Raw genomic sequence first — 114,462 nt, forward strand, 5'->3', positions numbered from 1 at the left:
CGGCCATGAACCAATTCGCTATCCTTTATGCAGATCGATTCGTTCGACCTTCCGTGTAATTACTCAATCTGCCTCGAACACGGAAATACTGACACCCCCCGACCGTGCGTTGCCCCTGGACATTTGAATGACCTCTGATCGGCGACGGACCGGCGCCGGGCTTGCCAATATTCCCTCGCAACAACAGCAGGTTCATCAGCATCCGGACATTTTGCACGCCCAGCCGATGTTGCGTGAGCCCCATGCCGTAATGCGCCATAACCGCTTTCGCTCGCATGTACTCGCTTGCAGCTTCGAGCAGCGAGGCACGGGTCAAACCGCTGACGCGTTCGATCTCGGCCCACTCGATCGTCCTCGCGTATGCGGCGAACTCCTCGAATCCGTGGGTATGTTCCTCGATAAATGCGACGTCAAGAACGCGAGGTGAGTTATGCGCTACTGCTTGGTCATCGGCTTCCAAGACGGCTTTGCATATTCCGAGTATCGCGGCGGTATCGCCCCCAGTCTTTACCCGATGATATTGAGTGCTGATCTGTGTTTCGGCCGGCGTCAGCATCTGCACAGGCGACTGCGGGTTTGCAAAGGACACCAATCCTGGCTCCCGCAACGGGTTGAAGGTGATGATCGGCACGCCACGCTTGCGCGCATGTTGCAACTGGTGAAGCATCCGAGGGCTGTTGGTCCCAACGTTCTGACCGAAGAAAAACATGAGGTCGGTCTTGGCAAAATCCTCCAGAGAGATAGTTCCCACACCGACGCCGATCGCTTCCTTTAGGCCGACGCTCGTGCTTTCGTGACACATGTTTGAACTGTCGGGCAGGTTGTTGCAGCCATATAGACGCGCGAAAAGCTGATACATGTATGCGGTTTCAAGAGACGCGCGCCCCGACGTATAAAAAACGACGCTTTCAGGATCGAGCGCTCGGAGCTCCTCGGCGATTTCTGCAAATGCCTCCTCCCATGTCACCTCGACATACTTGTCGCTTGCAGAGCGTAACGTATCGGCGCAGTCAGACGTCCGGCTTCTTCCAGGTCGTGGTCGTGCCAATTCAATAGCGACTTCACGGTATGAAGTTCGAAGAAAGCTGGCGTCATCCGCTTTGCCGTCGTATCCCATGCTGTGGCTTTCGCACCGCTTTCGCAAAACTCGAACGTGTGGGGGTCGGCTGGCTTCGCCCACGAGCAGCTCACACACATGAAGCCGTCGGGCTTGTTTTGCTTCAAAAGTATGGCGCTGTCCTTGAGCGGCACCTTCTCCTGCATCAGGATAGTGGCGACGGATTTCAGCGAGCCCCATCCTCCCGAGGAAAATGGGTACGACGGACTTTTTTTTGCATCGGACACGACACGCTCCTTGGTAACGAAACATCATGCCGTGACATGAGCAAGCAATGTTCTGTCCGTTCTAACCGGCGGCGCCGATCCAACGTTCCCGCTGGCAAACCATGAAAAGAGATTGAACCGCATGTCAGTTCCCGGTGGCTGGCGCCCGGATGTCTATGCACCGATAGCCTGTAAATAAATGCGTGGCGCTTGTCAGGCCTGATGGACAATAAGCCACACGTACGGCGCAAAATCTCGGTGGTGGAGATATTCGCCTGACGTAACGACGCTTCCAAGCAACCGTGGGTAGGTTAAACAGACGAAGGTGCTTTTTTGTCCGCTCAAGCATTCCTCAAAGCTGATCGTTGCCTGGTGATGTCAATAGATCGCGGGAGCGTCGCGCGGCCGTCGAACCAACGCGCAACAAGCTATTTCGGTCTAGCGCTCGCCGGCGGCACAAACTGGCGCAATGTAGTCGCGCCCGAAGACATAGCGGTCGTCGAATCAGCGATGTCCCTCGTTGCTGACGCAGTAACGGGTACCTGCATCGATGCGAGGTTGCGTCGCGAAGACGGTGAGTACCGGTGGCATGCGCTGCATCTAGAGAACCCCGTTGTCTCGGATCAAGTCACTAGCGGCAGATGCGTGCTCATTGCGATCGATATTCATGCGTACAAGTGTGCGTGGCTAGCGCACGAACAAACAGAGCATCGCCTGCAGTGTGCTCCTGAGGCCGCCGCCACCGGAGCATTGGAATGGGACGCGGGAGCTGGCATTGCACATATCAGGGCAGTGCTGGCACGGCTATACGGGCAGGACGAGTTGATAAAAGCCGTGCCGTTGGACGTCCTCTGGAACAAAGTGGTACCTGAACAGCGAGCCTTGTTCAGGCGCGCAGTATTCGAGGGATTGGCATGTCAAGGACCATTTGAGTTCGAGTTTCAAGTCGGGCCATCGTCGGATACGCCGCGCTGGCTGCGCATGCGCGCCGAAGCGCGCGACCAAGCACCTGTCCAGGCGAGTACGGCGACAACGGTGTTCGCAGTGACGTCGGAGATCAGCTCAGGCCGCACTACACGCGCAATGCTCGCTCGTAGCGAGCGCCGTTACCGCGAGCTTGCGCGTTCTTCTGCCGCTCTCATCTGGTCGGCCGATCAGACCGGTGCGATGCGCCCGGTCGAAGGTGAAGAAAGTGAGTGGGAGACCTTTACTGGGCTGCCATCGGAGATGCTCGTCGGTCATGGCTGGCTTGATTCGGTCCATCCGGCCGATCGGGAACAGCTGCGCAAGGTATGGAGCGAAGCATTGCAGGGCCACAGTGCACGTGAGGCGACTTTTCGGATGCGACGCGCAGACGGCGTTTATCGGTTCATGCACGCGAGGGCGGTCCCGATGCGCGATGAGGCGGGGCGCCTTGCGGAGTGGTTCGGGACAACGAAAGACGTGACCGACCAGCACAACGCAAAAGTAGTCAGCGAAGAGCGTCATGTTCGCCTTACGCTCGCGATGGAGGCAGCCAATATCGTCATCGTAACGCTCGGTCTACAGGATTACCTAGTCACCATCGAAGGTGCCAACGCCGGCGCGCGAGTCAGGGGACAATCGCCGCGGCAACTTAAAGTCGCGTACGACGTCGCGCTCGCCCGCGTAGTCCGCGACGACCGGCAAGCGTTGGAAGAGGGGATCCGGCGACTGGTCAGCAACGAGGGAGACTACGCAGACTTCGAATTTCGCATCAGGCGAGCGGATGGGGAACACTGGATGACCGGTAGCGCGCTGTTGCGTCGCGGCAACGATGGGACACCCGAGAGCATCATTGCTAGCATGCTCGATATCAGCGACCGGAAGAACATGGAGCTCGCTCTTCGCGACGCACATAAGCGTAAGGACGAGTTCTTAGCGATGCTTGCTCATGAACTGCGCAATCCCCTGGCCCCGCTGCGAACTGGGGTGACACTGCTGCAGCGCAAAGCAACGAACAAAGACCCGCAAGAAATTGTCGCCTTAATGGACAGGCAGATCTCTCACCTGACGCGACTGGTCGACGACCTTCTCGAGGTATCGCGGATCACTCAGGGGCGAATCACTCTGGCGCGGGAGCCGCTGCTCGTGGGCGCAGTCGTCTATGCAGCGGCGGAAGCCGTCGCATCTTTGGTCGAAGAGCGGTCGCAGACACTGACTGTCGACGTGCCGAGAGATACGGCCCGGGTTTTCGGAGATGCGACGCGCCTGTCGCAAATAATCGTCAACGTGCTCAACAACTCGATCAAGTACACCCCGCGCGGCGGTAGCATTTCACTTCGAGCTTGCACTGACGAAAGTCAAGTCACCGTTATTGTGTCGGACACGGGCGCGGGAGTCGCCAAAGAACTGCTACCGCGTATTTTCGAACTATTCACACAAGGTGAGCAAACGCTTGACAGGTCAAAGGGTGGGCTAGGAATAGGCCTGTCGCTCGTACGCAAACTTGTTGAGCTGCATGACGGGACAATCAGTGTCGCGAGTCCCGGTCCTGGACATGGGACCACCGTCACGATGCGCTTCCCGCGCCTACGGACGGCGCGCCCGACCGTTCCTGCCCCGTCAGCGCCCGCAGCCACGCAGCGTTCTACCTTGAGGGTCCTCATCGTCGACGACAACCGCGATGCGGCCGATTCTCTCGGTCTTGTTTGCGAGGACGAAGGACACGTTGTCTGCGTATGCTACGGAGCGACTGATGCTTTGGAGCGGCTTGCCTCCTTCTTCCCAGATGTCGCTCTGCTCGACATCGGGCTGCCCGAAATGGACGGGTACGAACTGGCCTCTCGCGCTCGTGCCAAAGGAGCCCGGCAGCCGGTGCTTGTAGCGATCACGGGATACGGTCAGTTGGACGATCGGCTGCGAGCGCAGTCTGCTGGCTTCGATCACCATTTTGTGAAGCCGGTTGACATTAGCGCCCTACTGACGCTACTTAATTCACTTCAAGCGGGCGGCTCGGCCGAGCGCCTGCCGCCGAGCGCGTCTTAAGCAGGTGCTTGGCTAGGTGAGATCAACGATTCGCCTCCGATGGCCCGGCCCTCAGGGACTACACCATCTTCATGCTCACCGAGACAGGCATCGTCGCAATGGGCAACTCTAAGAAAGTCGCAGTAGTCGCTACGCAGTGCGAGCGTCGGCGTTGACCGACTCCGCGACCTCGAACGCGGCGACTTGCCGGACGAGGTGGCTCGCTATTTCCCGGAGCGCCGAGGCCGCAGCGGCAGCCTGTTCGACCAGAGCGGCATTCTGCTGCGTCACCTGATCTGTTTGCCTGGTTCACCTGCTCAAGCCTTGATGCTGTCCTACGCGCAAGGAGCGCCTTCCATTAGCCGGTCGACTGCCTTGGCCAGTAGCCCCCAGGCTGCCGACCTGTTCGTCTGCATAAACGGCTCTGCCGCTTTGTCCCTGCCCCTGGACTGTCGGAAGGCAGATCATCAAGGGTGCATCGAGCAGGGAAAAGGCGTAAGATGTAGCACAACTGTAACACATCACAAGGGGTTGACATGTCCACCACCACGTTGCGCCTGCCGTCGGACCTACGCGACCGGGTGGCGAGACTTGCGGAGGAATCGGGCACTACGGCTCACAGCTTCATGCTTGCGGCGATCGCCGAAAGGGTTACCAGCGAAGAATTGCGACACAAGTTCCTCAGCGAAGGGAATGACCGGCTGGCAAACATGTTGACGAGCGGCCTCGGAATTGATTGGGCCGACATGCGTGACTATCTGGGCGAACGCGCCGCGGGTCACGCGCAGGCAGTTCCCAAGGTCAAGAGATGGCGCGGATAATCCTCGCTCCCGAAATTCGCGAGGATTTCGATCGTATCTTCGACTTCCTGTTAGAGCATACGCCGGAGACGGCGGCGACCCGCATTGACGAGATCGTTCGCGCGCTGGACATCCTACAGTCGAGCCCGCAAATCGGGCGGCCTGTTGGCGGGCCGAGCCCGCTGCGGGAGTTGGTGATTTCCAGTGGAACGCACGGCTACCTTGCGCTTTACCAGTTCGTTGCTGAGTTGGATGTTGTGCTCGTGGTCGCCATTCGCAGCCAGCGGGAGGTGCGATATCGCCGCTTCAGTAGCTGAGGTACTTAAACTTTCCAAGATGCGTTGAACTGTCGCAGTTTACATAAAGGAATTTAGCGTCGTAACGTAGGAATACTATCTATCCTTCGCCTTGCAATTGATTTGCGGAAAACGAGTCACTGATGATTCGCGGTGGCTCGTCGATGAATCAAAGCGCCATCGGGCGAACCCGACCTGACCAAGTTCGGCCACAGGACTAAACCGCTCGCGCGGTATGTGCTCCGTTCAAAGTTATTGGTTAGGAAAGGGTAAAACCCTCCGGTTTCCTATGTTGAGTGATGAGGCGATCCGCCTCGTTACCCAGGAGGAACCGGGCCATGACATCCCCCACCCACGTTACCAGTCCGTTGCGTCAGCGCATGATGGACGACATGCGCATGCGCCGCCTCGCGCCGACCACGCAAGCCAATTATCTTCGTGTGGTACGAGCGTTCACCGTCTTCCTTGGACGCTCGCCCGACACTGCCACCGTCGAAGACTTGCGTCGCTATCAACTGCATCTGGTTGACCACGGTGTGTCGCCAGTTTCTTTGAACGCGGCGATCACCGGCCTGAAGTTCTTCTTCGGTACGACGCTCGCTCAAGAAGCATTGATGGCGAAGATGCGTCCGATTTATCTCCCGCGTACCTTGCCCGTCATACTCAGCCGCGAAGAAGTTGGGCGGCTGATCGCGGCGGCGACCAACCTGAAGCATCAAACGGCGCTGGCGCTCGCCTACGGAACAGGATTACGCGCCAGCGAGGTAACTGCGCTGAAGGTCGGTGACATCGATAGCGAGCGTATGACGCTGCGCGTTGAGCAAGGCAAAGGCCAGAAGGACAGATATGCCATGCTGTCGCCGATCCTGCTCGAGCGTTTGCGGGTCTGGTGGCGGGTCGCACGAGCCCAGGGCAAGATGCTCGACGGAGGCTGGCTGTTTCCCGGACTTAACCCGATCGAGCCGCTCAGCACCCGCCAACTCAACCGAGCGGTTCATGCTGCGGCCGAGGCTGCGGCAATCGACAAGCGCGTGTCCATGCATACCTTGCGGCACAGCTTTGCCACGCATCTGCTGGAACAGAAGGTCGATATCCGGGTGATCCAGGTCATGCTCGGGCACAAGAAGCTTGAGACCACAGCGCTTTATGCCCAGGTTGCCACCGATATTCCGCGCGAGGTGGTCAGCCCTCTTGAGAGTTTGCCTACTGAGTAGCTCTCATCGTGGCGCATTGCGCGCTTGAGGTCGCGGACGTCTTCCGCTCTCTTGGTCCAGCGTGGCATCGATCCGCTAATCTGAGCCTCGGGCAGCTGAAGGTCATGTCCGCAATCGAACAGTGCCGCACCGCGGCGCTGGGAGGGCACCTGCTGCGCTGCGAAGGATGCACGGCGATCGAAGTCGCCTATAACTCGTGCCGCAACACGCACTGCGCACGGTGCCAGGCTGGCGCGGCGCGCCGCTGGCTGGAAGCGCGCGAGGCCGATCTCCTGCCCGTCGAGTACTACCACGTGGTCTTCACACTGCCCGCTGCGATCAGCGCGATTGCGTATTACAACAAGGCCATCATCTACGGGCTGCTGTTCGATCTCGCGGCCGAAACGTTGCGCACCATTGCCGCTGATCCGAAGCATCTTGGAGCGCAGATCGGTGCCACGCTCGTCCTGCATACGTGGGGCTCGGCGCTCACCCATCATCCCCATGTGCACGGCATCGTTCCCGGTGGCGGATTATCGCCGGACCGAAGCCGGTGGATAGCGTGCAGGCCGGGCTTCTTCCTTCCAGTGCGCGTACTCTCGCGCCTCTTTCGCCGGCGCTTCCTTGAAGAACTTGAATTGACCTATCGCCGGGGGCAGTTGCGGTTCTTCGGCGAATACGCCGCGCTCAACGATGTCGCAGCCTTTGCCAGGTGGCTCGCACCAATGTACGCATCCGAGTGGGTCGTGTATGCCAAACGCCCGTTTGCGGGACCCAAAGCAGTGCTCGCCTACCTGTCGCGTTACACCCACCGCGTCGCGATCTCCAACCAGCGCCTAGTCGCGCTCGACGAATACGGCGTTACCTTCCGCTGGAAGGACTACCGCGTGAGTGGACGCACCCGCAACAAGACCATGACCCTCGAAACAGATGAGTTCACGCGTCGCTTCCTTTTGCATGTGCTGCCTGGCGGTTTCCACCGCATCCGCCATTACGGCTTGCTCGCGAACCCATCGCGACGCGCGAATCTCGCGAAGATACGCGAGTTGCTGGGCGCAGCGTCTGCCACTATCGGCAGCAGTGCCAACGACATCGCTACAGTCGAAGCGTCACCGACCTTCGTTTGCCGGCACTGTGGTTCGCCGATGATCATCATCGACATACTCCAGCGCAGCAGACCTATTCGGGCACCACCGGTTGAGCGAGCACACGCATGAATGCCATCGCGTCAGGATTCACACATCAACTGTCGGCTCTTCGACAAAGAGAGCGCATAGGAGACGCTTGCGCCTATGACTCCAAACGGGCAGTCTGTTGCTGGCCGGTCCGGCCGATAGCAACGCCCAGCAGCGTCGCTGCTGCAATCGCGGTTGCCGTGACTCACATTTATCCGCGTTCATATACGCCGTGCCTTCAATGAGGTTGAACAAATCGCCATAGCGGTGAAAGGTTCAGACCACGTCGGGGCACTCCGCGGTTTCCTCCCTTGGGGCTTGTAGGACGCCTGCCCGCTGACGCCTGGGCGTGTTGACGTGCCGATGGATCAGGGCAGGCGTCCTACAACCCTAAACACAAACTGCCGGTCACATGCGCCGCCGGCAGGCCGCTCAGGCGTCGGCTCTGCTTCGCAACCGGCCATCTGATTGTCACAGGGCGAGCGCTCGTTCATCGGCCTCTGCGGACGCTGGGACGCTTAGACCCGTGAGTTGGTGAGGCGGCTTACGCCGTGCAACGATGACGTCTTGCTCGAGCCTCGAATTGCTCTCGAACGTAAGTTTGATTTCTCTATAAGCAATCAGCTTGTCGTTCACCAGATCGAAGGGAAGCGCCCGCAAGGTTAGGGATGGTGTTCAGGACTCGTTTGCCGCACTGAGCCATCAACATAGGGCCGATGCGGTGGAAGCGGCGCGGCACCTGGCTCGAATGCAGCGCGACGTTCGGCATAAGGAAGGTGCCGATTGCCTGCCCGCTCGCGCGGCTTTTGCGCTCATGCAGTGGACTCGCGCATCAGTCGTCAACGCACCATCCATAGGTTGCTCAGGGCGAACAGCGTATGCAATTGCTGCGTGTTCTTCATCGGCCGCGACAGCGCACCGTTAGATGCCGCCGTGCGCGGCAATGAACATGGCGACGGCCGACCTGCAATCGGATTCGATTTCTTTGTCCTCCTCTGCTCTCGCCTCATCGAAGCGTGCGATAAGCAGGAGATCGGATCATTTGAAAAGCGCGGCAAACAAGCGGGCGGACCGGAGAGCATCGGGTACGTTCAGAATCGCTTAGTCGTCAGATGGGCATCCTGCCGTTCATGACGACTCGGCGACCAGATCCTCCCACGCGCAACCCCGCCCCGATTTCTGTTGCTCTCGGACGGCGCATCAAGCAATGCCGGCACGAAGCCGACAAATCGCAGGAGACGCTCGCATTCGAAGCGCACGTCGACCGTACTTACATATCCGCGATCGAGCGCGGAATTGCGAATCCGTCCGTTGAGACGCTGGCGAACATCTGCTTTGTCCTCGGAGTGACTCTGGCCGAGCTGTTCGAGCCGCTGGGAGATGTGTCGCTGGCACCCACTGGGGAGCGGCGCGCGAATGCGGCGACGCGCCCGGAGATCAAGCGCAGCCGGCTGCGATGATGATCGTTCGAGCGGGGCATCCGACAGAACGCCCCGCCATCTGCGTGGATAGCCGGTTGTCGCCGATCATGTGCTTATCGATCGTCGAGTTTCGAGGGAAGTTGACTGACCACTTATGAATAGAGCCGGAAGCTGCCTACTTAGTCAGCGGAATCGCTCTGCGTCACGTCGTTCGCTTGCTTGCTAACCGGCGTCATCGCATCCGCGATGGCGCCGGCCGCCGCACGCAACTCCGGCAACAGCTTCATGCACGCCGCGATGTCAAGCCGCGACGACGGGCCATGCAACGCAAGCGCAGCATACACGCGTCCCGATGCATCGGGCAGCGGCACGGCAATCGCCACCGAATCGTCGAACAGCTCGCTGTCATGCAGGCCGACGCCCGTCTCGCGCGTGCGCGCGAGCTCTTCCTTCAACGGCTCCCACTCGGTGATCGTGCGCGACGTGAAGCGCTTGTACGGCGGCTTGCCGATCAGCGCCTCGATCTGCTTCTGCGTCATGTTCATCAGGAACAGCTTGCCGCTCGCCGTGCAGTGCAGCGGCACGCGCGTGCCCGGCTCCAGATGCAGACGCAAGGGCAGCGGCGTTTCCACACGATCGAGATAGAACACCTGATTGCCGTCGAGGATGGTCAGGTTGCAGGTTTCGCGCACCGTGTCGACGAGTTCCTGCAAGACCGTATGCGGCTGCGAGCGCAGCGTGGAATGACGCAGCACGTCGAGCGCGAGTGCCGCCGAGCGCGCGCCGACGGTGTAGCGCTTGCCGAGCGGCTCGCGATAGACGAGATCCGCCTCGACCAGCATCGACAGGATGCGGAACACAGTCGGCTTCGGCAGCTTGCAGGCCTGGGTCGCGTCGTCGAGGGAAACGGGGGCGGCGGCGTGCGCGACGTATTCGAGTACGGCGAACGCCCTTAACGCCGTCGATTCCGGCTTCTGTGGGTCTGCATTCAGCATCGCGTGGGGCGGAAACTCGAAACGGCCATTGTACGTGAGCACGCCTTCACGCCGCCTGCGGCAGCTTCAGGATCGCGCGCGCCTGCTGCGGCGTCGCGGGCACGCGGCCGAAGCGCTCGCACGCATCCACGATCTTGCCGACCAGCTCCGCGTTGCTCGTCGCGAGCCGGGTTGCATCGAAGCGCGTGTTGTCCTCCAGACCCGTGCGGCAGTGCCCGCCGGTTTCCAGACACCACTGGTTCACCTCCCATTGATGACGTCCGATGCCGGCCGCAACCCAGGTCGCCTCGGGCAGCACCTCGCGCAGTTCCGCGCGCATGAAATCGAAGATGCTGCGCCGCGCGGGCAGCGCGTTCGGCACGCCGAGCACGAACTGCACGTGCGCGTTCGGCGCGAGCAGCCCGGCCTTCATCAGATTGGCCGCGTTGTAGAGCATCGCGAGATCGAACACCTCGATCTCGGGCTTGATGTCGTGCTCCTGCATCGTGCGCGCGAGGCCTTCGACGAACTCGGGCGGATTCTCGTAGATGTTCTTCGGAAAGTTGACCGACCCCGTGGCGAGCGACGCCATGTCCGGCCTGAGCGGCAGCATCGCGCCGCGCGCCGCTTGCTCGCGGCCGCGTCCGCCGGTGGAGAACTGCACGATCATCCCCGGGCAATGCTTGCGCACGCCTTCCTGCACGCGGCCGAAAAGCTCGGGATTGGAACTGGGATTTTCATCGGCGTCGCGCACGTGGATGTGCACCAGCGACGCGCCCGCCTCGAATGCCTCGTGCGTCGACTCGATCTGCTGCTCGGGCGTGACCGGAACGGCCGGGTTGTCGCGCTTCTTCGGCACCGCGCCGGTGATCGCGACCGTGATGATGACTGGAGACGGCATGCGGAACTCCTCCTGAACGAGGCCCGAACATCAGGCGATCTAGTGGATTTCACTGAATGAGATGTAGCATTTCATTATTGCACCCGGTCTCGTCGTGTGCAATCATCTCTCTCAACGGAACGCGGTATTTCATCCATCGAAATCCTCAGCGCGCGATGCATGCGACGTCGGCCAAACGGCGAGGTGCCCCGCACATGGAAAGAGAAAGAACCCTGACGTTTCAGGATCTCGTTCAACTCGTCGAACTGATCAAGTCGTCGGCGAATTTCAACGAGTTCCATCTGCGCATGGGCGACGTAGAACTCGATCTGCGTCGCGGGGAAGTGGTCAATGGCAGCGCGCCTGTCGCTCATGCGGGAAATGGCGCGGCCGTGGAAGCGCCTGCTCCCGCGCCAACTCCCGCTCCCGCCCCACAGCGCCCGGAGCCGCCCGCGCCCGCCGCCGCGGCACCTTCCGACTGGCCAGCCGATTCCACCGTCGTCAAATCGCCGATGGTCGGCACCTTCTATCGTTCGGCCGAGGCGGGCGCCAAGCCTTTCATCGAAATCGGCGATGCCGTCGGCGCCGATGCGACCGTCTGCATCATCGAAGTGATGAAGCTGATGAATTCGATTGCGGCGGGCGCGGATGGCGTCGTCACGCATGTACTCGTGAAGGACGGCGATCCGGTGGAGTTCGGTCAGCCGCTCGTCGTGATCGCGCCGAAGAGCGCGGAGGCGGGCGCATGAACGCGCAGCGCTTTAAACGCGTGCTGATCGCGAATCGCGGCGAGATCGCGGTGCGCATCATTCGCGCGTGCCGCGATCTCGGCATCGAGACCGTGCAGGTCTATTCGGACGCCGACCGCGATTCGCTCGCCGTGCGCCTCGCGGACCGCGCCGTATGTATCGGGCCGCCGCGTTCCAGCGAGAGCTATCTGAACGCGCGCTTCATCGTGTCGGCGGCGCTCGTGCACGGCGCGGACGCGATTCATCCCGGCTACGGATTTCTCTCGGAGAACGCCGGGTTCGCGGCGATGTGCGAGCAGGAAGGCGTGGTGTTCATCGGGCCGTCGGCGCACGTGATCTCGCTGATGGGCGACAAGGCGAAGGCCCGCCGCATGGCCGAGGAAGCCGGCGTGCCGACCACGCCCGGTTCGCGCGGCACGGTCGAAAGTCCCGCACAGGCGCGCGAGATCGCGCATGAAATCGGCTATCCGGTGCTGCTCAAGGCGGCCGCGGGCGGCGGCGGACGCGGCATGCGCGTGGCCCACGATCCCGCCGATCTCGACACGCAATTCAACGACGCCGCGCGCGAAGCGAAGGCCGCATTCGGCGACGGCTCGATCTACGTCGAGAAATTCCTGACGCGCGTGCGGCACATCGAAATCCAGATACTCTCGGATGGCGAGACCATTCTGCATCTCGGCGAGCGCGACTGCTCCACGCAGCGCCGCAACCAGAAGCTGCTGGAGGAAAGCCCGTCGCCCGCGCTGAACGAAGACCTGCGCGCGCAAATCGGCGATGCGGCCGTGCGGCTGTGCCGGCACGTCGGCTACCGCAGCGCGGGCACGATCGAATGCATTCTCGACGACACCTCGGGCCGCTTCTACTTCATGGAGATGAACACGCGCGTGCAGGTCGAGCATCCGGTGACGGAGTGCGTGACCGGCATCGATATCGTCAAGGAGCAGATTCGCATCGCGCAGGGCGAGCCGCTGCGCATCGCGCAGACGGACGTGCGCATTCACGGTCATGCGATCGAGTGCCGCATCAACGCGGAAGACGCCACGCAGAACTTCGCGCCGTGTCCCGGCCTCGTGCGCGAGTTTCATGCGCCGGGCGGCCCGGGCGTGCGCGTCGATTCGCATCTCTTTGCCGGGTATCGCATTCCGCCGTATTACGACTCGCTCGTCGCGAAGCTGGTCGTGTGGGGCGCATCGCGCGATGAAGCCATCGCCCGCATGCGGCGCGCGCTCGGCGAAATGCGCGTCGAAGGCGTCACGACGACGATTCCCTTTCACCAGTCATTGCTCGACGACCCGCACTTCGCGCGCGGCGAGATTCACACGCGCTTCGTCGAAGAGCGGCTTCTGGAGACGAGATGACCGATCTGTCCATCATGCAGCGCGCCAGCGCGCCGTCCGACACCGCGAGCCGCACATTCGGTCTCGTCGACGTGACGCTGCGCGACGCGCATCAATGCCTGTGGTCCACGCGCATGACGACCGCGACGATGACGCCGATCCTGGGTGCGATCGATCGCGTCGGCTATGCGTACATCAACATTCTCGGCGGCGCGGTGTTCGACGTGTGCGTGCGCTATCTGCAGGAAAATCCGTGGCGGCGCGTGGGCCTGCTGTGCGACCGGCTCGCGACGCCCTGCGACGGCCTCACGCGCGGCCAGAGCCTCTACACGTTCGAGCTTTTTCCCGACGACATCGTCGCGCTCAATTCGAAATTGCTCGCCGGTCTCGGCCTCTCGGTGCTCACCGTCTACGATGCGCTCAACGACAACCGCAACATCGTTTCGTCCGTGACGTCGGCGCATGACGCGGGCATGAAGGTCAACGCGATGCTGACCTACACGCTGAGCCCGGTCCACACGGACGCGTATTACGTCGAGCGCGCGAAGGAACTGGTCCCGCTGAAGGCAGACTTCATCTCGGTCAAGGACCCGACGGGCCTGCTCACGCCCGAACGCGGCCGCACGCTGTTTCCGGCGCTGGTCGCGGCGGTCGGCGATATTCCGCTGCAACTGCATTCGCACGGACAGTCCGGCCTTGCGCCGGAAGTCTACGAAGTGGCGATGTCAGCGGGCTTCAGTCTCGGGCACACGGCGGTGACGCCGCTCGCGAACGGCGCGTCGCTGCCGGCCGCCGAGGAGATCGATTCGCGCGCACGCCGCATGGGCTTCGCGACGAACGTGAATCACACGGCGCTGGCGGAAGTCTCCGGCTATTTCGACTGGGTCTGCGAGCGCGACGACAAGCCGCGCGGCCGCGTCGCCGAATACGATCCGGCGCTGTACGAGCATCAGGTGCCGGGCGGCATGATCTCGAACCTGAAGTCGCAGCTCGCGACGATGAACATGTCGCACCGTCTTCCCGAGATTCTCGAAGAGGCCGCGCAGGTGCGGCGCGATCTCGGTTATCCGATTCTCGTCAGCCCGTTCGCGCAATACATCATCACGCAGGCGGTGCTGAACGTCGTGCAGGGCGAGCGCTACAAGACGATTCCCGACGAAGTGCGCAAGTACGCGATGGGCTATTACGGGCGGCTGGCTGCGCAGCCCGCCGACGCGTTCCTCGAACGCGCGCGCATCCGCGACGACGAACGCGTCGACGAAGCGCCCGCCGCGCATCTCGCGCCCGCATTGCCGCGCCTGCGCGCGCAGCTCGGCGCATCGGCGAGCGATGAAGACCTGCTGCTCACCGCCTTCTATTCGCCGGAACTGCTCGCGCCGCTGAAGAAGAGCGAGCCGGCGTACGAGGACAAGACTTCGCCGCTCGCGGAGATGATCCGCTACCTCGGCTCGCAGCGCGACCTGACGCACGCGCGCGTGCGCTTCGGCGGCATGGACATGACGCTGTCGGCGGCGCGGGGATAGGCCGCCGGCCGGACGCCGTCACCACGATCCGCACGAAAAGGCGGACTAACAGACACGGAGACGAGCATGAAACGAACCGTGAAGATGCTTCTCGCCGCGACCTGCGCGACGCTGCTCTGCGCCGCCATGCCGCGGGCGCAGATCGCGCACGCCGCCGACGCCGCGCCCACGTTCAGCGACTGGGGCTGGCCGATGCCGCGCGAGCAGGTCTCGCAGAAGTCGATTCAATGGCTGAAGGACAAGGGCTGGTGGCCGCTGTCGATCGCGTATCAGGCGCCGTGGTCCGGGCAGAATGCGGTGAACGTCGTGATGGACAAGCAGGGCTTCCTGAAGGACCGCGGCCTCGAAACGAAGGTGCAGGCGTTCGCCTCCGGACCGGAGATCAACGAAGTGCTCGTGTCCGGGCGCTTCCAGGTGGGCAGTGGCGGCAACTTCCCGTTCTCGTCGTTGCTCGACAAGAAGATTCCCGTCAAGGCGATCGCGATCGAGAGCCCGAACCTGCTGCATGCGCTCGTCGTGCCGCCTGATTCGAAGATCAGGTCGTTCAAGGACCTGAAGGGCAGCAATCCGCCCGCCGCGCTCGGCATCGTGACGGGCTCGTCGGCGGAGTTCTACGTGCAGATGGCCGCGATGGTCAACGACGTGCAGATCGGCCGTGACGTGATCCTCAAGAACATGACACCGGGCGACCAGATGGCGATGCCCGAAGGACTCGCGGGCGTCGTGTCGTGGGACCCGACCGTCGCGATGATCACCGAGCAGCGCAAGAACGGGCGCGTCGCCGATTCGATCTTTCCGTACAACATGTACGAAGGCCAGTTCTACGTGCGCGACGAACTCGTGCAGAACGTGCCGGACGTGGTGCAGGCGCTGTGCGACGCGTTCGTCGAGGCGACGCTGTGGATTCGCCTGCATCCCGAGCAGACGGCGGACCTGATGGCGCAGGTGCCGCAATTGAAGAGCTATTCGAAGCCGATCCTGCTCGATCAGGTCAAGCGCTACAACAACGCGTACAAGCCGAGCTACGTATATCCGAACGCGCAGTTCTGGGGGCAGGTGAATTCGGTCGTGTTCCGCTGGCTGCACGAGCATGGGCGCATCGTGCGGCCACTCACCGCCGACGATTTCGTCGCCGCCGTCGATCCGCGCTTCATGCAGAAGACCTTCGACAAGCTCGGCTGGACCGTGCCGAAAGAGCCGCCGTTCGTGCCCGCGGGCTGGAAGGGCGATCCCGCGAAAATTCCGTATCCGTCGTATCTGGACGTGCAGAGCATGAAAGCGCCGCAGCCGTTCCCCGAGAAGGGCGACCTCGTGCGGCCATGGACCTTCGACAAGAGGACCTGGACGCCCTGAACCGGCACTGCCCGCCTTGCAGCCATGGAAGACGCTATCGATACACCCCGTACGAAAGGAGACACCGTGGACGTGACGACGATCGAACCGGCGAGCGCGCAGCACGCGTCCGCACGCGCGGCCGCCGCGAAACGAACGTGGCTCGGCCACGCGTTGCGCAAGCTGCGCGGACTCACGTTGTTGCTCGTGCTGATCGCCGCGTGGCAGTACGCGAGCACCGTGCTGCTCGACGACACCACGCGCAACCTGCTGCCCGCGCCAAGCGCGGTGCTCGCGGCGGCGTGGCAGCTGATCCTGTCGGGCGATCTGTTGCACAACCTCATCGACAGCGTGCGGCGCGAAGTGGTCGCGTTCGTGTGGGCGTGCGCGGCGATTCCGCTCGGCATCGCGATGAGCTGGTGGCCGCTCGTCGAGGAACAGGTCGATCCGATCGTCGAAATTTTGCGGCCCGTGCCGCCGCTCGCGTGGATTCCGCTGTCGATCCTGTGGTTCGGGATCGGCAACACGCAGAACGAATTCATCATCTTCCTCGGCATCTTCTTTCCGATCCTGCTCAACACGATCAACGGCGTGAAGGGCATCGAGCCGAACCTGATTCGCGCGGCGCGCTGTCTCGGCGCGAGCGAGGCGTCGATTCTCACGCGCGTCGTGTTCCGCGCCGCGCTGCCGCAGATCCTGACCGGCGTGCGCATCGGTCTCGGCGTCGGCTGGATGGCGCTGGTCGCGGCGGAACTGGTCGGCGCGATCTCCGGCCTCGGCTTCATGATCAACGACGCGCGCAGCGTGCTGCGCACCGATTCGATCATCGTCGGCATGGCGACGATCGGGCTGGTCGGCCTCGCGATGGACAGCGCCTTGCGCCTGGCGATGCGGCGTCTCTTGCCGTGGTCGCGCGCGATCGGACACTGAGAAGGAGACGGACGATGGGATCAGTCTGCGTGAAAGGCGTGAGCAAGGTGTACGCATCGGGCCACCGGCGCGGCGGCGACGTGCTCGCGCTCGACAACGCGAGCTTCGAGGTCAGCGATCGCGAATTCTGCTCGATCCTCGGACACAGCGGTTGCGGCAAGACGACGATGCTCAACCTGCTCGCGGGCTTCGAGACGCCGACATCGGGCGAACTGCTCGTCGATGGCGTCAAGGTCGCGCGCCCGACATGGCGACGCACCGTCGTGTTTCAGGACTACGCGCTCTTTCCGTGGATGACGGTGCGCGACAACGTCGCGTTCGGCCTGCGCATGAAGAAAGTGCCGGGCGCGGAGCGCGAGCAGATCGTCGCGAAGCAGTTGCGGCTGGTCGGGCTCGATGGTTTCGCGGGTCATTATCCGCATCAGCTTTCGGGCGGCATGCGCCAGCGCGTGTCGATTGCGCGCGCGCTCGCGGTCGATCCCGAAGTGCTGCTGATGGACGAGCCCTTCGCCGCGCTCGACGCGCAGAACCGCGCCGCGATGCAGCAGGAACTCGGGCGTCTGATCGCGGAAAGCGAAGCCGAAGCGCGCAAGACGATGATCCTCGTCACGCACAGCATCGACGAGGCGATTCTTCTCTCGGACCGGATCATCGTGCTGACGCGCAGGCCGGGGCGCATCAAAGCCGATATCGAAGTGAAGCTGCCGCGTCCGCGCGACGAATCAGACGACGGCTACCTGCACCTCAAGCGCCGCCTGCGCGACCTGATTCACGACGAAGCGAACGTGTCATGACGGCCTGCCCACATCCGGCGCCGGCACGATGCGTCAAACTGGACCCTGGACGCATTCACTGACGCGGGGGACACGACGATGGAGACCATCGATACACGGCTCGACCGACGCACGGTGCTCGTGACGGGCGCGGCGCGCGGCATCGGTCTGCGCATTGCGCAGTTGTGCGCGGCGCAGGGCGCGATGGTGTGCATCGCCGATCTCGACGCCGATGCTGCGATGCAATGCTCGGCCGCGCTGGGCAACGGCGCGTCGGGCATCGGTCTCGATGTGCGGGACGGCGAGGCGATCGCGCGCGCGGTGAGACGTATCGTCGATGAGCACGGCAGTATCGACGTGCTCGTGAACAGCGCGGGCATTCTCGCGCAAGGTCCGTTCGAGACGACCACCGCCGCCGCCTTCGACACGCTGATGGCCGTGAACGTCGGCGGCGTGTTTCATTGCGTGCAGGCCGTCGCGCCGCACATGAAGCGGCAGGAGCGCGGCGCGGTGGTCAACATCGCGTCGGTGTCGGCGATGCACGGCGGCGGCTCCGTCGGCAACGTCTGGTATGGCGCGAGCAAGGCCGCGGTGGTCGCGCTCACGCAGGGACTGGCACGCGAACTCGGGCCGTTCAACGTGCGCGTGAACGCGGTCGCGCCCGCGCTCGTGGAAACCGACATGGTCCGCGACGTGCTCACGCCCGACGTGAAGGCGCGCGTGCTCACGCGCTTTCCGCTCGGCCGCCTCGCCACCGTCGACGATGTGGCGCGCGCGGCGGTGTTCCTCGCCTCCGACGCCGCCGCGTTCATCACGGGCGAAACGCTCGCGGTGGACGGCGGCTTTCTCAAGAGCTGAGCGCCATGCTGACGCCGACCGTCGCCGCCATCGCCTTCGCCGCCGCCCTCGCGGGGGGCTTCGTGCGCGGCGCAGCCGGCTTCGGCGGCTCGCTCGTCATGATGCCGCTCCTCTCGCTGATGACCAGCCCGAAGTTCATCGTCGCGCCCGTGCTGCTGCTCGAAGCGTTCGCGGTGCTGCCGGTGCTGCGGCATTTCATCGGCCGCGCGCAATGGCGCGTGGTCATGCCGATCTGCATCGCGGCCTTCGTCGCGCTGCCCTTCGGCGCGTGGGCGCTCGTCAATGCGGACCAGTCGCTGATCCGGCGCGCGATCGGCGTGCTCGTGCTGGTGTTCTCGCTCGCGTTGCTCGCGGGCATCCGTCACAAGGCGGAGCCGCGCGTGCCGACTTCGATCGCGCTGGGCCTGCTCAGCGGCGCGCTGCTGGGCGGCACGGGCATCGGCGGGCCGCCGGTCATCCTGTATCTGCTTTCCAGCTCCGCGCCGAGCGTCGATACGCGCGCGAACCTGATGGTCACGGTCATGGCGATGTCGGTCGCCGCGCTCATCGTGCTGTGGATGCGCGGCGCGTTCATGATCGACGGTCCCATGCCGCTGTGGATTCTCGCGCCGGGCTATCTGTTCGGCATTCTCGCGGGCATGCGTCTGTTCGGTTTGATCGACGAGCGCCGTTTCAGGCGGGCGACGCTCGGATTTCTGGTCGTCGTTTCGGTGGTGACGCTCGCCGCCTGAGGTCCTGTGCGTGGCCCGACGCGCACATATGAAGCCGCCGATTCCCCGCAGAGGGAACACAAGGCATACAGGAGGCACGATGCAAAGCGATCAGGGCAACCCGGTCTGGCGCGTGGCGCTCGCGAGCGTCATCGGCACGACGGTCGAGTGGTACGACTTCTTTCTCTACGGCGTCATCGCCGGGATCGTGCTGAACAAGCTCTACTTCCCGACCGGCGATCCGCTGGTCTCCACGATGCTCGCCTACGTGACCTTCCTGGTCGGCTTCGTCGCGCGGCCGCTCGGCGGCGTGATCTTCGGCCACTTCGGCGACAAGATCGGGCGCAAGAGCATGCTCGTCATCACGCTCGTGATCATGGGCGTGGCGACGGCGGCGATCGGGCTCGTGCCCACATATGCGCAGATCGGCATCTGGGCGCCGATTCTGTTGCTGCTGCTGCGTGTGCTGCAGGGCATCGGACTCGGCGGCGAGTGGGGCGGCTCCGTGCTGATGGCCTTCGAATATGCGCCGCCCGAGAAGCGCGGCTTCTATGCGAGCCTGCCGCAGATGGGCGTGTCGATCGGGCTGTGCGGCGCGTCCGGGCTCGTCGCGCTGTTGTCGCAGACGCTCACCGAGGCGCAGTTTCTCGCGTGGGGCTGGCGCATTGCGTTCGGCGCGTCGGTGATCCTGATTGCGATCGGCTTGTGGATCCGGCTCAGGATCATGGAGACGCCCGAGTTTCAGGCCGTGAAGGATCGCGGCGAAGCGGTGAAGCTGCCGATCGCCACGCTGATGTCGCAGTTCGGCAGGCAGGTCATGCTCGGTCTCGGCATCCGTTATATCGAAGGCGTGTTCTTCAATCTGTTCGCGGTGTTCGCCATTGCCTATCTCACGCAGGAACTGAAGCTCACGCGCACCGATGCGCTCGTCGGCGTGATGGCTGCCGCGCTCGCGATGTGTCTGTTCATTCCGCTGTTCGGCCGTTTCTCGGACCGCTTCGGCCGTGCGCGCACGTTCTTCTGGGGCGCGCTGATCTGCGGCGCTTCCGTGTTTCCGGCGTTCTGGCTGATGTCGAGCCAGCCGGTGAACGTGCTCGCGGTGTGGATCTCGATCGTCATTCCGTTCGGCATCTTCTACGCGATGATCTACGGACCGGAGGCCGCGCTCTTCTCGGAACTCTTCGAGCCGCACGTGCGCTATACGGGCATCTCGTTCGTGTATCAGTTCTCGGGCATCTTCGCGAGCGGGCTCACGCCGATCATCGCGACGGTTCTGCTCAAGTTCAACGGCGGACAGCCGTGGCTCGTCTGCGCGTATGTCGTGTTCGCGGCGCTCGTCTTGGCACTTTGCGTGGCAAGTGTCAGGCATCCATCCGACCAGCATGAGATGGTGGCGAAATGGGCGGCCAAATGAGTCAGCCATCCGCTGATGCGGACCGTGCCGTCGCGGAACAGGTCGCGCGGGCCCGTGCGGCGCAGCGGCGCTTCGAGCACGCCGGTCAGGACACGCTCGATACGGCCGCCGCCGCAGCAGCGTGGGCAATCATGGAACCGCAGCGCAACCGATTGCTCGCGGAGCTCGCGGTGCGCGACACCGGACTCGGCAATGCCAGCGACAAGTTCACAAAGAACTACCGCAAAACACCCGGCCTGATGCGCGATCTCGACGGTGTGGTGACGACTGGCGTGGTCGCGCGTGATGAAGCGAAAGGCATCATCGAGATCGCCCGTGCCATAGGTGTGGTGGCAGCCATCACGCCATCGACCAATCCGGCTGCGACGCCTGCAAACAAGATCATCAATGCGCTCAAGTGCGGCAATGCGGTGATCGTCGCACCGTCGCCGAAAGGGCATTCGACCTGCGCGAGGCTGATCGGCTTCGTTCACGAGCAGTTCGCGAAGGCTGGACTCGATCCGGATCTTGTACAGATGCTGCCCGCGCCGATCGACAAGGCCGCGACCGCGACACTGATGAAGCAGTGCGATTTGGTCGTCGCGACAGGATCGCAATCCAACGTACGCATGGCATACACGAGCGGCACGCCTGCGTTTGGCGTCGGCGCGGGCAACGTCGCGGCAATCGTGACAGCGTTGGCGGATCCCGACGCCGCAGCGCGCAAGATCGCGCTGTCGAAGACCTTCGACAATGCGACCAGCTGCTCGTCAGAGAACAGCGTGGTAATCGAGGCGCCGATATACGAGCGCATGCTCGAAGCGCTGAAGCGACAGGGCGGCGCGCTGCTCGACGACGAGCAAAAGGCGCGTTTGCAAGCGACGATGTGGCGCGACGGCAAGCTCTCGGCACGCTGCACCGCACGTTTGGCAGAAGAGATCGCGCGTGAGGCGGGACTCGCTGATATCGCCGCGCGCGAACCGCGCTTTCTGATGGTGGAAGAGACCGGTTATGGCGCCGGGTGTCCGTTCTCGGGCGAGAAGCTCGCGCCGGTGCTTGCCGTTTATCGCGCGAGGGAGATCGACGAAGCTGTACGCATCGTGGAAGGCATTTACCGTTATATGGGCGCGGGCCATTCGGTCGGCGTGCACGGAGCGGGCGACGCGCTCGCTGTCACGCTCGGGACGCAGTTGCCGGTCGCGCGCGTCATTGTCGATCAGGCGCACTGCATCGCGACGGGCGGCAGCTTCGAGAACGGCCTGCCGTTTTCCCTTTCAATGGGTTGCGGCACCTGGGGCCGCAACAACTTCTCGACGAACCTGAACTTCCGGCAATACATGAACATTACCCGCGTCGTGCTGCCGATTGCCGAGCACGTGCCTGAAGTGGACGCGCTGTTCGAAGCCTATTTCTGCAAGGTTGGGCGATAAAAAGGTCAAAACTAGACTTAATTGCCTTACGGGTTCTTGTAGTGCATTCCGATCACCTCAACATTCGTGTTAAGGACGCGAGTCGCTTCGACGATGCGAAGAGGGGCCGCCGAGAGATACGGCGCTACACGTGTCACCGATTGATGACGCTCGAAGCCACCAGCCCATTGTTGAATTTTCGTGGAGCAAGGGCACGAATTTTGGACGTTGGGTCGAGCGAGGTTCGGCATCGCGCCAGCGCGAAAATGCAACGTCATAAGCACTAAACCTTCCCTGCCGGCAACCCCGACTGTTCGTTGTCGGCGGCGCATGGGTCATTCCAGCGGCGGCTTCGCGTGGTTACGAGACATGGGGGCTGGCAGAGGTCGAGCGGCAGAGAAGGGTCGGCAAGCGCCGCTCGCTGCCACGTTTCAACATCCACAATCTTTTTTCGGTGCCGTGCGGATCACTAGCCCGAACATCGGGGTCTGCGTGTCGCTCGGCGCAAACCCTCTGTCTGTGGACTGCTGACGTTGGCATCGCCCGATTGAGCGGCTCCGTTTGTCACTTTTCCTCGTAATCGGCAAATTGCCTCCTGCTTTTCCGGGCTGTGATACGCTGGATTCGACAAATATCAAGTCGGGACCGACAACGCCCTGGGTGCGATCTAGGAGACGCGATGGAACGAGACAATGACGAACCCATTATCTTGCATATATACCGCCTTCCGACCGGGTTATGGGGCGGGCGGCTGTCTGCGGGCGAAGACACGATAGGCGAGCTAGGGGCTTTTCCGTCCACGAAGGATGTAGAGCAGGCCGCCGCCGATGCAGGTCTATACCCCGATCGTGTCGAAATAGAGGTCGGGCAATAGACCCCTGTGATGCCTTATGACCTTCACTGCTCTCTCTCTGTCCGTCACTGCGTATCAAATCGCCGTAAGGACGGCGGAGCGTGTCCGCCTCCACGTTTACTGTTGTTCCACGCGGCTGTCTGCGATGACTTCGTAGCGGTTTTGGAGCATGATGTAACGCGATGGGAAGTACTTAGTTCGGCTCTCCGGGCACAATGATGGAACGAGAGAAAGAGAAGGACGAATGAGAACGTCCGCGAAGTGTCGCCCTCGGGGATCCTGTGCTCACCTCCGCAGGTGAGCACTGGCACGCGGGAATCGACCCGCGCGGCGAGCCGCTGTCATGGCCCCTGTCATGACGACCGGGGTATTACCGACGAAGGTGCTTTGAAGTCTCCCGGTTCGAGAGTTAGCCGAAAGCCGTTGCACCTAGCACGTCATCGCAGGGCATATAGTTCGCGGTTCAGTTGCCGTACACCAAGACGCAACGGAAGTTATACGGGCGCAACAAGTCCGATGAGATCGAGGAGTGGCTGAATCGACATGCCTTTGCGGCAGAAGGCATCGATTCGCGCCTGCCTGCCACGTTCCTCCACATCCGCTTCTGCCAGCGAGGTATAGGCGATAATCGGCGTCCTTGCGAAGCGGCTGGACCCTCGCATGGATGAAGCTACCGCAAATCCATCGCACACGGGCATCTCCATATCAAGGATCACGACGTGAGGCGTCGTCTCCACCGGCATTTCAAAAGCGGCCGGGCCGCTCTCGACGATCGTCGCCCGGAAACCTTCAATCACAAGAACCGCGGCAAGCGCCTGCGCGCTGGCCATGTCGTCGTCGACAATGAGCAGGACGACCGGCGGCAACACGCGGTCGAACAGGCGATCGGTCCATAATCCAGGAGTCGCAGCCATGACAGTATGGAGATGTGTCATGGTGTGCTCAGAGCAACGGCTATGCCGCTAGGCTTTTTGCCGGTCGGCTATAGGGCTGTCATAGACGTCGCGCAATGAGCGCTCTGCGTCAAAACGCGCTATTTCTTCGGTAGCGAACGCTTCCGAAGACTGACCGACCATGATAGTCGTGCCATCTTCTGCTCTCAACAGAAAGGCTGCCCAGACCCATCCGCCGGACTGACGCTCCAGTTGATATCGAACTTCTGCGACATTTCCTCCTCCTGATTCTCACTATAGACGTGCCCTTATGTCGAGGCATCTTTTTTGCGCGGTGACATTCGCTTGCAATCCGCAGGCTTTCATCGGGAGGTGGCCATGAATGAAGATCAGGTGAAAGGCGTCGGCGAAAAAGCGAAGGGAAAAATCAATGAGGGCGTCGGGAAGATGACGAACGATCCGGCCCAGGAGGCGAAGGGCGACGCTCAGCAGGTCGCTGGCGAGGCAAGAAAGCAAGTCGGCAACGCCGAAGAGGATGCGAAGGACGCAGCGGACGAGAGGGTGGACCGTGACCCTGGTTCGGTGGCCCCGTAATCTATCCTATTCGACGGTGAGGGAAGCCGTTTGAGGCTCCAATTACAGCCATGAATCGCATCAACCGCATCTCATCTCTTTTAAGCGGCCTCCTCGTGGCGGCAAGCACTGGTGCGTTCGCGCAGACCACGCAGAAGGCACCGTCACCAACGACCCAGAACGGCGCCACAGCAAATCAAGCGACCGACCGCACTTCCAGCGGGGGGCAGACCCGTCGGGGGGGCCGACTTTAATGCAGCAACGTGAGAAGGGCATGTCGCCGGATGGTGCTTCGGGGGCGGACGCTGGCGGTAAGGCGACGGGCAAGATAAAACAGTAGAGCCATGTCCGTCCTCGACGCGCCTTGACGGTCGCCGCGGTAGTCAAAAGAAACCGTCCTTGCGGGGTTCCAGTTTGTCGTTGCATCAAAGGCTCGCGACCACGGCGAAGCAGAACCGACTGCACATTCGTAGCGAAGTCGCATGTGCTGTAAAGCACGAACGTCCGTCACGAATAAGATGTACAATAGATGCGCTTTTGTGCCGGCTTCCCTCTCGCCGATTGCCGCTAACTGACACTCTCCCCCGGAGCATCCGGCCGGAGGAATCGGAGAAATTGACGTACCGACCGCTGATGGGCCGAGCAAGCACCGGCCACGGGCTAGCGATCGAGACTGCCGCAAGGAGCGGTCGCCGCGACATGTCCAACACATACAGCGATCCTTCGATGCCTAACGTTCTTCTGGTCGACGACGACTGCTCCCTGGTAGCCGCGCTCAGGTTAATCATCCAAAACGCGGGCTTTGCCGTGCAGACAGCGGGTAACGGAGCGGACGCGTTGGCTACGATACATACTGCGCCGCCCGACGTGATCGTCGCCGACAACATGATGCCGGTGATGAGCGGCGTTGAACTGTGGCGGTGTCTGACCTCACACCCGGACTACAGCACGATACCTTTCCTGCTCCAGTCGGCGGTTCATGCGTTACCTCCCGACGTGCGGCCAACTGCTTTCCTCCGTAAGCCTTATCCACCAACGCATCTCATTAACCTGCTCACGCAATGGACTTCTCACTGACCGGTCTGGGACAACTCGGTAAAAGATCGACCTCCCGGACGGAAACGCGAGCGAAGGATAGGTAACATGGCCGAAGAATCGGGCGCGAATGATTCCGCACGTGAAGCTCAGGAGCAGTTTCGGATCCTCGTTCAAGGCGTGACTGACTACGCGATCTTCATGCTGTCGCCGACGGGCGTGGTGACCACCTGGAACGTCGGGGCGGAGCGGATCAAGGGCTATCGACGATCAGAGATCGTCGGCGAGCATTTCTCGCGCTTCTATACGGCCGAGGACAAGGCGGCTGGTCTGCCGGCAAAGATCTTGGCGACCGCGGCGGCCGAAGGCCGCGCCGAACGCGAGGGGTGGCGAGTGCGCAAGGACGGCAGTCGCTTCTGGGCGCACCTCGTAGTGGATGCCATTCGCGACGAGGCTGGTGTGCTCGTCGGATTCGCAAAAGTCACGCGCGACATCACCGAGCGCAAGGAAGCAGCGGCCGCTCTGGAGAAAGCGAACGCGGCGCTGTTCCAATCTCAAAAGATGGAGGCGATCGGGCGGCTGACGGGTGGCGTCGCGCACGACTTCAACAACCTCCTAGCGGTGCTGTCCAACGGTCTGCAAGTGCTGGCTATCCAGTCGCGTACGCCAATCGACAAGAAGATGATCGATAGCATGCGACGAGCGATCGACCGCGGCGCCGCACTTACGCAGCAGTTGCTCTCTTTCGCACGGCAGCAGCCGTTGCAGGCGCAGGTTCACGATCTTAACGCCCTGATTCGAGAGTTCGCGCCGATGCTGTCGCGTGCGGGAAGCCGCACCACGCACGTGGAGCTTGCTCTTCGGCCGGAAAACGCGTTCGCGCTGGTTGACCCAGCGCGCTTTGAGGCGGCGCTGTTGAACCTAGTGGTCAACGCAGTGGACGCGATGCCGACGGGCGGCACCGTCACGATCGGCACCGACACCGTTCAGTTGGACGCGGACACCGCGTTAGACATGCCGGTAGGGCGCTACGTGCGCATCTGTGTGTCGGATACCGGCATGGGTATGCCCGAAGCGGTCCTGGCGCAGGCGTTCGAGCCATTCTTTACGACTAAACAGCCGGGCAAGGGCACAGGACTCGGATTGAGTCAGGTATATGGCTTCATCACACAGTCTGGCGGCAAAGTTCGTCTGTTCAGCGAGGTGGATAAGGGTACAAAAGTCGAGCTTTATCTGCCGATAGCCCATCACAGGTCCGGTGCCGAGGATCCAGTAGCACCGCGGATCGAGACAGTCCTACTTGTCGAGGACGAGCCAGAACAGGTCGGAGTGGCGTCTCAACTGCTTGCAAGCATCGGATACGAGGTCGTACCGGCCAGCAGCGCATCCGAGGCTACGGTCATCCTTGGCCAGCGCAGCGACATTCGCTTCCTTGTATGCGACATTTCGCTGCCCGACGGCGCTGGCGGCTTGGAACTGGCGCGCCTGGTCCGCTCACAGCATCCCCAGATTCGGGTTGTGCTCACGTCTGGACATGCACCGGCTGCGCTTTCGAATGGTGATGGCGAGCTAAGCGATGTGACCTTCCTACCGAAGCCTTATCGCCTTGCGGAACTGGCAAAAGCGCTGCGGGCTTAAGAGTAAGCCAGAGCCTCCGCCGAGCGATTAACTGACTTCTGAGTATGTCGGTCGGCGTTACCATTCAGCACGCAACTCGACGCCCGACAAGCGATGCAACGTGACGAACGTAGCAACGGCCTCAAGCGACGGCGCGTCAGTTGTCGCCGACCTCCTTTCAGGGCCAGACACTCTGTCTGAGGAGATTGCGTCGTGTGTCAGCGAAGAGCGCCAAGCACAAGCCGACGCCAAACAGGCGGCCGAAACGGAGCTTGCTGCTTCAACCCCACCGCCTTTCGAGTGCGCGAGTGCCGAATCCCCGCCAGCTCGGCTTCCGCGCGACGCTTTGACTGTGACGTCCTGGTTAGCTGAGATCGCCGAGGGACGGGCGTCTATCCAGGAGCGTCTCGTCTCGCGCCGACGTCCGCATCCTTTCCGCGGCAGAGTCCGCTGACTCTTTGCACGACGATCTCAGCCGCAACTGACCGTCAGACGGCGCAGCCGAAGTACGTCGCGCGCCGCGTTGGCGTGTGTCCGTTCCAGCGTGGAAAGGCAGGGAACATCGCGACCGAGCCGAGGTCACATGCCTCAGTGAATGTCCCCTCTGCAGGCGCGGCGAGCACGGTTTGCAGCGTTTGAGACGGACGCCAAGGTGGACGTCTAGCGTCTGACGGCAATCGAGCGACTTGACCCGGTTGCCGATGGCTGCGAGACAACCTAATCGCCTAGTTGTAATTCGCTATCGATAGCGCAGCTATGACCATCATCGCCCTGATACGAGACGAAGATCGCCTGAGTCAGGCGAGCGCTGCGCGAACGCTCATGTCGTTCGACCTGGAGGTCTGCGATGAAGATATTTACATGGGCGACGCTTCCCCAACGAGACGTGCGTCTGAGCGGCCTGTGTTGCAGGAAGCGATCGGCAGACTATGGCGGCACGATCTGCTGGTGGTTTTCGATCTCGTGGCATTGGGCAACAGCCCTACCGACGTTTTTCGCACTTTACGAGAGATTAAGGACAAAGGCGCGTCAGTCGCTTGCATCTGCGCGACGAAGGATGGGTTTGACGTGGTGCGGGATGAGCTTCTCATCCAGACCCTCGGCTTGGTAGCGGAACTCGATAGCCGGGTCCGAAAGCCGAGAGCGTGTGAGGCTGCTCAGATCTTGAAGCAACACGACGCAAGGATCGGCCGTCCTCCTAGCCTCGACGCGGAGAGCCGACGTCGCGCGCTGGATGCGCTCGCTGCGGGCAGAACCATCGCCGAGGTGGCTAGGGCCCTGAACACATCGCGTCAGACCATCATGCGAATTCTCGCATCTCGGGGTTCACGCTAACGCGCTTACGGGGGTGTTTGCGTTTTAAGCGAAACGCCATTCGTGACGAAGACGGCATCGGCAGGCGAGGTTTTCAGCGCCGGCCGCACTACGGTTGCTCGCTGCGCTGGAGTTTATCAGCTAGCAGACGTGGGTCCCTGATGCAACCGTGCTGGACTTCATCCCCGAGTGCGACGGATTCCGCCCGCGCGGTTGTTCTTGCCTTCGCGGCCCTCGCCGAACGTCAAGTCGACAAAGAAAGCACCGCGTCAGTTCTTGATGCTGATGCGCAGAAAAGGAGGCCGTCACGCGCCGACCCTACTTGCATCGCCGCCCGCCGAACTGGAGCGGCGCGCGCTGTACATGGACATCGTGCGCGAATTCGGCGCGCCGAACACGATGATCATGGATCTGCTCAGCGAGGACCGCACGATGGCAGCGGCTGCGAAACGGGGCGGACACGCCGGCTGTGATGCCGCGAATCTTGCGATTGTCGAGCGCGGCTTGCAGCGCGTGTTGCAGCGGCTCGGTGTGATCCCGGAGGCCGACACCGCGGCAGCCCGCAAGACGCGCTTCTTGCGAGTCGAAGGCGCGCGTCATTACGTGTACTCGCCGCTTGCCGGTTTCTTCGAACCTGCGTTCGAGCTCGGCGATCAGGTCCGCGAAGGTCAACTCGCCGCACGCCTGTTTGATCCGCATCGCCCGTAGCAAGCGCCGCTCGATAGCACGTTTCGCGGCGACGGCATCGTGATGTGCATGCGGACTTTCGCGCCTTGCTGATGCGAAACGCCAACCCTAGCGCTTGATGTTCCCAAGCGAAACCTCGTTCAACACGAGTTGGACACTCTTTCCCCGACTGCCAAGCGTCCGCCCCCGGCTGAACCGGTCCGGCGGACCTGGAAAGATCTGCACGATTTGCTCGCTCCGCCGCAGTGTCGATGTCGAGCGCACGATCGCGCCGTCGCACCTGCTCGCGATCAAGCTGTCCGTCTTTCGTGAAGCCCATCATCAGCGCTGGAATGCCGAGCGGCAACGCTGATTGAAGATCGATCTGCCAAGTGTGCCAAGTTTTCCCATACGTGTTGACGAGCGAAGCGATGGCTTCGTGCTCCACCGGCGCAGGTATGCCCGGCATAACGAGCTCGCCCGACGTCGTCTCGTGCCGATGGCTATGCCAAAGGCGCTTCTCGTCATCGGGCAACGTTTTGAAAATCTTCTCCGACACGATGTACTCAATTCCGATCAGCCGTGCATCCGCGCCATTGTCGTCGTAGATCACGCACTGAAAAAAATCCTCGTTAAGATGATGACAGTAGTGATGTGCTTCGACCTGCCGGCCCATGTCGTCGGCATAGAAGTGAAAGCCGTTGAGATACATGTTGATTGCATCGATCGGAGCATGGCGTTGCAGCAGGTCGGCGCCGGCACCGAGGGCTTTCGCCTTGGCCGACTTCGGGCCGCCCGGAACCGGGTTGCTGGCGGAGTCGTCGCGCGCGGAAGCCTTGCCGACGCCGGTGCAACAGCATGACGCGACGGCCGCGGCCGTACCGATGAAAACCATGAAACCGCGGCGATCGCGGGAACTTGCGTTCATAAACCCTCCTAAAGGAAACCCCGCCTGCTGCGGCGCACGTCCTGAGCCCACTCCGTTCGATGAGCGATTGCGAAACGGATGCCTTCCGGGCACCCGCGCAAGCAGTTGCTTTAAGTTTCGGCACAGCCGTTGGTCGCCGGACGCCGCGTACTGCCGCAGACGCTTACTGGCTTAGGCTCGACGGTGGGTCGCTTGCGACGGTCGCGGACAAGCTGCCTGCGGCGGCCGCGGATCCTCCGGAAGCGGCAGTGTCGCTTGCCGCCATGCAGTTCTCCCAAAACACCGCGAAAGCGGTCTCAGGGGAAGCAACCGGCAAACGCACGCACCCGAATTCTTCGATCACACAGCCTAAGCGAAGCTTTTGAAGCGGACCGACTTCGCGCTGGAAGCTGATTGGCCCTGTTCAGGATCGCTGCGCCTGGTCACGACCTCCTGGATGCCGCCGTCGGCGGGGCCGCAAAAATATGATCGAGGCGCCCGATGCAGCAAACTTCAACCCGATGGCCTGACAAAACCGCGTGTCGCGCTGTCCACCAGGCGATCAAGCGCGATTGATCAGGAGGGCAGCACTGGGGCGCGCGCCGCTGGTAATGGAACCATCGAAGCGGAGGCGCTGGACGATGCAAAATACGCCGGTTGTGAACCGGTGCGGCGCGCTGTCTTAAGCTGCAATTAAGCATAGCTCGTTATCAAGACAACGCATGGCAGTCCCTCCATCGAATCTTGCTTTCTATAGTGCTTCGTTTTCGTCTCCGTGCCTTCGTCGTCCACCGGGCGCGTTCGACGTACGCCTCATGACCAAATTCCACATCTTCCTTCTGCTGTTGCTATGTGCCAACCTGTTACCTGCCGACGCGCAAGCGAAGCGCATCGTCGGTCAACAGGTCCGCAAGCCTCAAGTCGTCAAACACCACAGCAGTAAGAATCGCCGGATGGCGAAGCATCAGCACGTGGTGCGGCATCCGGTACGCCCCGTCGTGTCCGCGCGAGCTGCCATCGCGGTCGACCTCTTCACGGGACGCACCCTTTACGCTTAGAATCCCGATCGGCGCATGCCGATCGCGTCACTCACGAAGCTAATGACGGCGATGGTCGTCATCGACTCAAACCGTTCGCTCGTCAGGCCCGCGCGTATCACCAATGCCGACGTCGACCGGCTCAAATGGTCAAGCTCGCGTTTGCCGGTGGGCTCGCTGCTGCTTCGCCGAACCATGCTCCATATCGCGTTGATGTCGTCTGAAAACCGGGCGGCCTTCGCACTGAGCCGCGACTATCCCGGCGGACGCCCCGGCTTCGTGCGCGCGATGAACCGCACGTCAAAGCGGGTGCGGATGACACATAGCCATTTCGTCGATCCGACCGGCCTTTCGCCGCACAACGTCTCGACGGCGCGCGATCTGACGCGCCTGGCGCGTGCGGCGTATCACTATCCGAAGATTCGGGAATACGCGACATCGCATAGCAAGTTGGTGCTGGGCGGCGACGGGCCGCTCGAGTACCGCAACACCGACCCGCTCGTTTACAACACCGCGTGGAACGTCGGTTTGCAGAAAACCGGCTTCACCAACGAAGCCGGGCACTGTCTGATCGTCATCACGACGCTGCGTGGGCATCCTACGGTGTTTGTGATCCTCGGTGCCCCGAAGCCGCACGCGCACTTCCAGGATGCCATTACATTGCGCAACTGGGTGCTGAGGCAAGCAGTTCGCGGACATCAATGATAGGAAACAGGAAGGGGAAGTTATGAACCCGGGGCATCTGGTATGCATGGCAGTTCTCTGCATTAGTCTCGCACTCGTGGCGTGTTCGCGGCCGGAAAGTGTTTCTTTCTGCCGCCCACGTACCACGCGCGTTCCGAGCTCGCGAAGACGTCGCTGGCCGGGTGAATCGCATCACGCTGGCAGAGGGGCACGCGCGGATTCAGCCGCACGCGCAAATACGGCGCGATTCGCATACGTGGAAAGTCAATTTTTTTCTGCTGTAACAATCGGCGTTCGCGTGCGCAGCGATGCCGGAAAGACGTTGGTCGAGTACTTCGAGCGGCGCTTCACCGATCCGGTCTATCTAGGGATGGTGCGTAGTTGCCTGCACCTTGCGCAGAGCAACGCACCGTAAGGCGCAATCACCGTCCGTGGTTCGTTGTCCTGGCCCTCAGTAGGGGCATTCGTGAGGATTCGCAGGTCGAATTGCTCAAGGACGCTGCATTGTGGCGCGAGCCGCCAGGTCGTAGGTGCGGAGTCAATGCGAATAAGTCAACGAATGACGATGAGATCGCCGTGAGCGGAAAGCGAAAGCGCACTTCGTGTTGACCGGGCGATAGTTGATCCTGGTAGTCGCCGACCATGGCCCAAAACGAGCCATTCGTTTGTAGTGGAGGTGGTGAACGGCAAAAATGGAAGAATGCGTCGAAACGGTCAGTTCGAGTGAAAGCGCGTCGGCCGCTCACATGGCGCCGTCGTGCCGACCGCCGACAGACATTGACTCTGGTTTCGACAGAAGACAGAGCCGAGCAACCATAGCGCGGCGTGTACCTGCTATTGTCGTCACCAGATCAGGAATGCCACGCCCGCCGTTATGGTCGGTAGCAACGCGGCGCCGAGTAGTCGCAGCGGACTTACAGCACCGCCCGGAAATCGATTACCCAAAATCGCCAAGCCCGCCGGGTTAGGTGCATTGGCAATCACGGTCAATCCGCCACCCGTCACCGCACCGGCCACTAGCAGGTACTTTGCGCTGTCCGACAAGTCTGGGATAAGCGAGCCGAGATATGTTATGGCCGCATTGTCCATTACTGCTGTCAGACCCGTCGCTCCGAAGTACAGTGTGAGAGCGTCCATCGAACTTACAGCGGGTTGCAGCCACCACCGTTGCAGCCCGCCCAGTACCACCAGACCACCGAGAAAGAATGCGACCAAAAGGCTTTCGCGAAGCATCAGAGGCGATTGATGACGCTCGTAAGCCTGCGTGTATCCTAGAAAAAACAGAAACGCTCCCACAAAGACGACGGCGTGATGCGAATTCAGAACGACGAGCACAAGAAATCCGAGGTGGACAAGCGTGACGCCGACCGGGACGCGCTTCGATAGCAAACCGTCAGTGTCTTCGGTCGTCAATTTCGACGGGACGCTTTTGGCACAGATTGCGACGAATACGGTGGCATTGAAGAGAACAGCAAGGGCTGCTTTCCAGCCAAAAGTCGCCGCCATAAAGCCCGTGTTCCAACCCCAGGCATTCGCGACCATCAGCACCGGCGGTGCGGCGTACGCCGTCATGACGCCACCGATTGATACGTTCACGAAAAGTAACGCGAGCCCGAAGTACTTAACGCGCTCGGGTACCTGAGCGGTAAACAGTCTGTCTCGCAAGAGGAGCGCACCAAGCGTCATTGCGGCCGGTTCGGTCACCAAGGAGCCCAACAACGGAATTGCGGACAGCGAGAACCAAACCACGGCAATCTGTGGTCGCACCGGCAAGAAGCGAGACAGCCACATGACAACGGTTGTTACGAGGACAAGAATCGGCCGGCTTGCCGCGATGACCATAATGACGAAGACGAACAGAGCCTCGGTGAACTCGCGCTGCTCCAGGTAGCCGACGGTCGCCTTAGACCCAACAAGCGCCCACATGACGAGACACAGGACCAACGCCCAAAATCCAAAGGCCACCTCGACTTCAGCCAAGAAATGAAATATTCCTGCGTGCCGTGGAAAGCGGTGGCCGAGACTTTCGATTCGGGCGACGGCGAAGGTATGGAGGAGGGCGATGGCGAAAATGACAGCGGCAGCAACTTCAACGGAATGAGGCATCAAGTAACGGGTAGTGAGCTTTTTGAACGGAGCGGCATTGCCGGCCTGCACATATTACAACATCCTTTCTAACTGGCTCGACGAGACGGCCAGGCGAATGCGGCAATGCGTTCGTGTGAAGCCCGCTCAGTCTCTTTTTCCGACATAGCGATCGAGCAACACCGTAACGCTCGCGCCATGTGGAAAAATTACGATGGCCAACAAGATTATCGGCATAATCTTGCCAACGACGCCGTACCCCGCGTTTTCGAGCGAGAAGAGAAGATAGTAGAAGGCGCTGACGCCACGCAGCCCTAGCCACGCCGACAGTGAACGCTGGTGGTGATCCATCAACGAGCCAATAAGAGAAAGAGTGCTGCCGAGCGGGCGTGCGACGACAAACAGAAAAAGGCCCCGGCCAAGCTTCGGACCATTCAATGAGTTCGCGCCCGTGCGCAGACACGATGCTGCCGATGATGACCATCAATCCAAGCTCGAAGAAACGTTCGACTGCCACCAAACAACCCATCATGTTTTCGGCAATGTTGGCATGAGCCAGTTCGGGATCGTTGGCCGCTTCCTCACACGCCCCACTTCGATGGACTTCAGTACTTCGTTCGGGGGCTGTTCGCCGGTCGCTTCCATTTCCTGGCGGCGCAGTGCGACGCCGGCGACGAACACGGCGATAAAGGTAGCCGTCAACGATCAGCGTCGCTCCGTAGATTAATGCGACCAGGTCTAGGTGACGTTCGAAATCCATTAAATACGGACAGGCCAAGGATGCTGGTATCGATTGACCACTACTGCTTGTTGTGTGTATGGATGCGGAACTTGCGGCCTCGCGATGCACGTTCCATGTAGGAATTTCCGGAAGCGTGGACGTGCGATTTCAATTGGCGCTGTTTGATGCACTCGCGAGCGCTCGAATGCTCTAAAATTGCGTGAGCCCGCTATTCAGCGGCCCTTTTTGCTTGTCTCTCATCAAATTGAGCAGGAACCATACTCCTCGCCGAGCAGTTAATAAAGCTATTTCGCCGCTCGTGGCATCACTGTTGTCTGATCGCAGGCAGCACCCTATCGACCTGGTTCTACTGAAATGTTTTATTGCCCTCGATGCAATACATCGAGGCAAGGAAACGACGAGCTTGCTCACGCTGCTGGCACAGCAACTGTTGATTTCTGAAGAGCTCTGCGTGGCGGGATACGAAAGAGCCCGTTTGGAATCCGTGCGGGAAGGTCTCGCCGCGCTCGTACGAGTGGATGTCCGCGTCACTTCGAATAGCCACTGCATCTTGGCGGGAGCCGACTATGAGGTACTGCGCGAAGCGCTCGTCATCTATGACGTCCAACTGCGGACTGCTCGTCCAGCACGTGTACGCGACGCTCAGCTTGCGACCGTGAGCCGGCTTCAAGACCGCTTACACAAACACGAGCAGGTCGTGTTGAGTTAGGGAAGAGCCGTCTGGTGGAACAATTTCGTCAAATAGTTCGCCTGGAAACTGACAGTGACGCGCCAGAGCTGGTCGCTGCGCTACTGCACTCGTTCTCGGCCGGAAACACGTTTCTCGGCGTCTATGACGATAGGGACTATTTGCGCTATGCGAACGACAGCTTTCTACGCCGGTTCGGCTTGGAAGCTGGTCAGGTCGCCACTTTCGTCGATATCGTAGAGAACGCCGCCAAGCATGGACGTACTGTCAGAATCGAGGCCCACGACACGACCGCGTTCATTGCGGACGCGCAAAATCGGCGACGTGTGCATGTACATGATGCTCGCCAGCGCTCCTTTCCCGTCGACTTCGTGACCGATGACTGGCTCTGGTGCACTGAAACTCTGTTGCCAAACGGCTGGATTGTACTGACTGGCGCCGACATCACGTCGCTCAAGCGGCACGAGCAATTGCTGTCGAAGCAACGCGACGACGCGCTCCGACTCAGCGGCCTCGACGAACTTACCGGTGTTCCCAATCGACGCTCCGTGATGGCCCGACTGGAATTGGTCCTAGCCGCCTGGCCCGCTGAAACGACTGCAATCAGCGTAGCCTTGCTCGACCTCGACTACTTTAAATCCATCAACGACACCTTCGGACACGAGACGGGAGACTTAGCTTTGCGTCATTTTGCACAATACTGCTTGGAATCGTTGCCGAGAGGTTCGATATTCGGGCGGTTCGGCGGAGAAGAATTCCTTCTAGTACTGCCTGGCACCAGTTCCGACGAAGCCAAATCAACCCTTCAGACTTTGCTCGGGTCGATTCCGCCCGTGTCTTCTCGAATTCCCGCACAGGTCACCATTTCGCTCTCGTTCTCAGCGGGCATCGCAGAAATCGCGAATGGCGAGTCACGAGACGACTTGCTTCACCGCGCCGACCGCGCTCTGTATCTCGCAAAGTCGTGTGGGCGTAACCGAGTCGAAGTAGCCGAGCGCCCTGCAACTGGAAGCTAAGACAGTCGTCGCAGCGTTATCCTGGCGTAGATCGAAGGAACAGTGTCACCGGCGTCGTGTCGTCGTTGCCCAGTGCGAAAGGACTAGGCGCGGGCGTGTTGACACATTTCCTGGAAGCTCGAGCGAGGGAAATCTGTCAATTCGCATAAGTCCGAATGAAAATCGTCACCTGACCTCCTAGACTTCGAATCCCGTCCCTAAGGTATTGCTCTTATGGGGAATTCTCTGCCAATCCTGCAGCCGCTCGCGCTCGCCCGGCCACGCAGCGCGCATCGCTTCGAGGCGTTCAGTCTGAAACTGGCAAGACGGGTGACGCTGTATCGGCATATCGCGCTTCAGCAATGGGTGCTGCTTGAGGCAAGTCCGACCGTAGTAGCGTTTTGTGAAAGACCCGGGTTTGTCATCATCGACGGACAGAAATTCCTCGCGGACTTCTGGGTGCGCTATGCTTCGCTAGAAGAGTTAGTTATCCTTAGTGATTCAACGCCTGAGTTTGATGAAAGATCAAAAGCCGGCGGCACGCTCGATGTGCAGGGATTGTCCATCCGACGTGTCGAATCGGCCGAACTGCTCGCCTCACGTATGTGGATAGACAACTGGCGAAGTATGTTGCCGTGTTTGGTTGCCAACCGCAGACTCCTCACGCGCGCCCTGTCCGAATCTATTGTGATGCTCCTCAGTCAGCCCAAACGGCTCGCTGACATGAGCGTCAACTTTCGACTATTGATCTCGTGCTCGTGCGGGCGAGTCTGTTCAACCTGTTGCGCGAGGGACGGGTGAGCGCGCCGGAACTCCATTCTCAGCCCCTGTCGCTGCTCACGACGTTTGTCTCCGCGGAGAAGTCACTATGAGCCGCCGTAATGCGCAACTTCAGGCAATCGACGTGAGCACGTGGCCGACGGTTGCTTATACGCAGTTTGACGATACGACGCGACACATGTTTGAGAAGCGCGTACACGCGGTGATGGCGTATGTGCAAGGCGAGTCTGTCAAACAGATTGAGCACTCGACAGGAATTAATCGTCGCCAGTTGTACCGCTGGCTCGAACGGGCTGGGGCAATTCATCCGGACGGGCGCCTCTTCGGCTTTCGTGCTCTCCTTCGCTATGCGCGCTCGACAGACTACGTTCGCATGCGCGCCGTTCCCGACAACATTGAGCCGGGCGGGGCGGCGGGTGCGTTCTCACAGCTTCTGCAGCGCTGTCCTGCGCTGTCGGACTGGTTGCACCAGCAGATCAGGCAACGCAAGGTGTGGCTCGAGGAGGTGAGTTCGGATGGGGCGTTGCGAACTCGACTTCGCGGCTTGGAGGCGCTGCATCAGAGGTTCCTGGGTCAATGCCGGGCGGTTGGGCTCAGTGGAACAGATTATCCGCTCAATACCGGTGAACGTGGAATCCGCTCGCTTTCGCGGCATCTGAAGGACGAACTGTTGCGCAGCTTCGGCAACGCGGCGCGTTCGGCGGGTGATTCGCACCTCAAGGGCTTGCCGCCCCGGGACGGCGGGGCGCGCACACTTGCGGCGACTCGCCCATACCAGACGGTTGAGTTTGACGGGCATCGCCTCGATATCCGGCTCAAGATCGTCGTGCACGATCCGCTTGGCTTCGTGCACGAATTCGAGATGGAGCGCGTCTGGCTGCTGGTCATCATCGACGTGTGCACCCGCGCAGTCCTCGGGTATCACCTCGTGCTGGCCCGGGAGTACAGCCGCTACGACGTGATCAAGACGATCGAGAACGCCCTCGAACCTCATCGTGCACGCACGTTCTCGATTCCGGGGCTCGCATATGGACCGCATGACGGATTCCCATCGCAGCGTCTTCCGGAACTCGCTTACGCGACGTGGGAGTGGATCCGCCTGGACAACGCAAGGGCGAACCTGGCCAACGAAACGTTGACGGCGCTATGCGAGTTCGTCGGCTGCCTTGCCGATGCAGGGCCGAAATACAGTCCGGACGAACGGCCATACATCGAGCGGTTCTTCGGGACGATTGCCAGCCGATTGTCGGCCCGTCTGCCCGGTTACGCGGGTTCGAATCCATGGGACCTGCGGCGCGCCCTCGCGAATCCCAGAGGTAACCTGCGCCTGTATGTGTCCATAGAGGAACTCGATGAGCTGATCGAATACGCCATTGCAAACTACAACGGCACGCCACACAGCGGTCTGAACAACGTCACCCCGCTTGAGGCGATGGAGTATTTCGTGCGGGGTAAGCAGACGCTGCTGACCTGGCTTGCGCACTACCATCGGCGCTCATTGTGTCTGATGCAGTCTGCACGGCGGTGTCGTGTGTGCGCCTACCTGGATCAGGGGGTGCGTCCGCATATCAACCTCTACACCGCACGCTACACGAATAGCGTCCTGGCAAGGAGCACGCATCTAATCGGCCAAGAAGTACTCGTCTATCTGAACGCAAACGATCTACGCAGTGTGCGGGCGTTTCTCTCTGATGGTACGGAACTGGGTGAACTCGATGTGCAGGGGCTCTGGCGGATGATTCCGCACAACTCAAACTACGGCGGGAGATCTGTAGGCAAATGCGCATTCGCCGTCGTCGCGGGGTAGTCGATACCAATCCGATTGAGGCATATGTGAAGGAGAAGTTCGAGCAGGCGAAGAAGAGCCGCAAAGCTGCTACGGAACTAGCTCACACCATGCGATTGATCACGTCAGCGCAAGCGGGAGATCTGCCAGTCGCGCCGACGGTCCCGCGTCCGGAGCCGGAAACGATTGAGTCATTGGGGCCGGTGCCCGATATCCGGTCGACGGAAACGCCTGAAGACCGGTCACCCGGCACACGTGCCCGTCCTCGAAGGCTTTCAATCGGTACAGGTCAGGTCTTTTAACGTCGTGTTCGTGGGAGGCATCAATGTCGCTTGAGATACCGCGTCCAGTCGATCCGTCGCTGCACCCGCTTGTGACGGGGAAGTACCGTATTGCAACGCCAGCGATCGAGGCGTTCTACGAACTGGTTGTCCGATGCCTGCGCTACCGGATCATGGGGGCGCTTATCTACGGCCCGTCGCGCATTGGCAAAACCCGGGCAATCGAGTATGTGCGCCTGCTGCTGGCGCGGAACTATCCGCGGATGACAAGTTACCACGCGCAGTGCGAGCACAAGCCGCGGCATGCCGAAGGGCCGTTCTTCGCGAATCTGCTGGAGGCGGTTGGTGACCCGGACCCCAATGCCGGCTCGAATCCTTCGAAGCGGATGCGCTTGACGCTGAGAATCCGTCAGGCGGCATCGATTGGGGGCAGTGGGGTGGTGTTGCTCTTTTGCGATGAGGCACAGCGCTACGACGACAATGAATACGAATGGCTGCGTGACGTGCATGATGCGCTGGACCGGCAGCAGATCAAGTTGTTCACGTTCCTTGTTGGCCAGCAGGAGTTGCTCGCGCAAAAGACCGCGATGCAGGTCGCGGGCAAGACGCAGATCGTCGCGCGTCTGATGGTCGAGGAGTTGGCCTTTTATGGCATCCGCAATGCGCAGGACGTGGCGACATGCCTGAACGGCTACGATCAGACCGCCTACCCCGAAGGCAGCCAATGGAGTTTTACCCGCTTCTACGTCCCGCAGGCGTTTGATGCGGGATATCGACTGGTGAGTGACGCCGATACTCTGTGGAATGCATTCGAGAGGGCGCACCACAAGGCCAATCTGCCGGGGAAGCTTGGGATCCCGATGGAATCCTTCGCACGCGCGGTCGAGATAGTGCTCAAGGACAGTGAATTGAACGACGCACGGGGCTATTGCCCGGACCAGGTCCTTTGGGACCATGCGGTGAGGCATTGCGGCTATGTCCAGTCACGTCATGCAACCGGACGCGTCCTTGTTGCCACCTCTTAGCGACGGGCTCCTGAGGGAGCCGGCGTTCCCGATTCTCACGCTCGATGAGAGCCGGCTGACGCCGGCCCTGGGTTACATATTCAGGAGGCGCTGGATTTATCCACATGAGTCACTGATCTCGATCCTGTGGAAGTTCGAGACTGCCAACGCGCTGTCGGGCATCGTTGTAGCACGACTCATGGGGCTGGAAGTCGATCCTTATCAGGGTGTCGCTCCGCGTCGAGGGTTGGTCGATGTCGGGCGACTACAGGAGAGTCTCGGCTTACCCGCAGAAACGCTGCGGACTTCGCTGATGGATCCGCCCGGGCGTCGACGCTACAGCGACGTGTTCCGTTATTGTCGTCGCTGTCTCGCTCATGGCTATCACAGCGTTGTGCACCAACTGGAAAGGCAGAGCGTGTGTCCTGCCCATCATCGCGTTCTCGAGTCAAGGTGCTGGCGCTGCGGTTGTGAAGCACCATATCGGGTGAATGTCGAGCTACTTCAAGCGCGGTTTCACTGTGCAAGTTGCTACGTGAGTCATGGCGGGACATGGACGCCGGAGAACTCTCACCCGATGAAATTGGAGCACCGCCGTGCGTTCACACGCCGCTATCTTGAATGTTGCCTGGGGTGAGTTTGAGCTCAGACCAGCCGCAATGCTCCCGTATCGGCTCACCGATCGCATTAGGTGCAAATGCATCGGGAGCCTTGCCTCATCCGAAGACTTCCGGATGTGAACCGAGTCGTCGGCATTTGCGATAGGTGACACAATTCCTTCGGCGGTAAGTACTTGAACAAGTGGGCGTTTCTAGGGTCGACGGGCTGGGGCGCCCCTAGTTGACAGAATTCCCGGCACAACGGAGACAGATTCCCTTCGTTCTACGGTTCGGCATGACGTTAATCGACACGTGTCCATTCAGATTGAGCGACGCGGCCTGCTCGATCGCGACGGTACGGCAGCGTTGATCGAGCTATCAGCCAGAGGCTTGTATTCGCAGCACGCTTGAGGCGGCCGAAAGGTTCCAGTTCGCGAGCGACCGCATCATCTTCGAAACTGTCGAAGGCGAGAACATCATCAGCCGCTCACACTTGGTCGAAATCTTTCGTGCGTTCGGCGTTTCGGCTTTCAGACGGCTATTGACGATTTCGGCGCCGGCTACTCGGGGCTAACTTTACTCGCCGAGTTTCAGCCGGATCTGATCAAACTCGACATGGAACTGGTGGGCGGCATTGACACGGATTCGGTGCGTCAGAGCATCGCGCGAGGCGTGTTATCCATGTGCCACGATCTGGGCGTCCGCGTGATAGCGGAGGGTATTGAAACGCGTGGCGGCTGGCGATCTTTTCTCAGCGAGAACAATATGCGCCCACTGGACGTCAAGATGCGGGCCAGTGACTGCCCTTTTACACGGTCAGCCAGTCTTGTGTCGACGCGGGAATTGATCGGAAAGCGGGCTTTTCAAAGAAATAGCCCTGCATCAGCGTGACGCCATTGGCTGCGAAAATCTTGGTCGAGCTCGATTGGCGCGCGGCTTGCACGAACGCCTTGTCCACCGCGGCGAATTGTTGCCAGGCAAGGAGGAAAACGTCGACACCGCCAAGCTTGCGACGAAGCAGTCTTAGATCAAGCACGTAAAAAGCTTCGTGCATCACATGATGGTGGGCCATACCAGATTGACCATGCAGCTCAAGATGGCCGCGCCGCATGTCGTGACGGTGCCCAAAGACAAATCAGACGAGAGCGTCAACAATGCGTTAAAGCCGCTCAAAGGCAGGGAATCCGACGAGATATAAATCAGGAAGATCGGCGTCGAAGGACATCAGAAGGCAGTCGAAGCTTGCCAGAAGGAAGCTCAGGACGGGCAGAACGCCGACCGTTAAAGAAGCGGCTTAAAAGGCGCTGCCGACGATTCAACGCCATCTCAAGATGGCTCAGGATCTCGCAGCGAAGAAGGGCGTGCAGTGAAGGCACCGGATAGGACCGGGTAGAGTCACGCGCTGCCGAAAACGAAGCCCGCGTCGACCGCGGCCTTTCGTTCAACGTTCCGTGCTTGAGCGCAACTTTCGCGTATCAGCCCGTCGAATCGCGAAGCGCGTCACCCCGCATGGCGTCGGGCGGACGGGGGAACCCGCTGCGATCGCCATAGAGCGCCGCATAGTGTTCGGATCGCGCCCTGCGCCGTTTCGCCTGTTCATCGGCGTGCGATCTCGCCGCATACACGTCAAGCGCGGTGACCGTGGCGACGTTGAGGAGTGCGCCCCATACCCGATGACGAGCACCGCGCGCGGTCCTGCGCGGCGCCGCGATCAGGCTCAGAAAATCGAGCGCGTCGCCACCAATGCGTGCGATCAGATACGGCGACGGATCGCGCGACCCCAGTATGCCGACGCCGCACGCAATCTCGCGCATGCCATACAGCCGCACGAGCGCCGGATCGGCGCGCACGCCGGATGCCTTCGCGACGCGACGCGCCGCGAGCAGCTCGGCGAAGCCGAGCGCGAGGCTAAATATTCCGAGGCCGCGGGCGAGGGAATCGGTTTCGGCGCGTCGGTCGGAATCGGTCGGATACGGGCTCATGCGGATCTCCTATGGTTTCAGTGCTGCTCATAATCGAGGAACTTGGCCGATCTTGAATCTGTCGCACGGTGCGGTGCACGACCAAGCCTTGAGGAATGCCGCGTTGGCGGCCTACTGATTCGTCGGCTCGCCCGGATCTTCGACGCCGCTCTCGATGTTGTCCTTCTGGTCGCCGTAGTCCTTCTGATTGGCGCCGTTCGTTATTTCAACGTCTCCCTTTACCTTGCGATCTTCATTGCCGGTCAATGTGCCGATCGCGGTGTCGGCCCAGCCTTTGATTTGATCCTTGATTCCTTCCTTCTGGTCCTTGTTCATAACACGCTCCTGATCTTGTGTTTAGCTGCGCCCAAGTTCCGGGTCCCGAGGCACGGCGAAGGCGCGCACGAGCATATAAATGCCAGCAAGCCCAACCAGGACGTAGACGATGCGTGCGGGCGTGGAACCCGCACCGAAGAGTGTGGCTACAAGGTCAAGCTGAATCAGACCGACGAGGCCCCAGTTCAGCGCTCCAATGATGACCAGGGCGCCCGCCACCCAATCTATCGGGTTGCGACGAACCGTAACCGTTCCTCTTGAGCTGATCGTAGGCATGTGAAGCTCCTAATGTTCGGTTTAATGTTTGATTGGTTGACCGCACGCAGCGCACGTGGTCGTGAGACGTGCGTCGATCACACCTTTCCGCCTGCGCCAAGGTCAGCGCCCGTTGCGGGATCTGCGGCGGGATCGGATGCCGTTCGCGACGCCATTGCCTGCAACGTCTGCGATTCCGCATCGGAAACCGTGACGGTCGCGGTCCCGTCTCCGCCGTCTACAGCGGGTTGCGGTTCCTCGACAAACTGCCAGTCGCCTCCTTGGTTCCAGGGACCTCGGGCGTCGTCACCCTTGGACATGTTGAAGTACACACTGGCGAATGCAGGATCGCCCGGCAACTTGCCCTGTGGGAAGTTCGGCTGAATTGCATGAAGCGCTTTCTCGAACGATTTCTGATGGGCAATCTCCCGCGTCATCAAAAAGCCGAGCGCCTCCTTGATGCCTGGATCGTCTGTGATGTTGATGAGACGCTCATAGATGATTTTTGCGCGCGCCTCAGCGGCGATGTTGGAGCGCAAATCGGCTGTGGGCTCGCCGATCGTATCGATGTAGGCCGCCGTCCAGGGCACGCCAGCGGAGTTGGTCAGCGATGGACCGCCGCCATACAGCAGAGATGTGATGTGAGAGTCGTTCCCCGCCCCGGTCAGCGAGCGGTAAAGCTCGGCTTCTTGCTGGACGCCTTCTGCCAGTTGGCCTTTTGCACCCTTATTCAGCATTGCGACGACCGAACCGATCACCTCGAGGTGACTCAATTCCTCCGTTGCAATGTCAAACAGGAGGTCTTTGCGGCCAGGGTCATCTTCCGCCACCGCCTGGGTGAAGTAACGACACGCGGCAGCCAATTCGCCTTGCGGCCCGCCAAACTGCTCAAGCAACAGGTTAGCGAGGCCGGGGTTCGGCGCAGCCACGCGCACTGTATATTGCAGGCGCTTGTTATGAACGAACATGTCAACGGCTCCTTTTGTTGAGACGTGCGCAAGCTATCGCGGCGCCGCGCACGCAATGAAGACAAGGGGTGAACTCGGAGCGACCGGGAGGAGCGCGTTAGCGTCACTTTCGGTCCGTCTGCCTCGAGTCTCAGCGCTACGGATGCGCGCTGGCATGATTGCGGCACCGCCGCTAGTGAATGGACGCTTCGCGGATGGAAGCGCGGTTGGCTTACAGTGAGCAACGCTTGTGCCACTTGGCCGTCGCTCACTTCTTCGCCTCAACGCCCGAGGTGGAGCGCAGGAAATAGGCCATCGAAGATCGCTGGAACTTGCTCGAGCAGCCATCTGGCCATCGCTTGTTCCTGCGGCGAAATCCGCTCACACGCTGCTTTGGTCAGCGCGTGGCCGCAGCGGTCGGCCGCCGCAATGAGCGACGTGCAGGGGACGCGATCTCGAGGTTTTCGAAGATATAGTTCGTGCGACTTCGCGTCTGCATCAACCGGGCGAATTGCGCGCCTCAGGCAGAGTGCTTCGAGACGGGCGTCGTCTCTGCGCTAGTGCAGCGCAGATCTCATAGGTGACCGGAGTCGGCGACGGCGACGGCGGCCGGAGCATTGGGCAATTTCTACCTGCAAATCAAGTAGACCTCGGAAAAAGCACCAGTTCGATCTGCGGCCCGGACGCGCACCGCGTCAATGCATCGGAGGCCGACGGTATATGGGAAACGCTTGGCTCTTCGAATCGCAGCCGCTGCAGGGCGATTTCATCAGCGAGCGGGCGAAAGAGCGGACGAAGCGGGCCTATGGATTCCTCGCCGGGAGCCGATGCGTTTGCGTAGCCGAACAGCCCGGTTTCGCAATGCCGGTCGTTAGCCCAACCGGGATAGTCCAGTATTGGATATAGACACACCCCTTGCACCGGCACGCCAGCCGTGCGTGCCTGATAGACCTCGTCGGACACGAACGACAGCCACGGTTGCCGCGAGTGCCCTTCCGCGCCCGTTTCCGCGATGACTAACGGCCGGCCGTATCGGCGGTGCACCTCTTTCAGCATCTCCGGCAAGGGGCGATACATCGGATCAGCGGGCTCAAGCTCGCCTCCTTCGATGAGCCATTGATTGAAACTGTAGTAGTTGAGACCTACGATATCCAGATAAGACGGCGCACCGCCGAGCCCCGGCCAAAGCTCACCTGTCAACATGTCAAATGCCTGGTACTGGCTAAGTCGTTGCCGCTCGGCGTCGTCCCTTCGTTCTGGGAGGCGGGAGACTACGTTGATCAGCGGGTCGGTGGTAATGAAGCGGGCACCCGGCGACACCGAACGGATTGCGTCCGTTGCGGCGATAGTGGCACGAACCAGTTGATGCTTCAACTCGAGCCCGCGGCCGAAAGTCGACGGGCGAATGTCACCGACTTCTCCGCCAAACCACGACCAGAAAGAGATCTCATTGATCAAGGTGAAGATCGGCGAATCTTCGGTTTCCGACGCGATGACAGCAGCGGTGGCTGCGGCGAACTTCGCGAAAGCTTCGACGAATTGAGGGCGCCAGATGTCAACATGATCCGGCCAGCCATAATGACAGAGGTCCCAGATGACCTGGACTCCAGTGGCGTGGGCTGCGCGCAGCATCGGAAGTACGCTTGTCCAGTCGTACCGTCCCGGGCGTGACTCGATTAGATGCCAGCGCACGCCGTCCCTGACAGTGACGATGCCGTGTTCGATCAGGCTGGCGTAGTCAGCCAGGGCATGCACATCATGCCCAGTCGAGCTCAACAAGTCTAACCGTACGCCGTCGTTTCTTCGATGGCTGGCGCACTCGAAGCCGCCCCAAAAAAAGGACTTGAAGTCTGGCGCAGGTATCATCGTGAAAGAGCGTCCGAAGCAATAGCAGTTGGGAGGTCAGCCATGTCCGCCGCTCGACGACGAGCCGGGCCGCTCGCGACAGATTCGTGGCCCGAAGCCGTCTCGGCTTCGATACGCGCGTAGACGGCGAGTGCCTGTCCGATGACCTGATCCATGTTGTAATACCGGTAGGTCCCGAGGCGCCCCACAAAAGTGACGCCAGGCGTTTGGCTCGCCAATGCCTCATACCGCTTGTAAAGCGCCTGGTTTTCCGGGCGCGGTATGGGATAAAACGGGTCCCCACTGGCACTCGGGTACTCGCGAGAGATACTGGTTCGGGAATGATGCTGTCCAGTGAGATGCTTGTACTCTGTGATGCGCGTGTATTCCACCGCTTCATCGGGATAGTTGACAACCGCCACCGGCTGGAGCTGCGGAATGTCGAGGGTCTCATGCTCGAACCGCAGAGAGCGGTAGGGTAGCTTGCCGAAGCAGAAGTCGAAGTATTCGTCGATCGGTCCCGAATAGATAACGTGCTTGAAGTCGGTGTCGCTGCGCGCCTGCCGGAAATCCGTATTCAACCTGAGGGTGATCAACGGATGCGATAGCATGGCTTTGAACATCGGTTCGTAGCCGTGAGCGGGCATACATTGGAAAGAATCCAGGAAGTAACGGTCGTCGGCGTCTGTCCGCGTGGGAATGCGCGAGGTGACCGACTTATCGAGCTGCGAGGGGTCGATTCCCCACTGCTTGCGGGTGTAACCGCGAAAGAACTTCTCGTAAAGCTCACGACCCACCGCGCTTAATACGACGTCTTCGGAAGTGAGTATCTCGCGTCGTGTTTCTGCGCGATCCGCGAGGAAGGCGCGCGCCTCTGCTGGCGTCATATTCAGGCCATACAAACTGTTGAGCGTCGTCAGATTGATCGGAATGGGCACCAGCGAGCCATCAACAAATGCCTTCACCCGGTGCTCGTAGGGGCGCCAGTTGGTGAATTTCGAGAGATAGTCGATAATTCGGGGCGCATTCGTGTGGAAGATGTGTGGACCATAACGGTGGATTCGGATGCCTGCCGCATCGAGTTCGTCGTAGGCATTACCGCCGATGTGGGGGCGACGGTCGATGACCATTACCTTTTTGCCGAGGCCCTCTGCGAGTCGTTCGGCAAGCACGGACCCAGCAAATCCAGCCCCGACAATCAGGTAGTCAAACGATCGATATTCATTGCGTCTCATGTACGGCGTGCAACGTCTTTTGCCGGAGTTGCCACCACCGAACTCACCGGTGCGGTGCTGCTTCAGAGAGCCCGGGTCTGCTCCGCTAGTGTCATCTCGCATGAATCGCCTCGCGCCGTTGATCTAACGCTTGCATGATCACATCGTGCATACGCTCGAATGTATCGTCCCAACTCATCCCCGAAAGCGCTTCGTCTGCCGCTTGCTGTACCGCTAACCGGTCGGCGGATCGCTCGAGCGTTTCATCGAGCGCGCCAACGAAGGACAGTAACGAGGTCTCGTCTCCGGACGCGCGGGCGATCTTGACCGCACCGCTGCTGCCGTACCTATCGACGACGTCGCGGATCGAGGTGGAGACGACCAGACGGCCGCCGGCGAGGTATTCGGGCGTCTTAGTTGGGCTAATGAACCGGGTGGATGCGTTTAGCGCGAACGGCATCATCGCAATGTCCCAGTGCGCGAGAAAGGCAGGCAAGTCGCCATACGCTTGCTTTCCAAGGTAATGAATATTGGAACGTCGCGGCAGTCCCGCGCTGTCAATCTTGACAACCGGCCCGAGGACGACGAAATGTATGTGAGGCCGTGCTGCAGCTGCCTCGCGCAACAGATCTGCGTCGAAGCGCTCGTCGACGACACCGAAAAAACCAACACGCGGATGCGGTATGGCCCGCTGTATGTCCGGCTCGGGAAGCGACTCGCGGGCCCTTCGGAAATGCGGGATGTCAACGCTGCTCGGGAACAGGTGAACGCGTCGATGATGCCGTCGTTTCGCGTCATAGAGACTCTGACCGCCGGCAAAAACGACAGTGGACTTCGCTAAGAGCGCCCGCTCGGCCAGCTCAAGGGATGCCGGGGCCCCTTTGAACGCGCTGAGTTCGTCCATGCAATCGTAGACGGTCGCCATCGGTGGGAGCGACGGCGCGCAGGCTAACGCCATAGGGGTGTAAAACCAGAGAAGGTACCGGGAGAGTCCTGTGCTTAAAATCAGTTGATCGATTAGCCGTTTCTCTTCAGCGTCGCGCTCCAGCGGTGTGCCGGCCGCTAGGCACGGAGTGACGACGTTCAGTCCTGAGGATTCTGACCGGATGTCGAGGCGCGCGCGTTCGTCCGTCGCGTCGACGGGCTCTTCTACGAACCAGACAGGATAGCGGCGCGCTAGCCTCGAGACGATGTGCTGCGGACGTTGATACACGAAGTCCCACCGTAGATGCGAGAAGCAAACGACGCCATCAAAAGCATTCTCCCGCAACTGAGATGTTCGTTCGACCAGGTTTGAATTTGTGTCGGTCAGCATCGCCGGGCGTTGACTTCTTGTCATGATGACCTCGCAAGTTCGCTTGCCCACCTTCTCATACGGTCGGCTGCGTACCATCAGCAAACCAAATGCCTCACCATCCTCCTCGTCGCCAGGCATGATCGAAGGCGTTCACCAACAGTTCGCCCAGTTGACAGCTTCTGCAAGCGTCCACGTATCGAGCAGCAGCAGACGGCGAAAAAAACGCGCCGCCGACACGATCAGAGCAGTAGACGAATGACATTGGACCGCTGATTGCGCGTTATCACCGGGCGAGTGGCATTCGTCTGTCGATATATGATCAGGATATCGAGGGCGCGCCACTTTGCGAATGGAGCGCGGCTGGGTCGATCGCGGCATCGGAACTCCCGCTCGGTCCGTCGGCAGGCCGACGCGCCGGGGTCTGTCCTGGCGAAGAGATGAAGCCGAATTCGCGGCATAGGTTTTGCGCGCATCAAAGCCGTTACTCGCCACCTTTTATGGAGAATTGCCATGGCCGTCGCAACCCTAAATGATCTTTTTATTCACGGACTCTCGGACATCTACAGTGCGGAGAAGCAGTTGACCAAGGCACTGCCCCGACTGGCCCGGGCTGCAACCAATCCTGAATTATCGGCAGCGTTTAAGACTCACTTGGAGGAGACGCAAGGACAAGTGGAACGTATCGATAAAGTAGTGGAAAGCACTGGCATCAAGCTCAAGCGCGTCAAGTGTGTCGCCATGGAGGGACTCGTTGAAGAGGGCCAAGAGCAGATCGAGGAAATCGAGAAAGGCCCGATCCTGGATGCAGCGTTGATCGCGGCGGCTCAGAAAGTTGAGCACTACGAGATCGCTGCGTACGGCACGCTGGCGACGCTTGCGAAAAAGCTCGGTTACACCGACGGCATGAATCTTTTACTGGAGACGTTGGAAGAGGAAAAGGCAACAGACGAAAAGCTCACCATGTTGGCCAAGCAAGAGTTGTCGAAGGAGGAGGTGGGCAAGTAATGGGCTACGCCCACGGGTGATGAGCCGCGGATTGAAAGATGCGAACAGGGTGCCCTAGTTCATCGCGACATTGAGATTGCCCGTGGTTTTAAGAGATGAAAAGCTCGCATGGCCGTTATGCCACGCGAGGACGCGGCTCACGACGCCGAAAGGGCCCGATGCGTGAACTCCCCCAGGCGTGCTCGGCAGCACAGCCATGCACAGGAGACGAATATGGACGTACCGCGGCAAGTAGTTTCCTTCCTTACCTCAAGGGGGCTAAAGCTGGCGACGGCCGAGTCCTGCACCGCAGGGTTCATTGCATCGTTGATATCGTCCGTTCCAGGCAGCGGCAGCTGCCTTGACGTGGGCTTCGTCACCTATTCACCCTCTGGTAAAGCCGGCTTCCTCGGCGTGCGGAAGGAAACGATGGAGCGGAACGGCCTGACGAGCGAGGCCGTTGCCCGCGAGATGAGCGAGGGCGCGCTGCAGCAGGAGGCATGTTGCGCAGATGTCGCGGTCTCCAACACAGGTGTCGCTGACGCCGCACCGGACGGTGGACCACCTGCAGGTACTCAGTGCTTCGCGTGGTCGTTTCGTTCACGGACCGGAGACGTCGCGACCTTCAGCGAGACGAAGAAATTCGAAGGGGAGCGTAACGAAGTGCGACAGGCCGCAGCGCACTACGCGATCTCCCGTATCGAGCATTACTTCGACCAGCAATCGACTCGTAATCGCGGAGGGAAGCGCGATGAGTAACAATCCGAACGATTGGCGGGCCTGGCAGCAGCAGATAGTCGACGAACTCGGCGTCACCGCGCAGTTTGACGTGGACGTCGAGCGCGAGCGGCGGGTCGGCTTCTTGTGCGATTACCTCGTCTCGCAGGGTCTTCGAACCCTGGTGCTCGGTATCAGCGGAGGCGTCGATTCCTCGACGGCAGGCCGTCTTGCTCAATTGAGCGTCGAGCGCCTGCGGGCTCGCAGATACGAGGCGCATTTTGTCGCGGTAAGACTGCCTTATGGGACGCAACGCGACGAGGACGATGCGCGGCTCGCGCTGGATTTCGTGCGGCCGGACGAGACTTTCGATGTCAACGTGAAAGGGGCTTCCGACGAAATGCTCGCGGCGCTCGAGCGCGCCGGCGCACAGTATACGGATGATTTTCAGAAGGACTTTGTGCTGGGCAACATCAAGGCGCGTGAGCGCATGATCGCGCAGTACGCAATTGCGGGCGCGCGCGTGGGGGTCGTGATTGGCACAGACCACGCTGCGGAGTCGGTGATGGGGTTCTTCACCAAGTATGGTGACGGCGGCGCCGACGTTCTGCCACTCTCCGGCCTAACCAAGCGACGAGTGCGCGCGCTGGCGCGCTCCATGGGGGCGACGGAGCGGCTTGTCATGAAGGTGCCCACTGCTGACCTGGAGTCGCTCACCCCGCAGCGACCCGATGAGGACAGCTATGGCATTAGTTACGAAAACATCGACGATTTCCTCGAGAGCAAAGAAGTCAATGAAGAGGTGCTCACAACGATACACCGCTTCTATACGGCGACTCGTCACAAGCGCTCACTTCCCGTCGAGGTCAGTCGAAGCTGACCGCGCGGTTAACTCGGGTGCTTTCACTCGTCCGGTGAAAGGTAAAACGCAACGGTCTGCGATAAGCGACATCGGAGGGACGTGCCGTGGCTTCCGTCCTACTGGTCGATGATGACATGGGGTGGCTGGGTTCCCTCGGCGTTGCGATTGCGGCGGAAGGTCATATTGTCCGGACCGCAACCGACGGCGAACACGCTTTATTGCTCGCGAAATCTGCGCCGCCTGACGTTGTGGTAACGGACTGTGCTATGCCCGGCCTCGATGGCGTAGGACTGATCCGTTCAATGCTTGCGGACCCGAATCTTGCGCAAATTCCTGTGATTCTATCTCCGATGCGCGGCGGCGCCCAAACGTACCTTGTGCCTGTTTTTTGAGTAAGCCCTTCCCATTGCTCGCCCTACTTCGTCAACTGAAACTAGTCGAACGACGCCGACGTGGAGTTAGTCGCTCAGTGCTAAGGCGAACGGCGAGCCACTTCTTGCGTGTCCGATAGAAGGCTCCGAACTGCTTTCATGGACCGTGGGCCGGCGCGGCGGGGGCATTAAAAGCGAAGCCTCCTCATCAGGACCGGGGTTCTGCCCTTCTGCCTGAGCTTCGAAACGTGGCAGGGCGGTGGCGCCGCCGTCCACCGGAGAGCGATTTTTGTTACATAGGCTTGAATGACGGCTTCGCTACGCTGCTTATAGGCTTATGGGAACGTCGCGACCGTTGTTACGAAAGGCCAAGTCCATTAATCCCGGCATCGCAGGCTTCCGGTCATCCGATATCGACTCGATGTCGACTCGGGAGCAGGAGCGTGCTGCTGGAGACGGCTGAGTTGTCCGGTCGCCAAGCAGATCGTCTTCGTCACCGTTTAGCTGGCTGGGGGCGGCACTTGCATTGCTTTAGTGACTCTACGGCGACGTGTCGCAAGGCGCGCCACCGCACGAGGCGGTCTCACTTGAGGCCATGTATTTGGGGCGAGCCTATAGCCGGGGGCCAACGTAATGCGAGCTGTCACCGTTGCGGAGACCGGGTTTGACATCGGTTGGGATTTCGCCCGATTTGGCCGCGTATTGGACGCCTCATCCAGCGAACAAAGTGCACTCGCCGGATACCGTGCCGGACGTGAGCATTTTCGCATTCCGCAACACCGTCCTGATCGCTTCGTGTCGAAATGGTTGCAACTTCGGCTGAACGCATTTCGACGCCGCCGGATTCTCGACGCCGAAGTCACACCTGCGTATCTAAGAAGGATCGACTGTGCGACGTGTCCGATCACATTGATCAGCATGACGCATGCTGCCTTGTCCGAAAGCGACTGGTCGGTCGATCGGATCAACAACGATGGAGCGTACGCGCCAGGCAACCTGATGATGATGTGCGTCAAGGCAAATCGAGCCAAGGGAGCCAAGGGCTATCGAGAGGTCATCCAGTTAGCGTCGGGAAGCGCGCAGGGCGCAGAACCTGGTCTTTCAAGACACGAGTGGGCACGCCTGGCATGTGTGATGGTCGGCGCGGCAAACTTGCCCGGCGCTATTCCAACGCTCCTTCCGCTTCTCACCCGAATCCCAGAGGATTCCCGGGCGCCTCTGTACTTCGTTTTCCAGCAGATGCTCTTGGTTTCGGCGCGTATAGCGAGTGAGCGAAATCGGGTGATGAAGGCTCTATGCCGACTGCATCCTTCGAGCGAGCGTTCCGCTGTTTTGAGATGCGCTGTTGAAAGGCTCGCGGTGAAGTTGAGAACTATCGCTTACGCCTACGACGCATTATCTGACGAAGGCATCCAGCGCCCAATGAGACACTGGTTTGTCACTCTGCCGGCAGCAAGCATACCGGGATTATTGCAACTCTGTTCTCAATATGGCGCGGAGCGTTGCGAAACAGCGCCCCCGGTTGTATGGGCACTAGAAGTGAGCGGTCGCTTTTAGGAGGTTTAGGACCGTCCACGGCGACCCGCGGCTCCTAGTGGGCTAATTGGGACTTCACCGCGTGTTCGAGTGCCGCAGCAGACGTTTGCAGCCATGGGCGGGGCGCGTCATTGCCTTCTGCGCCAAGTTCCACCAGCGTCACTTTGGCGAACAGTAGACACCCTTCGGCACTGCTTGACCGTGGCGCGACGCCGTCCCTCATGCACCCCTGTCGTCGCACCGCTGCATCGAAACGCCGTTCACGAAAGACAACGATGCAAGCTGCTCTGCGCAGAGGCGTAGCGTCTTGACGTCTCCTTTGCACCAGATGGTCATACCTTCTCTCGTCACGTCTGCGCGGTGAACGTCAATACCCTGTCGATCTAGCGCGCCGCAAATGGCTCCGTTGGCAAGGGGCGCAGGCGACCCTGAACGGATGATAAGAAGTACGTCAAGGATCGCGGGCAACGCGTTCTTCATTCCGAAACTTCCTGATCGAAAAGTCCTGATAGTGAATTCGGACTGGATTGCCGATGACCGATGGAATCGGCATTGCGAACGGGTGGCAAATTGAATCGCATGGAGAACGAAAATGCCCATTGAATCGAGGTGCGCAAGAAACCGGTGCGGATGCAACAGGCCCGTCCACATTCAGTATGCAACGGCGGTGGGCATCTCGTGACGTACGGAACACACGCTACCCGGACCCATACTGCTCATGGAATCGGGAGCTTATGTTCGCGTGTTTGCAGTGATCTGCCGCACGGTTGATGCGAAGGGACCGGCGGCGCACTCGTGAAAAAGGACCATTGCTTGGAGGACGATGCGCGTATGTCCGCGCCTCCGCGAAGCTGCAGAACACAAGGCGAGAGAACCCAATCAGGAAGGCGGCGCGCTCTATTCGAACCGGCGCGCGTCAAGCTAGTTGTCGCCCCATTCAGGCAGCCAATGGCTGCTTATTCGCGTCGATCGACGCCACCTCAACGACTGAGTCACGTTCGGGGTTAAGCGTCACGGCACCAACCGGTGTCCAGTTGCGCGTGTGACGGGACCAGCGGGCCGGATTGCATGCGCGCGCCTTGGTGTACAGTGCGTGACGCGCCGCAAGAAGCGCATGATCGTCGCCGGCATGACGCTGCGCAGGCGTCACGTAGCGGATGCCGCTATGACGATGCTCGAAGTTGTACCACTGCACGAAACCGGCAGCCCAGGCGCGAGCAGCATTCAGATCCTTGAAGCCTGTGACCGGAAACTCCGGCCGGTACTTCGCGGTTCGGAAGAGGGCCTCGGCGTAGGCGTTGTCGTCGCTGACACGGGGGCGTGAGTACGACGGCTTGACACCCAGCCAGTGGAGCATCGCCAGCACGGTGGTGGCCTTGAGCGTCGCACCGTTATCGCCGTGCAGCACCGGCCGGGTCTCGAGGACGGCAATGCCTTCAGAGAGCGCCGTACGACGCACGAGATGAGCAGCGTGTTCGACAGCGTCGCTGTCGTGCACCTCCCAGCCGACAATTTTTCGGCTGTACAGATCCAGGATCAGGTACATGTGGAACCATCGACCTGTTACTGTTGCCGGCAGAAACGTCATGTCCCAGCACCACACCTGGCGCGGCGCCGTTGCGACGTGCGTGGTCGGCGGCCGGGCGCTCGAAGGAGCTCTGGCACGGCCACGGCGCGTCATCTGCCCATGCTCGCGCAGCACGCGCGCAAAGGTCGATTCGCTGGCGATGTACACGCCTTCATCAGCCAGCATCGGCACGATACGCGCCGGTGGCATGTCGGCAAAGCGCGGCTCGTTGGCTACTCGCAGCACGTTTGCCCGCTCCTCTGGGCTCAGGCTGTGCGCGGGCAGCGGGCGCATCGCGCCAGGCCTGGCGTCGCCCTTGACGAGCCCATGATGGGCCTTCCAGCGCTGAAGAGTACGCACATCAATTCCGGCGACCTCGCAGGCCAGATGCAACCGTGCGCCCGCCCGATTGGCCGATTCGATTTCCCGGGCTAGCCACTGGCGATCCTCGAGGCCGATCATTCGTCCTCGCCCTTGTCCGTGTTGAAGATCGCCGAGACTTTTTTTGAAAGTACCAGCAACGCGGCTGCCTCGGCCAGCGCCTTCTCCTTGCGCCGCAGTTCACGTTCGAGTTCCTTGATGCGGCGCTGATCCTGCTTCGTTTGCTGTGGACTCGCACGGGCCTCTTCGGGCTCGGCCAGCGCCTGCGTGGCCGCTTGCCGCCACTGGGCCAGCTCCTGCGGATATGCGCCATGCTCGCGGCACCACGCATTGCGCGCCATCTCGTCCATCGCTGCTGTGTTTAACACGGCCTCGAAACGGGCGGCCGCTGTCCATGCCCGCTCGCGAGCGGGCATGGACAGCGCATCACTGCGCCAGCGCTCAAGCGTTTCCACACCCACACCGATCTCTCGCGCAACCTGTTCCACTGATGCGCTCTCCGGCGGCAGCAACCGTGCCACCGCTCTATCCTTGAATGTCTTTCCGTAACGCGCCAACTTGTTCTCTCTTCACTGCCCCCGGGTTCTCGATTTTATCGGAGCGACAACTATTATGACGCGGGGGGAACCGAGCGGACGCTCGGCGCCACCATAGCCCATACAAAGAAACGGGATTTGCCTCGGAAATGAGAATCGCAACTGACGAGGTCCTTTTGGATTGGTACGAGTCTGGCAGCTAAGTCAGTGCGGCCGCGATACGTCGCGCTTGAAGGGCCGCGTCGTCCAGTGCGTCGGGCGCAGAGGCGAACAGGCGCGTTCCTCTGCGTATCGAGGTCTTCATTCCGCCATCGGTTTGCTCTGTAACCGGAACGATCGCAAGGTAGCTGCCCGGCGCCGCCAATTCAACGTCCGGAATAATGGTGAACCGCCCTTTCAGGATGGATTGAGTTCGCATGATAGTTTTCCAATACGCTCACCTGCGACCCGCCGCGCTTGATGGTTGGCTCTTAGTGTACCCATACCGGCTACGATCAGGCGACCCATTTATCGTCCGAACAATTGGACTGTCTTTGCGCCAAGCCTAGCAGCGGCCTACCAAGCGATAGGATTCGATTTCCTTAACTTGGAAATAGCTTCATCCGGTGTACGAATTTGCGCCGACGCACCGTGATAGTGCTGGCACGAAAACGGCTGAGCCCTGTAGCGGCGTCGGCGCTTCAAACGAGATAACCCGTGAAAAGCGCTGTCTCTTACTTGAGAGGGCAGAGCGCGTGTCCTAGCGCGAGATGACCGATGTTCAACCTATTTCCTCCGCTCGACCATCGAGATCGAGTCCAACTACTTTGTTGGCTTACTTGGGGAATGATGACCGGGTACCACAGGTCGGGTGCGTGGCCTGGCATTCAGTACCGCGAGCAAGCGATACGGCGATGGTTGGCGGCTCACGAAAAGTCCGCTAGTTGGTTAGAAACCGCGCAGCTTTCATGGATCGCAGCACAGCTCGCGCATGGGAACGGTTGGATCCTCGAGACCGAAGCCGGCCGCCTGGAGCTCCAGCTCGTTACGGCGATCGGCGTCATCGACTACGAGCGGCCCGTGATGCGGGCGTTATATTTGCAATGCGATGAAAAAGTGGCGGCCCGCGGATGGACGAGCGGCGGAACGTCCGCCTAAGCGCTGCGCTCCGGTTTGACGGTCCGGGTGGGCGCGCAGCTGACGGATTTTTTGGCGATCGCACCGGAAAACCAAAAAGCGCGGCGGAGCTCGCCCATCATCGTCTTTTATGGAGACGCCGATGGCACGATGCACTTTCTTAACCGAACAAGTAATTGAAATCGTTCAGCTGTGGCGCGATTGCTTGTACGAGACGATGGCGCATTCAGCGACGGTGGGTCAGCGCGAAGCGAAGTGCCACGCGTCTGCCGGGCGCGTGGGGCGCGGTCAGGAGACGGCCCGAGACGGCGTACGTCTACGAGCTGTGGCAGTGTTGTGCATCCAACTGAGCGTGAAGGCGGGGGGCGGCGGCCAATTCCAGAAGCTAATCGCCGGAACCTGCTCATGACAAGCCCGTTCGACCGAAGACGGACGTGAATCTGCGGGACTTAGAACACTGACCGGGCAATGATCGATCGGATTGCAGGGCTAAATATGCCCCGTCCCGATTTACATGACGGCGAGAGGGCCGTGCGAACAGCCTTTCCGCCGCACGACTAGGAGCCCCGACGAACCGCTCGCAAAATTGGACGGCGCGTCAAAGGCTCGGCGTCGAGGTAAACCGCCGAACCCGTCGTAACCGGCACGGTATCGCAATTGCTACAGAACCTGCGCTATCGGCTCATTTATCACGGAGATAAATATGAAGGCAAGCTCGGCTTTAACCATCCTCTTCAGCGCTGCGCTGATGAGCGGTGCGCCCCTAATCGTTCTCGCACAGACGCAGGCAGCGAGCACGACCCAGGCTAACGAACTACCCGCGGTCGACAAGGCTTTCGTTCAGGCCGCGACGGAATCGAGCTCCACGGAGATCGACACAGCGAAGCTCGCGACCAAGCAGTCGCAGGACAAGGACGTCAAAAGCTTCGCCCATCACATGATGGTCGACCACACGAAGTTGACCGTGCAGTTGAAGATGGCGGCGCCGCACGGCGTCGAAGTGCCGAAGGATAACTCTGACACGTCGGTCATCGATGCGCTCAAGCCGCTCAAGGGCCGGGAGTTCGACAGGATGTACATCCAGAAGGTCGGAGTTGAAGGGCATCAGAAGGCGGTGGCGGCATTCCAAAAGGAGGCGCAAGAAGGTCAGAACGCCGACCTCAAAAAGGCCGCACAGAAGGCGCTGCCGACAATCCAAGAACATCTGAAGATGGCGCAGGACCTCGCTGCCAAAAAGGGCGTTCAGTGATTGTTGCAACCAGTGGCTCAGGTGTGAAAGCTCGATAATTGAAGAAACGCAGACGCGCGTTGCTGCACGCGCGTCTGCATCTACGCTTATCGCGCATCAATTCGGCTGACGCTGACCGCTCTGATGCAAGCTTCTGTTGATTCCTTTGCGGCTGGCCTTGCGCCGTGCCTTGATCGTTCTTTGGTTTGATGGGATTGGCATTTCCCTGCTTCGCGGATGGCATTCAACTTCTCCTTGATAGTTCAGTGCGATACAGGTTGCGCATGTGCTGTACTCGGTTATGGATCGGTTGGAAGGCAGCGTTGCGCTGTTCCGAACTGGCCACGGGAACGGGGAGGGCTTGCAAGCTACGAATCGGCCGCTTATTGGTGGGCGAGACATCTCGGGCATTGAGGAGTCGAACCTTGGTCCTCGACGGATCGCGCTCAACTGCTCAACCTCAGCATCGAACTCTATGGGGACACCATGAAGGATGAACGGAACCGATCACTGCTTCCACGGTACGCTCTGATTGGCGGCGCGGTCGCTGCATCAATCGGCGTGGCGGCTTGGACGGCGATGCGGGCACGGCGTGCGGAGCGCGACTGTCCACCTCTCGGTCAATTCATCGAGGCGGATGGCGTGCGTCTGCATTACTTCGATGAGGGCGAAGGGCCGGTCGTAGTGCTTTTGCACGGAAATCTGGTCACGACGCAGGATTTCCTCGCGAGCGGGCTTTTCGGTCGTCTCACGAAGCGGCATCGCGTCATCGCTTTCGACCGTCCCGGATTCGGGTACAGCGAGCGGCTCCGCGACCGCCTTTGGACACCGCATGCACAGGCACGCACGATCCAGCTTGCACTCAAAAAGATGGGGCTTTCGGGTGCGGTGATCGTGGGCCACTCGTTTGGCTGTCTGGTTGCGTCGGCAATGGCGCTTGACCCGCACACGGAGATTCGCGGGCTCACGCTGATCTCCGGCTACTTCTATCCGACTGTAAGAGTAGACGTCGCGATCAGCGCACCCGCCGCCATTCCGGTCATCGGAGACGTCTTGCGCTACACGTTTTCGCCAATCGTCGCGCGCATGATGTACGGACGCACTGTCGAAACGATGTTCGCGCCGCGCGCCGCACCTGAAAGCTTCTATACGTACGTACCACGTGAAATGGCGCTGCGCCCGTCGCAGATGCGCGCGACGGCGCAGGACGCGACGTCTATGATCCCCGGCGCAGCGGAGATGTCAGCACGTTATGGCTCGATCGATGTGCCGGTCCGCATCTTCGCCGGCAGCGACGATGCGATCGTCGATCCGGAGTCGCAATCCGGGAGGCTCTCCAAGGACATCAGGCGAAGCGTCCTCTCTGTCATTCCCGAGGGCGGGCACATGATCCATTGCGACGATGGTGACCGCATCGGCGACGCCATTGAGGCGATGGCATCGGAATGAGCGCTTGAAATCTCCGGCAAGTTTCAAGAGGAAGTTGGCGTTGCCGAAATGTGATGTGCGGCGACAAACGTGGAGGCATTGATGGAGTTATTCGCCTTTTCCCGAGGCGGAAAGACCCGGTGTTCTGCTTTACCGATCATTGCCTTCCGACAGTCGAGGCTGTCGAGTAATCGACGCTTCGGCGGACCGGCTTTGAACGCCGCGGTGGCATACGAACTGCCGTGCAACGTCAGAGTGAGAAGGCCGAATCACTGACGTTGTCGCCAGTCCCATCCGTGTCCGGTAGCGGGGACGCCGAGATTAGATTCTTCGGCCGACTCACCGGCGGGGAAGCCGCTTCTTTCGGGATGTCGCATGCGTGTTCATCATCTCGACTCGTCGTCAGCTGAGATGCCCAGCCTCTCGATCTGACGTATCGCGGTCATCGCTTCGCGGAATTCGGGCTTCAGCGATCAACACGGGTCATCGTCGGATTCGACCAGCAGACAATGACACGCGAGTTCGCTGCGGCGGAGAAGCATCACTAGAAGGAATACCGACAGGCGACGGCGCGGATCGGCGACAATTCGCAATCCGAAGCCCGTGTCGTGTCGGACAAAGAGCGCGTAGCGCGTCGATGGAACCAGGCGCGGCTTCGCGGGCTTTGTGCCAGTGACAACTGGTCCGAACGTGTGGCCGCAAGCGGCACCAACGCGATATCATCCATCGACTGCGATAGAGGCTTCACGCATTCAAATTTATACCATCGGGCACCGCCGTAGTGTCGTGGAATTCCCAGTTTCACTCTGTCGACTACTGTTGCGGCCGGAAGCGTTGTCGATCGAGCCACGTTCGCTGCTGGACCGCGTAGTCGCGCTCGACGCGAAGCATATGCACTTACGCGTGCGGAAAATCATCGAGGCCGCCCGCGTGATCGAAATCCAGATGGCTAAGCACGATGTGCCGCACGAAGACTTGGCGTGCGGCCGTCGAAGAGCTTTCCGCCCAGGCGGGCAACTTCCGGTCATGCCGGCATCGCGGTACGCAAGGATAGCGGCTTGCTGATGCTGGCAGCAGACGCGTATTTCTTTCACACGGAAATGGATGTCGAATGCCCACGCCGTACGCCAGGACTGGCGTTATACCAATGGATGTCCCGCAGTCATGACCCGATCGAATTCGAGCGTATTGCCGGACGCTCGGCGGGCGTGCCCGCCGAGGCATTCAAGGTAGCCAGCGCGCTCCCGGGTATAAGTGGGCCGGTGGATGAGCCTGCCCGCAGTTTCAACCAGATCGGTCGCCGCTTTCTCCGCCGGGGCGCGCGATGTCGGATAGGCCGTCGCCCAGGCCCGGTTCGCTCGCCAGTTGGCGTTGCGCCATGACCCAGAAATCGCCAGAGCGGCCTTCTGGACCGCCAGCTTCTTCCCAAAGGCGATAAGCGAGTGCACGGATCTGCTCTTCTGTGGGCGGGGTGTCCATTCTCTCCTCCTATGGAAACCTTGTTGCTAATCTGGGCTCTTACGTGGGAAGAACAGATATTAACGCGAAGCAAGCATTCCCACGACTATGCCATGAGTGCGGCCATCGTGTTGGCCTTCAGGAATTTTCATGCGCGAAGTCGTCGGTCATTCGACGGCGACACCGTACTCTTTTGCCCTGCATCGAAGAAGAGTGTGCGGAAATCAGGAAGCGTCGTTCTGCTGTGGCTCGCGCGCCATAGACTCCCGACGCTGGCGATGTTCTCGGGCGATCGTCTGATTTGCGTGGATCCGTCGATCTCGGCGCGCGCCGCACCTCATGCCGGAACATCACGTAAGGACTCGGCGGCCGTGTCCGGAAGTTATCCGTTCCGAACCGGCGCCTAGTTGCATGCGGCATCACTTGTGCAGTTTGCTGCGCATTGCCGCGACATCGTTGGTTGTGATCGGACGCGCATCGTTGCCCAGGACGCGCGCACGTACGTCAGCACTTGCACGATCTGGACCTCGGTGAGGCGCCCGGCGAACGGCGGCATCGCCTGACGCGGCGTACCGTGGATCGTCGCGGGACTGTTGCCGCCTTCCACGAGCCGCCGTATCAGCGAAGTCGTGTCCTCGCCGATGATGGACGGATTGCCGGCCAGCGCCGGAAATTGGTTCGGCACGCCCTTGGGTCGTTGTGATGGCACTGGGCGCAAAAGCCCGCATACACCGCCGCGCCTTGTGCGGGCGCAATATCGGGCGCGCGCGTTTTTCAGGCGTCCGGACTGCGCGAGCGCGGGATCGAAGACGCCGTCGGCGCCGGTCGCGGGCAGGCTCTTCAGATACACGGCGATCGCGCGCAGGTGTCATCGGTCAGATATTGCAGACTTGGGGTCTCTACGTAATGCGGTGCTACGACTTCATACCTTTCTGGCTGCCAACGAGCGCTGCGACTGCGAGCGCTGACGCCGCTGTTGCAACTGCGGGGGCCTTCATGGCTTGCTCCTCTCGCTTCATCCAATTTTTTTTTTAACCAAGCGTTGCACTAGCCTGCGACGCCACGCGCGACCGATGAGAACACGGTTGTGCGTGCCTAAGAACGCATGCATGCCACTCGCCGAGCCCTCATCTCGTTCAAGGCACACTGACTGCTCCGGCGTTTTCGGCATCGGCATCGGCGTCGCAGATCGCCCACGCCGGCCGAATTCAATCAAGGAGAAGCAACGTGTCCGAACCGCAGGCAGGAGCATCGTCGCCGCACCTCGACGAGGGCGAGCGTGAGCAGGCCGCCGATCACTCATCGCCGCATCCGCTCGTCATCCACGAGGTCGTGCGAGAGGAGGGTGAGGTGGCGATGGAGCGGACCTTTGCAGGACTGATGTGGTCCGCGCTAGCAGCGGGCCTGTCGATGGGGTTTTCTTTTCTAGTCCAGGCCATACTTCAAGGCGCCTTGCCCGAATCCAACTGGCGGCATCTTATCGCGAGCCTCGGTTACACGATCGGCTTTGTGTTCGTGATTCTCGGGCGTCAGCAATTGTTCACCGAGAGTACACTCACTGCGGTGCTGCCGGTGCTGCCGGTGCTGACACGGCGCGATCTCGTGACCTTCGGCAAGACCTTGCGACTGTGGGTCATCGTGCTGCTCTTCAACCTAATCGGCACGTTGATTTTCTCCGCGCTGCTGCAATTTAAGGGCGTTTTCGATCCGGAAGTGACAACGGCGCTCTCGGAGATCGCGAGAGCGCCGTTTTCGGCCGGGTTCGGCGTGACGCTCGTGCGCGCGGTATTCGCGGGATGGCTGATCGCGCTGATGGTCTGGTTACTGCCGAGCGCGCGCTCGGCACGGCTGCCCACCATTTTGCTCGTTACCTACACGGTCGGCGTAAGCAAGCTGACGCATGTCATTGCAAGTTCGGCCGAGGCGGCCTATGCCGTGGTGACGGGCGCCGCAACGTTGGGCGACTATTTCGGCGTCTTTCTGCTGCCGACACTCATCGGCAACATGATCGGCGGCATATCGATGGTCGCGATTGTCAACCATGCCGCCATTGCGCCGGAAATCGAGGACTCGCAAAGTTCGGATTGAAGGCGGTTTAGCGGACCTGCGCGCCGACGCTCGGGCATGAGCGGTGCGCTCGATCATTACGTCCAGCCAAGAAGGAGCCAGTCATGGGAAGACGCGCAAACAGCCCGTCCGAGTCTGCAAAGCCGACGGCCGAAGCAACCTCGGCGATAAGGAAGTAGGAGCCAGAAGGGCATCGTCCCCGCGTCCGGACAACGCCGGCAATCCGACGTATGGGCGAACGTTCGCGGAAACGGAAAGCTTGCTTATCAAGAGGTGCTGCTGATGTCGCGCTTGACGCCAGCGCAGGGCTCAACGAGATGGCCCCGTATCGCGCACGCGAGGCAACTGCGACGGACGCCGATTCTTATGGCAGCCGTCGCCTTGCGCGAGGCGCTCACGCGCGGCATCGACGTCGGCGGGATAAGTGATCTCATCGGCCACCGGATTGAAGCCCGCGCAGCGATAGACCTCGAGTTCACGCTGCACCTGCGCGCGACTCAAGCCGTCATCGGCGGCAAGCACGGCCGTGAAAAACAGCGCGAGTGTGAACCCACAGGTGTTCTGCGCTTAGAGAGAGCGGTGATTGGCATGTCGATCGCCTCGTCGATGAATTGGGCCGCTGCAGAGAAATGGCAGCACGAGTCCCGCACCGAACGCCGCGTAGACGGCCGCGATATGCGCCGCCGGCAAGTGATATTCGAATCCGGGCGTGAAGCGTTTGGGCACCACGATGTAATCGCCCGCCGCCGCTGCAAGCGTCGTCGCGCTGGCCAGTGCGACGCGCCTCGCACTGTTCGCGCGCGTGTCGACCCGGTCGGTCATCGCCGGACGCACGGTTGCAACGATCAGCGCATTGCACGCGGCCCAGCCGATCGACATCAGCTGATGGATCGCTAGGCCGGCAATCAAGTGCCGCGGTTTGGGACGAGCGGTCTGGTTTGCTTCTTGCGGCCAGAGCCAGTGACTGACGGCGCTGACCGGCGCCGTTCCGCGCTTGCCGTGCAGGCGCGCGCAGATGCCGAGCGCGGCAGTCGAGAGCAGTCCGGCGACGATGCCGGGAAGCACAATGTCCTTCACTGGATCGATCTCAATCGTCATGGTCGTATTTCTTACGGGGGCTACCGGCCTGCTCGGTTCGCGCATCGCGGCAGCGTTGCTCGCGCAAGGTCACACGCTGATCTGCTCGGCGCGGCATGCGCCGCAACTGGACGGCGCGACGAGCGCTTGTCGCTTCGTTCGGCTTGATTTCGCTGATGAACTCACTTCAGCAAGCGTGATGCCGCTCCTCGAAGGCGTCGATGTGGTCGTGAACGCGGTGGGCATCTTTCAGGATCGCACCGGCCGAGACTTCGATCGCGTCCACGCACAATCGGCGATCGCCCTGTTCGACGCAGCGGTGCAGGCAGGGGTCAGGCGCATCGTGCAGATCTCGGCGCTGGGCGCGGATGACGATGCGCGCACGCCGTACCATCGCACGAAGAAGGCCGCCGACGACGCGTTGCGCGCGCTGCCGTTATCGTCGCTGATCGTGCAGCCGTCCCTCATATTTGCCGAAGAAGGCCAGAGCACGAAGTTCTTCGCCGCCTGGTCGACGTTGCCGCTCGTGCCGCTGCCCGGCAGCGGTTCACAAGACGTGCAGCCGGTGCATGTGGACGATGTCGTCGAGCTGGTCACCCGAGCGGCCGTCGCCAAGCCGGAAGACGCAGCGCCGTTAAGCGCCACGGTCCCCGCCGTCGGTCCGGCAGCGATGACGATGAAAGCCTACTTGCGCCTGCTCAACCGTCTGTGCACATCCGTCCCGCCGACGTTCCTGCCGTTGCCGATGCCGCTCGTCAAGGCCGTCACCGCTCTGGCCGAACGCATGCCGGGCGCGCTCGTCAGCAGCGACGCGCTCGCGATGCTCGAACGCGGCAACACGGCGAGCGCGCGCGGCATCAGCGCTTGGCTCAGCAGACCGCCGCGAGCGTTGAGCGAACTGGCGCCTATGCGCGGCGCGTTCGGCCTGCGCGCGCGGCTCGCGTGGCTCGTGCCGCTGCTCATCGGTTCGATCGGCGCGGTGTGGATATGGACGGCTGTCGTTTCCACGTGGCTCTATCCGTACGCCGCGAGCCTCGAGCTGCTTGCGCGCGTGGGCGTGCCGCGCTCCTTGCAAAGCGCGATGCTCTACGCAGCCGCGTTCCTCGATTTCGCCTTCGGCGTGCTGTGTTTCATCTGGCCCGCGCGCTTCGGACCCCGCAGCCGCTTGTGGCGCGCGCAGTGCGCTTTGATCGTGGTGTACACGGCGCTCATCTCCTGGCGCTTGCCCGAGTTCTGGCTGCATCCGTACGGACCGCTTTCGAAGAATCTGCCGATGCTCGCCGCGCTCGTGCTGCTCATTCACATCGACGAAAAGGGCAAGCGGTGACGTATCTGACGATCAAGTGGCTGCATGTGCTGTCGTCGACGATCCTGTTTGGCACGGGAATCGGATCGGCGTTCTATCTGTTGAGCGCGAACATCGTCGGCGACACGCGCACGGTCGCGCGCGTGTCGCGCCTCGTCGTGCTTGCGGACTGGCTTTTCACGACGCCGACGGCAATCGTGCAGCCCGTCACCGGCTACCTGATGATGCGCATCGCCGGATTCCCGATGCGCACGCCATGGCTTGCATGGTCGGTCGCGCTATATGTGTTCGCGATTGCGTGCTGGCTGCCCGTCGTCTGGCTGCAGATGCGGCTCGCGGCGGAAGCGGGACGATGCGCCGCCTCCGGCACGCGTCTCTCGACACGCTATTGGCGTCTCATGCGAATCTGGATTGCGCTCGGCGTGCTCGCTTTCGTTGCGTTCATCGGCATCTTCTGGCTGATGGTGACAAAGACGCTTTGAAACGAGCGCGAGTCAATCGGCGCGGCTGTAATAGACGTACGAAGGCTGCCGCAGTTCGCCTTCCTAGCCCTTCGACTTCGCCGGAGTTTTGCAACTGCGCAATCTTGTTCCACAGCAGCGCGCGCGCCCGAGCATCCGCTCCCGGTCGAGCTCCGCTCTTGAGCCGGTTCAGGAGCTGCTCGAAGTCGGAGACATACGGCGGGACGTTGCGTCGCGGCTATGGAAGATTCGCTGCAGAAGATCCAGGATTTCCCATCTCTCGAATGCGTCGTTCGTGCAAGCCTTCGCCGCGCTACTCGCGCTCGAGCGTGAAGACATGCCAGGCGCGCGAGCCGTTCATCTGCTCGCCGTAGACGGTTGCGGTCACGACGACACGCCAGCCGGGTCTTGGCAAGATCGCGGGCAAATTGCCCGTGATGCGGCTATCGAATCCGCCCAGGCCGGCAGCGGGCGTCGGAACATTATTCTCGAGCGTGGCGTTTGACGTGATGACGTTGTCGTGCCATCCCGACAGATCGCGCCGCGCTTCGATCGATTTGGCGTCGGCATCGACCGTGTCGTCCGTCGATCCCATGCCTTGAGTATCGACGCCGACAATGCGGCTCGCGGCGCGCCGGACCGGATCGCCGGAAACGCGCGTCGGCGTCTGCTTGTCCTCATTGGATGGCTGCGGCGAGCGCTCATTGCGCGGCTTCGGCTCGGCCGAGCCTGCATTCTGCGTGCTGCCGAACTCCTTCGCCTGCGTGGCGGCGTCGGGCGAGGCGGAGCCGGTGGCCGGCGTCTTCGCAGGGCTCTTCGCGGCCATATCGTTCTGCTGGGCCTGGGTCGGGTTTCCTTCGGCGTTTTGCATGGCTCTCTCTCGGCAGTAAAGGTCACTCCACGCTCTGCGCATTGGGTGTGCCACCGCGAATCGAATGCCTCGGCCCGCTTTCAGCGTCCGGCGCTCGCACGCATCGGCGTGCGCTTGCGCGATGCAGGGATGCGCGCAGCGAGCTCCATGGGGCAGGGCGCGACGCCTAAAAGAGCGCACGAAACCAGCACAGCGGCCACCGTTGCCACGGGCATGGGCGGATCGCGCGGCGCGAGTACGAAGTGGGCGTCTGTGTCGAACAGAGCTACGATTGCATTCCGATGCGCTAGACAGACGATGGCCAAGCCCGTCAACGGCGCCGTCTTCTGCCCGCTATGCACCATTTGCTCGATATGCGTGATGACGCGCGATGGACGCGTAACGGAGATCGGCATAAGCGTCAGCTCCTGGATGAGCGCCGCGATCGTTCAGACGCGAATGCGTTGATCTCGAGAAACAACGCGCGAAGCATGACGACCGCGCATTCCGTCAGCTGCGCGATATGCATCCGCGATTCCCGTATGCCAGCGTTGGTGAGCAGATTGGCCCACCGGTGACAGAGTAGCGTCGGCGGTGCCCGCGGCAAGCGACAGAGGGAGAACGCAAAAAGCCAGGAATAATTACGCGACTTCGGTTCATCTGCATAAGCGCTTCCAACTACTTCACTGGAGGCAGAAGAGCCATACGACGATGCGGTCAGGCGTCGGGCTCCTCGCAGCGTTGAATCGAGGCGCCCCAAATGAACGACATCGACGCGAGATGCCGCGCAGAGACGCAGCGTGCCCACCGCGCGCGTGCCGAGGATGGTCATACGATCTCGCGTCTTTTTTGCGTTGAACCGCTACGCCTTGTCTCCTCAGTGCGCGGAGAGTACTTCCATGGGCAAGCGGCTCGTCAGTCGCGGGACGCATGAAGATTTGGACGTTGAGTATGGTCTCGAAGGCGGTACGCGCAAAAAAATGCCCGCTTGCTGCAGGGCGGGCAAATCGCACTTGGAGATGAACTGCGCCGTCGAATGGCGCCCCTTCAGTATGCGACGACCGGATGGTCCGTGGCTGTACGGAAACCCTGCCTCACTCCAGCGCTGACGGCATGGCCATTGCGCGATGGATGATGCGCGCTGCTATCCCGCGGCGGCGACTTCAACCAGCGAGGACATCACTATGAGGACAGCATCACCGACTGGCCAGACCGAGCAGGACGCCAAGGCCCGGGCGAACTCTGGCAAGCCCGCGACCGCGCAGAGCAGCAAGCCTGGAAGCGGCCAGCATGCGGCGAATCACACCCAGGCCGGCAAGGATCACGGCGCCGGTGGCGGCGCCAAGCAACGGCACGGCCCGCGCTAGCGGAATGGTTCGGCGGTCGATCCGCTCGCCTGCCAAGGCGACCGCCGACTTCGATGTATCGCACACGACCGGTCAATGGGAAGCAGGCGCGGCGGAAGTTGGGTGCGCGGGCGCCACGGGATTTTGTTGATCGCATAGACGTCGGCCTCTGCGCGGCTGAACGATGCTGCGATAGGCGACCGTGGCCCCTTGACTGAAACGCTCTGTAACGGCCGGCAGAAGGTCCGAAGCAACAAGTCCTGGAAGAGCCGCTGCAGCCCAGGGCGTCTTGGATCGGTTCTCATGCGGCGTCGCGATTTGCCTGCTTGCGGATTAGGCTTACCTGGCCGTTACGCTCGAGGATAGCGGCCTCTACTTCGTCGAGAGTCCTTGTATGCAACTCTTGTCTAGCTGTCTCGAACACGTCGGTCTGCGTGATGAGCGCGGCAGACATCTGCGTGTCGTTGAACTTGCCGTCTTTGAAGACTTCCCTTTCGACGCCGACAATCAGTCTTTCCAGCCACGGAAAATGTACGCATGACCACGCAAGCACCCGATGGATGACCACCAGAACAAGAGAGGCAACGACCGTAGGAATCGCTGCGGACGCGCCGACGATGACCCGGCTCCGGGTCGCACCGAGCAGTATTGCAACGACATAGTCGAAGGGCGAACGCTGACCGAACGAGCGCCGACCCGCGATGCGGATAAGCGCTAGTGCGCCGAAGAATACGGCAACGGCGCGCGCGGAAATTTGAAGGGAGTCAAGGTCGCGTCCTTCGCCGAACATTGTTAGCAAGAAGCTCATTGGTGCCTCCGATTATCGGCTGCCGTTTACATCGAGGTGTCGGGACGAGCGATGAGAAGTCGGTCGGTGCTCCCCGCAACGCTCCCCGGCACGAGGATTTTCGTTAGCCGTCTATTCGCTCAGTCCGCCGGTCCCAAATACCCCGGTAGCCCGAGCGCGGCTTTAGTCAACGCGAGTTTCGCCGCTTCCTTTGCGAGCGAGTCGAATTCGTCGTCGCTCGTAGGTAGAGGCAGGCGATGTCGAAAGAAATCCGCCCAGCGGAATTCTTCGAGAGGGACGCCGGCTTTCTTGTATCCGCCGGCGCTTTCGACAGCCGCCGCGAGGCTGCGGAATTCATCGTCCTGCAGGTCCCAGATCTCCGTGCGCATCTCTGAAAACGACACGCGCTCGCCTTTGGCGTTGTACGGAAAGGTCCAGCGCTCGTTTTCAAGAGCGAGCCAGAATTCCGCTGCCGAAAGTGAGGAAAGGTCTTTTACAAGAACGACAGGAACGACGCTCACGTCCGCATGGAACAAGGCGGCGGCGACATGATGATGGTCGATTGCGTAGGGAACTGCCGATGGGCCGTACACGACGGGGACGGGCTTCTCTGCGATTGCCACATCTAGTTCGTGTCCCGACAAGGCTTTGTAAGCCCTAGTTTTGGCTCGCACTTCCCGAAGTCCATGCGTCAATTGCGTCGGACGCAACTCTTTGATTTTTACAGTTTGCATGGTTTAGCTCCAGCGTGCTTGCCCGTCGTCCACGGGGGCGCGTCGGACGTTGAACCACGACGCGCGTCCCACAAAGCCTGGAGCAAAACATACGCCCGCCGTTTTGAATTGCGGGCAGCAGCAGGACATCTCGTAAGCTAGACCTCCGCGCCTGCGACCAGCGCTAGCCGATAACGACATCTCCTTCCGAGTGCAGGTAAATCTCGATGCGGCGTCTGCCGGCTCGCTTGGCCGCACAGCGCTTTGTCGCCGCCCTGAAGCTCGGCGGCGCCGGCCGGTGTTACACCTCGTTGGCCTTTCCAGCGCCCAGATCGGCCCCGGTGGTCGGCGCGGCGGTTGGATCCGAGGCCGTGCGCGATGCCATCGCCTGCAGCACCTCGACGTCCTGTTCGGTCACGGTCACGGTCGCCGTTCCGTCACCGCCGTCGACGGCCGGTTGCGGATCTTCGACGAACTTCCAGTCGCCGCCCTCGTTCCACGGACCGCGCACATCGTCACCCTTCGACATGTTGAAGTAGACGCTCGTGAATTCCGGCTTGCCCGGCAACTTGCCTTGAGGAAAGTTCGGCTGAATCGAGTGAAGCGCTTTCTCGAATGATTTCTGGTGCGCGATTTCGCGCGTCATCAGAAAGCCTAGCGCTTCCTTGATGCCCGGATCGTCCGTCACGTTGATGAGACGTTCATAGACGATCTTCGCGCGCGCCTCCGCCGCGATGTTGGAGCGCAAGTCGGCCGTCGGCTCACCGATGGTGTCGATATAGGCAGCGGTCCAGGGCACGCCCGCCGAGTTGGTGAGCGCCGGGCCGCCCCCATAGAGCAGGGCGGTGGTGTGCGAATCGTTGCCGCCGCCGGTGAGCGACCGGTACAACTCCGCTTCGGACTCCACCGCTTCCGCGAGCTGGCCTTTCGCGCCCTTGTTCAGCATCGCGACGATCGAGCCGATCACTTCGAGATGGCTGAGTTCTTCGGTCGCGATGTCGAACAACAGGTCTTTGCGGCCCGGATCGTCTTCGCCGACGGCTTGTGTGAAGTATCGGCATGCGGCGGCCAATTCGCCCTGCGGGCCACCGAACTGCTCAAGGAGCAGATTGGCAAGTCCGGGGTTGGGCGCGCTCACGCGAACGGTGTATTGCAGACGCTTGTTATGCACGAACATTTGGGCGACTCCTTTTGGGCGCACGAAACCCTTCACGGGCTCGGCGCGAATCACAAGGGTTGAACAGTTTTACTCGCAACGACCAAGAGGACATCAAAAGAGTCGCTTACGGTCATGCTGCTGCGAGCCTCGGCGCGAAGAAAGCGCGCCGGCGTATCGCGGGGAAGCCGCGTCGTGATATGAACGGCCGCTGTGCGGATCGAATCCGCGACGACCTGAACGCGAATCAGCAACGCGTATGCCATGCGAGGCGGCTGTTTCCGGCGGGGGGCATCTTCGATGCTCCGTGCGTGGCGCATGGATCACCTGAGACAGCCATGAACGTCAGATCGCTGTTGGCCGGGCCTTCGCATGGCCCGCGCGGACATTCAAACATTTCGGCGCCGATCGCGCCGCGCCGATGGCCGCGAGCATTGCGTTTTATTCTGCGTTTTCGCTCGCGCCGACGCTCGTCATGGTGATCGCCGTCGCCGGGCTGTTGTTCGGCGCGGAGGCCGCTCGCGGACAGCTTCTTCATCAGATCAACGGCATGCTCGGAAAGGATGCGGCCGCGAGCGTGCAGGCGATCGTCAAGCATGCGCACCTCAGCGCCGGAAGCGGCCTTGCCGCGGCGATGTCGCTCATACTGCTGGCCGTAGGCGCGTCGGCTACGTTCTCGTCATTGAACACGGCGCTGTCGATCATCTGGCCGAAGCGCGGCAAGGAAGCATCGGGCGTCGCAACGCTCGTCAAGGTGCGGCTGATTTCGTTCGGCCTCGTCATGGGCGTCGCGTTTCTGCTGATCGTGTCGCTCGTGCTGGACGCAGCCGTGCAGGCAGCGGGCAAATGGGTATTCGGAGATTCGCCGCTCGTCATCATCGGCGATATCGTGCAGTTCATGCTCGGTCTCGTGATCCTGTTGTGCGCGTTTGCCGCGCTGTTGAAGTATCTTCCGGACGGTCACGTGCCGTGGCGCGATGCGCTCGTGGGCGGGCTCATTTCCGCGGTGCTGTTTTTCCGCGGGAAAGAAGCTCTTTGCGTTGTATCTGACGCACGCCGGGACCGCGAGCGCGTTCGGCGCGGCCGGCTCGCTCGCCGTGTTGCTGATGTGGCTGTATTTCGCCGCCGCTGTCATGCTGCTCGGCGCGGAAGCCGCTGCAACGCGAGTCGAAGCGCGTGAAGGCGAAGCGCGCGAAGGCGACGGGCAAGCGTCTCGACAGGAGCGTGGGCCTCGTATCACGCAGGCGAGCGCGCCAGCGAACACACGTGCGCCGGTCACGCCGGGTGCTGCACACGTGAACGTGTCCGCGGCTACGGTGCTGTCCGATAAGCACGTGCGGTCCGGCGGCACGCCGGTGTTCGCGAAGATGCTCGATGCGGTGAAGGCGAATCCGAGCCGCTTAGCGATTGCAGCGGCGGGCGCAAGCCTCTTTATCCTGACGAAGGGCGCGCGTCGCGGTCATGCGGTGAGGCGGTTCTGATCGCCTTATCGCCGGGGCAGCCGGATCGAATGGATGTCCTGACGTGATGCCATGCAAAGTATTCGTCCAGGTCAGATGGGTTCGCCGCGCAGTCGGCACGGAGGAGGCACACCGACTGCGTGTCTGTGTCTATCGGAACACGGATAGACCGTATGGAATTCGATTCTCGGATAAAGGACTTACGTAATGGCAGCGAGTGGTGGCACACGCTTTCGAAGGACGATCAGATGGCATGGCTCGCCAGAGTTCATAGCGCGCGTCCCAAAGATGCGTGGGACGCGTTCAAGCAGTCCCTGGTGCTTACCACGTCGTGATTGCGACGTCATTCCATAGACATAGGCATGCGCGTTCATCATCTCAATTGCATTTCTAGCTGTCCGCTCGGCGGCAAGCTCTTCGACGGGCGCACCGCCAGCCTGCTGCGACGCGGTGAGCTGTCGTGCCATTGCCTGCTCATCGAAACAAATGACGGCCTCGTGCTGGCTGACACGGGCTTCGGTCTGCGCGATGTCGCCGATCCGCGCAGCCGCCTGAGCGCGTTCTTCCTGTTGATGTTGAAGCCCGAGTTCCGCGTGGAGATGACGGCGGCGCGGCAGATCGAGCGGCTCGGATTTTCGACGGCGGACGTGCGTCACATTCTGCTGAGCCATCTCGACTTCGATCATGCCGGCGGTCTCGATGACTTTCCGCACGCGCACGTCCACATGCTGCAAACCGAGCGGGACTACGCGCTGCGAGAAGACCTGGCTGGACCGCCAGCGCTTCCGGCCGCAGCAGTGGTCGACGCAGGCCAACTGGCTCGTGCATCACAGCGACGGCGACCACTGGTACGGATTCGAAAGCGTGCGTCCCCTCACTCGCTGCGCTGACGAGATCGCGCTCGTTCCCTTGTGCGGCCACACGTTCGGTCATGCGGGTATCGCCGTTCGGTCGAATGAGGGTTGGCTTCTGCTGGCGGCGGACGCGTACTTCTATCACACGGAAATGGATCCCGCGCGACCTCGCTGCACGCCCGGCCTTGCGTTTTATCAGTGGATGATGGACAAGGACGGCGCAGCGCGGCGGCGCAATCAGGCGAGACTTCGGGCGCTGTGCAATGAAGACGCTGCGCGCGACGTGCGGGTCTTCTGCAGTCACGACCCGATCGAGTTCGAGCGCATGGCGGGACGCTCGCCGGGCATTCCCGCCGAAGCCCTGCTGTCGCGACCCGCTTGAATGTGCACGCCGTTGCGCCCAGGCTTCGTTCCCTGGTTTGTATCCGGCTTACTGGCTGGCGCCCGAAGGCGCATCGCTCGCCGCCGTCGCGGGGAAACTCGCCGCGGCCGGCGCGGATGTGACCGAGGCGGGCGCGGCAGCCGAAGTGTCGCCGGCCGCGCTTCCCGCGCCGGTGTGATCGCGGTTGCAGCCAGCGACGAGGCAAACACCTGCCGACATTGCAGCGATCAGCAAGGCTTTCGACGTGATGGACGACTTCATGGTGCGCTCCTTGTTGGGCTCCTTGTTTTGCTCCTTGTTGTGCTCTTTGTCGCGTGCCGGTCGATGAGAAGTGGCAAGCAAGCTCGACGCAACCGGGATTCTCCGGCTCAGTCCGGCGACTGGTTGCGGTCACGCTCGCTTTGCGTGCCCGGCGGTGTGCCTGGTTTGGTGTCGGGCCGCGCATCGGGCGCGCGGTCTTCATTCGCTCCACGCGGCGCGGGTTCAGCCGGATTAGCCGGAATGTTCTCCGTGTGACCGGGCACCGGCTGTTGCTCGATGTGATCCGGCTGCGCCGACGACGAGGGCTTCGGCTTGGGATCGGGCTCGGCCTTCGTGTCGGTGCCGGTCTTGCCGGTGCTGCGATGGGTCGTTGCGCCAGTTTCATCGAGAAGATCATCGAGGTCGTCGCTTTCGCCGTCGGCCGAGGGGTCGGGCGGTGTCGACATCAGGAAGAAGTGCGCTGGCACGGCGGACGTACCTTGAACATCGAATGTGTTGGTCATGGCGATTCGAGCGTCGAATGAGTCGTGTGGGAAATTCAGCAAACGCCGTTCCGAGGTTCAGCGCGCCCTGTAGGTCTGCGACTTGCTGAGCGAGTGAAAACGCGTGCAAACGCGTGCAAACAACAGGGAGTGGCGAATGACTCAGTCATCCATTGCGATAACCGTGCGGCGTGAAGATCCGGCCTCGACCGACGGACAAGTCTTGCTCGATGAACTCAGCGCCATGCTGGCGCTATTCTCGGGCGACGGCGGGCAGTCGAGGTTCGATGTCGACGAGTTCCGATCGGCGAACGGCATGTTCTACGTCGCGCGAACGGCCCTCGGGGAGCCCGTCGGTTGCGGCGCGTTCCGGCATTTCGACGCGTCCGCGGCCGAGCTCAAAAGAATCTATAGCCGGCAATGTGGGTCCGGCGTCGGCACTGCCATCAACCAGCAACTCGAGGCCGCTGCAGCGTGTGGCTACACGAGGCTCGTTCTGGAAACACGGGCGGTCAACAAGCGTGCGATCGACTTCTACCAGCGCAACGGTTACAGGCCGATGGAGCGATACGGCGCTTACATCGGTCAGCCGGATGCGCGCTGCTTCGAAAAAATGCTCGTCGATGACTGACGCTTGCTCGCCGAGCGCCGCGATGACGTCGACAATGGCCGGACTGCCAACGTCCGACGGCATGCGAATTGCACGGGTCGCGTCGATGCCCGGCGACCCGCGTTTCGCCGGCCCGATCCCTTAAACACCCGAGGAGACGTTCATGGCTAACACGGTTCACGGTTCCGACCCGGCCAAATCTCTCATCACCGAAAGGGCCGAGACTGCTTATGAGTTCCCGACAAGCGCGACTCATGATTCTTCCAGCAAAAGCGACGAGTCATCCGCAAGCGGCGGCGGGGGTAATTTTCGCGCGGCGTCTCAGTCGTGGGATTCTGGCGATAACGCTTCCTCGTCCGGCAGCGATATGCGTTCGACCGTCAAGGACAGGCTTTCCAACGTCCGGGACGGAATGGCGACCCGATACCGCGCGGCCTCCGAAACGACCGATGACTTCGTGCACGACAATCCGTGGAAAGCGATCGCGCTGGCCGCGGTCGCGGGTCTGGTCGTCGGGATGCTTGCATCGCGTTGAACTGCCGCGGTGGCGCCCGCCTGCGTGTGCTGAGGAACGCGCAATGCTTGAGCGCATGGATTCCTCTCCCGCAGCGAGTGCACCATGCGAATCAGACTCAAACCTCTACACGAACAGGTCATCGTCATCACGGGCGCGACGAGTGGAATCGGGCTCGTCACCGCGCGCACCGCTGCCCGACGCGGCGCCAGGCTTATGCTCATATCGCGCGATGAAAAGGCGCTATCCGAGCTTGCCAGCGAGTTGTCGCGAGATCGAAGCTACAGTGTCTCGTACGCCGTCGCCGATGTCGGCGACCGCGCCCAGCTGCAGGTCGCGGCCGATAAGGCGATCTCGCGTTTCGGCGGCTTCGACACCTGGATCAACAATGCAGGCGTCTCGTTGTACGGCCGCTGCGTCGATGTACCACTGGAGGACCAGCGCAAGCTCTTCGATACGAATTACTGGGGCGTCGTCAACGGCTCGGTCGTCGCCGTGCAGCGTTTGCGGGAACGGGGCGGCGCGCTCATCAATCTCGGAAGCGAGCTATCGGATGTCGCAATTCCGCTGCAAGGTGCCTACGTGGCATCGAAGCATGCCGTGAAGGGTTTCACCGATGCACTGCGCATCGAGCTCGCCGACGAGCGCGCACCGGTCTCGGTGACCCTCGTCAAGCCTGCGGGCATCGACACGCTTTTCGTCGAGCATGCGAAAAACTATCTCGATCACCAGCCGAAGCTGCCGCAGCCGGTGTATGCGCCCGATGTTGTCGCGCGAGCAATACTGCACGCGGCGGCTCATCCGCAGCGCGATGTCTACGCGGGTGGCGCGTCGCGCGGCGTGGCGTGGTTCGGGCGCTCGGCGCCGCGCGTGTACGACGCGATGATGCGCCGGCTCGGCGTCAAGGCCCAGCTCACGAGCGAGCCCCGGCGCGACGGCGATGCGCTCCATGAGAGCGGCACAGGCCTGAGCGAACGGTCCGGACGGCACGGCCGGGTCCGCGAACGCAGCTTTTACACCGATGCGCATACCCATCCCATGAGCGCGCGTGCGGCGCTCATGGGAGTCGCGGGCGTGCTGCTGGTCGCGGCGGCGCGGCGCTATGTGCGCGAGACACAGGGACGCCGGTTGCCCCGCTTCCTGCGCTAAAAGCATGAGCGCCTCATGCAAGGAGGAAGCAGTCTCGATGGGCGATGCCTTTGATGTCCACGAAGGCTGCTGCGCAGCCTGCGCAAATACGCGTCCGCCGCGTGAAAATGCGTACGAGCGCGGGTCATGACGGGCCGCGTGCGCATCGGCATCTCGGGCTGGCGATATACGGGCTGGCGCGGCGTCTTCTATCCGCCCAAACTCCCGCAGGCGCGCGAACTCGAATTTGCGTCGGGCCGGATACAGAGCATTGAAATCAACGGCTCGCATTACTCCCTGCAACGCGCATCGAGTTGGCGTACATGGCATGACGCGACGCCAGACGACTTCGTTTTCAGCGTAAAGGGCCCTCGCTATCTCACCCACATGCTGCGCTTTCGCGACGAAACGGCCATCCCCGCGATGGCGAACTTCTTCGCCTCCGGCGTACTGGGCCTTGGCGAAAAGCTCGGCCCGTTTCTCTGGCAATTCCCGCCGAGCTTCGCCTTTCATGTGGACGACTTCGAGCGCTTCCTCGCGCTCTTGCCGAAGGATGCGGCCTGCGCCGCTGCGTTCGCTCAGCGGCACGACACGCGAGTAAAGGAGCCGTGGTTCGATGCGCCAAGGAAAAACCGGGTGTTGAGGCACGCCGTCGAGATTCGACATCCGAGCTTTCTTGACGAGACCTTCGTACGCTTGCTGCGCAAACACGGCGTTGCGCTGGTCGTATCGGACTCCACGGCTGGCTGGCCATACGCGGAAGATTTGACCTCCGATTTCGTGTACATGCGTCTGCACGGCACAGAAACGCTTTACGGCGGCGCGTATACCGACGAGGCACTCGACGCATGGGCGCATCGCATCGTGTGCTGGGCGAAGGGAACCCAGGCCGAGGATGCCCGGCTCATCACGGCGCACAAGCCGCGAAGCCGCGCATCGCGCGATGTATTCTGTTACTTCGACAACGATCAAAAAGTACAGGCGCCGTTCGATGCCAAGCGGCTGCGAGAACGTCTCCAGGAAGGGTCCTTCAGCGGCTCGTCGCGATAAAACAATCGTCGAGAAGGCGCCGTCAATTCGCCAAGGCCTCTCGTTCGAGTTCGTCCAGCGATATGTGACGCACGTCCCGGCCCTTGACCACGAACACGAGGAACTCAGCGATATTCTTGGCGTGATCTCCGATCCGCTCCAGAGCCTTGGCTATGAACAGGTATTCGAGCGCGACCGGGATGGTTCCGGGTGCTGCATGCATCTGCACGGCGAGGCTGCGGGAAAACGAGCGGAACACTGTGTCAATGGCTTTATCGTCGCGTACGATGCGCGCCGCATCGATGGTATCCATTCGTGCGAATGCGTCGAGCACCCGATGCAGGATGACGTGAGCCATCTCGCCGCATTTCTTCAGTTCGGCGACATGGAAGCTTGCCGTTTCACCACTTTCGGAAATGCGCCGCATCCGTTTGCACATCTTTCGCGCTTCATCGCCCATGCGTTCGAGGTTCGTCACGCATTTGGACATGGCCATCAGCAGCCTGAGGTCGCAGGCAGCGGGCTGTCGTCGGGCGATCACATGTTGTATTTCATCGTCGATCTCGATTTCACATGAGTTGAGAAGCCGCTCTCCGGCGCGAATTTCCAGCGCGAGCGCAGGGTCGTAGGCGTCCAGCAATCGCAGGCAGCGTTCGATCTGCATTTCGACAGACCGCCCATCTCCAGAAGATGGGTCGAGAGCGCATCGAGCGAGGCGTCAAAGGCGCGTGAGATATGCTTGTCTGGCATGGCGATTACCTGTTTCACGCCCTCATGATCAGCGTGGAGCGGTGCGGCGCCGAGGGCGGACGTCGCGTTCGTCGTGTAGGCAATAACGGTATATACCGTTTCCTGGTAACTGCGCAAGTTAGCAACCCCGCTGGCAAGGGCGTTTGCATCGCCAGGCAGCAAGGATTTGCTGCATGTTCGCCACGTTAGCGTTTCGGACAGCCATTACGCGTCACCAGGCAGGTCAATGAAAAGGAAAGCGGGATTTCAAACGATTTGGCATCGCGATTGCTGTCATCGCGCAATGCCACCGTTGGAGCCGATCATGGTGCTCGTCTCGAAGCCGCTGTGCCGCTTTCTTTTTCTCACACTGAGCCTTGCCGCGTTCGCTCAAGCGGGCGTCGCGCAGGAGAGCGCGGACACGCGCGGCAATCACGCCGGCGGCGGTCCGCAGCTTCAGCTCATCGCTACGTTCGAACATCAGGTTACGGGCGTGACGGTCACGCCGGATGGCCGTACGTTCGTCAACTTCCCGCGCTGGACGGAAGACACGCCCATCTCCGTCGCGGAGCTCGGAGCGTCCGGCGATCTGCGTCCTTATCCCGATCCCGAATGGAATAGCTGGCGCAACGCGCGCCGCGATGAAGTCACGCCTCAGGATCATTGGGTATGTGTGCAGTCCGTCGTGGCGGACAAGCATGGAAACCTCTGGGTGATCGATCCCGGCGCGCCGGCGCAATCGCTCGTCGTGCCGGGCGCGCCGAAGCTCGTGCAGATCGATCTGGCGTCGAATCGCGTCGCGCATGTCTACGCGTTCGATGAAACCATCGCGCCACAAGGAAGCTATCTCAACGACGTGCGTATCGGTCCGGACGGGCGTTTCGTCTACATCACCGATTCCGGCGTGCGCGGCGCGATCGTCGTGGTCGATACGGCCTCCGGAAGCGCGCGACGGGTGCTCGACGGCGATCCGAGCACGCAGGCCGACAAGACCGTCACCGTGAAGGTCGACGGCAAGCCGCTGCAACAGACGGACGGCAGGCGCGTGAGCTTTTCGGCGGACGGCATCGCGCTGACGCCGGACGGACGCTATCTCTATTGGCAGGCGGTGAAGGGCAAGACGCTTTATCGCATCGCAACCGACGCGCTGCAGAACGCGCAACTGAGTCCGCAACAGGTCTCGGCGCGCGTGGAGGCGGTGGCTATCGATGGACCCGCGGACGGACTCTGGTTCGACGAGCATGGACGTCTCTATGTGTCGTCGGTCGAGCATCACGCGATTCGCGTGCGTGACGGCGAGCGCTTCGACACGCTGCTGCGGGACCGCAATCTGGTCTGGCCCGACACATTCTCGGAAGGCGCCGACGGCACGATCTATATCACCGATTCGCGCATCCCAGAGATGAGCTGGTTCGATCCGCAGAGTCCTATCGCGTTGCCGACGCGGCTGTATGCGATTCGCAAACGTTAGAAAGAGGAAGGCAGCGTATGAAACAGCAATTCGACGATCGGATCGTTCGCGCCCTCTGCTCGGGTTCGGCAGCGGGGCTCGCAATGGCCTCGGCGGCATCTACCGGGGCGCTGCGCGCGGGGCATGCGCCGTACGCCGCGCTGAATGCCGTGACGCACTGCCTGTGGCCCGATGCATCGTCGCAGGAGACGCCGAGCATCAAGTACACGGCGCTCGGGGCGACGATTCATATGGGCAGCGCAGTGTTCTGGGGCGTTCTGTTCGAATCGCTGTGCGGACGACGGAGCCGTCCCGCAGGAATTGTGAGCGCTGCGGCGGCGACCGCGCTCATCGCTTATGTAGTCGATTACCACGTGGTTCCGAAACGCTTCACGCCGGGATTCGAAGCGCATGTGTCGACGCGTTCGCTGGCGATGGCTTATGTCGCGCTGGCTGCGGGGTTCGCCATAGCCGCGTTGGCGCGACGCGCGGTCCGCTGACGCGTCGCTACGCGCTGCCGCCGGGTATGCGAGAGAAACTCACAAAAGACGAACGCACTCGCAGACCCGATTGGCCCGTCGGCCGCGAAGCGGGCCGGAGCTTGATATGGCTGCGCCGGTAAGTGAAGCGGCGCGACGTGACGGACCGCGCGCGATCCAAGCCCGGTGAGACGTACGAGGGCACTCGCTATAGCCGGACCACGAGACCACTTCTGTGTCGCGGCCGGCACGGAGAGCTGTCACTTATGCAGATTGCTGCGCATCGACGCGACATCGTTGGTCGTGATCGGACGCGCATCGTTGCCCCACGACGCGCGCAAGTAGGTCAGCACTTGCGCGATCTGGACATCGGTGAGGCGTCCGGCGAAGGGCGGCATCGCTTGACGCGGCGGGCCGTGTATCGTCGCCGGACTGTTGCCGCCTTCGACCAAGAGCCGTATGAGCGAAGTCGTGTCCTCGGTGATGACGGACGGATTGCCGGCAAGCGCCGGAAACGCGTTCGGCACCCCCTTCCCGTCATCGCGATGGCACTGCGCGCAGAAGCCCGCATACACGGCCGCGCCCTGTGCAGGCGGAAAGTCGGGCGCGCGGGTCTTCAGGCGGCCGGGCTGCGCAAGCGCGGGATCGAAGACGCCGTCGGCGGCGCCCGTCGCGGGCAGCGTCTTCAGATAGACGGCAATGGCGCGCACGTCGTCATCGGTCAGATATTGCAGGCTGTCCTCGATCGTTTCGACCATGCTTCCGTACGCCACGATGCCCGCGCCGTGACCGGTCTTCATGAACGCGGCGAGGTCTTCGACCGTGACGCGGTCCAGCCCCGAGCCCGGATCCGCGCGCAGGTTCGGCGCGAACCAGTTGTCGTTGATGCCGCCGGAAAGAAACGTCTTCGATGATTCGTCATAACCGCGCTCTTGATAGGCGATGCCACGCGGCGTGTGACACGAGCCGCAATGCCCGAGCGACTGCACGAGATACGCGCCGCGATTCCACGCCGCATCGCGGTCCGCGTGCGGCTCGAACGGCTGCTTCGGCGCGAACGCCATCCGCCATAGTCGCAAGGCCCAGCGCTGATTGAACGGAAACGGCACCTTCGTTTCAGGTGGCCGATGATCCACGGACGGCACACCGTGCATCATGTAGGCGTAAAGGGCATGCATGTCTTCGTCGGAGATCTTGACGAAGGCGGGATAGGGCATCGCCGGATACAGGCCTTTGCCATCGCGCCGCACGCCTTCGCGCAACGCCTTTGCGAAGTCCTCGAAGCTGTACCCACCGATGCCCGTTTCACGGTCCGGTGTGATGTTGCTACTGACGATGGTCCCGAAGGGCGACGTCATCTCGAGTCCACCCGCATACGGCGCGCCGTTCGATGGCGCCGTATGGCAGCCCGCGCAGTCCGCGGCTTTCGCAAGATACGCGCCGCGAGCAAGCAGTTCGGGCGAGGGCGCTGCGTCGTCCGCCATGACAGTGAGAGGCCACAGGAGCAGGATGAGGAGGAAGCGGGAAACGTTCATCGTCATTGGTGATACAGATAAGCGGCGATGTCGCGCGCGTCGATCTCGCTCACGCCGAGGTCGGGCATCGCACTGCCCGGCACGAGGCGTTGCGGGAAGCGAATCCACGTCTGCAGGTTCTCCGGCGTATTCGGCAACTTGCCCGCTACGTAAGCGCGCTCGCCGATGTTCTGCAGCGTCGGTCCGACCTTGCCGATTGCGCCCGGCACGCCGTCGATTCGGTGACACGCGCCGCAGCCATAGCGCTGAATCGCCTCGAGTCCGCGTTGCGGATTGCCGCCGGTGATCGAATCGGACGACGGCGGCTTGTCATTGCAAGCAGCGAGCGCGACGATCAGCAACAGCGCGACCGGAACCTGGCGCACGCTGTCATCCCTCGCGGGAGATGCGCTCGCCCAAGCGCGGCGGCGGGCGTCGCATCAGCCAGCGCGCGCCGACGAGCAAGCCGCCCATCAGATAGGCGAGCCCGCCCGGGACCCACATCACGAGGCCGCCGAGTTGCTGATCCTGCAACGGATCGAAGCCGAGCGCGCGCGTCGTCTCGATGCACGACGGATACCAGACGCCCGGCGCCAAAGTAAGCAGTGCGCCGAGCGCGCCGGTGTGAACCATCGTCGTGAAGAGGGAAAGCATCGCGTGCGCGTTCGACGCGCCTTGCGTCTCCGATGCGCGGCCGAACACGGTCCACCAGAAGAGCAATGCGCTCGCGAGAAAGCTCGCATGCTGCAGCGTGTGGATGCCGGGGCGCGCGAGCGCCGCTTCGAAGAAGCGCGGCGCATGCCAGATCCAAAGCGCGGCGGCGTGCAGCGTCCACGCGACGAGTGGCAATGTGAGCCAGCGCCACGGCAGTCTTATCCAGCGCGAGCGCGTCGCCGCGCCGATGCGAATTCTTGCATCCGCCGGGAACGCCCACAGCCACACGGCGAGGGGCCGACCGATGACGAGCAGCGGCGCCGCGACGAGCATGAAGAGTTCGTGCTGGAGCATGTGCGCGGAGAACAGCCATTCGCTCAGCGCGTGCAGCGGCGACACGAGCGCGGCCACGAGCGTGAGCCAGCCCCCGATGAACGCAAAGAGCCTTGTCGCGCGCTCGCGGCGGCCTTGCGCACCGCGCTTGCGCAGCCTCACATATCCGACGAGATAAAGCATCACACTCACTGTCAGCACGATGACGACCCACGGCTCGAACGTCCATGCGAGCGGCGACGCCTCCGCCGTGTCGGCGAGGACATGCGCGTGAGCATCGGCACACGCGAGGAGGGCGCAGAGCGGCGCGAGTTTCAACACGCGGACAGAAGCCATTGCGGTATCGATATGGCGATGACGGACAAGATCGACAGCACGCCCACGCCTGCCGCCACCGCGGCGAGGAACGCGGGGCGCGCGGGGCGAGCGGCGGTATCGGGCGTCGGCAGGGCGAGCGCACGCCGCGCGTCGCGCCAGCGCTGCCAGGCGAGCAGCGTCGCGGCCACGCACACGATCGCGCTCGCGCCGCTCACGCCGTGCAGCAACGCCTGCCCTCCGAGCCGGCATGCGGGCGTCACCAGCGCGTAATTCACGCTGAGGCAGCCGAGCACGATCGATGGAGCGCCGAGCAGCGCGAGCCAGGTTTTCATAGCCGCGCCGCCCAGTAGATCACGCCATAGATCGGCAGCCAGCTCAACACGACGAAGTACCAATAGAGTGCGTTCTCGCTGACATCGACGAAGCGCTTGCCTTCGAACGGCCCGGTGAAGAGAAGCACGGTGAGCACGGCCGTATCGACGGTATCGGTGATGAGGTGAGTCGTGTGCAGCCCGAGCAGCAGCCAGACGACCGATCCATACGCGTTCGTGTACCAGCTCACGTTCAGCGACGCGAATTCGAGTCCGCGTATCGCCAGAAACGCCAGCGACGCGATGAGGCAGACCGTCAGCCAGAGCGCGGCCTTGCTGCGATCGCCGCGTTCTGCGGCGTTCTTTGCCAGCTGGTTGGGCCAGAGGCTCGCGATCAGCACCACCGTGTTCAGCGTGCCCCACAGCAAGCGCGGCGCGTCGGCGGCCATCGGCCAGGCCGGCGCGCGCGTGCGCAGATAGAAGTACATCATCACCGCGATGGCGAACACCGTGCCTTCGATCAGCATCAGGCCGGCCGTGCTCCACCACATCAGGCTGCGATGACTGAAGGCGAAGGTGGGCAGGGCTCGTACGTCGAGCACGAGCTGGCCAGTGCCGTTCTCCTCGGGGCGCGATGTGGCCGTGCGTGTTTCGGCGCTCATGGCTGGCGCTCCCGGGCGACGGCGAGCCGGTTCTCCGCGCGATTCGGCCAGAACCACCCGATCATCGCGACCGCAACGGGGAGCGATGCCCATACGATCGCCCACGGCGTATAGATCGAACCGATGAAAAGTACGGTCGTCGCCACGGCGCTCACGAACGGCCACACGGATGGCTTCGGAAACAGCGGACGGTAATCGGGCTGCGCATCGGGAACGCTCGTGACCAGCACCTCGCGTGCATCGGCGGCGAGCCCCGCGACGAAGACGGGCTGCGCGGAAGGCTCCCACAGCGGATCGCGGCCGTGCACGACCGGTATTGCATCGAAGTTATGCGGCGGCGGCGGTGACGGCACGCTCCATTCGAGCGTGCCCGCGCCCCATGGATCCGCAGGAGCGCGTTCGTCGCTGCGCACACTCTTCACGACATTGACGATGAAGAGCAGCACGGAGAGCGCGATCATGTACGCACCGATCGTCGCGGTGAGATTCATGCCGTCCCAGCCGAGCCCGTGCGGATAGGTCCATACGCGTCGCGGCATGCCTTCGAGCCCGAGCAGATGCATCGGAAAGAAGGTCACGTTGAAGCCGATGAAGAAGAGCCAGAACTGCCACTTGCCGAGACGCTCGTCGAGCATGCGTCCCGCGAACTTGGGGAACCAGTAGAACAACGCGCCGAAGAGCGGAAATACGCCCCCGCCGAACAGCACGTAATGCAGATGCGCGACGACGAAGTAAGTATCGTGAACCTGCAAATCGAGCGGCACGGACGCGACCATGATGCCGGTCATGCCGCCCATCACGAGGATGAAGAAGAACGCGAGCACGAAGAGCAGCGGCACGCGCAGATTCAGCTTGCCGGTCCAGAGCGTGCCGATCCAGCAGAAGATCTGGATCGCCGACGGAATCGCGATCATCAGACTGGCGGCGGTGAAGAAGCTCTTGCCGAGCTCGGGGATGTTCGTCGCGAACATGTGATGCACCCACAGCCCGAACGCGAGGAACGCGGTGGCGATCAGCGACAGCACCATCGCCGGATAGCCGAACACCGGACGGCGCGCGAAGGTCGGGATGATCGACGAAATGAAGCCGAGCGGCGGGATGAAGACCAGATACACCTCCGGATGACCGAAGAACCAGAAGAGGTGTTGCCATAGCAAGACATCGCCGCCTTTTGCCGGGTTATAGAAATGCGTGCCGACGAGCCGGTCAAGAATCAGCGCGGTGCTGCACAGCATCACAGCGGGCATCGCGAAGATCACCATGAACTGTGTGACGAGCGTAGCCCAGACGAACAGCGGCATGCGGTTGAGCGACATGCCGGGAGCGCGCATCTTGAAGATCGTCGTGATGAGCACGACCGCTTCGAGCAAGCCGGACAGTTCGGTGAAGGTGATCATCTGCGCCCAGATATCGGCGCCCTTGTTGGGCGAGTAGTCGGGCCCGGCGAGCGGCACGTAGCTGAACCAGCCGGCGTTGGGCGCGGTGTTCACGGCGAGCGCGCCGAACAACAGCAATCCACCGAACAGGAACACCCAATATGCATAGGCGTTCATGCGCGGAAACGCGATGCTCCGGGCGCCGATCATGAGCGGCACGAGATAGGCGGCGACCGCCTGCATCACCGGCACGGCGAAGAGGAACATCATCGTGGTGCCGTGCATCGTGAAGAGCTCGTTGTAGAGGTTCGGTCCGATCAGGCGCTGATCCGGACGCGCGAGCTGCGTGCGCATAATGAGCGCGAGCAATCCGGCGAGCAGAAAGAACACGAACGTCGCGACGATGAAACGCCGTGCGATCGTCTTGTGATTGATAGCGCTCAACATGCCTATGAAGCCGGGCGAATCGCTCCAGGTTCTCGCGAGCGCGTCGCGCGCTTCGGGCGCTGCGCGCGGACCGTCCGTCAGTCGCGTATCGCTCATTTCAAGGTCTCCATCCACGTGAGCAGCGCCTGCAGGTCGTCGGGCGGCAGGCGTGTGGGTGGCATCACCGTGCCCGGCTTGAGCGTGCGAGGATCGACGATCCAGCCAGCGAGATTGCCGCGATTGTTCGCGAGCGTGCCGGCGGCGAGGAATTGGCGGCTCGCGACGTGCGTCAGGTCCGGACCGATGGTTCCCTGCGCGGGCGTGCCCCGAACGCTATGGCAGCGCGCGCAATCCTGGGTCAAGAACACGTCGCGGCCGCGTGCGGCGAGACTGTCCGACGCTTCCGCCGCCGGCGCGCGCTGCCGTGCGGCCCATGCTTCGTATTGCGCGGGCGGCTCGGCGGTGACGGAGAAGGCCATCAGCGCGTGTTCGTAGCCGCAGAATTCTGCGCACTGACCGCGATAGACGCCCGGCTGGTCCGCGCGAAACTCGATGGTCGCGTCGCGTCCCGGGATCATGTCCTTCTTGCCGTGCAGGTTCGGCACCCAGAACGTGTGGATGACATCGGCAGCTTTTAGCGCGACGACGACCGGGCGACCCACGGGAACATGAAGTTCGTTGGCGAGCGTGAAGCCGGGCGCACCGCCGTCGGACAGATAGCGCGCCTGCCACCACCACTGATAGCCCGTCATTTCGATGCGCAGCGCATGGTCGACCGGCATACGGGACAACGCACGGTCGGTGAGGACGTCAGCGAGTACGAGCCCAAACAGAAGGAGGACTGAAAGCCCGGTCGCCGCAGTCACCCAAAAGCGCATGCGCGGTTGCGGCCGATTCACCGTGGATGCGTCCGCTGGCGTCGCGCGGTTGGCGCGCGGGGCGCGCACCATCGCGATCAGACAGGCCAGCAGGATCGCCGCGAAGACGATGCAGCAGACTGCCAGTGTCAGATGCCAGAGATCGAGGATGCGGCTGGCCTGGATGCCGGCGGGGATCAGGGCGCTTTGCATGGTACGTCGGCCATTGTCCTAAGGGGGTGCGCGGCGTCGGAAATGGACAGAAACCCGACAGCCACACTCGACCAAGCAATCGTTGTTCCACCGGAAATTCGCGAATATCATGCACAAGTGGGTCGCTTTGCCGAAGGCCCTCGAAAGGGAACGCCATTTGCTCGCGCGTGATGCAAACACATCGAACACGTGGGAGGCAAAGAACATGGCCCAATCAGACAACGGCGTTCGCAAGAGCGCCGCATACCCGTATTCGTCGGGTGGATGGGGATCGCTGAAAGCGGTTGCGGGCGCGCTCGTCCAGGAAAAGGTGCCGCTGAAGGACAGCACGGTCCTGCTCAAGCAGAATAAGCCCGATGGCTTCGCCTGCGTGAGCTGCTCTTGGGCCAAGCCGGCGGACCCGCATACCTTCGAGTTCTGCGAGAGCGGCGCGAAGGCGACCGCGTGGGACCTGACCGCGAAGCGCATGACGCCGCAGTTCTTCGAGCTGCACACGGTGACGGAGCTATGCGCATGGCACGACCACGATCTCGAAGACGCGGGGCGTCTCACCGCGCCGCTGCGCTACGACGCCGCCACCGACAAGTACGTGAGCGTCACCTGGGACGAAGCATTCGAGGACATCGGTCGCGAGTTGCGGGCGCTCGATCCGAAGCGCGTGTCGTTCTATGCATCGGGAAGGGCATCGCTCGAAACGTCGTATATGTACCAACTTTTCGCGCGCATGTACGGCACCAACAATCTGCCCGACAGCTCGAACATGTGTCACGAAAGCACGAGCGTCGGGTTGAAGGCCGCGATCGGCGTGGGCGTCGGCACGATCAGGCTCGAGGACTTCGAGAAGACCGATCTCATGTTCTTCTTCGGGCAGAACGTCGGGACCAATAGTCCGCGCATGCTGCATCAGCTCCAAGACGCAAGAAAGCGCGGTGTGCCGATCATTACATTCAACCCTTTGCGCGAGCCGGGGCTCATCAAGTTCGCCAATCCACAATCGCCGCTCGAGATGATGACACCGGCGCATACGGTGATCAGCACGCAATATCATCAGGTGAAGACCGGCGGCGACACGGCCGCGATGCTCGGCATGTGCAAGGCCGTCGTTCACGCCGACGACCGCGCGAAGGAATTCGTCGAGCCCCGCGTGCTCGATGTCGAGTTCATCGAAACGCATACGGTGGGCTTCGAAGCATTCGCGGATTATGTGCGCGCCGCGTCGTGGGACGATATCGAACGTGTGGCGGGTTTGCCGCGTGCCGATCTCGAAGCCGCCGCCGCCGAGTACATGCGCGCGAACGCGGTGATGGCGCATTACGGCATGGGCATCACGCAACACAGGCAGGGCGTGCAGAACGTGCGCATGCTATGCAATCTGCTCTTTCTGCGCGGCAACATCGGCAAGCCGGGCGCGGGGCCCTCGCCCGTTCGCGGGCATTCGAACGTGCAAGGACAGCGCACGGTCGGCATCACCGAGAAGCCGGAGCTCGCGCCGCTCGACAAGCTCGCGAGCCAGTTCAACTTCGAGCCGCCACGCGAGAAAGGCATGAATATCGTCGAGACCTTCGAAGCAATGCTCGATGGCAAGGTGAGCGCGGTCGTCAATCTCGGCGGCAATCTCGTGCGATCGGTGCCGGACCGTCTGCGCATTGAACCAGCGTGGCGCAATCTGAAGCTTACGGTCAATGTCGCGACGAAGCTCAATCGCAGTCACCTCGTGCACGGCGAGAAGTCCTACATTCTGCCATGCCTGAGCCGCATTGAGATCGATACGCAGGCAAGCGGCGCCCAGGCGGTGTCGATGGAAGACAGCACGGGCTGCATTCACGGCTCGCGCGGCGTGGCCGAGCCCGCATCGGCCGATGCGCGCTCGGAGCCCCATATCGTCGCCGAGTTGGCAAAACATACGCTCCGCGAGCGTTCGACCGTCGACTGGGAACGCTGGCGCGACGACTATGCGCTCGTACGCGATGAGATCGCGAAAACGTATCCGGAGACCTTTCATGACTTCAATGCGCGCATGTGGACCCCTGGCGGCTTCCCGCGCGATCTGCCCGCGCGCGAGCGCAAGTGGAAGACGAAGAGCGGCAAGGCGGAGTTCTTCGTGCCCGAGACCATCGGTGAAGATCCGGACATGCCCGAGCGCGAGCCGCAATCGCTGCGGCTCATGACGCTGCGCAGCGACAGCCAGTTCAACACGACGATCTACAGCCACGACGATCGCTTTCGCGGCATCAGCGGCGGCCGCATGGTGATCCTGATGTGCGAGGCGGACATGACGCGCCACGGTCTTAAAAAAAATGATCGCGTGACTTTGCGAACGATCGCCGACGACGGCTTCGAGCGGCGCGTCGTGGGCCTGCGCATCGAGCCGTACGACATACCGCAGGGATGCATTGCCGGCTATTACCCCGAGTGCAATCCGTTGATGCCGCTATGGCACTACGCGAAGGAAAGCAAGGTGCCCGGCGCGAAGTCCATCCCGGTTCATATCGTCGAGGTGAACGGCACGCCGCGCGAGCCTTGAGCGCCGTTACGCGCGATATCCGCGGCGCGCGGAAGCAGGCCTCAGACAGTGCGTGAGCGCGAGCACGCCGATGGAAATCAACGTGAACGACGCGAGCGGAAACGTGCCCACGGTATTCGCCGCGATCGCGCCGGGCCGGCGTTGCGCGACGAGCTGCATACGCCGCTTCGTCATGCGCATGCCGAGCTCGGATAGACGAGAGGCGAGCGCGCGCTCGGCGGTGGGCAGCAACACCGTTTCCTCATCCGCGACGTGATGCATCACTTCACGCATGAGCTGCATGAAGCGCGCATCGTAGGCAGCGTCGTGGGGGCCCATCGCGCGCAGCTTGGCGATATCTTCGCGCATCTTGTCGTGCTCGGGCTTACTCTTCGTGAGGCGTTCGTCTCCGGCCATCGCCTCGCCAAGCGCGGGATAGAAGATCTCTTCTTCGAGTTGCGCATGTATTTCCAGCGCCGTGCAGGCGAGCTCGACGATGGCGCGCTTTCTCCACCACGACATTTCGGCGTGGTAGCGATGAAAAACCGCCATCACATGGGTGTGATCCATGCGGATGATCGTCGTGATGGAAGGGGAGCAGGATCATGTCCACGGTGACTCCTCAGCCGCATGGCGGGGCTGCTGTGATGATGGGGACTTTCGAGTTAGCGATCGGTTTTCCCTGAACATGGTGGGCTGCGCCGCCGTCAGGGCTTAAGGACTACCTTGATGCAGCCATCTTCCTTGTCGCGGAACGTTTTGTACATCGAGGGACCGTCCTCCAGACGCATGCGGTGCGTGATGACAAACGAAGGATCGATCTGTCCTTCCTGAATACGGCGCAGCAAATCGTCGGTCCAGCGGTTGACGTGCGTCTGTCCCATGCGCCAGGTGAGGCCCTTGTTCATCGCGGCGCCGAACGGTATCTTGTCGATCAGTCCGCCATACACGCCCGGCACCGACAGCGTGCCAGCCGGACGACAGACGTAAATCATTTCGCGAAGCACGTGCGGCCGGTCGGTCTCCAACATGACCGCCTGCTTGGCGCGATCGTATAGGGCGTCGAACGAGCGCGTCGCGTGCGATTCCATGCCCACAGCGTCAATGCATTTCTCCGGACCTTTGCCCTGCGTCAGGTCTCGCAGGCGATCGAGCACACTTTCTTCCTTGAAGTCGATCGAGATTGCGCCGGCCGCGCGCGCCATGGTCAGACGCTCGGGCACGTGATCGATCACGATGACTTGTTTCGCGCCGAGCAGCAGCGCACTGCGTACCGCCATTTGTCCGACGGGACCGGCGCCCCAGATCGCAACGGTATCGGTCGGCTCGATTTCGCATTGCACCGCCGCCTGCCACCCCGTCGGGAAGATGTCGCCGAGAAACAGCACCTGCTCGTCGGTCAGCCCGTCCGGGATTTTCACATGCGTCTTGTCCGCGAAAGGCACGCGCACGTATTCGGCCTGCCCGCCGGGGTAGCCGCCGGTCAAATGCGTGTAGCCAAACAAGCCCGCCGTAGCGTGGCCAAACAGCTTATCGGCAGCGTCCTTGTTTCGATTGGAGCGCTCGCAGACCGAGAAATTGCCCCGTTTGCATTGGTCGCACTCGCCGCAGATGATCGTGAACGGCACGACCACACGGTCGCCGATCTTGAGCGCGGAATTGTCTCGGCCTACCTCGACCACCTCGCCCATAAATTCGTGACCCATGACGTCGCCCGATTTCATGCCGGGCATGAAGCCATCGAACAGATGAAGATCGGAGCCGCAGATAGCGCAGGTCGAAACCTTAATGATCGCGTCGCGGCCATGCTCGATGCCAGGGTCGGGAACCGTGTCGTATCGAATGTCCTTCTTGCCGTGCCAGATGAGTGCTTTCATGGACGCCTCGTGTGGTTTTCCTGCGATATGCGGTGCGCTGTGTAGCGATCCTAGGCTTCGTTGTCGGACTTGCCCGGCCTGCCGCTTGTGCTCAAGGGCTCGAGGTCCGGATCGACATGATCGTGTTCGGGGACGTACGGGCCTTCCTCCGGATGATCCTTGCCCTTCGGCACAAGGCTCGAGTCCATGTTCCCGTGCTCGCGCTGCTCGATCGTGCCGTCGTGCTTTTCCTTGACATCGCCTTCGCCAAGCACCTTTCGGCGTTCGTCCGCACGCTCGACGGGATCAGATGGTTCGTTTTGCATCGCTGGTTCCTTCAAAACGGTTGAGGTTGATTGCCGACGATTCGAGCAATCGTTATGCCTCGCGCGTCGTGCATCCGCGCTTTGTCGGAGACATGGACACCTTCCGATCGGGGACTGGGTGCTTACGCCATGGCCTGAGGAGACTGAGCGTTGCGCACTTGCAGGGCTTCGATTACCCGGCGAAAATGCTGCGCGGTGCGCATCAGGCCTTCGTCGAGCGGCGTGGAGGGCGACCAGCCGAGCGCATCGCGCGCGAGCGAGATATCCGGCTGACGATGCCACGGATCGTCCATCGGCAAGGGCTTGAACACGATCTCCGACGACGAACCCGTCAGTTCGATGATCTGCCGCGCGATATCGAGCATCGAAAGCTCGTGCGGATTGCCGAGATTCATCGGGCCGGTCAGTTCGTCGGGCGTATTCATGAGACGGATGAACGCATCGACCATATCGTCGACATAGCAGAACGAGCGCGTTTGCGTGCCTTCGCCGTACACGGTGATCGGCTGGCTGGAAAGCGCCTGCATCATGAAGTTAGATATCACGCGCCCATCCGACGGATGCATGCGCGGCCCATACGTGTTGAAGATGCGCGCGATCTTGATTGAAAGCCCATGCTGCCGCCGATAATCCATGAAGAGCGTTTCGGCGCAACGCTTGCCTTCGTCGTAGCACGAGCGCGGACCGATCGGATTCACGTTGCCCCAGTATGCTTCTTGCTGCGGATGCACGTTGGCGTCACCATAGACTTCGCTCGTCGATGCCTGAAAGATGCGCGCGTGAACGCGCTTCGCGAGGCCGAGCATGTTGATCGCACCGTGCACGCTCGTCTTCGTCGTCTGCACGGGATCGTGCTGATAGTGAATCGGCGAAGCAGGGCACGCGAGGTTATAGATTTCGTCCACTTCCACATAGGGCGGGAAGGTCACGTCGTGCCGCATCAGTTCGAAGTTCGGGCTGTCCAGAAGATGCGCGATGTTGTCCTTCGTGCCGGTATAGAAGTTATCGACGCATAACACGTCATGACCCTGTGCCAGCAGCCGCTCGCACAGATGCGAGCCGAGAAAGCCTGCGCCACCCGTCACCAGAATCCGCTTTCTATACGCTTCTCTCATGTCGTCCCGTCCTGTCGGAATTATTCGCTAGCTGCACACGTAACGCAGCGCCTCGTCCCAGTCGTGAGCGAAGCGGGCGATGTGAAAGCGTTCGAGCGCGGTCCGCCGCGCGCCTTCGCCGAGCCGCCGCGCTTCGGCGGGATCGCGCAGAAGATGCTGCATCGCGTCGATGAGCGCCTGCACATTCGTATCGATGTAGCCGCTCTCGCCGTTGCGGATCACGGTGGAAAGCTCGGTGGTCGCAAGCCCGACGACCGGCATGCCGATGGTCATCGCCTCGACGATCGCGAGGCCGAGGCTCGTCCAGCGAATCGGATTGAAGAAGAAGCGATAACGCGCGACAAATGCCGCCAGGTCCGGATTGCCGATTTCGCCGATGCCGCCCGCCGACTGCGCATCCATGCCGACGAGATCGAGCGGCACGCGCGCGGCCGCTTGCGTGTAGACATCGTTGCCGAGCCTTCTGCCGCGCTGGCGCAGATGATTGATCACTGCGATGCCGCGTTCAATCTCGCCGCTGTAGCGCACGTCCTTCGGCACGACGACACCATGCTCGATGACGCGCGTGGGCGTCTCGCCGCTGTCCCACATCACCCGGTTGAAGTGCGTGACGTGCACGAGCAGCGTGTGGCGTTCCTGCACCCAATGCTTATGCCCGAAGGGATTCTCCTGCGGCGGATCATGCTCGATATAGACGCGCGGCAGGCGGCGTTGCGCATCGGTCAGAAGATTGAGGCGGTCGTCGTCCCATTGATGCTTGTGCTGAAACAGGACGACATCGAAGCTCTGCGACGGCACTTCGCTCGCGGGCACTTCATGCACGTTCGAGCCGAACGGCAAAGCGCCGGCCGTGCCCGCATAGCCCGGCGGATAACCGGGACGCGTGACGAGAAAGAAATCGTGCGGCGCCCGGCTCAGGTAATACAGGTAATTGCCGTGGATATGCCACGTGAGCACACGCAAGCGCCGGGAAATAGTCGTGGGCATGAACAGGCGTCTCCTCTCGAACGGTTTCCTGAAGCTGTGCGAAGGCCGCATCGAGCACGGATTGCACGCTGATATTGAGCGCGCATTCGTGGCCGTAAGGGCATTCGCGGAACGCGCACGGGCGGCACGCGGGCCAGTCCGCGAGCACGCGATGCCGTGCGTGATCGAGCGGCGCCCAACGGCGCGTATCGCTGCCCGATGCGATCACGACACTCCGCGTGCGCATTGCGGCGGCGACGTGCGAAAGGCCCGTGTCGTTGCACACGACGAGCCTCGCTTTCGCAACGAGCGCGGCGAGCGCGCCGAGCGATGTGCGTCCGGCGAGATTGATGGCATGCGCGCCCGCATCGCCTGCAACGCGCGCGGTGAGCGGCGCTTCGCTCGCGCTACCGGTGACGGCGATCTGCCAGCCCGCTTGCGACAGCGCGCGCGCCACTTCGCCGAAGCGCTCGACGGGCCATCGGCGTGAGGGCAACTGCGCGCCGGGATGCACGAGCACGAGCTTGTCGCAATCGAGCGCGCAGGCGTGGATGAGCGCATTGCATTCGTGCCTGTCGTCTTGTGTCAGCGGAATCTCGAGATCGAGGTCATGCACGTCGATGCCACGACGCTGCATCAGCGCGGCGTATCGCGCGGGCTCGGGCAAATCGTCGGGCCACGGCATGAAGACGCCTTCGCGCATGCGCTCGCCGTGCTTGAGAAAGCCCGCGTTCAGACGCGCGCCCATGCCTTCGACGATATCGTTCGCCACGCCGCCGCTGCCATGCAACTGAATCGCGAGATCGAGGCGGCGCTCGCGCAACGCATGAAGAAACGCGGGCAGATGCGCGTTCGTTTCTTCCTGCTCGGGAAAGCCGATAGCGCCCGGAAAAACGATCAGTTCATCGACGAGATGCGCGTATCGCTCGACGAAACGCTGCGCCCACGGCAAGCCGATCAGCGCGATATGCGCGCGCGGATTCGCACGCCGCAGCGCGCGCAACGCGGGCACGGCGCAGAGCATGTCGCCGAGTTGCAGCGCGCGAAAGATCACGATGCGTTCGATCATAGGAAGAGCACCCTGAACTTGAACGCGCCGTGTATGCGCCAGTAGATCGACAGCGTCGGAATGATCGCCGATGTCCACAGCATTTCCGCGATATGCGCGGGCGCGCGCGATGTCGTCTTCAGGCGTTGCATGCTGAACCACAGCGTCATCGCGGCCCATGCGAGTGCTGCGATTGCGGCAACGCGCGGCGCGCCCGCGAACATCGACACGATCGCCGCGACGAGCGCCGCGAGCATCGCATAGTAAAGAAGCGGCGGATTGCGCCGGATGCGCTCGCGAAAGAGCGCGCGATGCTTCTTGTAGAGCAGCGCATCGAACTGGCTCTTCTTCTGCTGCGCGATGCTCATGCCCCAGCGCGCGGGGCGCACGGGATGCAGCACCATCGCGTCTTCGGCGCGGGCGATCGACAGTCCCGCGCGCATCAACGCGAATTGCAGATCGGAGTCTTCGCGCCATGCGGATGTGAAGCGCGCATCGAAGCCGCCCGTGCGTTCGAGCGCGGCGCGTGTCGCGAACGCATTCGCGGTCGCGAACTCGGCGTGCGCGAGTCCGGCGGCATCGACTTCGTAATCGGTCGGACGCTTCGGCAACGGCACCACGATGCGCCCCGATACCGCGTCCGCGCCTTCATCGAGCGCGCGCATGCCGTTCGCAGCCATTGCGGATCGGGGATGGTGTCGTCGTCGGTGAAGGCGATGCGTCTTGCCAGCGATGCGCGCCAGCCCGCATTGCGCGCGCCCGCCGGGCCTTGTGTGCCCGTCACCGGCACGTAGCGGATGTTCGGCCCATGCTGCGCGTGCGATGCGGCGAGACGTTGCACGCATGCGCTGGTGGCATCGTCGGGGCCGTCGTCCCATACGATGACTTCATAGCGCGCCGGATCGTAGGCTTGCGCGGCGAGCGCACGCACGCAACGTTCGAGCATCGCGGGGCGGCGGTACGTCGGCACGATCACGGACACGTCGGGAATGAAATCGCCGCGTGCGAGAGCGGGCGCATCCGTCGCGCGCATCTCGCCGTTTTCGAAAAGGCCGGCACAGGTGCTCATGTGCGCGTACCCGGTTTTTCGACGAGAAACGAACCGATCACGAGCGCATCGAGCGGCGACGTCCAGAACGATTCGAGCGCATCGCGCGGCGTGTTGACCATCGGCTCGCCGCGCGTATTGAACGACGTGTTGACGAGCACCGGCACGCCCGTACGGGCCTTGAACGCGGCCAGCAGATCGTAGTAAAGCGCGTGCTGCGCGCGATTGACGGTCTGCACGCGCGCGGTGCCGTCGATATGCGTAACCGCCGGAATGCGCGCCTTCATCTCGGGACGCACATCGAACACGAAGAGCATGAACGGCGCGATGCGCGCATCGACGAACCAGTCGGCCGCGTGCTCCTCCATCACGACGGGCGCGACAGGGCGAAAGTCCTCGCGATCCTTGATCTCGTTCAGGCGCGCCTGCATGTCCGCATGGATCGGCGATGCGAGGATCGAGCGCGCGCCGAGCGCACGCGGCCCGAATTCGGTGCGGCCCTGATACCAGCCGATCACGCGGTTCTGCGCAAGAATGTCCGCGGTTTCATCCGCGATATTCGTGAGCCTGCGATACGGCGCGCGCGTCCATTTGAGAAACGCTTCGATCTCTTCGTCGCCGAACTCGGGGCCGAGATACGCGTGATTCATTTGCCACTTGCGGCTGCGATCGCCGGCCTTCGCACGCTCGCGATAGTCCGTCCACAACGCGGCGCCGAGCGCGGTGCCGGCGTCGCCCGCGGCGGGCTGCACCCAGACTTCTTCGAACGGTCCGCGATCGCGCAGCCGCGCGTTCATCACGCAGTTGAGCGCGACGCCGCCCGCCATCGCGAGATTCGCAAGACCTGTCTTTTCATGCAGCCACTTCGCGAGTTCCAGCGCGGTTTCTTCGAGCACCACTTGCAGCGAATGCGCGATATCGAAGTGATGCTGCGTGAGCGGGCCGCCGCGTTCGCGCGCGGGACCGAAGCGTTCGACGAGACGCGGCGCATCCACGGTATAGCTGCCATCATGGCGATACTTCACGACCTCGCGAAATTGATCGACATAGGCGGGCTTGCCGAACGACGCGAGCGCCATGACCTTGTACTCGTCCGATGAATGCAGAAAGCCGAGATAACCCGTCACGGCTTCATAAAGCAGGCCGAGCGAATGCGGCAACTCCACTTGCTTCAACCGTCGATACTCGCCGTTCACGAATTGCCCGAGACTCGTCGTGACGCCTTCGCCGCGACCGTCCATCGTGAGCACGGCGGTGTCGTCGAAGGGCGCGGCGAGAAACGCGCTCGCTTCATGACACAGATGATGATCGACGTTGTGCCATGCGAAGCGCGGCGCGCGTCCGCCGCTCGCGAAACGCTTCTTCAGATGATGCGGCGCGCCGTCGATCAACTGTCCCTTCGCATTGACGATATAGCTCAGAAATAGCGGGTCCCACGGCGATTCCGACGGATTGCTCATCGCCTGTTCGGAGGGCATCATCGGCAGCGCGATGCTCGCCTTCGCGTCCTTCGGCATGCCGGAGAAAAGATGCGGATCGTATGAATACGCGATGTGGTCGATGTCGGCCAATTCGATGCCCGCTTCCTTCAGGCAATAGTCGATGGCGTCGAAGGGAAGCTGCCATGTCGAGAACGGCACGGGCGCTTCGCATGCTTGACGTGCGTGAAGCGCTCGTCCTCGGCCGCCGCGACGACGACGCCATCCTTGACGAGCGCGGCCGCGCTGTCGTGATAAACCGCATTGATTCCCAATGTGTACATGACTAACTGGCCTTTATGGTTGTGTCGATCAGTTCCATGACGGCATCGATGACTTCTTCCACGCCGACGCCCGCGAGACACGCGTGATGCCCTTCAGGGCACACGCTGCGATAGCACCAGCGGCACGGCACGTCGTGATAAAGAACGCGATGCGGCGTCTGCCACGGCATGTGCTGCGGATTCGTGCGCGCGTAAAGATCGACGACAGGCGTGTTCAGCGCCGATGCGAGATGCACCGGTCCGCTATTGTTCGACACGAGCACGCGCGCGCGTTCGATGAGCGCCGCGAGCTCGCCGAGTTCGAGCGCGCCCGACAGATCGTGTGCATGCGGACTCGCGCCGCATGCCGCGCGGCACAGCGCGCTCTCGCTTTGCGAGCCGGTCACGAGCATCGGCCATTGCAGATGCGTGCCGAGACGTTCGATGACTTGCGCGAAGCGCTCGACCGGATATCGGCGCGACTCGGCGCTCGCCCCCGGATGCACGACGATGAACGGTGCATCAGGATCGACGCCGCATTCATGCAGCTTTTGCGAGAGCGATACCACGTCTTCGGCACGCACGTTGAAGCGCATGCGCGTATCCGTCGTGCGCGCGCCGACTCGTGCAACGAGCGCGAGTTGCCGCTCGACTTCATGATGCGTGCCGTGCTGCGGCTCGGTTTCCTGCGCCCAGTCGGTCAGCAAACCATAGGGATTCTCGCGGCGCTGCGCGAGCCGCAGCGGTATGCCCGCGAGATGGCACAGCATCGCGGCGGGCAGCGGATTCTGGCTATAGACGCTGAAGATCACGGCTGCATCGAATTGCGATGCGGCGAGGCGCGCGCGCATCGCGAGATCGGCGAGTGCGTCGATCGGCGCATCCTGCTTGACCCACGGCGCGTCGTATTCGATCACGTCGTCGATCGGATCGATGAAGGGCGCCGTCGCTTTGCCCGCGCGCGATGCGAGCAAGGTCAGATGCCGGCCCGGCTGCGCCGAGCGCAACGCGTGCAGCGCGGGCGTGGTCATCAGCACGTCGCCGAGATTGTCGAGGCGGATGCAGAGAATGCGCTTCACGTCCGCGCCCCAGTCGCGCGCTGCGCTCGCCGCGCTCTTGCGCGCATGCGCCTCGATGACTGGCGGCAGCGCCGATGGATTCACCGGATCGCGTTTCATGCGGGACACTCTGCGTTGATGATCGCAATCGCCGCGTCATGCATGCTCTTGACAATAATGTCCGGCGCGCGTCCAGCGCCTGCCAGCCATTCGGTCTCGTTGCCGTTGTCGATGAGCACGCTGCGGCATCCTGCGCGATGACCCGCTTCGACGTCGTCGAGAATGTCGCCGATGAACCAGCTTCGAGAGAGATCGATGCCATGCTCATGCGCCGCCTGCAGCAGCATGCCGGGCGCGGGCTTGCGGCAATCGCATGCGCGCGTGTACTCGGGCACGATGCCTTGCGGATGATGCGGACACCAGTACACATCCGCGAACGTCGCGCCTGCTTCCGCGGCGAGTTCATGCAGACGCGCTTCGACCGCATCGAGCGCATGCGGCGCGAACTTGCCGAGCGCCACGCCGCTTTGATTGCTGACGATGAAAAGCGGCACGTCGAACCATGCGAACAGGCGCAAAGCATCTAGCGCGCCGGGCGCGAGACGCATCTGATGCAGATCGACATTCCAGGGCACATCATCGAGCAGCGTGCCGTCCTTGTCGATGAAGACGGCGGCGCGCGACGTCGGTGTTACGTCCGTCATCGCGATCCTCCGCTTATCGCTGCGCGTGCTGCGTCCTGCAATTGCGGGCCGCTCACGCGCTCATAGACCTGCGCGAGCGCCTGCGCGACGCTCGACCACGTGAACATCGCTTGCGCGCGCGTAAGTCCCGCCGCGCCCATGCGTCGTGCGAGCGCGCTATCGCGCTTCAGCGTGGCGATCGCGTGCGCGAGCGCGGCCGGATGCTTCGGCGGCACGAGTAGACCCGTCTCGCCGTGCGCGACCGAATAGCGGATGCCGCCCACATCGGCGCCGATGACGGGCGTGCCGCACGCCATCGCTTCGAGCGGCGTGATGCCAAAGGGCTCGTACCAAGGCGTGGTCACGAACACATCGGCGGCGTTATAGAAGAGCTTCAGATCGTTTCGCCCATGACGTCCCGCGAAATGCACGTGCTCCTCGATGCCGCATTCGCGCGCGATGCCGCGCAGCCTGCCGATCTCCGGCGTCGCGATCTCGTTGGCTTCGTCGGAGTTGCCGCCGACCACATAAAGCTCGGCACTTTCGCGATGTTCCGCGTGGCACACGCCGAGCGCGCGCACAACATTGTCGATGCCCTTTCTCGGCACCATACGCCCCAATTGCAGCACGATGAAGCGATCCTGCGGCCAGCCGAGCATCTCTCTCGCGCGCGCCTTGTCGAGCGGATGAAACTCCGCGCGATCGAAGCCGCACGGCACGAGATCGATGCGCGCGGGATCGGCATCGTAGAGATTGATGAGATCGTTCTGGTCCTGCGGGCATTCGGCAATGACCGAGTCGGAGCGCTTCACGAGCTCGTCTTCGATATCGAAGCGCGCATCGGGAAAGCCGTCCGATTCCCCCTGATGCAAGCGCCGCACTCGCCCGAGCGCATGAAACGTCGTGATGAGCGGCACGCCGAGCGCGTCCTTGATGCGCAGGCCCACGAGCCCCGACATGAAGAAGTTCGCGTGCACGATGTCATGAGGTACGGCTTCGTGCTTCATGTACCCGATCATGAAGCGCGCGAACGCATCCATGTGCGGCAGAAGCTGCTCCTTCGGCAGTTGCACGGGAGGCCCGGCCGGTACGTTTATTACGCGGATGTTGTCGAAGCGCGAGACGAGCGGCAACAATGAACGATCGCAGCGCGTGAATACATCGACATTGTGACCGATGCGCACGAGCTGACGCGCGACGTTCGCGACATAGATGTTCTGTCCGCCGCTATCCACGCCGCCCGCGATGGCCAGCGGCGACGCGTGTTCACTGATCATTGCGATTTTCACGAAAGGCTCCCCGAACGGTACGGCGAAGATCTCTAATCTTCAAGGGGACAGCATTCGTCGTGCCGCTCGTTTCGTTCCTTTGGCGAAGTGAGAAACGAAGTGCGGTTCGCTGCAGAGCGAACCAAATTTTTGGCGCACGTCTGACTCCTTTCTCGTGATGAATGTTCTCGGAATTCGCCTCGAATTTCTGCTTGTCATCCCTGCGGACGTTGCGGATGAATACGACATGGCGGCTCAATGCGAAGGACGAGGGTCCACGGGGGCGCTGGCCAGCGATGGAGTCGCAGCGCCCGCCCCGAACCGACGAAAAGGCATGCAACCGGGACCCGCATGCATATGATGTCGTCCCCTATGGGTTGACGGGTGCACAGTTCAATCCGGTTGTCGGAGCGGCGCAGGTCGTTAGGGATGTGGATGCTGGCATCGCGCGACGCATGCCAAAGGCGAAATTTGACGAATCCGTGGCTCGGGAAGCCTCTGTCCGAGCAGGTCGCTTTCCCGTGTTGCCGCGTGCCCGCGCTGCAGCGTTGGCGGAGCTGCAGGCTCGCTACCTTCCGGTCGACCGCGCTCGCGTGGGGCAGGCCGAAACAGCCCTCAGCAAGCGCTAGGCCGCAAGCGTCTCGCACGAAGTTATCCGCGCAAGCTGTTCAGGAAATCGCCGAACACGCGGTGCGTCGACGCGCTCAATCCCGCGCTCACCGCCGTCTGCACCGTGCGCCGCAAGCCGAGGATCGCGACGCCGATAAGCGCCAGCGCGATCAGCTCAGCATTCGGCGTGCGCAGAAACCACGGCGCGGCGTTTGTCGAGGTCAGCGTTCGCGTGCGAGGCATACGAGCGACGCGCACGGGCTCTTCCAGCGCATGCGCCGCCACCAGTTCCGCGCGTGTTTCCGCCATCCGTGCAAGGATCATGTCTTGAGCCGCGGCATGTTTCATTGCGCCGCCTCCCTGATCGCGTCGACGTCGCGCCGCAACTCATCGCGCAGCAACTGGAAGGGCTCGGCCGGCTTGCGCGACATCATCACAATAACCGCGATTACGGCGATGGCGAGCCACACGCCCGCCACGCACCACGCTGTCAGCACTAGATGCGGTGTGCCGACCGCCGTCACGATCACGGCGATCGATACGAACGACAGCGAGAATAGCGCGCCGATCGCGAGCGCGACCATCGCGACCACTTCGTGAAGCACGCGCTTCTTCGTCTCGGCAAGCTCGATGGGAATCAGCTCGCCGTAATCGACGAGACGCGCCGTGCAGAAACGGCCGATGCTGCGCCAGCTCGAGATCTTTTTCTGGATGGTCATGGCGCGTGCTCCAGCGACGTTGAAGGGAGATGCAGCGCGGACGCGGTTGCCATAGCAGCACTCATGGGCATTCGACCGGCTCCGGTGGCGGCGATGTGCGAGGGCAACAATCATGATGCGCATCCGAAGCCCCGCGTTAGGAATTGGCATCGCCCTCCGTTTGCTTCGTCTCCGACAGATCGTCGGTCCTGACTTCGGCCTGACGCACTGACGTGCCTTCGTCGTCGGTTTCCGAAATGTCGGTTGTGAAGGTTTCGTCGCTCGTGGCGGATTCGTCTTGCGCGTCGGGCTTGTTCGGTGCGGTACTCATATCGATAACTCCTTCTAGCAACTTCGGAACAATGTCGACGCCTTCGCCTCGTGGGGACTGCCTGCTTGGCGAACTGCGTCAACGTCTCATCGGTGGACTCTTCCTTCTGCAGGGCTCTGCGGGGCGAGCATTGAAATGTCGTTGAAGCGCTCTTCGGACGGACCTCGCGATGCTTCTGAGGCCAATGGTCTGAATTCCACCATATTAGATGGCGTACTTGCGCGAATTCACCTGTACATCCGCTCCCAGCCAAGCGCTTCACTTCGCAATTTTTCTTCGACCGACGGTCACGCTGGTTCCGGTCGGCTCGCACCAACGTTTGGAGCATTGAGTGTGCCGGGTTTTTGCCGACTCAATAGACGGCGCGCTTTCATAAGCCGGTTGGCCTTAAACAACGGCGGAAGATCGCGTCGAGAGCCCGCGAAATTCAGCGCCTCCGAGAATCTATGCGCGCCCTGGTCGCCGAGAATAGCGTTGACCGACGGTTCCAGTGTGTTATCTCGCCTTGAGATACCGGGCGAGGAGGGTGGTAGCAGTGGCGCCATGCAAAAAAACTGACACTACGATCGCCGCGAGGATGACGGGCATGAGTAGGCCAACGATGCCGTTACCCGCCTTCTCCAGCGCAAATAGTAAATAGTAGAACGCTCCGACGCCGCGTAAGCCCAGCCAGGCCGACAAAACACGCTGGCGACGATGCATCGTTGAGCCAATGAGCGCGACGCCAATACTGAGCGGACGAGCGACGACGAACAAGATAGGACCGGCCAGACGATCGACCAGTGAACGAAATCGCGCCAGTGAGCCGAAACGATGCTGCCAATGATGACCATCAGGCCCAACTCGATGAAGCGCTCCACCTCGACCGAGAATCCCATCATCTTCTCGGCAATGTACGCGTGAGCCAGCTCGGGATCTTTGGACGCTTCTTCCCGTTCGCCGCGTTCTACTGAGTCGAGCACCTCGCTCGGCAGCTTCTCGCCAGTCGCCTTCAATTCCTGACGCCGAAGGGAGACGCCGGCGACAAACACCGCGATGAAGGCATAACCATCGAAGATCGACGTCGCACCATACGCCAGCGCAACGAGGCCCAGCGCGAGGAAGCCCTCGAGCCCGAGCGCGTGGTCATAATGCGTACGAAGCCAGGTCACCAGGATTACGATGCCCGTTCCCAAGGACCAGCCGATGAACACCGCGCTGACTAGCCCCCAGGCGATCGCCAGCGAAAACGTCCACGGATTCGCGCTGCCTACGCTTTCGACTCCGCACAGCGCCAATGCAACGAAGACCATCGGCGACGCAGTGCCGTCGTTCAGACCGCCTTCCGATGATAAGGCGAAGCGTAGCGGTTCATCGTCGCCCGCCTCTTCGACCCGGAGTTCGTTGGCCAGAACCGGATCGGTCGGTGCGAGAACGGAGGCCATCAACAAGGCCGGACCGACGGGGAGGTCAAGGCCCCACCGGACGGCGACGAACATAATAGCGATCGTGAGAAGCATCGCGGGGACAGCGAGTCGAACGGTCAGTCGCCAAAGCGGATCCGAAAGTTTGATGCGCAGATACATGCCGATCGCGAACAGCGAGACTACCAGTCCCGCCTCAGTCAGCATGCGCAACAGCGTGACGTCGCGTTGAGTGTCGATCGCGAGCAAATTCGCGCACGCTGGTCCAAGCAGGAACCCGACGACGAGATAGACCATAGCGCCGGTCATCGGCAATTGTTCCACGATCTTACGGCCGACCGCCATCAAGATCAGTAGGGTCCCGACTATGAGGAACCAGACGGCTTCAATGGTCAAATTGCCCCCAGTGCACGGTTCGGTGCGCGCAGTATCTCTGCGGCGATGAAAGGGCTCAGTCGGTGTGCGATAACACGGGCGGACGCTCGCACGTCAGGCCGGAAGGACTTGGCAAGTTCATGGCGCCGCGAGCGTATCGGGCTCAGGCAGATTTCGGCAGACCGCTTAGATGATCGGCTTGCCGCCCGTCACCGCGACGGTCGCGCCCGAAATGTAGCTGGCCTCGTCCGACGCGAGCATCACATAGGCGGCGGCGAGTTCGGCGGGCTGGCCAGCGCGCTTCATGGGCACCTGCGAGCCGAAGTTCTTGATCTTTTCCGGCGGCATCGTCGACGGAATGAGCGGCGTCCAGATCGGGCCCGGTGCGACGCAGTTCGCCCGGATGCCACGCTCGGCCAGCAGTTGCGCAAGTCCGCCCGTGAAGTTCTGGATCGCGCCCTTTGTGCTTGCGTATGCGATCAGGCCCGGATTCGGATTGTCGGCGTTCACGGACGTCGTATTGACGATCGCCCCGCCTGCGTTCATGTGTGCGAGCGCCGCCTTGGTGATGCGGAACATCGCGCCAATATTCGTCGAATAGGTCTTGTCCCATTCGTCGTCGCTGATATCCTCAAGGCGGTCGTAAGTCATTTGATACGCCGCGTTGTTCACGAGCACGTCGATGCGCCCGAATGCTTCCACCGTCTTTTCGACAAGAGTCTTGCAATGCTGGCGATCGGTGATGTCGCCTGGCAGGAGCAGCGCCTTGCGCCCGGCCTCTTCGACCCAGCGCGCGGTTTCCTTCGCGTCGTCGTGTTCGTCCAGATAAGCAATGGCGACATCCGCGCCTTCACGCGCATAGGCGATCGCGACCGCGCGCCCGATGCCGCTGTCGGCGCCCGTGATCAGCGCCGCTTTTCCGGTCAGCTTGCCGCTACCCTTGTAGGTCCGCTCGCCGTGGTCGGGCTTGGGATCCATCGGTTCGGTCAGACCGGGGATTCGGCTTTGCTGCTGCTCGGCAAAAGGTGGGGTCGGATAGGCATCGGCGTTCATGGATGTTCTCACTGAGAGAGTCGGGGCTTGGCCTCGTCCAGCAAGCACTAGGCCCGGATCGGGGACAGCCCAAGCGACGGGACTTTGATTACCCTTCGTCCCGTCATTTCAGCGAGAGCTGTCAGTGGTCGCTGGCAACGTATAGGCAATGACATAGTCGCCGAGCTTGGTCAGGAACGATCCATGTCCGCCCGCCGCGATAACAACGTATTGCTTGCCATGCGCCTCATACGTCATCGGCGTCGCCTGTCCGCCGGCGGGCAACCGCGCCTGCCAAAGCTTCTCGCCCGTATCGGTGCTGAATGCGCGCAGATAGTCGTCCGCCGTCGCACCGATGAAGAACACATGGCCCGCCGTCGTCACCGGTCCGCCGAGCATCGGCATGCCCATCTTGAACGGAAGCGGAATCGGCGATGAATCGCGCGTCGTGCCGATGCGCTTCTTCCAGATCACCTTGTTTGTATTCAGATCGAGCGCGGCCACATACCCCCAAGCCGGCTGCTTACACGGTAGGCGCACAGGCGAAAGAAACGGGTTCAGCTCCACGCCGTACGGCGTGCCGTACTGCGGCTGGATGCCAACCTCAGTGCCGGTGCCGCCCTGTCCCGCATGCGTCGGCTCGATCGGATTACCCGGCCCGCGCGGGATGAGCCTCGAGACGAATGGCAGCGCGATCGGATTGGCGATGGCTAGGCGCCGGTCGGTGTCGACGGCGAGGCCGCCCCATTCGAACATGCCGAGATTGCCTGGGAAGACAAGCGTGCCCTGCTCAGAAGGCGGCGTGAACGGTCCTTCATAGCGTAGCCGGTGAAAGATGACGCGGCACATCAACTGGTCGTACATCGTCGCGCCCCACATGTCGGCGCCAATCAAGTTTTTTTGCGGGCGGAACGTAAGCTGCGAGAAAGGCTGCGTCGGCGACACGCGATCGCCCCTGGCCGCGCCCTGCGGCACGGGCTGCTCCGGCGCGGGCACGATGAGCTTGCCGTTGCGCCGGTCCAGCACGAAGATGTTGCCGGTCTTTGCAGGCACATAGATCGCCGGCACGATGTTGCCGCTCCGGTCGCGGATATCGGCGAGCGTCGGCTGCGCGGGCACGTCCATGTCCCACAGGTCGTGGTGCACGGTCTGATAGAACCACGCGAGCTTGCCCGTCGATGCATTGAGCGCGAGCAGGCCGCTTGCATAGCGCTCAAGATTGGGCATGCGGTCGCCGCCCCAGATGTCGGGCGTCTTCACGCCCATCGGCAGGTAGACCAGATCGAGCTTTGGATCATAGGCCGCGGGTGCCCACGAGTTTGGGGAATTCGGCGTATAGCTGCGCTGATCGGCGGGAATCGCGTTGGGATCGGCCGCGCCCGTATCGAAGGCCCACAGCAGTTTGCCGGTGTCCACGTCGAAACCGCGTATCACGCCGGAAGGCTCGTGATTGCTGAAGTTGTCGGTGACCGCGCCCGCGACCACGATCACCTTCGCGGTGACGACCGGCGGCGATGTCGGCTCGTATTGACCCGGCGCCGTGACCGGCTGCAGATGTTGCAGGTCGAGCATGCCGTTCGCGCCGAAGGTGGGGCAGCGTTTGCCCGTGGCGGCGTCGAGCTCGAACAGGCGGGCGTCGTTCACGGGCAGGAGGACGCGGCGCGCGCACAGCGGCAGATTCGCGACATTGCCGGCGTTGCGCGCGTGGGTTGCGGCGGGCGTCTCGAAGTAGGAGAGGCCGCGGCAGGTCACATGCTGGAAGCTTGGGTCAGGCTTGAGCTCCGGATTGAAGCGCCACCGTTCTTGGCCGGTCGCGCCATCCAGCGCGATCGCGTTCTGATGCGGTGTGCAGAAGAAGAGCGTGCCGTCGACGGCAAGCGGCGTCACTTCATCGGTGATTTCGAGCGGATCGTTCGGGCCTTTCATATCGCCGGTGCGAAAGCGCCATGCTTCCTTCAGCTCGTGCACGTTCTTGTCGTTGATCTGCGCGAGCGGGGAATAGCGCGTGCCCGCCTGCGTGTTTCCATAGGCGAGCCAGTCGCCCGGACGCGCAACGGAAGCTGCCGGCGCCGTCGTGGACGGCGATGCGGCCGCCTGGACGGTGCCATTGATCTGCTGCGGATCGTTGAACCACGCATAGGCCAACGCGATGCAGCACAGCACGACCGTCACCCCGATTGCGATAAGACCGCCCCGCGGGGGCGCTGCCGCGGGTGCTGCATACGAGCGCCAGACGAACGGCAGAACCATCCAGATGCCGACGACGATCAGGACGTCCAGCCGCGGAACGAGCGCCCAGAAATCAGACCCGGACTCGGCGAGCGCCCATATCAGCGTGCCGAGCAGCAGCAGCGCGTAAAGCCAGAACGCACGGCGATCGTTGCGCCCGACGAGGAGGGCGATCGCCAGCATCATGATGCCGGCAATGACGTAATACGGCGAACCGCCGATGGCCACGAGCCACCCGCCGCCGATAATCATGTAAGCACCCGACAGCACGGAGAAAGCGAAGGTGATCCACTTCGCCACAGGAAACGGGGCGTGCGGCCGTGCGTGAGGCGGCAAAGATGAACTGTTCATTCGGTAACCCATAAGTGCGGACGCCGACTGCAGGCGTGCCGCCGGCTAAAGAGACCGGGATGGCCAAAATTTGACTCAGTCTTCTTCTTGGCCGACTGCCTTCGAGACTTCGGCGGGGGTCTGAAACTGCCCCTCAGGCAGCCCATCAAGCGCCGAAAGGACATCGTCGCTTGCGCTATTGCTGCGCGCCATTTCGACGAGTGTCTGTTTGTCCGCGGGATAGTCAACGCCCTTCAATGCCTTCTGCATCTCGATAAACGCACTGTTGGAGCCGCTCGGGGATGTTCCGCTTCCGCTTGCCATGGTCTTCGCTCCCCGAAGAAAGATCGACGCACGAGTTGCCAAAGCAGTCGTTGTGCCCGTCGGTTAGAAGTCCTCGTTAGCGGGTCCCCAGGATCGACCAAACATCTCTGTTGCCTGCAAGGTGCTCGAGCGCAGCCTTCGCATGAACGGCTCGCACGCCAACTGTAGATTGCGGCACGCGCGCCGATGGACTCGGGGGCAACGGGACAGCTACATCCGGCCCGCCTTTCCGACGCCCTAGATGGGCACCATTCGGCGGGTCGACCGTCGGATTGGAAGCTGTGCGTGAGGGCCATAGCACCTTTGCGTCCCGCTTGGAAAAAGCCACAGCCCGCGCTGATAGAGATTTCGGTGACCGTGGTCACGCAAGAGGAAGTCGATCTGCACTGGTGTCTACGAGCGGATGTTGGCTAAAAAGCACGGCGTCGTGCCGCCGATCCAGTGACGCATAGTCCCGCAATCGCGCCGCGGCAGGCGTTTGGATAAACTACCGAATTAGTGCCGGGTTGGCGTGAGGTGCTCGATCAATCTCAGGAGCAAACTTAGGCAATTTGCCTTTTCGGCAATAGGCAGCGATCTGAGCGGCCTGCTCCCGTTCCTGCACTCGCGCGCGGCGAGCGACGTGTGCGCGCTGATCGGAACATTGATGAAACGTGGCGATGGGTCCAATTGGCCGCGTTTCCGGCAAGCGCTTCGCGATCTCGATGCGCAGATTCGGCAGATACGTGAGCGTGGGATCCCGACGGCTTTCTTGGAACGACGGTTGAACGTGCGTTCGCTTACCGCAAGCGCGGCTGCCAGATCGCTCAACCGGAACCCTTGCTGCAGCGTGGCCTCCATCTGCTGCTGGGCGGTGCGACGAGCTTGTCGGTCTGCCCATGTTGTCGACAAGGGTGGCAAAAGACGTTGGCAAGTCCGGTTCATGTCGATCAACAGCGCCTTTGCGGTCGTCGTGGCGAGTCTTTCGCCCGCACATGTTTCCACGAGCCGCACCGCGAGATTCAGGTACGACGTCACGGAATCGCCTGAGATGATGCCGTCTTGTTCGATCAGCAGTTCGCGGGCGCGGACTTCGACCTGCGGATAACGGCGTGCAAAGTCCGACGCTCTCGCCCAGCGCGTCGTTGCGGCACGGCCATCCAGCAGGCCGGCCTCGGCGAGCAGGTAGTTGGCCGTGCAACAAACCGCCAGAATGGCGCTTGCGTTGGCGCCGCAACGTGGACGACAGTTCGTTCAACTGCTCGCGGCGCCCGATGAACTCGTCGATGTTGGAGAGAAACGGTGCTGTCAGTAAAACGGCGTCCGCCAGTTTGCGCGGGTCGATCTCTCCATCGACGTCGATGGTCTGAGGCGACGCAGCCGTCACGGCACGGCCGCCAGCGGCGCGAGAGCCGCTATTCGTTTTGGTTTGCCTTGAGCAGTCGGCAGACGTCGCCCTATAGCGCGCAGTTCCCCTGATAGGCCGGCTGGCTAAAAAGCCCGACCGACCGGACGCCGTGGCGTTGAATTGCCGCAGCCGTCCACCGGCCGCCTTGACGATGAGGGCGTTCAAAACCGATGGTAACAGTACGCCTACCGACGGCGGTAAACCCGCTTTCTATCGTCAGTCATGACGCGAACAATGATCGCAACGGTGACCAGCGATAGCATCTTCGAGAGCCCGTGCGAAGCGAAGCATTTCGCGATCGAATACGGGATAGAACAAATCGAAGGACAGAAAGCGCTTAGCTCTAAGGTAGCGCGTGCAGGCGAGAGCTAGGGCGGCATCCGTTTCCCGGATGAGGCTTAACTGAAATTAGGCACCGATCTAACGTTTCATGGATATGGCTGTCTTGCGGTGATTAGTTCGTCTTTGCTGCGGTTTTTCGCCCCGTTTTGTTTAGCGTCCCGATCAAAAAGCGTCTCGATTTTTTCGCTCGGCTAGTCCGCTATTGATGCGCCCGTGTACGGCCGCCTATAGCACGCGCCATTGCCCTATGTCGCTGCCGCCGCGAGCCAGCAGCATTTCACCATGAGCGACGCGTCGTCCTAGTGCAGTACGGCTCACTTCACGTCGTGGCTCATTCGATCCACGACGAGCTGCCCACAGGCGACCAGAATGCTCGACACCACCGGAACCATGTGACGCGGTACGCACCATTCGTCCGCGGTCGTGTCTTGCATCAATTGTTCGGCAAACAAGTGAAAGACTTCAGAGCACGACACTTCCGGGTACAGGTCAATTTCGCCATGCTCGCGATGCACGCAGGCAAAGTGTTGCACGCAGCGACTGAGCGCTGCGCCGGCCAGTTGTGAGGCTCGATCGTCCTTAGCAGACAGACTTCCCTGCATCTCATGTACCGTTGTCCACAGCACCTCGGCTAATCGTTCTGGGATTCCGAGGTACACATATCCCGCACTTCCGCTCTCCATCTTTCGCTCTCCGGAACATGAACCATCAGGTAAGCGCTACGTCCTTGCAATCGACATGCCCCGCAGACGCGCTGTTCTCTTCAGTCCGCATCGCCATTCAGTGATCCTGATGTCGAAGATCGCTGTAATTGAACTGCGCCGAGTGCCATGCGCCGAAGCATCATCGCTTTGTCTTCGACCAGCACGTAATGATATTCGCGTAGTACGAACAGGCGCCTCAGTGCTATCTCGCGTTCCCGACTGTCGAGCTTCATGACCTCAACGTCCCCGAGCTGTCGTCGGATGCGCTCGGCCAACACCGCAATCTCGGCCGATACTCGCCTCACGTGCTGATCATCGTCATATATGTTCATGGCCGCATCCTTAGTCGTTCAGCTTCGCGCGTTTGCGAGTTGAGGTCGAGAAAAGCGCAACGCACGTGCCCCGCACGGAGGAACGCGGCATGCTTCGCTGCTGCATCACTTGGGCGGGAACATCATGGTCAAGTCGAAAGAGTAGAACGCTTCACCCCGTGCCGCTGCCGCCGAGGATGTTCGAAAGGGGCAGGTAACGGAAAAGATCTCGCGTGACGTCTTTCGTCAGCGGTTCAGGGCACGTTTCTACGATCCCGTCTTTCGCATCGAAGACGAATCGATCGAGCGGCTCGAGGTAATCGCGTGGGACGCCTATGTGGAGGGTCGTAAATCGCCCATCACCGAGAAGGCGGGTCCGGGCTTCAAAGATCCCGACTACGACCTCTCGGTGGAGTGGCGCGAGGCCAGCGATAGAATCGCGGCCGCGCAGGCAAGACAGCGCGATGCCGCCACTCCATCTCGCGTGTTGATCGTCGTAGGCTCGTCGCGCAACGATTTCACATGTCCCGGCGAGATGTCCAAGAGCTTCCGGCTGGGGCAACGTGCTGAGGCCGCGCTACACCGCGCCTCTGTCGAAGTCGACATGCTTGACCTTTCGCGTCTGAACTCCGAGCACGACCTGCACATCCATCCGTGCAAAGGCTGTGTTTCGACCGCGATGCCGCTGTGCCACTGGCCGTGCAGTTGGTATCCAAATCATTCCCTCGGGCTTGTCAACGATTGGATGAACGAGATCTACGAGCGAATCGCTGCGTGCCACGGCTTGCTAATTGTTACGCCGGTTTATTGGTACCAGGTAAGCAGCCCGATCAAGCTAATGATGGATCGACTCGTGTGCGCCGACGGAGGCAATCCCGATCCGAGCTCGACGCACGGCAAGACGCCAGCGGAAGCCAAGAAACTCGAACTCGACGGTTGGGACTATCCAAAGCATTTAGCGGGTCGCGCCTATGGACTTGTTGTTCACGGCGACGTCGCGGGTATCGAGGGATCGCGACGCTCGCTGACGGACTGGCTCAACTGGATGGGTTTCGTCGAATCGGGCGCACTCTCTCGTCTGGATCGGTTCATCGGGTACTACGAGCCGTATGCGACGAGTCACCAATCACTCGACGCCGACACATGCGTGCAAGCGGAAGTGGACAACGTCGCTTTCGCGTTGGCTGCGAAAGTCGCGCAGATACGCAGAGGAGAATTCGAGCCTGATGCGCATCTTGAAAGCCGAGGTCCAAGTAGATTCGAACTGAGAACTCAGGCAGGCAGGCGGGTCCAGACGCGGGCGTAGCGCTTGCTCGAAGCGCACCATGTCCACACCGAGCAAAGGAGCACGCGATGAAAGCGGTCGTTTTTCACTCAGTCGGCAACATCTCGCTCGACACCGTTCCCGACCCGACGATTCAGCACGATCAGGACGCCGTGGTTCGTCTGACAGCCAGCGCGGTTTGCGGAACGGACCTGCATATGGTGCGCGGAACGTTGCCCGGCATGAAACCCGGCACGATTCTCGGTCATGAAGGGGTAGGCGTTATCGAGGAAATCGGCAAAGGTGTGCGCAACTTTAAACGCGGCGACCGCGTGCTGATTCCGTCGACGATTTCATGCGGCTTTTGTTCCTACTGCCGCAAGGGCTACACGGCGCAATGCGATGAAGCGAACCCGAACGGTGCAGCGGCAGGCACGGCGTTTTTCGGCGGTCCGCAATCGACCGGTCCAATCAATGGTTTGCAGGCGCAATACGCGCGCACGCCGCTTGCGAACGCGAGTCTCATCAAGCTGCCGGAGGATGTCGACGATGAGCGGGCGATTCTCATGTCAGACATTTTCCCGACCGGATATTTCGGCGCGCAACTCGCCGAAGTGACGAAAGGCGATACGGTCGCCGTGTTCGGCGGGGGGCCCGTCGGCCAGTTCGCGGTGGCGAGCGCATTCATGCTAGGCGCGGGGCGAGTGATTGTCGTCGACAGGTTGAAGGACAGGCTCGATATGGGGCGTGCACAAGGCGCGGAAGCTGTGAATTTCGACGAAGAAGATCCGGTGCAGGCGATCGTCGCGCTGACGGGCGGAGTCGGTGTCGATCGCGCCATCGACGCCGTCGGAGTCGATGCGGTGCACGCGCAGCAGGGCCCGGCCGCGTCGGCTGACAACGTCACGCAGGGTGAATCGGAAAGCCGCGCCGTCACGCCCGAACGCAATGTGTCCGCCGGAAACTGGATTCCCGGCGACGCGCCCACACAAGCGCTCGACTGGAGCATAGCTGCGCTGGCGAAAGCGGGCACGCTTGGCATCATCGGTGTCTATCCGCCGACCGATCGCTTCTTTCCGATCGGCGTGGCGATGAACAAAAACGTAACGATCAAGATGGGTAATTGCAACCACCGCGCCGTGACGCCCGCGTTGATTGAGCGTGTGCGTAACGGTTCTTTCGATCCGCTGCGCGTGCTGACCACCCGCGAGCCGCTGATGCACGTCGTCGACGCGTATAAGGCCTTCGACAAGCGCCAGCCTGGTTGGATCAAGGTTGCCCTGGAACCGGTGGCGTGAAGCGTCTTTTTTCGTAAGGCCCGACATGGCTGAGGTGTCTCTGCTGGCGCTCGATCATTACACGTGCCTTGATGAAACGCTTTCCCACGGCCCGATAATTGCTACACGCTTTTCGTTTGACTTCAATGCTTTCAGCCAGCGGAGAGTGCGATGTTACGCACCTTGAAAAGAGTCGCGCGCCTGGACGCGGCGCGGCGCGTCGCCAACGCATGATCGGACATGGCGACGAAGCAACCCGGCGTCGAGCCGGATCAGACGCCCGAATCGCTCGATGAGTGCCGGCGCTGCGCGCTCTGGAAAGATGCGACGCAGGCCGTGCCGGGCGCGGGGCCGCGTCATGCGCCGATGATGATCGTCGGCGAGCAGCCCGGCGATCAGGAAGACCTGCAGGGCGAGCCCTTCGTCGGTCCCGCTGGCGCGATGCTCGATCGCGCGCTGGTCGAGGCCGGCGTCGCGCGCCAGGAGGTGTATGTCACCAATGCGGTGAAGCACTTCAAGTGGGAGTCGCGCGGCAAGCGGCGCATGCACAAGACGCCCGCGCAGCGCGAGATCGATGCGTGTCGCTATTGGCTCGAGCAGGAGACCGGCGATGGCGGGCCGAAGGTTATCGTCGCGCTCGGCGCGACCGCGCTCAAGTCCGTGCTGCGCAACTCGAAGGCGACGCTGCAGGCCACGATGGGTCATGCGGTCGAGCATGAAGGCCACGCGATCGTCGCGACCTACCACCCTTCCTTCGCGTTGCGCGCACCGGACTCCGAAACGCGCGAACGGATCTACAAGGCGATCGTCGATGCGTTGCGCGAGGCGCATCGGCTCGTTTCGCGTCATCACAAAGCGCGTTGAGGAAAAGCAAGCAATGGCAACGAGCACCCGAGCTACGAAGAGCGCGTCACGCAAGACACGCGGCGGCAAGCATGCGAGCACGCGGCGACGGCACACGCTTGCGAGTGACCGCAAGAAGGCGAGCCAATCGACGCCGAAGCGTTGGTCGCATCATGTGATGGAAACGAGCGATGCGATGGATATCGAGCGCGATATCGGCCGGCAGTGCATAGGAAATCGCGGATTCGCTCAAGCGCTCGTCGACGCGCAGCACGCGCCGCAAGGGCTCTCCGTTTCAATCGGCGATGTCGATGCTGAACTTCAATATCAATCGCGCGGGACGCGATCTGCCGAAGTCGCGCAAGAGCACGTCGGAGCGCGCGAAGAAGCGCTTGCGCGAGGCGTTCGGACGCAAGCCTGAATGCGAATCGCGCACGGCCTCACGAAAGGGAGACCGCGCGCGTTGCTTACTCCCACTTTTCAAACTGATCAAGGCGGACGCTGGCCGCCCTCATGCTGTGGCAGCCGCTGATTCTCCTGTCGCTGGCCGGTCTGCTGGCCTTGTTGTTGCGATTGCCCCGGTGACCTTTCTCGTTGGCCGTGCTCCAGCGTACAGGCCATCGCACTGTTCGCCTAAAAATGACACCGGTCTGTAAGCCTTGCAATGGGACGAGGAACGCCGATTGCGGTCGGAACGCGATGCAAACCTCTTCGAGCAAGGAGACGGCCATGGCGCAGCAACCTCCACTCAATCCCGGCGACGAGGCCGAGCTCGGCGTGCCCAGCACAGGCGAGGATATCTGTCCGGACTGCAACGGCTCGGGCAAGGTCGATGGCAGCGAGTGCAAGACCTGCGGCGGCACGGGCAAGGTCATACAGGGCATCGGCGGCGGTTGATCCGATGGCCGCGCTCACGGAACGACAGATCGTCGCGCTCTACGATGCAG

The 114,462-nt window shown here is 61.7% G+C and carries 103 protein-coding genes and 14 pseudogenes; 58 read left to right on the forward strand and 59 right to left on the reverse strand.

Features of this window, described 5'->3' with window-relative positions; genetic code table 11:
- Positions 1 to 97: 97 nt before the first annotated feature.
- Positions 98 to 1,263: pseudogene (locus QCE63_RS33695) on the reverse strand (molybdopterin-dependent oxidoreductase); the annotation flags it as partial.
- A gap of 570 nt (positions 1,264 to 1,833) precedes the next feature.
- Here QCE63_RS33695 and QCE63_RS33700 point away from each other — a divergent pair.
- The 5 genes from QCE63_RS33700 (at position 1,834) to QCE63_RS33720 (ending at position 7,814) form a co-directional block, all read left to right on the forward strand.
- Positions 1,834 to 4,329 carry a PAS domain-containing protein gene (locus QCE63_RS33700; RefSeq protein WP_309839401.1) on the forward strand — a complete coding sequence of 832 codons (2,496 nt, stop codon included), beginning with the start codon at positions 1,834 to 1,836 and terminating at the stop codon, positions 4,327 to 4,329.
- Between the two features lie 515 nt (positions 4,330 to 4,844).
- Complete coding sequence (locus QCE63_RS33705; RefSeq protein WP_309839403.1) at positions 4,845 to 5,129, forward strand: CopG family transcriptional regulator; 285 nt, start codon at positions 4,845 to 4,847, stop codon at positions 5,127 to 5,129.
- Positions 5,117 to 5,425 carry a type II toxin-antitoxin system RelE/ParE family toxin gene (locus QCE63_RS33710; protein WP_309839405.1) on the forward strand — a complete coding sequence of 103 codons (309 nt, stop codon included), beginning with the start codon at positions 5,117 to 5,119 and terminating at the stop codon, positions 5,423 to 5,425. The genes QCE63_RS33705 and QCE63_RS33710 overlap by 13 nt, the downstream gene beginning before the upstream one ends.
- 317 nt (positions 5,426 to 5,742) lie before the next feature.
- The gene (locus QCE63_RS33715) at positions 5,743 to 6,618 is read left to right on the forward strand and encodes a tyrosine-type recombinase/integrase (protein ID WP_309839407.1); all 876 of its coding nucleotides are present in this window, start codon (positions 5,743 to 5,745) and stop codon (positions 6,616 to 6,618) included.
- 8 nt (positions 6,619 to 6,626) lie between these two features.
- Positions 6,627 to 7,814, forward strand: a complete 1,188-nt coding sequence (locus QCE63_RS33720) for an IS91 family transposase (protein WP_309839409.1) — start codon at positions 6,627 to 6,629, stop codon at positions 7,812 to 7,814.
- 879 nt (positions 7,815 to 8,693) lie between these two features.
- Here QCE63_RS33720 and QCE63_RS33725 read toward each other — a convergent pair.
- Positions 8,694 to 8,873: pseudogene (locus tag QCE63_RS33725) on the reverse strand (TetR family transcriptional regulator); the annotation flags it as partial.
- A gap of 17 nt (positions 8,874 to 8,890) precedes the next feature.
- Here QCE63_RS33725 and QCE63_RS33730 point away from each other — a divergent pair.
- Positions 8,891 to 9,232: a helix-turn-helix transcriptional regulator gene (locus QCE63_RS33730; protein ID WP_309839747.1), complete on the forward strand. Its 342-nt coding sequence runs from the start codon at positions 8,891 to 8,893 to the stop codon at positions 9,230 to 9,232.
- Between the two features lie 140 nt (positions 9,233 to 9,372).
- Here the strand turns inward: QCE63_RS33730 and QCE63_RS33735 are convergent, their stop codons facing one another.
- Together QCE63_RS33735 and QCE63_RS33740 are read right to left on the reverse strand one after the other, a co-directional pair.
- Positions 9,373 to 10,230, reverse strand: coding sequence for an IclR family transcriptional regulator (locus tag QCE63_RS33735; protein ID WP_309839411.1), 858 nt, complete (start codon positions 10,228 to 10,230; stop codon positions 9,373 to 9,375).
- 4 nt (positions 10,231 to 10,234) lie between these two features.
- Positions 10,235 to 11,068: a 3-keto-5-aminohexanoate cleavage protein gene (locus tag QCE63_RS33740; protein WP_309839413.1), complete on the reverse strand. Its 834-nt coding sequence runs from the start codon at positions 11,066 to 11,068 to the stop codon at positions 10,235 to 10,237.
- A gap of 194 nt (positions 11,069 to 11,262) precedes the next feature.
- On the opposite strand from QCE63_RS33740, the gene accB reads away from it, so the two are divergent.
- From accB to sauS, 10 genes are all read left to right on the forward strand, one after another.
- Positions 11,263 to 11,796, forward strand: coding sequence for an acetyl-CoA carboxylase biotin carboxyl carrier protein (gene accB / locus QCE63_RS33745; protein WP_309839415.1), 534 nt, complete (start codon positions 11,263 to 11,265; stop codon positions 11,794 to 11,796).
- A complete protein-coding gene (locus tag QCE63_RS33750; protein ID WP_309839417.1) occupies positions 11,793 to 13,154 on the forward strand; it encodes an acetyl-CoA carboxylase biotin carboxylase subunit in 1,362 nt (453 codons plus the stop codon). The genes accB and QCE63_RS33750 overlap by 4 nt, the downstream gene beginning before the upstream one ends.
- Positions 13,151 to 14,656 carry a pyruvate carboxylase subunit B gene (locus QCE63_RS33755; RefSeq protein WP_309839419.1) on the forward strand — a complete coding sequence of 502 codons (1,506 nt, stop codon included), beginning with the start codon at positions 13,151 to 13,153 and terminating at the stop codon, positions 14,654 to 14,656. Before QCE63_RS33750 ends, QCE63_RS33755 begins: the two co-directional genes overlap by 4 nt.
- Before the next feature lie 66 nt (positions 14,657 to 14,722).
- Positions 14,723 to 16,009 carry an ABC transporter substrate-binding protein gene (locus QCE63_RS33760; RefSeq protein ID WP_309839421.1) on the forward strand — a complete coding sequence of 429 codons (1,287 nt, stop codon included), beginning with the start codon at positions 14,723 to 14,725 and terminating at the stop codon, positions 16,007 to 16,009.
- Between the two features lie 66 nt (positions 16,010 to 16,075).
- Positions 16,076 to 16,918, forward strand: coding sequence for an ABC transporter permease (locus QCE63_RS33765; protein ID WP_309839423.1), 843 nt, complete (start codon positions 16,076 to 16,078; stop codon positions 16,916 to 16,918).
- A gap of 14 nt (positions 16,919 to 16,932) precedes the next feature.
- A complete protein-coding gene (locus QCE63_RS33770; RefSeq protein ID WP_309839424.1) occupies positions 16,933 to 17,712 on the forward strand; it encodes an ABC transporter ATP-binding protein in 780 nt (259 codons plus the stop codon).
- A gap of 78 nt (positions 17,713 to 17,790) precedes the next feature.
- Positions 17,791 to 18,549, forward strand: coding sequence for an SDR family oxidoreductase (locus QCE63_RS33775; protein WP_309839426.1), 759 nt, complete (start codon positions 17,791 to 17,793; stop codon positions 18,547 to 18,549).
- A gap of 5 nt (positions 18,550 to 18,554) precedes the next feature.
- Positions 18,555 to 19,280 (forward strand): sulfite exporter TauE/SafE family protein, encoded by a 726-nt coding sequence (locus tag QCE63_RS33780; RefSeq protein ID WP_309839429.1) that lies wholly within the window; start codon positions 18,555 to 18,557, stop codon positions 19,278 to 19,280.
- 79 nt (positions 19,281 to 19,359) lie between these two features.
- On the forward strand, positions 19,360 to 20,673 hold the full coding sequence (locus QCE63_RS33785; RefSeq protein ID WP_309839431.1) for an MFS transporter: 1,314 nt from the start codon (positions 19,360 to 19,362) through the stop codon (positions 20,671 to 20,673).
- Positions 20,670 to 22,082: an acylating sulfoacetaldehyde dehydrogenase gene (sauS, locus tag QCE63_RS33790; RefSeq protein ID WP_309839433.1), complete on the forward strand. Its 1,413-nt coding sequence runs from the start codon at positions 20,670 to 20,672 to the stop codon at positions 22,080 to 22,082. The genes QCE63_RS33785 and sauS overlap by 4 nt, the downstream gene beginning before the upstream one ends.
- Before the next feature lie 1,326 nt (positions 22,083 to 23,408).
- On the opposite strand, the gene QCE63_RS33795 is transcribed toward sauS, so the two are convergent.
- Positions 23,409 to 23,849 (reverse strand): response regulator, encoded by a 441-nt coding sequence (locus QCE63_RS33795; RefSeq protein WP_309839435.1) that lies wholly within the window; start codon positions 23,847 to 23,849, stop codon positions 23,409 to 23,411.
- A gap of 336 nt (positions 23,850 to 24,185) precedes the next feature.
- Between QCE63_RS33795 and QCE63_RS33800 the strand changes: the two genes are divergently transcribed.
- From QCE63_RS33800 to QCE63_RS33820, 5 genes are all read left to right on the forward strand, one after another.
- A complete protein-coding gene (locus QCE63_RS33800; protein ID WP_309839437.1) occupies positions 24,186 to 24,401 on the forward strand; it encodes a CsbD family protein in 216 nt (71 codons plus the stop codon).
- A gap of 678 nt (positions 24,402 to 25,079) precedes the next feature.
- Positions 25,080 to 25,457 (forward strand): response regulator, encoded by a 378-nt coding sequence (locus QCE63_RS33805; RefSeq protein WP_309839439.1) that lies wholly within the window; start codon positions 25,080 to 25,082, stop codon positions 25,455 to 25,457.
- Between the two features lie 66 nt (positions 25,458 to 25,523).
- A complete protein-coding gene (locus QCE63_RS33810) occupies positions 25,524 to 27,053 on the forward strand; it encodes an ATP-binding protein (protein ID WP_309839440.1) in 1,530 nt (509 codons plus the stop codon).
- 735 nt (positions 27,054 to 27,788) lie between these two features.
- Positions 27,789 to 28,367, forward strand: coding sequence for a recombinase family protein (locus QCE63_RS33815; protein ID WP_309839441.1), 579 nt, complete (start codon positions 27,789 to 27,791; stop codon positions 28,365 to 28,367).
- 264 nt (positions 28,368 to 28,631) lie between these two features.
- Positions 28,632 to 29,054 (forward strand): succinylglutamate desuccinylase/aspartoacylase family protein, encoded by a 423-nt coding sequence (locus QCE63_RS33820; RefSeq protein ID WP_404990238.1) that lies wholly within the window; start codon positions 28,632 to 28,634, stop codon positions 29,052 to 29,054.
- A gap of 253 nt (positions 29,055 to 29,307) precedes the next feature.
- Here QCE63_RS33820 and QCE63_RS33825 read toward each other — a convergent pair.
- Positions 29,308 to 29,940, reverse strand: a pseudogene (locus tag QCE63_RS33825) (OBAP family protein); the annotation flags it as partial.
- A gap of 361 nt (positions 29,941 to 30,301) precedes the next feature.
- Between QCE63_RS33825 and QCE63_RS33830 the strand changes: the two are divergent.
- From QCE63_RS33830 to QCE63_RS33840, 3 genes and pseudogenes are all read left to right on the forward strand, one after another.
- Positions 30,302 to 30,616 carry a hypothetical protein gene (locus tag QCE63_RS33830; RefSeq protein WP_309839443.1) on the forward strand — a complete coding sequence of 105 codons (315 nt, stop codon included), beginning with the start codon at positions 30,302 to 30,304 and terminating at the stop codon, positions 30,614 to 30,616.
- A 118-nt stretch (positions 30,617 to 30,734) separates the two neighbouring features.
- Positions 30,735 to 30,977, forward strand: coding sequence for a hypothetical protein (locus QCE63_RS33835; RefSeq protein ID WP_309839444.1), 243 nt, complete (start codon positions 30,735 to 30,737; stop codon positions 30,975 to 30,977).
- A gap of 12 nt (positions 30,978 to 30,989) precedes the next feature.
- Positions 30,990 to 31,661 (forward strand): annotated as a pseudogene (locus QCE63_RS33840) (peptidase S11); the annotation flags it as partial.
- Between the two features lie 822 nt (positions 31,662 to 32,483).
- Here QCE63_RS33840 and QCE63_RS33845 read toward each other — a convergent pair.
- The 3 genes from QCE63_RS33845 to QCE63_RS33855 all read right to left on the reverse strand — a co-directional run bounded on the left by QCE63_RS33845 (position 32,484) and on the right by QCE63_RS33855 (position 34,427).
- Entirely contained in the window at positions 32,484 to 33,746 is a 1,263-nt protein-coding gene (locus QCE63_RS33845) for a putative Na+/H+ antiporter (protein ID WP_309839749.1), read from the reverse strand.
- Positions 33,747 to 33,872: 126 nt separating this feature from the next.
- The gene (locus tag QCE63_RS33850) at positions 33,873 to 34,163 is read right to left on the reverse strand and encodes a hypothetical protein (protein WP_309839446.1); all 291 of its coding nucleotides are present in this window, start codon (positions 34,161 to 34,163) and stop codon (positions 33,873 to 33,875) included.
- 90 nt (positions 34,164 to 34,253) lie between these two features.
- Complete coding sequence (locus QCE63_RS33855; protein ID WP_309839448.1) at positions 34,254 to 34,427, reverse strand: hypothetical protein; 174 nt, start codon at positions 34,425 to 34,427, stop codon at positions 34,254 to 34,256.
- Positions 34,428 to 34,870: 443 nt separating this feature from the next.
- Here QCE63_RS33855 and QCE63_RS33860 point away from each other — a divergent pair, with 443 nt between their 5' ends.
- The 6 genes and pseudogenes from QCE63_RS33860 to QCE63_RS33890 all read left to right on the forward strand — a co-directional run.
- Positions 34,871 to 35,176 carry a hypothetical protein gene (locus tag QCE63_RS33860; protein ID WP_309839450.1) on the forward strand — a complete coding sequence of 102 codons (306 nt, stop codon included), beginning with the start codon at positions 34,871 to 34,873 and terminating at the stop codon, positions 35,174 to 35,176.
- Between the two features lie 14 nt (positions 35,177 to 35,190).
- The gene (locus QCE63_RS33865) at positions 35,191 to 36,171 is read left to right on the forward strand and encodes a GGDEF domain-containing protein (protein WP_309839452.1); all 981 of its coding nucleotides are present in this window, start codon (positions 35,191 to 35,193) and stop codon (positions 36,169 to 36,171) included.
- Positions 36,172 to 36,384: 213 nt separating this feature from the next.
- Complete coding sequence (locus tag QCE63_RS33870; protein WP_309839454.1) at positions 36,385 to 36,951, forward strand: hypothetical protein; 567 nt, start codon at positions 36,385 to 36,387, stop codon at positions 36,949 to 36,951.
- A 67-nt stretch (positions 36,952 to 37,018) separates the two neighbouring features.
- A pseudogene (locus QCE63_RS33875) lies at positions 37,019 to 39,018 on the forward strand (integrase).
- Between the two features lie 23 nt (positions 39,019 to 39,041).
- Entirely contained in the window at positions 39,042 to 40,022 is a 981-nt protein-coding gene (locus QCE63_RS33880; RefSeq protein WP_309839456.1) for an ATP-binding protein, read from the forward strand.
- A 954-nt stretch (positions 40,023 to 40,976) separates the two neighbouring features.
- Positions 40,977 to 41,491: pseudogene (locus tag QCE63_RS33890) on the forward strand (EAL domain-containing protein); the annotation flags it as partial.
- Here the strand turns inward: QCE63_RS33890 and QCE63_RS33895 are convergent.
- Positions 41,409 to 41,672 (reverse strand): hypothetical protein, encoded by a 264-nt coding sequence (locus QCE63_RS33895; protein WP_309839760.1) that lies wholly within the window; start codon positions 41,670 to 41,672, stop codon positions 41,409 to 41,411. The pseudogene QCE63_RS33890 and the gene QCE63_RS33895 sit on opposite strands and share 83 nt — an antisense overlap.
- Here QCE63_RS33895 and QCE63_RS33900 point away from each other — a divergent pair.
- A pseudogene (locus QCE63_RS33900) lies at positions 41,592 to 41,970 on the forward strand (DUF4142 domain-containing protein); the annotation flags it as partial. The gene QCE63_RS33895 and the pseudogene QCE63_RS33900 sit on opposite strands and share 81 nt — an antisense overlap.
- Before the next feature lie 105 nt (positions 41,971 to 42,075).
- On the opposite strand, the gene QCE63_RS33905 reads toward QCE63_RS33900, so the two are convergent.
- The 8 genes from QCE63_RS33905 to QCE63_RS33935 all read right to left on the reverse strand — a co-directional run bounded on the left by QCE63_RS33905 (position 42,076) and on the right by QCE63_RS33935 (position 48,593).
- The gene (locus QCE63_RS33905; RefSeq protein ID WP_309839460.1) at positions 42,076 to 42,582 is read right to left on the reverse strand and encodes a hypothetical protein; all 507 of its coding nucleotides are present in this window, start codon (positions 42,580 to 42,582) and stop codon (positions 42,076 to 42,078) included.
- A 111-nt stretch (positions 42,583 to 42,693) separates the two neighbouring features.
- Positions 42,694 to 42,897, reverse strand: coding sequence for a CsbD family protein (locus QCE63_RS33910; RefSeq protein WP_309839462.1), 204 nt, complete (start codon positions 42,895 to 42,897; stop codon positions 42,694 to 42,696).
- Between the two features lie 21 nt (positions 42,898 to 42,918).
- On the reverse strand, positions 42,919 to 43,173 hold the full coding sequence (locus QCE63_RS33915; RefSeq protein ID WP_309839464.1) for a DUF378 domain-containing protein: 255 nt from the start codon (positions 43,171 to 43,173) through the stop codon (positions 42,919 to 42,921).
- Between the two features lie 77 nt (positions 43,174 to 43,250).
- Positions 43,251 to 44,120 (reverse strand): manganese catalase family protein, encoded by an 870-nt coding sequence (locus tag QCE63_RS33920; RefSeq protein ID WP_309839466.1) that lies wholly within the window; start codon positions 44,118 to 44,120, stop codon positions 43,251 to 43,253.
- A gap of 260 nt (positions 44,121 to 44,380) precedes the next feature.
- The gene (locus QCE63_RS36915) at positions 44,381 to 44,623 is read right to left on the reverse strand and encodes a DUF892 family protein (protein ID WP_404990242.1); all 243 of its coding nucleotides are present in this window, start codon (positions 44,621 to 44,623) and stop codon (positions 44,381 to 44,383) included.
- Positions 44,624 to 44,738: 115 nt separating this feature from the next.
- Positions 44,739 to 45,878, reverse strand: coding sequence for a beta-glucosidase (locus tag QCE63_RS33925; protein WP_309839468.1), 1,140 nt, complete (start codon positions 45,876 to 45,878; stop codon positions 44,739 to 44,741).
- An 83-nt stretch (positions 45,879 to 45,961) separates the two neighbouring features.
- On the reverse strand, positions 45,962 to 47,179 hold the full coding sequence (gene glf, locus QCE63_RS33930; RefSeq protein WP_309839470.1) for a UDP-galactopyranose mutase: 1,218 nt from the start codon (positions 47,177 to 47,179) through the stop codon (positions 45,962 to 45,964).
- Positions 47,180 to 47,270: 91 nt separating this feature from the next.
- Positions 47,271 to 48,593, reverse strand: coding sequence for a glycosyltransferase family 1 protein (locus QCE63_RS33935; RefSeq protein ID WP_309839472.1), 1,323 nt, complete (start codon positions 48,591 to 48,593; stop codon positions 47,271 to 47,273).
- A 372-nt stretch (positions 48,594 to 48,965) separates the two neighbouring features.
- Here QCE63_RS33935 and QCE63_RS33940 point away from each other — a divergent pair, with 372 nt between their 5' ends.
- The 5 genes from QCE63_RS33940 (at position 48,966) to QCE63_RS33955 (ending at position 52,946) form a co-directional block, all read left to right on the forward strand.
- Positions 48,966 to 49,460: a DUF892 family protein gene (locus tag QCE63_RS33940; protein ID WP_309839474.1), complete on the forward strand. Its 495-nt coding sequence runs from the start codon at positions 48,966 to 48,968 to the stop codon at positions 49,458 to 49,460.
- A 213-nt stretch (positions 49,461 to 49,673) separates the two neighbouring features.
- The gene (locus QCE63_RS33945; protein WP_309839475.1) at positions 49,674 to 50,198 is read left to right on the forward strand and encodes a CinA family protein; all 525 of its coding nucleotides are present in this window, start codon (positions 49,674 to 49,676) and stop codon (positions 50,196 to 50,198) included.
- The gene (gene nadE, locus QCE63_RS33950; protein WP_309839477.1) at positions 50,191 to 51,036 is read left to right on the forward strand and encodes an ammonia-dependent NAD(+) synthetase; all 846 of its coding nucleotides are present in this window, start codon (positions 50,191 to 50,193) and stop codon (positions 51,034 to 51,036) included. Before QCE63_RS33945 ends, nadE begins: the two co-directional genes overlap by 8 nt.
- Positions 51,037 to 51,122: 86 nt before the next feature.
- Positions 51,123 to 51,410 (forward strand): PleD family two-component system response regulator, encoded by a 288-nt coding sequence (locus QCE63_RS36920; RefSeq protein ID WP_404990239.1) that lies wholly within the window; start codon positions 51,123 to 51,125, stop codon positions 51,408 to 51,410.
- 612 nt (positions 51,411 to 52,022) lie between these two features.
- Positions 52,023 to 52,946: a hypothetical protein gene (locus QCE63_RS33955; protein ID WP_309839479.1), complete on the forward strand. Its 924-nt coding sequence runs from the start codon at positions 52,023 to 52,025 to the stop codon at positions 52,944 to 52,946.
- 916 nt (positions 52,947 to 53,862) lie between these two features.
- On the opposite strand, the gene QCE63_RS33960 is transcribed toward QCE63_RS33955, so the two are convergent.
- Positions 53,863 to 55,430, reverse strand: a protein-coding gene (locus QCE63_RS33960; RefSeq protein WP_309839481.1) for an IS3 family transposase whose coding sequence is annotated in 2 segments (ribosomal slippage) — positions 53,863 to 54,989 and positions 54,989 to 55,430 — 1,569 coding nt in all. Because the reading frame shifts where the segments join, the coding sequence is not laid out codon by codon here.
- Positions 55,431 to 55,608: 178 nt separating this feature from the next.
- Positions 55,609 to 55,827: a hypothetical protein gene (locus QCE63_RS33965; RefSeq protein WP_309839483.1), complete on the reverse strand. Its 219-nt coding sequence runs from the start codon at positions 55,825 to 55,827 to the stop codon at positions 55,609 to 55,611.
- Between the two features lie 1,446 nt (positions 55,828 to 57,273).
- Between QCE63_RS33965 and QCE63_RS33970 the strand changes: the two genes are divergently transcribed.
- A complete protein-coding gene (locus QCE63_RS33970) occupies positions 57,274 to 57,774 on the forward strand; it encodes a DUF4142 domain-containing protein (RefSeq protein WP_309839751.1) in 501 nt (166 codons plus the stop codon).
- Positions 57,775 to 58,239: 465 nt separating this feature from the next.
- Positions 58,240 to 59,202 (forward strand): alpha/beta hydrolase, encoded by a 963-nt coding sequence (locus tag QCE63_RS33975; RefSeq protein ID WP_309839486.1) that lies wholly within the window; start codon positions 58,240 to 58,242, stop codon positions 59,200 to 59,202.
- Positions 59,203 to 59,994: 792 nt separating this feature from the next.
- Here QCE63_RS33975 and QCE63_RS33985 read toward each other — a convergent pair.
- Together QCE63_RS33985 and QCE63_RS33990 are read right to left on the reverse strand one after the other, a co-directional pair.
- Positions 59,995 to 60,150 (reverse strand): annotated as a pseudogene (locus tag QCE63_RS33985) (MBL fold metallo-hydrolase); the annotation flags it as partial.
- 315 nt (positions 60,151 to 60,465) lie between these two features.
- Positions 60,466 to 60,660 (reverse strand): DUF2934 domain-containing protein, encoded by a 195-nt coding sequence (locus tag QCE63_RS33990; protein WP_309839488.1) that lies wholly within the window; start codon positions 60,658 to 60,660, stop codon positions 60,466 to 60,468.
- A 92-nt stretch (positions 60,661 to 60,752) separates the two neighbouring features.
- Between QCE63_RS33990 and QCE63_RS33995 the strand changes: the two genes are divergently transcribed.
- Positions 60,753 to 61,046, forward strand: coding sequence for a hypothetical protein (locus tag QCE63_RS33995; RefSeq protein ID WP_309839490.1), 294 nt, complete (start codon positions 60,753 to 60,755; stop codon positions 61,044 to 61,046).
- Here the strand turns inward: QCE63_RS33995 and QCE63_RS34000 are convergent.
- Positions 61,043 to 61,324, reverse strand: a complete 282-nt coding sequence (locus tag QCE63_RS34000) for a cytochrome c (RefSeq protein ID WP_309839492.1) — start codon at positions 61,322 to 61,324, stop codon at positions 61,043 to 61,045. The genes QCE63_RS33995 and QCE63_RS34000 overlap by 4 nt on opposite strands.
- Before the next feature lie 542 nt (positions 61,325 to 61,866).
- Between QCE63_RS34000 and QCE63_RS34005 the strand changes: the two genes are divergently transcribed.
- Entirely contained in the window at positions 61,867 to 62,727 is an 861-nt protein-coding gene (locus QCE63_RS34005; RefSeq protein WP_309839495.1) for a formate/nitrite transporter family protein, read from the forward strand.
- 288 nt (positions 62,728 to 63,015) lie between these two features.
- On the opposite strand, the gene QCE63_RS34010 is transcribed toward QCE63_RS34005, so the two are convergent.
- Positions 63,016 to 63,243 carry a DUF4148 domain-containing protein gene (locus QCE63_RS34010; RefSeq protein WP_309839752.1) on the reverse strand — a complete coding sequence of 76 codons (228 nt, stop codon included), beginning with the start codon at positions 63,241 to 63,243 and terminating at the stop codon, positions 63,016 to 63,018.
- Between the two features lie 30 nt (positions 63,244 to 63,273).
- Positions 63,274 to 63,849 carry a hypothetical protein gene (locus QCE63_RS34015; protein ID WP_309839497.1) on the reverse strand — a complete coding sequence of 192 codons (576 nt, stop codon included), beginning with the start codon at positions 63,847 to 63,849 and terminating at the stop codon, positions 63,274 to 63,276.
- On the opposite strand from QCE63_RS34015, the gene QCE63_RS34020 reads away from it, so the two are divergent.
- Both QCE63_RS34020 and QCE63_RS34025 read left to right on the forward strand, forming a co-directional pair.
- Positions 63,803 to 65,110, forward strand: a complete 1,308-nt coding sequence (locus QCE63_RS34020) for an NAD(P)H-binding protein (RefSeq protein ID WP_309839499.1) — start codon at positions 63,803 to 63,805, stop codon at positions 65,108 to 65,110. The two genes, QCE63_RS34015 and QCE63_RS34020, sit on opposite strands and share 47 nt — an antisense overlap.
- Positions 65,107 to 65,571 carry a DUF2269 domain-containing protein gene (locus QCE63_RS34025; protein ID WP_309839501.1) on the forward strand — a complete coding sequence of 155 codons (465 nt, stop codon included), beginning with the start codon at positions 65,107 to 65,109 and terminating at the stop codon, positions 65,569 to 65,571. Before QCE63_RS34020 ends, QCE63_RS34025 begins: the two co-directional genes overlap by 4 nt.
- A gap of 292 nt (positions 65,572 to 65,863) precedes the next feature.
- Here QCE63_RS34025 and QCE63_RS34030 read toward each other — a convergent pair whose 3' ends face one another.
- The gene (locus QCE63_RS34030; protein WP_309839503.1) at positions 65,864 to 66,421 is read right to left on the reverse strand and encodes a DUF3005 domain-containing protein; all 558 of its coding nucleotides are present in this window, start codon (positions 66,419 to 66,421) and stop codon (positions 65,864 to 65,866) included.
- Positions 66,422 to 67,584: 1,163 nt separating this feature from the next.
- Between QCE63_RS34030 and QCE63_RS34035 the strand changes: the two genes are divergently transcribed.
- Complete coding sequence (locus tag QCE63_RS34035; RefSeq protein WP_309839504.1) at positions 67,585 to 67,767, forward strand: hypothetical protein; 183 nt, start codon at positions 67,585 to 67,587, stop codon at positions 67,765 to 67,767.
- A gap of 280 nt (positions 67,768 to 68,047) precedes the next feature.
- On the opposite strand, the gene QCE63_RS34040 is transcribed toward QCE63_RS34035, so the two are convergent.
- From QCE63_RS34040 to QCE63_RS34050, 3 genes are all read right to left on the reverse strand, one after another.
- Complete coding sequence (locus QCE63_RS34040) at positions 68,048 to 68,554, reverse strand: YetF domain-containing protein (protein ID WP_309839506.1); 507 nt, start codon at positions 68,552 to 68,554, stop codon at positions 68,048 to 68,050.
- A gap of 119 nt (positions 68,555 to 68,673) precedes the next feature.
- Positions 68,674 to 69,267: a ParB/Srx family N-terminal domain-containing protein gene (locus QCE63_RS34045; protein ID WP_309839508.1), complete on the reverse strand. Its 594-nt coding sequence runs from the start codon at positions 69,265 to 69,267 to the stop codon at positions 68,674 to 68,676.
- Between the two features lie 280 nt (positions 69,268 to 69,547).
- Positions 69,548 to 70,423, reverse strand: a complete 876-nt coding sequence (locus QCE63_RS34050; protein WP_309839509.1) for a manganese catalase family protein — start codon at positions 70,421 to 70,423, stop codon at positions 69,548 to 69,550.
- Positions 70,424 to 70,751: 328 nt separating this feature from the next.
- Here QCE63_RS34050 and QCE63_RS34055 point away from each other — a divergent pair.
- The 3 genes and pseudogenes from QCE63_RS34055 to QCE63_RS34065 all read left to right on the forward strand — a co-directional run.
- Positions 70,752 to 71,637: pseudogene (locus tag QCE63_RS34055) on the forward strand (YihY/virulence factor BrkB family protein); the annotation flags it as partial.
- A gap of 66 nt (positions 71,638 to 71,703) precedes the next feature.
- The gene (locus tag QCE63_RS34060; protein WP_309839761.1) at positions 71,704 to 71,883 is read left to right on the forward strand and encodes a hypothetical protein; all 180 of its coding nucleotides are present in this window, start codon (positions 71,704 to 71,706) and stop codon (positions 71,881 to 71,883) included.
- Positions 71,884 to 72,224: 341 nt separating this feature from the next.
- Positions 72,225 to 73,098, forward strand: a pseudogene (locus tag QCE63_RS34065) (MBL fold metallo-hydrolase).
- Between the two features lie 48 nt (positions 73,099 to 73,146).
- Here the strand turns inward: QCE63_RS34065 and QCE63_RS34070 are convergent.
- Both QCE63_RS34070 and QCE63_RS34075 read right to left on the reverse strand, forming a co-directional pair.
- Positions 73,147 to 73,359 carry a hypothetical protein gene (locus tag QCE63_RS34070; RefSeq protein ID WP_309839510.1) on the reverse strand — a complete coding sequence of 71 codons (213 nt, stop codon included), beginning with the start codon at positions 73,357 to 73,359 and terminating at the stop codon, positions 73,147 to 73,149.
- Between the two features lie 107 nt (positions 73,360 to 73,466).
- On the reverse strand, positions 73,467 to 73,862 hold the full coding sequence (locus QCE63_RS34075; RefSeq protein ID WP_309839511.1) for a hypothetical protein: 396 nt from the start codon (positions 73,860 to 73,862) through the stop codon (positions 73,467 to 73,469).
- Between the two features lie 136 nt (positions 73,863 to 73,998).
- On the opposite strand from QCE63_RS34075, the gene QCE63_RS34080 reads away from it, so the two are divergent.
- The 4 genes from QCE63_RS34080 to QCE63_RS34095 all read left to right on the forward strand — a co-directional run bounded on the left by QCE63_RS34080 (position 73,999) and on the right by QCE63_RS34095 (position 77,143).
- Positions 73,999 to 74,472 (forward strand): GNAT family N-acetyltransferase, encoded by a 474-nt coding sequence (locus tag QCE63_RS34080; protein WP_309839512.1) that lies wholly within the window; start codon positions 73,999 to 74,001, stop codon positions 74,470 to 74,472.
- Between the two features lie 142 nt (positions 74,473 to 74,614).
- Positions 74,615 to 74,986 (forward strand): glycine zipper domain-containing protein, encoded by a 372-nt coding sequence (locus QCE63_RS34085; protein ID WP_309839513.1) that lies wholly within the window; start codon positions 74,615 to 74,617, stop codon positions 74,984 to 74,986.
- An 84-nt stretch (positions 74,987 to 75,070) separates the two neighbouring features.
- Positions 75,071 to 76,114 carry an SDR family oxidoreductase gene (locus tag QCE63_RS34090; RefSeq protein ID WP_309839514.1) on the forward strand — a complete coding sequence of 348 codons (1,044 nt, stop codon included), beginning with the start codon at positions 75,071 to 75,073 and terminating at the stop codon, positions 76,112 to 76,114.
- Between the two features lie 126 nt (positions 76,115 to 76,240).
- On the forward strand, positions 76,241 to 77,143 hold the full coding sequence (locus tag QCE63_RS34095; protein WP_309839516.1) for a DUF72 domain-containing protein: 903 nt from the start codon (positions 76,241 to 76,243) through the stop codon (positions 77,141 to 77,143).
- Positions 77,144 to 77,165: 22 nt separating this feature from the next.
- Here the strand turns inward: QCE63_RS34095 and phoU are convergent.
- A pseudogene (phoU, locus tag QCE63_RS34100) lies at positions 77,166 to 77,872 on the reverse strand (phosphate signaling complex protein PhoU).
- 304 nt (positions 77,873 to 78,176) lie between these two features.
- On the opposite strand from phoU, the gene QCE63_RS34105 reads away from it, so the two are divergent.
- Positions 78,177 to 79,322 carry an L-dopachrome tautomerase-related protein gene (locus QCE63_RS34105; protein ID WP_309839517.1) on the forward strand — a complete coding sequence of 382 codons (1,146 nt, stop codon included), beginning with the start codon at positions 78,177 to 78,179 and terminating at the stop codon, positions 79,320 to 79,322.
- 17 nt (positions 79,323 to 79,339) lie between these two features.
- A complete protein-coding gene (locus QCE63_RS34110) occupies positions 79,340 to 79,801 on the forward strand; it encodes a hypothetical protein (protein ID WP_309839518.1) in 462 nt (153 codons plus the stop codon).
- A 239-nt stretch (positions 79,802 to 80,040) separates the two neighbouring features.
- Here the strand turns inward: QCE63_RS34110 and QCE63_RS34115 are convergent, their stop codons facing one another.
- Genes QCE63_RS34115 through coxB form a run of 7 tightly spaced genes read right to left on the reverse strand, consistent with a single transcriptional unit; the run spans position 80,041 to position 86,444 of the window.
- Entirely contained in the window at positions 80,041 to 81,315 is a 1,275-nt protein-coding gene (locus QCE63_RS34115) for a cytochrome c (RefSeq protein ID WP_309839520.1), read from the reverse strand.
- 2 nt (positions 81,316 to 81,317) lie between these two features.
- The gene (locus QCE63_RS34120; protein ID WP_309839522.1) at positions 81,318 to 81,680 is read right to left on the reverse strand and encodes a c-type cytochrome; all 363 of its coding nucleotides are present in this window, start codon (positions 81,678 to 81,680) and stop codon (positions 81,318 to 81,320) included.
- Between the two features lie 4 nt (positions 81,681 to 81,684).
- Entirely contained in the window at positions 81,685 to 82,617 is a 933-nt protein-coding gene (locus QCE63_RS34125) for a cytochrome c oxidase assembly protein (RefSeq protein ID WP_309839524.1), read from the reverse strand.
- Entirely contained in the window at positions 82,596 to 82,931 is a 336-nt protein-coding gene (locus tag QCE63_RS34130; RefSeq protein ID WP_309839526.1) for a hypothetical protein, read from the reverse strand. Before QCE63_RS34130 ends, QCE63_RS34125 begins: the two co-directional genes overlap by 22 nt.
- Positions 82,928 to 83,572 carry a cytochrome c oxidase subunit 3 gene (locus QCE63_RS34135; protein WP_309839527.1) on the reverse strand — a complete coding sequence of 215 codons (645 nt, stop codon included), beginning with the start codon at positions 83,570 to 83,572 and terminating at the stop codon, positions 82,928 to 82,930. The genes QCE63_RS34130 and QCE63_RS34135 overlap by 4 nt, the downstream gene beginning before the upstream one ends.
- Complete coding sequence (gene ctaD, locus QCE63_RS34140) at positions 83,569 to 85,491, reverse strand: cytochrome c oxidase subunit I (protein WP_309839528.1); 1,923 nt, start codon at positions 85,489 to 85,491, stop codon at positions 83,569 to 83,571. The genes QCE63_RS34135 and ctaD overlap by 4 nt, the downstream gene beginning before the upstream one ends.
- Positions 85,488 to 86,444: a cytochrome c oxidase subunit II gene (coxB, locus tag QCE63_RS34145; protein WP_309839529.1), complete on the reverse strand. Its 957-nt coding sequence runs from the start codon at positions 86,442 to 86,444 to the stop codon at positions 85,488 to 85,490. Before coxB ends, ctaD begins: the two co-directional genes overlap by 4 nt.
- 205 nt (positions 86,445 to 86,649) lie before the next feature.
- Here coxB and QCE63_RS34150 point away from each other — a divergent pair, with 205 nt between their 5' ends.
- Entirely contained in the window at positions 86,650 to 88,968 is a 2,319-nt protein-coding gene (locus tag QCE63_RS34150) for an FdhF/YdeP family oxidoreductase (protein ID WP_309839530.1), read from the forward strand.
- 6 nt (positions 88,969 to 88,974) lie between these two features.
- Here QCE63_RS34150 and QCE63_RS34155 read toward each other — a convergent pair whose 3' ends face one another.
- From QCE63_RS34155 to QCE63_RS34250, 20 genes and pseudogenes are all read right to left on the reverse strand, one after another.
- On the reverse strand, positions 88,975 to 89,535 hold the full coding sequence (locus QCE63_RS34155) for a hemerythrin domain-containing protein (protein ID WP_309839753.1): 561 nt from the start codon (positions 89,533 to 89,535) through the stop codon (positions 88,975 to 88,977).
- A 119-nt stretch (positions 89,536 to 89,654) separates the two neighbouring features.
- Positions 89,655 to 90,824: a zinc-dependent alcohol dehydrogenase gene (locus tag QCE63_RS34160; RefSeq protein WP_309839532.1), complete on the reverse strand. Its 1,170-nt coding sequence runs from the start codon at positions 90,822 to 90,824 to the stop codon at positions 89,655 to 89,657.
- Positions 90,825 to 90,874: 50 nt separating this feature from the next.
- On the reverse strand, positions 90,875 to 91,129 hold the full coding sequence (locus tag QCE63_RS34165) for a hypothetical protein (protein WP_309839533.1): 255 nt from the start codon (positions 91,127 to 91,129) through the stop codon (positions 90,875 to 90,877).
- A gap of 122 nt (positions 91,130 to 91,251) precedes the next feature.
- Positions 91,252 to 92,244 carry an SDR family oxidoreductase gene (locus QCE63_RS34170; RefSeq protein ID WP_309839534.1) on the reverse strand — a complete coding sequence of 331 codons (993 nt, stop codon included), beginning with the start codon at positions 92,242 to 92,244 and terminating at the stop codon, positions 91,252 to 91,254.
- Positions 92,245 to 92,271: 27 nt separating this feature from the next.
- Positions 92,272 to 93,171, reverse strand: a complete 900-nt coding sequence (locus QCE63_RS34175; RefSeq protein WP_309839754.1) for a glycosyltransferase family 4 protein — start codon at positions 93,169 to 93,171, stop codon at positions 92,272 to 92,274.
- Positions 93,059 to 94,279 carry a glycosyltransferase family 9 protein gene (locus QCE63_RS34180; protein WP_309839535.1) on the reverse strand — a complete coding sequence of 407 codons (1,221 nt, stop codon included), beginning with the start codon at positions 94,277 to 94,279 and terminating at the stop codon, positions 93,059 to 93,061. Before QCE63_RS34180 ends, QCE63_RS34175 begins: the two co-directional genes overlap by 113 nt.
- A pseudogene (locus tag QCE63_RS34185) lies at positions 94,276 to 95,291 on the reverse strand (glycosyltransferase). The gene QCE63_RS34180 and the pseudogene QCE63_RS34185 overlap by 4 nt, the downstream one beginning before the upstream one ends.
- Positions 95,292 to 95,323: 32 nt before the next feature.
- A pseudogene (locus QCE63_RS34190) lies at positions 95,324 to 97,068 on the reverse strand (carbamoyltransferase).
- Positions 97,069 to 97,070: 2 nt separating this feature from the next.
- Positions 97,071 to 98,225, reverse strand: a complete 1,155-nt coding sequence (locus QCE63_RS34195; protein ID WP_309839537.1) for a glycosyltransferase family 9 protein — start codon at positions 98,223 to 98,225, stop codon at positions 97,071 to 97,073.
- Positions 98,222 to 98,809: an HAD family hydrolase gene (locus QCE63_RS34200; protein ID WP_309839539.1), complete on the reverse strand. Its 588-nt coding sequence runs from the start codon at positions 98,807 to 98,809 to the stop codon at positions 98,222 to 98,224. The genes QCE63_RS34195 and QCE63_RS34200 overlap by 4 nt, the downstream gene beginning before the upstream one ends.
- Complete coding sequence (locus tag QCE63_RS34205) at positions 98,806 to 100,077, reverse strand: glycosyltransferase family 1 protein (protein ID WP_309839541.1); 1,272 nt, start codon at positions 100,075 to 100,077, stop codon at positions 98,806 to 98,808. Before QCE63_RS34205 ends, QCE63_RS34200 begins: the two co-directional genes overlap by 4 nt.
- Before the next feature lie 630 nt (positions 100,078 to 100,707).
- Positions 100,708 to 101,013 (reverse strand): hypothetical protein, encoded by a 306-nt coding sequence (locus tag QCE63_RS34210; protein ID WP_309839543.1) that lies wholly within the window; start codon positions 101,011 to 101,013, stop codon positions 100,708 to 100,710.
- Positions 101,010 to 101,384, reverse strand: coding sequence for a phage holin family protein (locus QCE63_RS34215; protein ID WP_309839545.1), 375 nt, complete (start codon positions 101,382 to 101,384; stop codon positions 101,010 to 101,012). The genes QCE63_RS34210 and QCE63_RS34215 overlap by 4 nt, the downstream gene beginning before the upstream one ends.
- Before the next feature lie 136 nt (positions 101,385 to 101,520).
- Positions 101,521 to 101,694 carry a hypothetical protein gene (locus QCE63_RS34220; protein ID WP_309839547.1) on the reverse strand — a complete coding sequence of 58 codons (174 nt, stop codon included), beginning with the start codon at positions 101,692 to 101,694 and terminating at the stop codon, positions 101,521 to 101,523.
- A 560-nt stretch (positions 101,695 to 102,254) separates the two neighbouring features.
- A complete protein-coding gene (locus QCE63_RS34225) occupies positions 102,255 to 103,493 on the reverse strand; it encodes a cation:proton antiporter (protein WP_309839550.1) in 1,239 nt (412 codons plus the stop codon).
- 165 nt (positions 103,494 to 103,658) lie between these two features.
- Positions 103,659 to 104,525, reverse strand: a complete 867-nt coding sequence (locus tag QCE63_RS34230; RefSeq protein ID WP_309839552.1) for an SDR family oxidoreductase — start codon at positions 104,523 to 104,525, stop codon at positions 103,659 to 103,661.
- A 108-nt stretch (positions 104,526 to 104,633) separates the two neighbouring features.
- Positions 104,634 to 107,084 carry a glucose/quinate/shikimate family membrane-bound PQQ-dependent dehydrogenase gene (locus QCE63_RS34235; RefSeq protein WP_309839554.1) on the reverse strand — a complete coding sequence of 817 codons (2,451 nt, stop codon included), beginning with the start codon at positions 107,082 to 107,084 and terminating at the stop codon, positions 104,634 to 104,636.
- Between the two features lie 75 nt (positions 107,085 to 107,159).
- Positions 107,160 to 107,387, reverse strand: a complete 228-nt coding sequence (locus QCE63_RS34240; protein ID WP_309839556.1) for a DUF2795 domain-containing protein — start codon at positions 107,385 to 107,387, stop codon at positions 107,160 to 107,162.
- Positions 107,388 to 109,430: 2,043 nt separating this feature from the next.
- Entirely contained in the window at positions 109,431 to 109,799 is a 369-nt protein-coding gene (locus tag QCE63_RS34245; RefSeq protein ID WP_309839558.1) for a hypothetical protein, read from the reverse strand.
- Positions 109,800 to 109,879: 80 nt separating this feature from the next.
- Positions 109,880 to 110,152, reverse strand: coding sequence for a hypothetical protein (locus tag QCE63_RS34250; protein WP_309839560.1), 273 nt, complete (start codon positions 110,150 to 110,152; stop codon positions 109,880 to 109,882).
- 205 nt (positions 110,153 to 110,357) lie between these two features.
- Here QCE63_RS34250 and QCE63_RS34255 point away from each other — a divergent pair, with 205 nt between their 5' ends.
- From QCE63_RS34255 to QCE63_RS34275, 5 genes and pseudogenes are all read left to right on the forward strand, one after another.
- Positions 110,358 to 111,437 carry a flavodoxin family protein gene (locus QCE63_RS34255; RefSeq protein WP_309839755.1) on the forward strand — a complete coding sequence of 360 codons (1,080 nt, stop codon included), beginning with the start codon at positions 110,358 to 110,360 and terminating at the stop codon, positions 111,435 to 111,437.
- 47 nt (positions 111,438 to 111,484) lie between these two features.
- Positions 111,485 to 112,693, forward strand: a complete 1,209-nt coding sequence (locus QCE63_RS34260; protein WP_309839562.1) for a zinc-dependent alcohol dehydrogenase — start codon at positions 111,485 to 111,487, stop codon at positions 112,691 to 112,693.
- Positions 112,694 to 112,912: 219 nt separating this feature from the next.
- On the forward strand, positions 112,913 to 113,536 hold the full coding sequence (locus QCE63_RS34265) for a UdgX family uracil-DNA binding protein (RefSeq protein ID WP_309839564.1): 624 nt from the start codon (positions 112,913 to 112,915) through the stop codon (positions 113,534 to 113,536).
- 13 nt (positions 113,537 to 113,549) lie between these two features.
- A pseudogene (locus tag QCE63_RS34270) lies at positions 113,550 to 113,934 on the forward strand (DUF3175 domain-containing protein); the annotation flags it as partial.
- A gap of 310 nt (positions 113,935 to 114,244) precedes the next feature.
- Positions 114,245 to 114,412 carry a hypothetical protein gene (locus tag QCE63_RS34275; protein WP_309839566.1) on the forward strand — a complete coding sequence of 56 codons (168 nt, stop codon included), beginning with the start codon at positions 114,245 to 114,247 and terminating at the stop codon, positions 114,410 to 114,412.
- Positions 114,413 to 114,462: the final 50 nt, after the last annotated feature.

The sequence above is a fragment of the Caballeronia sp. LZ065 genome (genome assembly GCF_031450975.1).
GTDB lineage: Bacteria > Pseudomonadota > Gammaproteobacteria > Burkholderiales > Burkholderiaceae > Caballeronia.

Bases quoted from the DNA above. Each gene is read 5' to 3' on its own strand.
- QCE63_RS33955 (WP_309839479.1), top strand. From the start codon at position 52,023: ATGCGAGCTGTCACCGTTGCGGAGACCGGGTTTGACATCGGTTGGGAT.
- QCE63_RS33770 (WP_309839424.1), top strand. From the start codon at position 16,933: ATGGGATCAGTCTGCGTGAAAGGCGTGAGCAAGGTGTACGCATCGGGC.
- ctaD (WP_309839528.1), bottom strand. From the start codon at position 85,491: ATGAGCGATACGCGACTGACGGACGGTCCGCGCGCAGCGCCCGAAGCG.
- QCE63_RS34080 (WP_309839512.1), top strand. From the start codon at position 73,999: ATGACTCAGTCATCCATTGCGATAACCGTGCGGCGTGAAGATCCGGCC.
- QCE63_RS34200 (WP_309839539.1), bottom strand. From the start codon at position 98,809: ATGACGGACGTAACACCGACGTCGCGCGCCGCCGTCTTCATCGACAAG.
- QCE63_RS34250 (WP_309839560.1), bottom strand. From the start codon at position 110,152: ATGAACATATATGACGATGATCAGCACGTGAGGCGAGTATCGGCCGAG.
- QCE63_RS33970 (WP_309839751.1), top strand. From the start codon at position 57,274: ATGAGCGGTGCGCCCCTAATCGTTCTCGCACAGACGCAGGCAGCGAGC.
- QCE63_RS33775 (WP_309839426.1), top strand. From the start codon at position 17,791: ATGGAGACCATCGATACACGGCTCGACCGACGCACGGTGCTCGTGACG.
- QCE63_RS34015 (WP_309839497.1), bottom strand. From the start codon at position 63,849: ATGCGCGAACCGAGCAGGCCGGTAGCCCCCGTAAGAAATACGACCATG.
- QCE63_RS33800 (WP_309839437.1), top strand. From the start codon at position 24,186: ATGAATGAAGATCAGGTGAAAGGCGTCGGCGAAAAAGCGAAGGGAAAA.
- QCE63_RS34210 (WP_309839543.1), bottom strand. From the start codon at position 101,013: ATGAAACATGCCGCGGCTCAAGACATGATCCTTGCACGGATGGCGGAA.
- QCE63_RS34260 (WP_309839562.1), top strand. From the start codon at position 111,485: ATGAAAGCGGTCGTTTTTCACTCAGTCGGCAACATCTCGCTCGACACC.
- QCE63_RS34095 (WP_309839516.1), top strand. From the start codon at position 76,241: ATGACGGGCCGCGTGCGCATCGGCATCTCGGGCTGGCGATATACGGGC.
- QCE63_RS34075 (WP_309839511.1), bottom strand. From the start codon at position 73,862: ATGACCAACACATTCGATGTTCAAGGTACGTCCGCCGTGCCAGCGCAC.
- QCE63_RS34240 (WP_309839556.1), bottom strand. From the start codon at position 107,387: ATGGCAAGCGGAAGCGGAACATCCCCGAGCGGCTCCAACAGTGCGTTT.
- QCE63_RS34130 (WP_309839526.1), bottom strand. From the start codon at position 82,931: ATGAAAACCTGGCTCGCGCTGCTCGGCGCTCCATCGATCGTGCTCGGC.
- QCE63_RS34050 (WP_309839509.1), bottom strand. From the start codon at position 70,423: ATGTTCGTGCATAACAAGCGTCTGCAATACACCGTTCGCGTGAGCGCG.
- QCE63_RS33710 (WP_309839405.1), top strand. From the start codon at position 5,117: ATGGCGCGGATAATCCTCGCTCCCGAAATTCGCGAGGATTTCGATCGT.
- sauS (WP_309839433.1), top strand. From the start codon at position 20,670: ATGAGTCAGCCATCCGCTGATGCGGACCGTGCCGTCGCGGAACAGGTC.
- accB (WP_309839415.1), top strand. From the start codon at position 11,263: ATGGAAAGAGAAAGAACCCTGACGTTTCAGGATCTCGTTCAACTCGTC.
- QCE63_RS33780 (WP_309839429.1), top strand. From the start codon at position 18,555: ATGCTGACGCCGACCGTCGCCGCCATCGCCTTCGCCGCCGCCCTCGCG.
- QCE63_RS33990 (WP_309839488.1), bottom strand. From the start codon at position 60,660: ATGGACACCCCGCCCACAGAAGAGCAGATCCGTGCACTCGCTTATCGC.
- QCE63_RS33805 (WP_309839439.1), top strand. From the start codon at position 25,080: ATGTCCAACACATACAGCGATCCTTCGATGCCTAACGTTCTTCTGGTC.
- QCE63_RS33785 (WP_309839431.1), top strand. From the start codon at position 19,360: ATGCAAAGCGATCAGGGCAACCCGGTCTGGCGCGTGGCGCTCGCGAGC.
- QCE63_RS33835 (WP_309839444.1), top strand. From the start codon at position 30,735: ATGACCAAATTCCACATCTTCCTTCTGCTGTTGCTATGTGCCAACCTG.
- QCE63_RS34030 (WP_309839503.1), bottom strand. From the start codon at position 66,421: ATGCAAAACGCCGAAGGAAACCCGACCCAGGCCCAGCAGAACGATATG.
- QCE63_RS33705 (WP_309839403.1), top strand. From the start codon at position 4,845: ATGTCCACCACCACGTTGCGCCTGCCGTCGGACCTACGCGACCGGGTG.
- QCE63_RS34195 (WP_309839537.1), bottom strand. From the start codon at position 98,225: ATGAAACGCGATCCGGTGAATCCATCGGCGCTGCCGCCAGTCATCGAG.
- QCE63_RS33700 (WP_309839401.1), top strand. From the start codon at position 1,834: ATGTCCCTCGTTGCTGACGCAGTAACGGGTACCTGCATCGATGCGAGG.
- QCE63_RS34160 (WP_309839532.1), bottom strand. From the start codon at position 90,824: ATGAAAGCACTCATCTGGCACGGCAAGAAGGACATTCGATACGACACG.
- QCE63_RS34105 (WP_309839517.1), top strand. From the start codon at position 78,177: ATGGTGCTCGTCTCGAAGCCGCTGTGCCGCTTTCTTTTTCTCACACTG.
- QCE63_RS34150 (WP_309839530.1), top strand. From the start codon at position 86,650: ATGGCCCAATCAGACAACGGCGTTCGCAAGAGCGCCGCATACCCGTAT.
- QCE63_RS34230 (WP_309839552.1), bottom strand. From the start codon at position 104,525: ATGAACGCCGATGCCTATCCGACCCCACCTTTTGCCGAGCAGCAGCAA.
- QCE63_RS33760 (WP_309839421.1), top strand. From the start codon at position 14,723: ATGAAACGAACCGTGAAGATGCTTCTCGCCGCGACCTGCGCGACGCTG.
- QCE63_RS33880 (WP_309839456.1), top strand. From the start codon at position 39,042: ATGTCGCTTGAGATACCGCGTCCAGTCGATCCGTCGCTGCACCCGCTT.
- QCE63_RS34170 (WP_309839534.1), bottom strand. From the start codon at position 92,244: ATGAGAGAAGCGTATAGAAAGCGGATTCTGGTGACGGGTGGCGCAGGC.
- QCE63_RS33795 (WP_309839435.1), bottom strand. From the start codon at position 23,849: ATGACACATCTCCATACTGTCATGGCTGCGACTCCTGGATTATGGACC.
- QCE63_RS34090 (WP_309839514.1), top strand. From the start codon at position 75,071: ATGCGAATCAGACTCAAACCTCTACACGAACAGGTCATCGTCATCACG.
- QCE63_RS34245 (WP_309839558.1), bottom strand. From the start codon at position 109,799: ATGGAGAGCGGAAGTGCGGGATATGTGTACCTCGGAATCCCAGAACGA.
- QCE63_RS33945 (WP_309839475.1), top strand. From the start codon at position 49,674: ATGGACGTACCGCGGCAAGTAGTTTCCTTCCTTACCTCAAGGGGGCTA.
- QCE63_RS34135 (WP_309839527.1), bottom strand. From the start codon at position 83,572: ATGAGCGCCGAAACACGCACGGCCACATCGCGCCCCGAGGAGAACGGC.
- nadE (WP_309839477.1), top strand. From the start codon at position 50,191: ATGAGTAACAATCCGAACGATTGGCGGGCCTGGCAGCAGCAGATAGTC.
- QCE63_RS34235 (WP_309839554.1), bottom strand. From the start codon at position 107,084: ATGAACAGTTCATCTTTGCCGCCTCACGCACGGCCGCACGCCCCGTTT.
- QCE63_RS33815 (WP_309839441.1), top strand. From the start codon at position 27,789: ATGACCATCATCGCCCTGATACGAGACGAAGATCGCCTGAGTCAGGCG.
- QCE63_RS34220 (WP_309839547.1), bottom strand. From the start codon at position 101,694: ATGAGTACCGCACCGAACAAGCCCGACGCGCAAGACGAATCCGCCACG.
- QCE63_RS33870 (WP_309839454.1), top strand. From the start codon at position 36,385: ATGGGGAATTCTCTGCCAATCCTGCAGCCGCTCGCGCTCGCCCGGCCA.
- QCE63_RS33940 (WP_309839474.1), top strand. From the start codon at position 48,966: ATGGCCGTCGCAACCCTAAATGATCTTTTTATTCACGGACTCTCGGAC.
- QCE63_RS34275 (WP_309839566.1), top strand. From the start codon at position 114,245: ATGGCGCAGCAACCTCCACTCAATCCCGGCGACGAGGCCGAGCTCGGC.
- QCE63_RS34215 (WP_309839545.1), bottom strand. From the start codon at position 101,384: ATGACCATCCAGAAAAAGATCTCGAGCTGGCGCAGCATCGGCCGTTTC.
- QCE63_RS33895 (WP_309839760.1), bottom strand. From the start codon at position 41,672: ATGGCCCACCATCATGTGATGCACGAAGCTTTTTACGTGCTTGATCTA.
- glf (WP_309839470.1), bottom strand. From the start codon at position 47,179: ATGAGACGCAATGAATATCGATCGTTTGACTACCTGATTGTCGGGGCT.
- QCE63_RS34110 (WP_309839518.1), top strand. From the start codon at position 79,340: ATGAAACAGCAATTCGACGATCGGATCGTTCGCGCCCTCTGCTCGGGT.
- QCE63_RS34035 (WP_309839504.1), top strand. From the start codon at position 67,585: ATGAGGACAGCATCACCGACTGGCCAGACCGAGCAGGACGCCAAGGCC.
- QCE63_RS33935 (WP_309839472.1), bottom strand. From the start codon at position 48,593: ATGCCTGGCGACGAGGAGGATGGTGAGGCATTTGGTTTGCTGATGGTA.
- QCE63_RS33750 (WP_309839417.1), top strand. From the start codon at position 11,793: ATGAACGCGCAGCGCTTTAAACGCGTGCTGATCGCGAATCGCGGCGAG.
- coxB (WP_309839529.1), bottom strand. From the start codon at position 86,444: ATGCAAAGCGCCCTGATCCCCGCCGGCATCCAGGCCAGCCGCATCCTC.
- QCE63_RS34115 (WP_309839520.1), bottom strand. From the start codon at position 81,315: ATGAACGTTTCCCGCTTCCTCCTCATCCTGCTCCTGTGGCCTCTCACT.
- QCE63_RS34020 (WP_309839499.1), top strand. From the start codon at position 63,803: ATGGTCGTATTTCTTACGGGGGCTACCGGCCTGCTCGGTTCGCGCATC.
- QCE63_RS34265 (WP_309839564.1), top strand. From the start codon at position 112,913: ATGGCGACGAAGCAACCCGGCGTCGAGCCGGATCAGACGCCCGAATCG.
- QCE63_RS33820 (WP_404990238.1), top strand. From the start codon at position 28,632: ATGCGCAGAAAAGGAGGCCGTCACGCGCCGACCCTACTTGCATCGCCG.
- QCE63_RS34070 (WP_309839510.1), bottom strand. From the start codon at position 73,359: ATGAAGTCGTCCATCACGTCGAAAGCCTTGCTGATCGCTGCAATGTCG.
- QCE63_RS34125 (WP_309839524.1), bottom strand. From the start codon at position 82,617: ATGGCTTCTGTCCGCGTGTTGAAACTCGCGCCGCTCTGCGCCCTCCTC.
- QCE63_RS34040 (WP_309839506.1), bottom strand. From the start codon at position 68,554: ATGAGCTTCTTGCTAACAATGTTCGGCGAAGGACGCGACCTTGACTCC.
- QCE63_RS33975 (WP_309839486.1), top strand. From the start codon at position 58,240: ATGAAGGATGAACGGAACCGATCACTGCTTCCACGGTACGCTCTGATT.
- QCE63_RS33715 (WP_309839407.1), top strand. From the start codon at position 5,743: ATGACATCCCCCACCCACGTTACCAGTCCGTTGCGTCAGCGCATGATG.
- QCE63_RS33905 (WP_309839460.1), bottom strand. From the start codon at position 42,582: ATGAGCCCGTATCCGACCGATTCCGACCGACGCGCCGAAACCGATTCC.
- QCE63_RS33740 (WP_309839413.1), bottom strand. From the start codon at position 11,068: ATGCCGTCTCCAGTCATCATCACGGTCGCGATCACCGGCGCGGTGCCG.
- QCE63_RS33965 (WP_309839483.1), bottom strand. From the start codon at position 55,827: ATGCGAACTCAATCCATCCTGAAAGGGCGGTTCACCATTATTCCGGAC.
- QCE63_RS34085 (WP_309839513.1), top strand. From the start codon at position 74,615: ATGGCTAACACGGTTCACGGTTCCGACCCGGCCAAATCTCTCATCACC.
- QCE63_RS33995 (WP_309839490.1), top strand. From the start codon at position 60,753: ATGAGTGCGGCCATCGTGTTGGCCTTCAGGAATTTTCATGCGCGAAGT.
- QCE63_RS33845 (WP_309839749.1), bottom strand. From the start codon at position 33,746: ATGCCTCATTCCGTTGAAGTTGCTGCCGCTGTCATTTTCGCCATCGCC.
- QCE63_RS34180 (WP_309839535.1), bottom strand. From the start codon at position 94,279: ATGATCGAACGCATCGTGATCTTTCGCGCGCTGCAACTCGGCGACATG.
- QCE63_RS34045 (WP_309839508.1), bottom strand. From the start codon at position 69,267: ATGCAAACTGTAAAAATCAAAGAGTTGCGTCCGACGCAATTGACGCAT.
- QCE63_RS33810 (WP_309839440.1), top strand. From the start codon at position 25,524: ATGGCCGAAGAATCGGGCGCGAATGATTCCGCACGTGAAGCTCAGGAG.
- QCE63_RS34165 (WP_309839533.1), bottom strand. From the start codon at position 91,129: ATGCAAAACGAACCATCTGATCCCGTCGAGCGTGCGGACGAACGCCGA.
- QCE63_RS33755 (WP_309839419.1), top strand. From the start codon at position 13,151: ATGACCGATCTGTCCATCATGCAGCGCGCCAGCGCGCCGTCCGACACC.
- QCE63_RS33910 (WP_309839462.1), bottom strand. From the start codon at position 42,897: ATGAACAAGGACCAGAAGGAAGGAATCAAGGATCAAATCAAAGGCTGG.
- QCE63_RS33915 (WP_309839464.1), bottom strand. From the start codon at position 43,173: ATGCCTACGATCAGCTCAAGAGGAACGGTTACGGTTCGTCGCAACCCG.
- QCE63_RS33920 (WP_309839466.1), bottom strand. From the start codon at position 44,120: ATGTTCGTTCATAACAAGCGCCTGCAATATACAGTGCGCGTGGCTGCG.